92 protein-coding genes, 5 tRNA genes and 1 other RNA gene (2 of these 98 cut by a window edge) are annotated in these 115,343 nt (G+C 39.0%); 34 read left to right on the top strand and 64 right to left on the bottom strand.

Annotated elements, in window-relative coordinates; translation table 11 throughout:
• The 11 genes from H4J65_RS15690 to H4J65_RS15640 all read right to left on the bottom strand — a co-directional run.
• Window positions 1–1,867 carry the 5' portion of a heme lyase CcmF/NrfE family subunit gene (locus H4J65_RS15690; protein ID WP_182198764.1) on the bottom strand. Its footprint begins 119 nt before the window's first position, so 1,867 of the gene's 1,986 nt are visible here — the first part of the coding sequence; its start codon is at window positions 1,865–1,867; its stop codon lies beyond the left edge, outside the window.
• A gap of 155 nt (window positions 1,868–2,022) precedes the next feature.
• Window positions 2,023–3,285 (bottom strand): c-type cytochrome biogenesis protein CcmI, encoded by a 1,263-nt coding sequence (gene ccmI, locus H4J65_RS15685; RefSeq protein WP_182198763.1) that lies wholly within the window; start codon window positions 3,283–3,285, stop codon window positions 2,023–2,025.
• 656 nt (window positions 3,286–3,941) lie between these two features.
• A complete protein-coding gene (hupB, locus tag H4J65_RS15680) occupies window positions 3,942–4,217 on the bottom strand; it encodes a nucleoid-associated protein HU-beta (protein ID WP_146880417.1) in 276 nt (91 codons plus the stop codon).
• Between the two features lie 272 nt (window positions 4,218–4,489).
• Window positions 4,490–6,853 carry an endopeptidase La gene (gene lon / locus H4J65_RS15675; RefSeq protein WP_182136991.1) on the bottom strand — a complete coding sequence of 788 codons (2,364 nt, stop codon included), beginning with the start codon at window positions 6,851–6,853 and terminating at the stop codon, window positions 4,490–4,492.
• A gap of 152 nt (window positions 6,854–7,005) precedes the next feature.
• Window positions 7,006–8,283 carry an ATP-dependent protease ATP-binding subunit ClpX gene (gene clpX / locus H4J65_RS15670; protein WP_182136992.1) on the bottom strand — a complete coding sequence of 426 codons (1,278 nt, stop codon included), beginning with the start codon at window positions 8,281–8,283 and terminating at the stop codon, window positions 7,006–7,008.
• Window positions 8,284–8,377: 94 nt separating this feature from the next.
• Complete coding sequence (gene clpP, locus H4J65_RS15665; protein WP_182137037.1) at window positions 8,378–8,977, bottom strand: ATP-dependent Clp endopeptidase proteolytic subunit ClpP; 600 nt, start codon at window positions 8,975–8,977, stop codon at window positions 8,378–8,380.
• Window positions 8,978–9,104: 127 nt separating this feature from the next.
• A complete protein-coding gene (gene tig / locus H4J65_RS15660; RefSeq protein WP_182185003.1) occupies window positions 9,105–10,412 on the bottom strand; it encodes a trigger factor in 1,308 nt (435 codons plus the stop codon).
• A gap of 408 nt (window positions 10,413–10,820) precedes the next feature.
• Window positions 10,821–10,897, bottom strand: a tRNA-Pro gene (locus H4J65_RS15655).
• Window positions 10,898–10,926: 29 nt separating this feature from the next.
• Window positions 10,927–11,002, bottom strand: a tRNA-His gene (locus H4J65_RS15650).
• Window positions 11,003–11,009: 7 nt separating this feature from the next.
• A tRNA-Arg gene (locus tag H4J65_RS15645) sits at window positions 11,010–11,086 on the bottom strand.
• Between the two features lie 87 nt (window positions 11,087–11,173).
• A tRNA-Pro gene (locus H4J65_RS15640) sits at window positions 11,174–11,250 on the bottom strand.
• 267 nt (window positions 11,251–11,517) lie between these two features.
• Here H4J65_RS15640 and folD point away from each other — a divergent pair.
• Window positions 11,518–12,375: a bifunctional methylenetetrahydrofolate dehydrogenase/methenyltetrahydrofolate cyclohydrolase FolD gene (gene folD / locus H4J65_RS15635; protein ID WP_182136994.1), complete on the top strand. Its 858-nt coding sequence runs from the start codon at window positions 11,518–11,520 to the stop codon at window positions 12,373–12,375.
• Between the two features lie 169 nt (window positions 12,376–12,544).
• Here the strand turns inward: folD and cysS are convergent, their stop codons facing one another.
• The gene (gene cysS / locus H4J65_RS15630) at window positions 12,545–13,927 is read right to left on the bottom strand and encodes a cysteine--tRNA ligase (RefSeq protein WP_182198762.1); all 1,383 of its coding nucleotides are present in this window, start codon (window positions 13,925–13,927) and stop codon (window positions 12,545–12,547) included.
• 222 nt (window positions 13,928–14,149) lie between these two features.
• On the opposite strand from cysS, the gene H4J65_RS15625 reads away from it, so the two are divergent.
• Complete coding sequence (locus H4J65_RS15625; RefSeq protein WP_182136996.1) at window positions 14,150–14,641, top strand: peptidylprolyl isomerase; 492 nt, start codon at window positions 14,150–14,152, stop codon at window positions 14,639–14,641.
• A 24-nt stretch (window positions 14,642–14,665) separates the two neighbouring features.
• The gene (locus H4J65_RS15620) at window positions 14,666–15,436 is read left to right on the top strand and encodes a UDP-2,3-diacylglucosamine diphosphatase (RefSeq protein ID WP_182198761.1); all 771 of its coding nucleotides are present in this window, start codon (window positions 14,666–14,668) and stop codon (window positions 15,434–15,436) included.
• A 332-nt stretch (window positions 15,437–15,768) separates the two neighbouring features.
• Here the strand turns inward: H4J65_RS15620 and H4J65_RS15615 are convergent, their stop codons facing one another.
• The 7 genes from H4J65_RS15615 to H4J65_RS15585 form a co-directional block, all read right to left on the bottom strand.
• On the bottom strand, window positions 15,769–17,652 hold the full coding sequence (locus tag H4J65_RS15615; protein ID WP_182198760.1) for a DUF885 family protein: 1,884 nt from the start codon (window positions 17,650–17,652) through the stop codon (window positions 15,769–15,771).
• A gap of 268 nt (window positions 17,653–17,920) precedes the next feature.
• Window positions 17,921–18,694, bottom strand: coding sequence for a tRNA isopentenyl-2-thiomethyl-A-37 hydroxylase MiaE (locus tag H4J65_RS15610; protein ID WP_182198759.1), 774 nt, complete (start codon window positions 18,692–18,694; stop codon window positions 17,921–17,923).
• A gap of 274 nt (window positions 18,695–18,968) precedes the next feature.
• Window positions 18,969–19,766: an alpha/beta fold hydrolase gene (locus H4J65_RS15605; RefSeq protein ID WP_182137000.1), complete on the bottom strand. Its 798-nt coding sequence runs from the start codon at window positions 19,764–19,766 to the stop codon at window positions 18,969–18,971.
• 77 nt (window positions 19,767–19,843) lie between these two features.
• Window positions 19,844–20,773, bottom strand: coding sequence for a DUF6178 family protein (locus H4J65_RS15600; protein WP_182184997.1), 930 nt, complete (start codon window positions 20,771–20,773; stop codon window positions 19,844–19,846).
• A 323-nt stretch (window positions 20,774–21,096) separates the two neighbouring features.
• A complete protein-coding gene (locus H4J65_RS15595; protein WP_259363249.1) occupies window positions 21,097–21,750 on the bottom strand; it encodes a hypothetical protein in 654 nt (217 codons plus the stop codon).
• A gap of 84 nt (window positions 21,751–21,834) precedes the next feature.
• Window positions 21,835–22,296 (bottom strand): hypothetical protein, encoded by a 462-nt coding sequence (locus H4J65_RS15590; protein WP_182198758.1) that lies wholly within the window; start codon window positions 22,294–22,296, stop codon window positions 21,835–21,837.
• Window positions 22,297–22,353: 57 nt separating this feature from the next.
• On the bottom strand, window positions 22,354–22,614 hold the full coding sequence (locus H4J65_RS15585) for a DnaJ domain-containing protein (protein WP_182137004.1): 261 nt from the start codon (window positions 22,612–22,614) through the stop codon (window positions 22,354–22,356).
• Between the two features lie 467 nt (window positions 22,615–23,081).
• Here H4J65_RS15585 and H4J65_RS15580 point away from each other — a divergent pair, with 467 nt between their 5' ends.
• Together H4J65_RS15580 and H4J65_RS15575 are read left to right on the top strand one after the other, a co-directional pair.
• On the top strand, window positions 23,082–23,360 hold the full coding sequence (locus tag H4J65_RS15580) for a hypothetical protein (RefSeq protein WP_182198757.1): 279 nt from the start codon (window positions 23,082–23,084) through the stop codon (window positions 23,358–23,360).
• Between the two features lie 222 nt (window positions 23,361–23,582).
• Entirely contained in the window at window positions 23,583–24,182 is a 600-nt protein-coding gene (locus H4J65_RS15575) for a Yip1 family protein (RefSeq protein WP_182137006.1), read from the top strand.
• 130 nt (window positions 24,183–24,312) lie between these two features.
• Here the strand turns inward: H4J65_RS15575 and purF are convergent, their stop codons facing one another.
• From purF to fabB, 11 genes are all read right to left on the bottom strand, one after another.
• On the bottom strand, window positions 24,313–25,830 hold the full coding sequence (purF, locus tag H4J65_RS15570; RefSeq protein WP_182137007.1) for an amidophosphoribosyltransferase: 1,518 nt from the start codon (window positions 25,828–25,830) through the stop codon (window positions 24,313–24,315).
• Window positions 25,831–25,862: 32 nt separating this feature from the next.
• Entirely contained in the window at window positions 25,863–26,345 is a 483-nt protein-coding gene (locus H4J65_RS15565) for a CvpA family protein (RefSeq protein ID WP_182137008.1), read from the bottom strand.
• Between the two features lie 71 nt (window positions 26,346–26,416).
• Window positions 26,417–27,049 carry an SPOR domain-containing protein gene (locus H4J65_RS15560; RefSeq protein ID WP_182184993.1) on the bottom strand — a complete coding sequence of 211 codons (633 nt, stop codon included), beginning with the start codon at window positions 27,047–27,049 and terminating at the stop codon, window positions 26,417–26,419.
• Between the two features lie 18 nt (window positions 27,050–27,067).
• On the bottom strand, window positions 27,068–28,342 hold the full coding sequence (gene folC, locus H4J65_RS15555; RefSeq protein ID WP_182184992.1) for a bifunctional tetrahydrofolate synthase/dihydrofolate synthase: 1,275 nt from the start codon (window positions 28,340–28,342) through the stop codon (window positions 27,068–27,070).
• Between the two features lie 10 nt (window positions 28,343–28,352).
• Window positions 28,353–29,210 (bottom strand): acetyl-CoA carboxylase, carboxyltransferase subunit beta, encoded by an 858-nt coding sequence (accD, locus tag H4J65_RS15550; RefSeq protein ID WP_182137011.1) that lies wholly within the window; start codon window positions 29,208–29,210, stop codon window positions 28,353–28,355.
• 146 nt (window positions 29,211–29,356) lie between these two features.
• On the bottom strand, window positions 29,357–30,139 hold the full coding sequence (gene truA, locus H4J65_RS15545) for a tRNA pseudouridine(38-40) synthase TruA (protein ID WP_182137012.1): 783 nt from the start codon (window positions 30,137–30,139) through the stop codon (window positions 29,357–29,359).
• A 686-nt stretch (window positions 30,140–30,825) separates the two neighbouring features.
• Window positions 30,826–34,941, bottom strand: coding sequence for a FimV/HubP family polar landmark protein (locus tag H4J65_RS15540; RefSeq protein ID WP_182198756.1), 4,116 nt, complete (start codon window positions 34,939–34,941; stop codon window positions 30,826–30,828).
• 447 nt (window positions 34,942–35,388) lie between these two features.
• Complete coding sequence (locus H4J65_RS15535) at window positions 35,389–36,414, bottom strand: aspartate-semialdehyde dehydrogenase (RefSeq protein WP_182137022.1); 1,026 nt, start codon at window positions 36,412–36,414, stop codon at window positions 35,389–35,391.
• Between the two features lie 23 nt (window positions 36,415–36,437).
• Complete coding sequence (locus H4J65_RS15530; protein WP_182198755.1) at window positions 36,438–37,556, bottom strand: 4-phosphoerythronate dehydrogenase; 1,119 nt, start codon at window positions 37,554–37,556, stop codon at window positions 36,438–36,440.
• Window positions 37,557–37,622: 66 nt separating this feature from the next.
• A complete protein-coding gene (locus tag H4J65_RS15525; protein WP_182198754.1) occupies window positions 37,623–37,973 on the bottom strand; it encodes a 5-carboxymethyl-2-hydroxymuconate Delta-isomerase in 351 nt (116 codons plus the stop codon).
• A gap of 602 nt (window positions 37,974–38,575) precedes the next feature.
• On the bottom strand, window positions 38,576–39,787 hold the full coding sequence (gene fabB, locus H4J65_RS15520; protein WP_182136572.1) for a beta-ketoacyl-ACP synthase I: 1,212 nt from the start codon (window positions 39,785–39,787) through the stop codon (window positions 38,576–38,578).
• Window positions 39,788–39,958: 171 nt separating this feature from the next.
• Here fabB and mnmC point away from each other — a divergent pair, with 171 nt between their 5' ends.
• Complete coding sequence (gene mnmC / locus H4J65_RS15515) at window positions 39,959–41,974, top strand: bifunctional tRNA (5-methylaminomethyl-2-thiouridine)(34)-methyltransferase MnmD/FAD-dependent 5-carboxymethylaminomethyl-2-thiouridine(34) oxidoreductase MnmC (RefSeq protein ID WP_310649947.1); 2,016 nt, start codon at window positions 39,959–39,961, stop codon at window positions 41,972–41,974.
• A gap of 79 nt (window positions 41,975–42,053) precedes the next feature.
• On the opposite strand, the gene H4J65_RS15510 is transcribed toward mnmC, so the two are convergent.
• The 4 genes from H4J65_RS15510 to H4J65_RS15495 form a co-directional block, all read right to left on the bottom strand.
• Complete coding sequence (locus H4J65_RS15510) at window positions 42,054–42,326, bottom strand: YfcL family protein (protein WP_182136573.1); 273 nt, start codon at window positions 42,324–42,326, stop codon at window positions 42,054–42,056.
• Window positions 42,327–42,409: 83 nt separating this feature from the next.
• Complete coding sequence (locus tag H4J65_RS15505; protein ID WP_182198753.1) at window positions 42,410–43,567, bottom strand: ATP-NAD kinase family protein; 1,158 nt, start codon at window positions 43,565–43,567, stop codon at window positions 42,410–42,412.
• Between the two features lie 105 nt (window positions 43,568–43,672).
• On the bottom strand, window positions 43,673–44,422 hold the full coding sequence (locus H4J65_RS15500; protein WP_182198752.1) for an IS5 family transposase: 750 nt from the start codon (window positions 44,420–44,422) through the stop codon (window positions 43,673–43,675).
• A 117-nt stretch (window positions 44,423–44,539) separates the two neighbouring features.
• Window positions 44,540–45,088 carry an elongation factor P hydroxylase gene (locus tag H4J65_RS15495; protein WP_182198751.1) on the bottom strand — a complete coding sequence of 183 codons (549 nt, stop codon included), beginning with the start codon at window positions 45,086–45,088 and terminating at the stop codon, window positions 44,540–44,542.
• Between the two features lie 339 nt (window positions 45,089–45,427).
• On the opposite strand from H4J65_RS15495, the gene H4J65_RS15490 reads away from it, so the two are divergent.
• Entirely contained in the window at window positions 45,428–46,108 is a 681-nt protein-coding gene (locus tag H4J65_RS15490) for a helix-turn-helix transcriptional regulator (RefSeq protein WP_182198750.1), read from the top strand.
• Window positions 46,109–46,362: 254 nt separating this feature from the next.
• Here the strand turns inward: H4J65_RS15490 and H4J65_RS15485 are convergent, their stop codons facing one another.
• Genes H4J65_RS15485 through H4J65_RS15470 form a run of 4 tightly spaced genes read right to left on the bottom strand, consistent with a single transcriptional unit; the run spans window position 46,363 to window position 49,512 of the window.
• Window positions 46,363–47,148: a CsgG/HfaB family protein gene (locus tag H4J65_RS15485; protein WP_182198749.1), complete on the bottom strand. Its 786-nt coding sequence runs from the start codon at window positions 47,146–47,148 to the stop codon at window positions 46,363–46,365.
• Window positions 47,149–47,152: 4 nt separating this feature from the next.
• Window positions 47,153–47,569 (bottom strand): curli assembly protein CsgF, encoded by a 417-nt coding sequence (locus H4J65_RS15480; protein WP_182198748.1) that lies wholly within the window; start codon window positions 47,567–47,569, stop codon window positions 47,153–47,155.
• 29 nt (window positions 47,570–47,598) lie between these two features.
• Window positions 47,599–48,012, bottom strand: coding sequence for a curli production assembly/transport protein CsgE (locus H4J65_RS15475; protein ID WP_259367638.1), 414 nt, complete (start codon window positions 48,010–48,012; stop codon window positions 47,599–47,601).
• Between the two features lie 45 nt (window positions 48,013–48,057).
• Window positions 48,058–49,512, bottom strand: a complete 1,455-nt coding sequence (locus H4J65_RS15470) for a curlin (RefSeq protein WP_182198747.1) — start codon at window positions 49,510–49,512, stop codon at window positions 48,058–48,060.
• A 767-nt stretch (window positions 49,513–50,279) separates the two neighbouring features.
• On the opposite strand from H4J65_RS15470, the gene H4J65_RS15465 reads away from it, so the two are divergent.
• On the top strand, window positions 50,280–52,781 hold the full coding sequence (locus tag H4J65_RS15465) for a S8 family serine peptidase (RefSeq protein WP_182198746.1): 2,502 nt from the start codon (window positions 50,280–50,282) through the stop codon (window positions 52,779–52,781).
• A gap of 342 nt (window positions 52,782–53,123) precedes the next feature.
• Here the strand turns inward: H4J65_RS15465 and H4J65_RS15460 are convergent, their stop codons facing one another.
• Both H4J65_RS15460 and nhaA read right to left on the bottom strand, forming a co-directional pair.
• Complete coding sequence (locus tag H4J65_RS15460; RefSeq protein ID WP_182136575.1) at window positions 53,124–53,993, bottom strand: prohibitin family protein; 870 nt, start codon at window positions 53,991–53,993, stop codon at window positions 53,124–53,126.
• 42 nt (window positions 53,994–54,035) lie between these two features.
• Window positions 54,036–55,241, bottom strand: coding sequence for a Na+/H+ antiporter NhaA (nhaA, locus tag H4J65_RS15455; protein ID WP_182198745.1), 1,206 nt, complete (start codon window positions 55,239–55,241; stop codon window positions 54,036–54,038).
• 258 nt (window positions 55,242–55,499) lie between these two features.
• Here nhaA and H4J65_RS15450 point away from each other — a divergent pair, with 258 nt between their 5' ends.
• Window positions 55,500–55,970: an Lrp/AsnC family transcriptional regulator gene (locus tag H4J65_RS15450; RefSeq protein ID WP_182136577.1), complete on the top strand. Its 471-nt coding sequence runs from the start codon at window positions 55,500–55,502 to the stop codon at window positions 55,968–55,970.
• A gap of 179 nt (window positions 55,971–56,149) precedes the next feature.
• On the opposite strand, the gene dnaJ is transcribed toward H4J65_RS15450, so the two are convergent.
• From dnaJ to grpE, 3 genes are all read right to left on the bottom strand, one after another.
• Window positions 56,150–57,289 carry a molecular chaperone DnaJ gene (gene dnaJ / locus H4J65_RS15445; RefSeq protein ID WP_182198744.1) on the bottom strand — a complete coding sequence of 380 codons (1,140 nt, stop codon included), beginning with the start codon at window positions 57,287–57,289 and terminating at the stop codon, window positions 56,150–56,152.
• Window positions 57,290–57,603: 314 nt separating this feature from the next.
• Window positions 57,604–59,526: a molecular chaperone DnaK gene (gene dnaK / locus H4J65_RS15440; protein WP_182198743.1), complete on the bottom strand. Its 1,923-nt coding sequence runs from the start codon at window positions 59,524–59,526 to the stop codon at window positions 57,604–57,606.
• Between the two features lie 910 nt (window positions 59,527–60,436).
• On the bottom strand, window positions 60,437–61,072 hold the full coding sequence (gene grpE, locus H4J65_RS15435; RefSeq protein WP_182184984.1) for a nucleotide exchange factor GrpE: 636 nt from the start codon (window positions 61,070–61,072) through the stop codon (window positions 60,437–60,439).
• A 186-nt stretch (window positions 61,073–61,258) separates the two neighbouring features.
• Here grpE and nadK point away from each other — a divergent pair, with 186 nt between their 5' ends.
• The 3 genes from nadK to H4J65_RS15420 all read left to right on the top strand — a co-directional run bounded on the left by nadK (window position 61,259) and on the right by H4J65_RS15420 (window position 64,432).
• Window positions 61,259–62,140, top strand: coding sequence for an NAD(+) kinase (gene nadK, locus H4J65_RS15430; protein ID WP_182190464.1), 882 nt, complete (start codon window positions 61,259–61,261; stop codon window positions 62,138–62,140).
• A 174-nt stretch (window positions 62,141–62,314) separates the two neighbouring features.
• Window positions 62,315–63,979 carry a DNA repair protein RecN gene (gene recN, locus H4J65_RS15425; protein ID WP_182198742.1) on the top strand — a complete coding sequence of 555 codons (1,665 nt, stop codon included), beginning with the start codon at window positions 62,315–62,317 and terminating at the stop codon, window positions 63,977–63,979.
• Window positions 63,980–64,084: 105 nt separating this feature from the next.
• On the top strand, window positions 64,085–64,432 hold the full coding sequence (locus H4J65_RS15420; RefSeq protein ID WP_182136488.1) for an outer membrane protein assembly factor BamE: 348 nt from the start codon (window positions 64,085–64,087) through the stop codon (window positions 64,430–64,432).
• Between the two features lie 284 nt (window positions 64,433–64,716).
• Here H4J65_RS15420 and H4J65_RS15415 read toward each other — a convergent pair whose 3' ends face one another.
• Window positions 64,717–65,058, bottom strand: a complete 342-nt coding sequence (locus H4J65_RS15415; RefSeq protein WP_182136489.1) for an RnfH family protein — start codon at window positions 65,056–65,058, stop codon at window positions 64,717–64,719.
• A 51-nt stretch (window positions 65,059–65,109) separates the two neighbouring features.
• Entirely contained in the window at window positions 65,110–65,541 is a 432-nt protein-coding gene (locus H4J65_RS15410) for an SRPBCC family protein (RefSeq protein ID WP_182198741.1), read from the bottom strand.
• A gap of 151 nt (window positions 65,542–65,692) precedes the next feature.
• On the opposite strand from H4J65_RS15410, the gene smpB reads away from it, so the two are divergent.
• From smpB to H4J65_RS15395, 3 genes are all read left to right on the top strand, one after another.
• The gene (smpB, locus tag H4J65_RS15405) at window positions 65,693–66,175 is read left to right on the top strand and encodes an SsrA-binding protein SmpB (RefSeq protein WP_182136491.1); all 483 of its coding nucleotides are present in this window, start codon (window positions 65,693–65,695) and stop codon (window positions 66,173–66,175) included.
• A 120-nt stretch (window positions 66,176–66,295) separates the two neighbouring features.
• Window positions 66,296–66,645, top strand: a transfer-messenger RNA (tmRNA) gene (gene ssrA / locus H4J65_RS15400).
• A gap of 273 nt (window positions 66,646–66,918) precedes the next feature.
• Window positions 66,919–67,617 carry a metal-dependent hydrolase gene (locus H4J65_RS15395; RefSeq protein ID WP_182198740.1) on the top strand — a complete coding sequence of 233 codons (699 nt, stop codon included), beginning with the start codon at window positions 66,919–66,921 and terminating at the stop codon, window positions 67,615–67,617.
• A gap of 148 nt (window positions 67,618–67,765) precedes the next feature.
• On the opposite strand, the gene H4J65_RS15390 is transcribed toward H4J65_RS15395, so the two are convergent.
• From H4J65_RS15390 to H4J65_RS15380, 3 genes are all read right to left on the bottom strand, one after another.
• Window positions 67,766–68,146, bottom strand: a complete 381-nt coding sequence (locus tag H4J65_RS15390; protein WP_182136493.1) for a VOC family protein — start codon at window positions 68,144–68,146, stop codon at window positions 67,766–67,768.
• A gap of 302 nt (window positions 68,147–68,448) precedes the next feature.
• Window positions 68,449–71,523, bottom strand: coding sequence for an efflux RND transporter permease subunit (locus H4J65_RS15385; protein WP_220465172.1), 3,075 nt, complete (start codon window positions 71,521–71,523; stop codon window positions 68,449–68,451).
• 8 nt (window positions 71,524–71,531) lie between these two features.
• A complete protein-coding gene (locus H4J65_RS15380; protein WP_182198739.1) occupies window positions 71,532–72,623 on the bottom strand; it encodes an efflux RND transporter periplasmic adaptor subunit in 1,092 nt (363 codons plus the stop codon).
• 476 nt (window positions 72,624–73,099) lie between these two features.
• Between H4J65_RS15380 and H4J65_RS15375 the strand changes: the two genes are divergently transcribed.
• From H4J65_RS15375 to H4J65_RS15360, 4 genes are all read left to right on the top strand, one after another.
• Complete coding sequence (locus H4J65_RS15375) at window positions 73,100–74,629, top strand: dipeptidase (RefSeq protein ID WP_220465171.1); 1,530 nt, start codon at window positions 73,100–73,102, stop codon at window positions 74,627–74,629.
• Window positions 74,630–74,881: 252 nt separating this feature from the next.
• On the top strand, window positions 74,882–75,607 hold the full coding sequence (locus H4J65_RS15370) for an SDR family NAD(P)-dependent oxidoreductase (protein WP_182198738.1): 726 nt from the start codon (window positions 74,882–74,884) through the stop codon (window positions 75,605–75,607).
• A 54-nt stretch (window positions 75,608–75,661) separates the two neighbouring features.
• On the top strand, window positions 75,662–76,558 hold the full coding sequence (locus tag H4J65_RS15365) for an amidohydrolase (RefSeq protein WP_182198737.1): 897 nt from the start codon (window positions 75,662–75,664) through the stop codon (window positions 76,556–76,558).
• 118 nt (window positions 76,559–76,676) lie between these two features.
• A complete protein-coding gene (locus tag H4J65_RS15360) occupies window positions 76,677–77,135 on the top strand; it encodes an Lrp/AsnC family transcriptional regulator (RefSeq protein WP_182184951.1) in 459 nt (152 codons plus the stop codon).
• A 368-nt stretch (window positions 77,136–77,503) separates the two neighbouring features.
• Here the strand turns inward: H4J65_RS15360 and H4J65_RS15355 are convergent, their stop codons facing one another.
• Window positions 77,504–78,688: a mandelate racemase/muconate lactonizing enzyme family protein gene (locus tag H4J65_RS15355; protein WP_182136498.1), complete on the bottom strand. Its 1,185-nt coding sequence runs from the start codon at window positions 78,686–78,688 to the stop codon at window positions 77,504–77,506.
• Window positions 78,689–78,751: 63 nt separating this feature from the next.
• Complete coding sequence (locus H4J65_RS15350; protein WP_182136499.1) at window positions 78,752–79,522, bottom strand: class II aldolase/adducin family protein; 771 nt, start codon at window positions 79,520–79,522, stop codon at window positions 78,752–78,754.
• 262 nt (window positions 79,523–79,784) lie between these two features.
• On the opposite strand from H4J65_RS15350, the gene H4J65_RS15345 reads away from it, so the two are divergent.
• Entirely contained in the window at window positions 79,785–80,591 is an 807-nt protein-coding gene (locus H4J65_RS15345; protein ID WP_259367637.1) for an NRDE family protein, read from the top strand.
• 85 nt (window positions 80,592–80,676) lie between these two features.
• On the opposite strand, the gene H4J65_RS15340 is transcribed toward H4J65_RS15345, so the two are convergent.
• Window positions 80,677–80,850 carry a hypothetical protein gene (locus H4J65_RS15340; RefSeq protein WP_182136501.1) on the bottom strand — a complete coding sequence of 58 codons (174 nt, stop codon included), beginning with the start codon at window positions 80,848–80,850 and terminating at the stop codon, window positions 80,677–80,679.
• Between the two features lie 250 nt (window positions 80,851–81,100).
• On the opposite strand from H4J65_RS15340, the gene H4J65_RS15335 reads away from it, so the two are divergent.
• The 3 genes from H4J65_RS15335 (at window position 81,101) to H4J65_RS15325 (ending at window position 83,785) form a co-directional block, all read left to right on the top strand.
• Window positions 81,101–82,327, top strand: a complete 1,227-nt coding sequence (locus H4J65_RS15335) for a threonine/serine exporter ThrE family protein (RefSeq protein WP_182136502.1) — start codon at window positions 81,101–81,103, stop codon at window positions 82,325–82,327.
• Window positions 82,328–82,358: 31 nt separating this feature from the next.
• Window positions 82,359–82,970, top strand: a complete 612-nt coding sequence (locus H4J65_RS15330; protein WP_182136503.1) for a TetR/AcrR family transcriptional regulator — start codon at window positions 82,359–82,361, stop codon at window positions 82,968–82,970.
• Window positions 82,971–83,170: 200 nt separating this feature from the next.
• Window positions 83,171–83,785 carry a PilZ domain-containing protein gene (locus tag H4J65_RS15325; RefSeq protein ID WP_182198736.1) on the top strand — a complete coding sequence of 205 codons (615 nt, stop codon included), beginning with the start codon at window positions 83,171–83,173 and terminating at the stop codon, window positions 83,783–83,785.
• A 273-nt stretch (window positions 83,786–84,058) separates the two neighbouring features.
• On the opposite strand, the gene H4J65_RS15320 is transcribed toward H4J65_RS15325, so the two are convergent.
• A complete protein-coding gene (locus tag H4J65_RS15320; RefSeq protein WP_182198735.1) occupies window positions 84,059–85,570 on the bottom strand; it encodes a CYTH and CHAD domain-containing protein in 1,512 nt (503 codons plus the stop codon).
• Window positions 85,571–85,778: 208 nt separating this feature from the next.
• Here H4J65_RS15320 and H4J65_RS15315 point away from each other — a divergent pair, with 208 nt between their 5' ends.
• The 3 genes from H4J65_RS15315 (at window position 85,779) to H4J65_RS15305 (ending at window position 88,796) form a co-directional block, all read left to right on the top strand.
• A complete protein-coding gene (locus H4J65_RS15315; RefSeq protein WP_182198734.1) occupies window positions 85,779–86,378 on the top strand; it encodes a TIGR04211 family SH3 domain-containing protein in 600 nt (199 codons plus the stop codon).
• Between the two features lie 73 nt (window positions 86,379–86,451).
• Window positions 86,452–87,960 carry a capsule assembly Wzi family protein gene (locus tag H4J65_RS15310; RefSeq protein WP_182198733.1) on the top strand — a complete coding sequence of 503 codons (1,509 nt, stop codon included), beginning with the start codon at window positions 86,452–86,454 and terminating at the stop codon, window positions 87,958–87,960.
• 92 nt (window positions 87,961–88,052) lie between these two features.
• A complete protein-coding gene (locus tag H4J65_RS15305) occupies window positions 88,053–88,796 on the top strand; it encodes a glycosyltransferase family 25 protein (RefSeq protein WP_182198732.1) in 744 nt (247 codons plus the stop codon).
• 42 nt (window positions 88,797–88,838) lie between these two features.
• Here H4J65_RS15305 and H4J65_RS15300 read toward each other — a convergent pair whose 3' ends face one another.
• Window positions 88,839–89,882 carry a CDP-glycerol glycerophosphotransferase family protein gene (locus H4J65_RS15300; RefSeq protein ID WP_182198731.1) on the bottom strand — a complete coding sequence of 348 codons (1,044 nt, stop codon included), beginning with the start codon at window positions 89,880–89,882 and terminating at the stop codon, window positions 88,839–88,841.
• A 409-nt stretch (window positions 89,883–90,291) separates the two neighbouring features.
• Between H4J65_RS15300 and leuA the strand changes: the two genes are divergently transcribed.
• Genes leuA through leuD form a run of 4 tightly spaced genes read left to right on the top strand, consistent with a single transcriptional unit; the run spans window position 90,292 to window position 95,067 of the window.
• Window positions 90,292–91,887 (top strand): 2-isopropylmalate synthase, encoded by a 1,596-nt coding sequence (gene leuA, locus H4J65_RS15295; protein ID WP_182136511.1) that lies wholly within the window; start codon window positions 90,292–90,294, stop codon window positions 91,885–91,887.
• A 49-nt stretch (window positions 91,888–91,936) separates the two neighbouring features.
• Complete coding sequence (gene leuB / locus H4J65_RS15290; RefSeq protein WP_182198730.1) at window positions 91,937–93,049, top strand: 3-isopropylmalate dehydrogenase; 1,113 nt, start codon at window positions 91,937–91,939, stop codon at window positions 93,047–93,049.
• A 1-nt stretch (window position 93,050) separates the two neighbouring features.
• Window positions 93,051–94,469 (top strand): 3-isopropylmalate dehydratase large subunit, encoded by a 1,419-nt coding sequence (gene leuC / locus H4J65_RS15285; protein WP_182198729.1) that lies wholly within the window; start codon window positions 93,051–93,053, stop codon window positions 94,467–94,469.
• A gap of 1 nt (window position 94,470) precedes the next feature.
• Window positions 94,471–95,067, top strand: a complete 597-nt coding sequence (leuD, locus tag H4J65_RS15280) for a 3-isopropylmalate dehydratase small subunit (protein ID WP_182136514.1) — start codon at window positions 94,471–94,473, stop codon at window positions 95,065–95,067.
• Window positions 95,068–95,147: 80 nt separating this feature from the next.
• Here leuD and H4J65_RS15275 read toward each other — a convergent pair whose 3' ends face one another.
• Window positions 95,148–96,836 (bottom strand): AAA family ATPase, encoded by a 1,689-nt coding sequence (locus H4J65_RS15275; RefSeq protein ID WP_182198728.1) that lies wholly within the window; start codon window positions 96,834–96,836, stop codon window positions 95,148–95,150.
• A 138-nt stretch (window positions 96,837–96,974) separates the two neighbouring features.
• On the opposite strand from H4J65_RS15275, the gene H4J65_RS15270 reads away from it, so the two are divergent.
• Window positions 96,975–98,255 carry a multifunctional CCA addition/repair protein gene (locus tag H4J65_RS15270; protein ID WP_182198727.1) on the top strand — a complete coding sequence of 427 codons (1,281 nt, stop codon included), beginning with the start codon at window positions 96,975–96,977 and terminating at the stop codon, window positions 98,253–98,255.
• A gap of 217 nt (window positions 98,256–98,472) precedes the next feature.
• On the opposite strand, the gene H4J65_RS15265 is transcribed toward H4J65_RS15270, so the two are convergent.
• Window positions 98,473–101,058 carry a TonB-dependent siderophore receptor gene (locus tag H4J65_RS15265; protein ID WP_182136517.1) on the bottom strand — a complete coding sequence of 862 codons (2,586 nt, stop codon included), beginning with the start codon at window positions 101,056–101,058 and terminating at the stop codon, window positions 98,473–98,475.
• Between the two features lie 577 nt (window positions 101,059–101,635).
• Entirely contained in the window at window positions 101,636–102,958 is a 1,323-nt protein-coding gene (gene fahA / locus H4J65_RS15260) for a fumarylacetoacetase (protein WP_182136518.1), read from the bottom strand.
• Window positions 102,959–103,301: 343 nt separating this feature from the next.
• Here fahA and H4J65_RS15255 point away from each other — a divergent pair, with 343 nt between their 5' ends.
• Entirely contained in the window at window positions 103,302–104,276 is a 975-nt protein-coding gene (locus tag H4J65_RS15255; protein WP_182198726.1) for a rhodanese-related sulfurtransferase, read from the top strand.
• Window positions 104,277–104,321: 45 nt separating this feature from the next.
• Here the strand turns inward: H4J65_RS15255 and H4J65_RS18085 are convergent, their stop codons facing one another.
• From H4J65_RS18085 to H4J65_RS15220, 8 genes are all read right to left on the bottom strand, one after another.
• Window positions 104,322–104,447 (bottom strand): hypothetical protein, encoded by a 126-nt coding sequence (locus tag H4J65_RS18085; protein ID WP_259367636.1) that lies wholly within the window; start codon window positions 104,445–104,447, stop codon window positions 104,322–104,324.
• 86 nt (window positions 104,448–104,533) lie between these two features.
• Window positions 104,534–104,609: transfer RNA gene (locus tag H4J65_RS15250), tRNA-Phe, on the bottom strand.
• 460 nt (window positions 104,610–105,069) lie between these two features.
• Complete coding sequence (locus H4J65_RS15245; RefSeq protein WP_182136520.1) at window positions 105,070–106,365, bottom strand: inorganic phosphate transporter; 1,296 nt, start codon at window positions 106,363–106,365, stop codon at window positions 105,070–105,072.
• Window positions 106,366–106,374: 9 nt separating this feature from the next.
• A complete protein-coding gene (locus H4J65_RS15240; RefSeq protein ID WP_182136521.1) occupies window positions 106,375–107,055 on the bottom strand; it encodes a TIGR00153 family protein in 681 nt (226 codons plus the stop codon).
• Window positions 107,056–107,261: 206 nt separating this feature from the next.
• On the bottom strand, window positions 107,262–107,966 hold the full coding sequence (gene phoU / locus H4J65_RS15235) for a phosphate signaling complex protein PhoU (protein ID WP_182136522.1): 705 nt from the start codon (window positions 107,964–107,966) through the stop codon (window positions 107,262–107,264).
• Between the two features lie 31 nt (window positions 107,967–107,997).
• On the bottom strand, window positions 107,998–108,822 hold the full coding sequence (pstB, locus tag H4J65_RS15230) for a phosphate ABC transporter ATP-binding protein PstB (protein ID WP_182136523.1): 825 nt from the start codon (window positions 108,820–108,822) through the stop codon (window positions 107,998–108,000).
• 89 nt (window positions 108,823–108,911) lie between these two features.
• A complete protein-coding gene (gene pstA / locus H4J65_RS15225) occupies window positions 108,912–110,549 on the bottom strand; it encodes a phosphate ABC transporter permease PstA (RefSeq protein ID WP_182198725.1) in 1,638 nt (545 codons plus the stop codon).
• A 15-nt stretch (window positions 110,550–110,564) separates the two neighbouring features.
• The gene (locus H4J65_RS15220; protein ID WP_182136570.1) at window positions 110,565–112,691 is read right to left on the bottom strand and encodes an ABC transporter permease subunit; all 2,127 of its coding nucleotides are present in this window, start codon (window positions 112,689–112,691) and stop codon (window positions 110,565–110,567) included.
• A gap of 341 nt (window positions 112,692–113,032) precedes the next feature.
• Between H4J65_RS15220 and H4J65_RS15215 the strand changes: the two genes are divergently transcribed.
• Both H4J65_RS15215 and H4J65_RS15210 read left to right on the top strand, forming a co-directional pair.
• The gene (locus H4J65_RS15215; RefSeq protein ID WP_182136525.1) at window positions 113,033–113,467 is read left to right on the top strand and encodes a CBS domain-containing protein; all 435 of its coding nucleotides are present in this window, start codon (window positions 113,033–113,035) and stop codon (window positions 113,465–113,467) included.
• A 656-nt stretch (window positions 113,468–114,123) separates the two neighbouring features.
• On the top strand, window positions 114,124–115,343 hold the 5' portion of the coding sequence (locus H4J65_RS15210) for a diguanylate cyclase (RefSeq protein WP_182136526.1). The gene runs 70 nt beyond the window's last position; the window shows 1,220 of its 1,290 coding nt (coding positions 1–1,220); the start codon lies at window positions 114,124–114,126; its stop codon lies beyond the right edge, outside the window.

Below are 115,343 nucleotides of genomic sequence, written 5' to 3'. Positions count from 1 at the left end.
CACCTAACCATATCCAGATAATAAAAGGTTTATAATATAAGCGCATTGACCAGGAGTTTTGCTCTAGCGGATCACCTAAAGCGACGTAAATATCACGCCATAAGTTGGTATGAATGGCGGCCTCGGTCATCCCGGTACGTTGTACTTTATAAGTACGTAGCTCAGGCTTTAATAAGGTAACAAATTCACCGTCCAGTGAGACCTTAAGTTGCCCTTGAATTGCGCTATAATTTGGTCCTAAAACATCTTTAGTGCCGGCAAACTCTATCATGTAACCTGATAAATTAGCACTTTCCCCTGGCGCCATTTTTATGTTCATTTCTTTTTCATAGGTCGACACCATAGTCACACCAATAACCGTAATTGCAATGCCGGCATGGGCAAGCGCCATACCAATATGATTAAGTGGCACGGCTGAAAATTTCAAGCTACCGTCGGCCTGCTTAGCATTGATAAATACATCTTTTAAAACAGCTAAGACAATCCAACAACCTAACGTCATGCCAATGAATGCGCTTAGGCTAAATTCACCCGCATAGATAAACGGCCAAGCAGCACCAAAGAAGACACTAAAAATTGAAGTTTTATTTAAATGTTTAGCTAGTTCACCTTTACGCGCTTTTTTCCAGCGAGTAAGCGGCCCAACACCCATAAATAGAAATAGAGCGATCATCATAGGAACAAACACAGCATTAAAATAGGGTGCACCTACTGATATTTTTCCCAAGCCCATAGCATCGATGATTAGCGGGTAAAGTGTGCCTAATAAAATAGTCACTGTCGCCGTGACCAATATTGACATGGCAATTAAAATAGCGTTTTCACGTGAATAAAACGTAAAGCGGCTTGGGCTGCTAACATTTGCAGCTCTAAAGGCATAAAGCGTTAACGAGCCGCCAACGGCTATCGCTAATAATACCAGTAAGTAAATGCCGCGCTCTGGATCTACTGCAAATGAATGTACTGAAGTAATAACACCTGAGCGGACTAAAAAGGCTCCTAATAAAACCAAAGAAAAAGTAAAAATAGCCAGTAATAATGTCCAATGCTTAAAAGTGTTACGTTGTTCTGTTACTGCTAACGCATGAATCAGCGCAGTACCAGCAAGCCACGGCAAAAATGAAGCATTTTCAACAGGATCCCAAAACCACCAACCGCCCCAGCCAAGTTCATAATATGCCCACCAACTACCTAACGCGATGCCTACCGATAAAAATGACCAAGCGGCAACTGTCCATGGGCGAGACCAACGTGCCCATGCGGCATCCATTTTTCCAGCCATAAGCGCGGCAATAGCAAAAGCAAAAGCAACTGAAAAGCCAACATACCCCATATATAACATTGGTGGGTGAATGATTAAGCCAATATCTTGTAATAATGGATTTAAATCAAGACCTTCAAGCGGAAAGTTTGGTAATAAACGCTCAAACGGGTTAGAGGTTAATAGCGTAAATAAAATAAAGCCAACCGCAATCATGCCCATTACCGCTAAAACACGGGCAACAAACTCTTTTTCTAATTGCTTACTAAAAACACTCACCGCGAAGGTCCAACACGTTAAGGCAAAAACCCAAAGTAGCATAGAGCCTTCGTGTCCGCCCCAGATCGCACTGATTTTGAAATAATAGGGTAATAAACTATTAGAGTGACCGGCAATATATTTGACTGAAAAGTCATCTACCGTAAAGCTATAGCCTAATAAAAAAATACTGATTGCTACAAAGAAGAAAAGACCAAAACTCAATGGTTTGGCACTATTGATTAATTGATGATTGTTCTGCGCTACGCCAATCAGCGGCACTACGCTTAAACATAATGCAAACGCTAACCCGATAATGAGTGCGAAGTGCCCGAGCTCTGGGATCATGATAATTCCTGTAAATTAATGTTAAAACATTATTGGGACTAAGTTTAGCTGATTTTAACTAGTCAAGACTAGCGCCAAATCAGATCTTCTCTGCTTAAATATCACCCTAAATGTTACCAGAGGTAAGTTTTACAGTGATACTTAAGCCATTACCTTTATGGTACTTGTACTGATATTTTCATTGTTATTAAACTTTTTTCCATCGCATCAATATTAAGCGCTTCTGCTTTAAAGTCACCCGACTTAATACCCACACTACCTTGCATAGACACTACGGCGTAAATATGCACTTTATCCACACTACTTAAGCGCATTTGTGGCGTCATTGCTTGTGAATCATCTAAAACTATACTGAGCGGCAAGTCACTGGCTTTAATTTTTACAGCCGCTAAAGGCATTCTAGGCCCCTCTGTAGCAATGGCATATATGTATACGGTCTTATCTTCACCGTTGATCAATTGTTCTTGAACATTCGCCGCTAAAGATACCTCAATAGTAAGGTGTGGCAAGTTTGCCTCAAGTTCAGCACTACCGGCTCCAGAAGCTGTGTTTTTATTGCTCAAGCGCAATTGGTTTTTAGCTTCTTCTACAGCGCCCGCTAGCGCTTGTGTACTTATCCCTGGCCGGTCGCTATTTAAAACCACTTCCCAGTACTGCACTGCTTTAGCAAACTTTCGCTTGGTGAAACTATCCATACCTAAAAGGATATTGGTTGATGCGTCTAATGGGTTTAACACTAATGCCTTATCAATCACAGCTTGAATGTCTGAGCTCAATTGCTGATTATTTTTATAATACATCGCTTGAGCTTTTGGCCCTAATAACTCGGCATGCTCGCCAACTTGCTTCATTACGCCGTCAAACGCCTCAATCGCATTGTCAAACTCACCGGCAGAAATGTAGGCTTGACCTAAACTGAACAAAGCTTGTGAATTACTCGGGTCGTCTTTTACCTCGCGCTGAAGTTTCTGTAAACGACGAACTAGCATTTGTTCTGGGGTTAATTCACTCTGTGCGTTATTTTCATTACTCAGGACAGGTGAACTCAATTGTGCATACGAACCAAGGTTCATGTAGGTATATAAACTAAAGCTAACGACAGCCAATGCTATGCCTAGTGGCCATAACCATGATGTCTGTTGTTTTTCAACCCTTGACGATTTACTTAATGTAGCATCTTGCAAAAGTGTTTTATCTAACTCTGCTTTTAATTGTAGGTAACTGTCTTGCCCAATACTGCCCTCAGCCAAATCGTTTTCGAGAAGTGATAAGTGCTCATGGTAAAGTGTGACATTGGTTTCTTGACGAATATTTAGATTTTCTGCACCAATAGTATTTTTAGATGAAGAAAAAATACGCCAGACAATAATTAATGCAATCACTATTAATGATAAAACTGCCAGCCAGAATGTAGTCATATTATTTAATTTATACCTATGTTGATCAAATTATTTAAACTGCTGAGTATTAGCCCTGTAAGAGGTTTTAATTAAAGTTATTTAAAGCAATAAGTAACGTTTAACACCCTTGTTTATAAGTGGCATAGCGTAACAATTTTATCTGGTTTTTTCTAGCGATACCGTCGCAAAAAAGCCACATATTCATCGTAATAATAGTGGTTAATTAGTTGCGGTAAACTTGTCGTTGCTATAACCGCCTAATGGCTCAACTTTATTTTTCTAATATGCCAAATAACATTGCCCATTAACCCTAAGTGAAAGCTACCAATGCTATGTTTAATTGCAGGTAAACCTAGCCTAAATTGATTAGTAGCATAAATTAACTAGTACTATAAAAAGCACACAGAATTTTAAGAAGAAGTTAAAGAGGTAATTAAACCAGTTTTATTCCCTTTGGGTGCTTTATGCGGGATATTGATGAAGAGTAACCTAGCTGTGGTTTACTTTAACCAGCATAAGTGACCATAACTTAATGAAACTGGTATTAAGCTTTATAGTTTACTGAAGGAAGTGATGTTATTACGATTAGTCTTTTCAATGATAACTAATGCGCTAGAAACAATTAAGCCGCTTATAAAAGCGGCTTAATGTTCAATCTTTAGCAAAGCTATTAATTAAGCGTTGCAAGCATCTTTAAGTGCTTTACCAGCTTTAAAAGATGGGATTTTTGCTGCTGCGATTTCGATAGTCGCACCAGTTTGTGGGTTACGACCTGTACGTGCAGCACGGTCACGTACTGAGAAAGTACCAAAACCAACTAGTGCAACTTGCTCGCCACCCTTTAATTCTTCTGTAACTGCTTCGATAAATGAATCTAATGCACGACCAGCCGCAGCTTTAGAAATGTCAGCACCCGCAGCAATTTTCTCGATAAGTTGAGATTTGTTCACAGTGTATTCCCCTTCAATTGTTATTATTCAGCGCTATCTTCTGTTTAGCGTCCTGCAGAAACTTTATCCTAAGCTTCTTTTTGAACATAAAGCGCCGAGTTAAAGAAAACTAAAAATATTGATAATAATTTTTATCTCTACTAGGCCCCTTATAAATGGGGGCTCTAGCGTTGTTAGCGTCATTAACTTACCATAGTTTCAGCGTTTGAAAAGCGTTAATTACGTTTTTATCAATTTTTTTGCTATTTTTTTAAGTTTTTTAACAAAAACAGCTATTTTCTAACCACTTCCTTGTCTAACTGCCATTTATCAACAGGATGTTCTAAAGCAATGTTTAACACTTCATCTATCCATTTCACTGGGTAAATGGCTAGATCAGCTTTTACATTGTCAGGTATTTCTATCAAATCGCGCTCATTATCTTTAGGTATAATAACCGTTTTGATACCACCACGATGCGCGGCAAGTAATTTCTCTTTTAAGCCACCAATTGCCAGTACTTCACCACGTAAAGTAATTTCGCCAGTCATTGCCACGTCAGCTCTGACTGGATTACCGGTTAAACTTGATACTAATGCCGTACACATACCGACACCAGCACTTGGGCCGTCTTTCGGTGTTGCACCTTCAGGTACATGCACATGAATATCGCGTTTTTCATGAAAGTCACTATTAATCCGTAGCTTTTCTGTACGACTTCGCACTACCATCATTGCCGCTTGTATCGACTCTTGCATTACGTCACCAAGCGAACCCGTATAGCTCAACTTACCTTTGCCTGGCACAGAAGCAGTTTCAATGGTCAGTAGCTCACCACCGACTTGAGTCCAAGCAAGACCAGTGACTAAACCAACACGATTTTCATCGTCTGCTTTACCATAATCAAAGCGTTGCACACCAAGAAATTCTGATAAATTCGCTTGATTTATCGTTACCTTTTTGACGTTTTTATCCAATAAAATCGATTTAACCGCTTTACGACATAACTTAGAAATATCACGTTCTAAGCCACGCACACCAGCCTCACGAGTGTAATAACGAATAATACCGACAATGGCGCTGTCTTCTATTTCAATTTCTTTACTTTTTAAACCGTTGCGTTCTATTTGCTTATCAAGCAAGTGATTTTTCGCAATGTTAAGCTTTTCATCTTCGGTATAACCCGACAGATGGATAACTTCCATACGATCTAGTAAGGGGCCAGGAATATTCATACTATTTGACGTAGCAACAAACATCACATCAGATAAGTCATAATCAACTTCCAAATAGTGATCATTAAAGCTGCTGTTTTGCTCTGGATCTAGCACTTCTAATAATGCCGAAGCAGGATCGCCACGCATGTCAGAAGCCATTTTATCTATTTCATCTAACAAAAATAACGGATTTTTCACGCCAACTTTAGCTATTTTTTGAATTAGCTTGCCCGGTAGTGAGCCAATATAGGTTCGTCTATGTCCACGTATTTCAGCTTCGTCTCGTACACCACCTAGCGCCATACGGACATATTTACGACCGGTCGATTTAGCAATAGATTGTCCTAACGAGGTTTTACCTACACCCGGAGGCCCAACTAAACACAAAATAGGCCCTTTTAAATGACTAACACGTTGTTGAACGGCCAAGTACTCTACTATGCGTTCTTTAACTTTATCGAGTCCGTAATGGTCTTTATCTAACACTTCTTGTGCTAATTTAAGATCACGCTTTAATTTACTGCGCTTTTTCCACGGCACACTAATCATCCATTCGATATAGCTGCGCACAACCGTGGCTTCAGCTGACATGGGTGACATCATTTTTAATTTTTTTAATTCTGTTAAGGTTTTTTCTTTTGCTTCTTTAGGCATTTGCGCTGCTTCGATCTGCTTTTCTATTTGATCAGCTTCGTTCGTACCTTCTTCGTCATCACCTAATTCTTTTTGAATTGCTTTCATCTGCTCATTCAAATAATATTCGCGCTGACTTTTTTCCATTTGTTTTTTAACACGCGTGCGAATTTTCTTCTCAACTTGCAATAAATCGATTTCACCTTCCATTAACGCCATTAAAAACTCAAGACGTTCTGAAACATGGGTAATTTCTAGTACCTTTTGTTTGTCGACTAATTTAAGTGGCATATGAGCTGCCATAGTGTCGGCTAACTGCTCGGCATCATCAATACCTGAAACTGACGTTAAGACTTCCGGTGGTATTTTTTTATTTAATTTTACATAACCTTCAAACTGAGAAATAGCCGAGCGAATTAACACTTCAGTACTATCGTCAGGAACACCTTCAACACTTAAAAATGTAGCATTGGCGGTAAAGTATTCATCAGTTTCAACAAACTCAGTAATTTGAGCTCGACGCACACCTTCAACCAGTACTTTAACGGTACCATCAGGTAATTTAAGCATTTGCAAAATAGTGGCAATAGTACCGGTTTGGTACAAATCGCTCTGTGCCGGGTCGTCTACTGCAGCATCTTTTTGTGCAACAAGGAATATTTGCTTATCATTTTCGTTGGCAATATCAAGACAACGGATAGATTTCTCGCGACCAACAAATAATGGGATAACCATTTGTGGATAGACAACGACATCACGTAAGGCTAATACGGGAATTTCAACTACGCCAGATAACTCTTTAGTCATTGGTTACTCTCTCGGTGAATAGTATGATGTGATTTTTAAGGATATGTATTTGTATATGGGGTGTTTGTAAATACTTTCAACAGATGAATAAAAAAAAGTGACGTTAACCAAACTGGCTAACATCACTTTTTAGACTTAAATTAGCGAAATAATTATTCTGATGACGCTTTATCTTGCTGCGTTTCATAAATAATAATAGGTTTAGACTCGCCTCTAATGACTGTTTCATCAACAACAACTTTCACAGCATTTTCCATCGATGGTAATTCATACATAGTTTCGAGTAGAACCCCTTCGACAATGGAACGTAAGCCACGAGCACCGGTTTTACGCACCATAGCTTTATGGGCAATAGCGGTTAAAGCATCGGCTCTGAATTCAAGTTCAACATTTTCCATATCAAAAAGCGCAGAAAATTGCTTAGTTAAAGCATTTTTAGGCTCTTGTAAGATTTGAATAAGTGCCTGTTCATCAAGCTCTGTCAAGGTTGCAACGACAGGTAGACGGCCAATAAATTCAGGGATCAGGCCATATTTAACTAGATCTTGAGGCTCAACTTCTTGAAAAAGCTGTGTTAAGGTTTTTTCGTCGTCTTTGCCACGAACTGTCGCGCCAAAACCAATACCTGTGCCGGTTTGACAACGTTGTTCAACAACTTTATCAAGGCCTGCAAACGCACCACCACAGATAAATAGAATCTTTGAGGTGTCAACCTGCAAAAACTCTTGTTGTGGATGCTTACGACCACCTTGCGGCGGTACAGAGGCAATAGTACCTTCAATGAGTTTCAATAACGCTTGCTGCACACCTTCGCCCGAAACATCACGGGTGATTGATGGATTGTCTGATTTACGTGAAATCTTATCAATTTCATCGATATAAACAATACCACGCTGTGCTTTTTCAACGTCATAATCACATTTTTGCAGTAGCTTCTGAATGATGTTTTCAACATCTTCGCCCACATAACCCGCTTCGGTTAGTGTGGTGGCATCAGCCATGGTAAATGGTACATCTAATAAGCGCGCTAATGTTTGCGCTAGTAATGTTTTGCCACTACCCGTAGGGCCAATTAACAATATATTACTTTTGCTTAGCTCTACACCATTATGTGAGTCACCATTGCGCAAGCGCTTGTAATGGTTATAAACCGCAACAGCAAGCACTTTTTTAGCGTGTTCTTGCCCGATAACGTAGTCATCTAAGCTTTCACGAATTTCGATTGGCGTTGGTAAGCTTTCTTTATCTTGCTTAGGCGCAATTTCTTTAATTTCTTCGCGGATAATGTCATTGCATAACTCAACACATTCATCACAAACAAAGACTGAAGGGCCTGCAATTAACTTACGCACTTCATGCTGACTTTTACCACAAAATGAGCAATACAGTAACTTACCGTCATCACCGTCACCTGTTTTCATATCGGTCATACGGTACCTCTAATATTTTAAAAATTTTACAAACAAATACTGTTCAGTATTTCATAAATCGCGAGAATAACAACGCGCATCACAAAATAGAAGGTTATTTATCCATTCTTTGTTCTAGTATGGCATCAACTAAACCATATTCAACCGCGCTTTCAGCACTTAAGAAATTATCACGGTCTGTATCGTCAGATATTTTATCTAAGCTTTGGCCGGTGTGCTCTGCCATTAAACGATTAAGCTTGTCTTTGATATACAAAATTTCTTTTGCATGAATTTGAATATCAGAAGCTTGACCTTGAAAACCACCAAGAGGTTGATGAATCATGACACGAGCATTAGGTAAACAATAACGTTTGCCCTTTTCTCCGCCAGATAGCAAAAATGCGCCCATGCTAGCCGCTTGACCAATACAAACTGTGCTAATATTTGGCTTAATAAACTTCATGGTATCGTAAATAGCCATGCCTGCAGTCACAGAGCCCCCTGGAGAATTTATATATAAATAAATATCTTTATCTGGGCTTTCTGACTCTAAAAATAGCAATTGGGCAACGATCAAATTAGCCATATGGTCTTCAACTTGACCACAAAGGAAGATTACGCGCTCTTTTAACAGTCTTGAGTAAATATCGTAAGAGCGCTCACCTTTGGCAGTTTGCTCAACAACCATAGGTACTAAGGCACTTTCGGTCATACTCGTTAAATCGTGAGAATTATTTTGAGAAGTAAACAACTAACTTTCCTTTTATAAAAAAAATGGCTCATATGTCCCCATACAAGCCATTTAAGCGATTGCTCAGCAGAATGTCAATCTAAAAGGTCTATTTACCTTCAGGATTCATGATATCTTTAAAGCTGGCTTTTTTGTCTGTTACATTTGCACTGGCAAGTAACAATTCTACAGCTTGTTCTTCTAATGCAACATTTTGCATTTGTTGAGCAAGTTCTTTGTTAGTTTTGTAGTACTCAATAACTTCAGATGGATCTTCATAAGCTGAAGCTGCTGACTCAATTAAGTCAGTTACTTTAGCTTCGTCAACTTTTAATTCGTTAACTTTGATCACTTCACCTAAAAGCAAACCCGTTTTAACGCGGCGTTTCGCTTGTTCTTCAAACATTTCAGCTGGAAGCTCTGGTAAGTTATTAGGGTCCATTTGATCGGCAAAACGTTTCATAGCTTGCTTGCGCAATACGTCAACTTCTTGCGCAATAAGTGCCGCTGGAATATCTAATTCGCTAACTTCAAGTAGGCCTTCAATCACTTGCTCTTTAACTTTAGCTTTAACAGCTTGGTTAAGTTCGCGCGCCATGTTTTTGCCAACTTCTTCACGAAGTGCAGCAACACCACCAGTTTCTACGCCGAATAGTTTTGCAAACTCATCATCTATTTCTGGTAAAACGGCTGATTCAGTTGTATGCACAACAATATCAAACTCAGCAGTTTTACCTTTAAGCTTCTCAGCATGGTAATCGTCTGGAAAAGATACTGTGATAGTTTTTTCTTCGCCAGCTTTCATACCTATGATGTCTGTTTCGAAACCAGGGATCATACGACCTGAACCTAATTCAAGTTCAAAACCTTCAGCTTTACCACCTTCAAATTCTTCACCGTCAACGCGGCCATTGAAATCGATAGTTAGCTTATCGCCTGTCTTCGTTTTACGCTTGTTTTCTTTCCACGTTTTATGCTGATTTTGTAATGTTTCAAACATTTCATCAAGGTCAGCTTCGGTAACGTCGACTGCAGGACGTTCTACCGCTATCTTATCTAAATCTTTTAAAACAACATCAGGGTAGATCTCAAATGTTGCTTCAAATTCTAATGGTTGACCATCTTCGTTGCTTTTGGCAACAAATGCTGGACGACCGGCTGGGTTTAATTTTTCAGCAACAATCGCATCAACAAAGTTGCGTTGCATAAATTCACCAGCAACTTCTTGACGAACAGATTGACCATAGCGTTTTTGAATAACCGATGGTGGCACTTTGCCTGGACGAAAACCATTGATACGTTGGGTCTTACCGATGTGGCGAAGACGATTTTTAACTTCAACATCTACTGTTTCGGCAGGAACAGAAATCGTTAAACGACGTTCCAAACCTTGTGTAGTCTCAACTGAAACTTGCATTTAATTACCTCAAAAAACTTAGCGTTTGTACGCTTTCTATAACGCATCTAAATATAGTCAACAAAACTTTATAATAAAGTTATGTATGCAGCCTGCCAGTATTACTAGCAGAGCCCGGAAAATCCGAATAAAGATGTTCAGATTAAAATAATGACGCGAAATTATAGCGGTGCTTTAAACAAGAGTCGAGCATAGAACGCAAATAAATTAAAAATTTAATGCTATTGAGGTAATAATAGAAAGTAAGATTGCTATTTAGGAGGATTTAACTGAAGAATTTTAATAAAGTTGTTGGTAATGCAAGATTTGAACTTGCGACTGAACTTAGTGGAACCTAAATCAGTATTTAATTTTTTAAGCTACATACGGTAGTTAAATAAATCACATGAAACAATCAAAAATAAGAAGTGGTCGGTGATGCAAGATTCGAACTTGCGACCCCTTGGACCCAAACCAAGTGCGCTACCAAGCTGCGCTAATCACCGATATACTTTTTACTAAACCATACAAAAAATGGGGTGGCTAAAGGGACTTGAACCCTCGACAACCGGAATCACAATCCGGGGCTCTACCAACTGAGCTATAGCCACCACTGTATGGCGCGCCCTGTAGGATTTGAACCTACGACCCACGCCTTAGAAGGGCGTTGCTCTATCCAGCTGAGCTAAGGGCGCACATTGCCTACAGATGCTAAACAAGCTTCATTAGGTATAAAACTTGTCTTTTTTTATTTTAAAATAAAAACATTGAAAATAAAAAAATGGTCGGTGATGCAAGATTCGAACTTGCGACCCCTTGGACCCAAACCAAGTGCGCTACCAAGCTGCGCTAATCACCGACGTATGTTAAAAGAGCTTGCTCTCTCAACGGATGCGGATATTACCTAGTTGCCCGTTGTCCGTCAAACACTTTTTTTAAATAAATGTTCGTTCGCTCACTTTTACAGCATCTTGATTAAAATACCACTGATATTGGCTAATAAAATAAAAATATCACCATTATTTATCAATAAATAATTATTTCGACACGCTATGCATTTATTTTCTACAAATAGCTTTTCTATTATGCGAAAATAACCACGTTTTTTAGCCTTTTGTGAAGAATTATGACTGCAGCTCTTATTGACGGTAAGTTGATCGCCCAACAACTACGCCTTTCTGTTAAAGATAAAGTACAACAACGCATAAAAAATGGTCTGCGTGTTCCCGGATTAGCCGTGATTTTGGTCGGTTCAGATCCCGCCTCTCAAGTTTATGTTGGTAGTAAAAGAAAAGCCTGTGAAGAAGTTGGCTTTGTATCACGTTCTTATGACTTGCCTTTAACAACATCTCAAGAGCAACTGTTCAACTTAATTGATGAGTTAAATAACGATAATGCAATAGACGGCATTCTTGTTCAACTGCCCTTACCTGCAGGCTTAGATGCCAATTTAATTATTGAGCATATTAATCCATTAAAAGATGTTGATGGCTTTCATCCAAACAATGTGGGTAAATTAGCCTTACGCCAGCCTGGACTTCGTCCTTGTACGCCAAAAGGTATTATAAAATTAATCGCCTCAACTGGCGTAGAACCTCACGGCTTAGAGGCTGTTGTGGTCGGTGCATCAAACATTGTTGGTCGCCCTATGACACTAGAGCTATTACTCGCCGGTTGTACGGTTACCACCACCCATAGATTTACCAAAGACCTAGAAACAAAAGTAAGAAATGCTGATTTATTAGTGGTAGCTGTTGGTAAACCTGAATTTATTCCTGGTGAATGGATAAAAGCAGGCGCTATTGTTATTGATGTGGGTATTAACCGTTTAGAGAACGGCAAGCTAGTGGGTGATGTTGGCTTTACTAAAGCAAAAGAAAATGCGGGTTATATCACGCCAGTACCAGGCGGTGTGGGTCCAATGACGGTTGCTAGCTTAATAGAAAACACCCTTATTGCGTGCGAAGAGTTTCATAGTAAATAGTCTGGTTATTTGTCAATGTAAGCGCTGGTGCATTAATGCGCTGATGACACTGCCTGCATGGACGCAGGTATTGAGTTTTTGTCTAGAAAAAAACTGCCAGTACATCATGTACATAAAAGCCTGCTATTGCAGGCTTTTATCTTTATAATACGCTTGTACTAAGGTAACTCTAGCCTTTACGCCAGGTTGTACCGCCCGCACTATCTTCTAGAATAATATTCAATGCCGCTAGCTTATCGCGTGCGTCATCCGCCATTGCCCAATTTTTATTGGCACGGGCGTCATTACGTTGTTTAATCAAAGCTTCAATTTCTGCCACTTCATCGCTATCGCCATTCCCACCTTGTAAAAAATCTTCCGGTGAATTTTGCGCAACGCCTAATACTGCACCTAATGAAACTAAAATAAAAGCCAGTTTAGAGGCGGCTTCAATATCTGTTGCTTTGATGCGATTGATTTCTTTCGCTAATTCAAATAAAACTGGCATAGCTTCAGGACAATTGAAGTCATCATTCATCGCTTTTTCAAAACGTTGAACATATGCGTTGCCTTTTAACTCGACCTTAATGGGCGTGACGTCACGCAACGCCGTATAAATACGCTCTAAACTTGCACGCGCCTGCGTTAAGTTATCCTGTGAATAATTTAACTGACTACGGTAATGACTCGAGGTTAAAAAGAAACGCACACTTTCTGCATCATAGGCATCAAGCACGCTGCGCAAAGTAAAAAAGTTATTTAAAGATTTTGACATCTTTTCTTTGTTTATTTGCACCATGCCGCCATGCATCCAGTAATTAACGTACGGTGTATCGTGAGCACAACAAGATTGAGCTATTTCGTTTTCATGGTGTGGAAATTGTAAATCTGAGCCACCGCCATGAATATCAAAATGTTCACCTAAATGCTTTAGATTCATAGCGGAACATTCAATATGCCAACCTGGGCGACCTTTACCCCAAGGTGAATCCCAACTTGGCTCATCGGGTTTAGCCATTTTCCACAGCACAAAATCTAATGGGCTACGCTTTGCTTCATCAATATCAACACGAGAACCCGCTTGCAGCATATCTAAATTTTGCAAACTCAATTTGCCATAATTTTTATAAGTACTGACTTCAAACATAACATCACCATTACTGGCAACATAAGCATTTTTTCGCGCTATTAGGCGTTCAACCAAAGCAATGATCTCAACCATATGACCCGTAACCGTTGGGGCAATATCTGGGCGCATAATATTAAGATCATCAAAGTCTTGATACATTTGCTCGGTCATACGTAAGGTTAAGGCTTCACAGCTTTCACCGTTTTCATTAGCACGTTTGATAATTTTATCGTCAACGTCAGTAATATTACGCACATGCGTTAAGTCGTAGTCTAAATACTTTAAGTAACGGGCAATAATATCAAAGGCAACGTAGGTTCTGGCGTGACCGATATGACATCGGTCATAAATAGTAATACCGCAAACATATAAACCTACCTTGTTGGAAGTGATCGGCTTAAAAACTTCTTTTTTCCTGCTTAAGGTATTATAAATCTGCAACATAATGGCGCTTTTTCCTATCTAATATCAATACGTGATTAAATTCACTTATCCCCACAACGGGAATTATCGCAATTGTACCCCAAGTATGGGTATGAATCATTAACTTGGCTCATTTGCAGAGAAATTTTCTGATAAATTTACGATGAATTTTGCCAAGAAATGTTTCTTTTATTGAGTTACAATTTAGCCAGTTAAATTTCCTTTAGATTTATGAGTAAAAAAATGATCACATTTAAAACAAGCTTAGGCGACATTAAAATTGAATTAGATTTTGATAACGCACCTGTTACCGCTAAAAACTTCCAACAATACGCTGAAGACGGCTTTTATAATGGCACAGTTTTTCACCGTGTTATTAAAGGTTTTATGGCGCAAGGCGGTGGTTTCGCATCAGGTATGGACGAAAAAGACAGCCGTGAATCAATTCAAAACGAAGCAAATAATGGTTTAAGCAATACCCGTGGTACTTTAGCTATGGCGCGTACCCAAGACCCACATTCAGCATCAGCACAATTTTTTATTAACTTAGCTGATAACGACTTCCTTAACTTTAAAAGTAAAGATGTGCAAGGCTGGGGTTACTGTGTATTTGCTAAAGTGGTTGAAGGTATGGACATTGTTGACAAAATGACTTTAGTTGATACCGGTCGTTCTGGCTATCATGACGACGTGCCAAAAGAAGAAATACTAATTGAAGAAACTATCGTAGCGTAATACTTAAATACGCACGTTAACGCCATGAGCGATATTTCTCACTTGAGCAATAAATCAGCTTTAACTTATTTTATTGCTGATTTACATCTTGCGCAAAACAGGCCCGATATAACGGCCTGTTTTTTAGCGTTTTTAAAAAACGAAGCACCTAAAGCACAAGTATTATATATTTTAGGCGATTTATTCGAATACTGGATTGGCGACGATGACGATAGCCTTTTTATTCTAGACATATCTCAAGCGATAAAAGCACTATCAGCACTTGGTTGTAAAATTTATTTTATTCATGGTAATCGTGATTTTTTATTAGGTAAACGTTTTGCTAAGCAATCCGGTATGCAACTATTACCCGAGGTCACCTTAATAGACTTATATGGTAAGCCTGTGATTATTATGCACGGTGATACCCTTTGTACTCGCGATGTTAGCTATCAGGCTTTTCGTAAAAAATCACGTAGTTGGTGGTGGCAAGCGATGATCAAAAGCTTACCTTTATTTGTTCGACGAAAAATTGCTAATAATTATCGTGACCAAAGTGCGACAGCCACAGCGATGAAATCACAAGACATTATGGATGTTACGCCCAGCGAAGTTCTTCAGTGTTTAGAGCAATACCAAAGTCAGATTTTGATCCACGGCCATACGCACAGACCTGCGGTACATGAAATAAAAGCCAACAAAAAAGCAGCAAAGCGTATTGTACTGGGTGATTGGTACGAGCAAGGTGCTTGGCTTAAAGTCACGCCTGATAGCATGGAATTAATGGACAGCCCATTTGAGCTAAATAAGTCATAAGCGCTTTTTCTGAGCACATTTTATCAGCCTACTAGTGGTGATTTAAGTAAAAAATCACCCTGTCTAACTCTACTTATTACCCTAAATATCGTCACGCTTGCACCATCGATGCCCATGGAAGTATTAATGCCGTGGCATCATATTTTCACATGAATGTAAGTTATTAGCCTAATGCCGGCACAATGACCTCAATGGCTAATAGCGGCCCTATGATCTTGGCATACCATTCATCTTGAATATAAAAAAGTGCCTGAATTTTCACTCAGGCACTTTCATTCAAGCACTTTCATTCAGGCACTTCATTAATAAAGCTAATAACTACCTAGGGTTGATCACGACTTAGGCATTTGGCTACTTACCCAGTCATTCACTCTTCGCTCTAATATCGCTAATGGCATAGCACCGCCACCAAGCACGGTATCGTGGAAGCCTCGAATGTCAAAACGATCACCGAGTGTTTGTTGAGCATTTTCACGTAAGGCTAATATTTTCAGCATGCCAATTTTATAGGCGGTTGCTTGACCAGGTAGCACTAAATATCGACGCACTTCAGAAACAATAGCTTCTTCAGCAATAGGTGTTTTTTCTTTAAAGTAAGCAATAGCTTGCGCTTCAGTCCAGCCTTTTGCATGTAAACCCGTATCAACCACCAAACGGACGGCGCGCCACATTTCATTCACCAGTCGACCAAAATCAGAAAAGTCATCTTGATAAGCGCCCATCTCTTTCGCTAGCAATTCAGCATATAAACCCCAACCTTCGCTATAGGCAGTAAAGTTAGCTTGCCGACGAAACTGTGGCACTGATGTTAGCTCTTGTGCGATGGAAATTTGCATATGATGGCCCGGATTACCTTCATGGTAAGCCACGCCTTCCATTTCATTTTTTGGCATGGCTGACATATCAGATAAATGCGCATAATAAACCCCTGAACGACTACCGTCTGGCGTACCTGGGTTATAATGTTGAGCCGCGCCATCTTGTTCTCTAAAGGCTTCTACGCGCTTAACCACTAAATCAGCCTTTGGCAACAGGCCAAAGTATTGGGGTAGTTGCTCATTAATAAAACCTAAATAAGCTTCAGTATCACTAATATAACCTTGTCGCCCTTCGTCAGTATTCGGATAAAAAAACTGTTCATCCGTTTTGATATAATTAAAAAACGCGGGTAAGTCGCCTTCAAAACCAACACGGTCTTTAATCGCGATCATCTCATCGGTGATACGCGCGACTTCTTTAACACCAATGTCATAAATTTCATCAGCAGATAATTCAGTGGTTGTTGAAGCGCCAATCATATAATTATAAAATGCTTGACCATTTTTTTGTGATGAAACGCCTGTTGGGTTACTCACTGTGTTGACTATGTCACTTTCAAACCAGGCAATTAACGCTTGGTAACTTGGTAAAAAGGCTTCAAGCAGTTGCTTTTTCGCGTCTGACTCTAAAGTTTTTGCTTGTGCTGCCGTAATTTTTTTAGCGTCAACTAGCGTTTTAATTTTTTTCTGAGCATCTAGCCAAAGTGGCGAATCACTTGCGCTTTTTGCATTTGAAAATGGACGACCCGTAATCAAATTACCTGCCTGTTCAATAACACCTTCGTAAGCAAATTTTGGTGGCCGTGTACCTAACGCAGCATTTTCTTTTGCTCGCAGCAATAATTGACTAATTGCCGTACTAATACCGCCAATACGTTTGATATATGCCTGCATATCGCTTAACTCATCAACACGATGAAAGTTAATTAAAAACTGCGCGGCAAAGGCTTGAATGCCATTGAATTGAGTAAAGATATAATTGTTATTGTTAAACTTTTGACCGGCTTTAGCTTGTTCATACTGATAAAGCCAAATATCGTATGATATTTTAGCCTCGGCGGTTAATTTGTTGTAATCAAAATTAGCACTTAACTCAGCAACCGTTGCCGCTTGCCATGCCAATTGCTTTTGCTCAAAAGCTTCAGTCATATCATTGATTTGATCGTACTGCTCTTTTCGCCCTAAAAACGTCAACATGATTGGGTTGCTTTGCAGCTGCTCTTCATATTTAACCGCAAACCATTCATTTAATCGTTGCGACTCGCTAAGTTTATTTTGTTCAACCGGTTGAATTACCGACACTTCGGTCGGTGCTTGAATGGACTTTTGTGTTGAACTATTAGGTTGGCAGGCAGACAAACAGGCCACAGCTCCAACTAATGCAATTATAGTGCGCATCAATTATTTTCCTTATTATTGTATTTTATATAAATATCATATTCATAGGCAGCGCATTAAAACGCCTGTTAGCAGTCTAGCGAGTTATGGTGAGAATTAAAAATTTTATCCGACATTATTGATCATTGGGTAGGTATAAACCCTACAACCGAAAATATATAATAGGGTAATAGGGTTTTAATTATTCACTGTAATAGATGGGATTTTTCGGTAACGATTGCCTTTAGTCATTATTGAGCAAGTTAAACAGCTAAGGTGGTTTTCGCCACTAAAATGATGGTGCACCGCTATGAAATTTAAAATCATTATCTGGGCTGATGATTAATTGGCTTTCTACCTCAGCAAAGTAAGCAATACGACTATCAACTTTGTCACTTTGTTCTGGGCCTGAGATTTCTTTTGCCAGTGTTAGGTAGTCTTGATAATGTCGCGCTTCAGAACGAAGTAAAGAGATATAAAAGTCGCCCAAGCGTTTATCAACCAATGGCGCCAGCATAGCAAAACGTTCACAAGATCTTGCTTCAATATAAGCTCCAACAATTAATTTGTCGATAAGTGCATCAGGTTCGAAGGTTTTAACGTGCTTTAACATGCCTTTAGCATAGCGACATGGGGTAATACTACGATATTCAACACCGTATTCATCCATAATTTCTAAGACCTGATAAAAATGATGCAGCTCTTCTTTTATTAACAAGACCATTTTATCAATCAAACTTTGCCCATAAGGAGAATTTGCTTTTGGGATCACTGATTTTGTCAGTTTATTTTTAGTTGCTAATGAACGCCAATCACCTTCTCGCTTGTATATTAGGGTTTCAAAAGGTTGTAACCAAGCTAATAATGCATCCCCACTGGCTTTATCAACCACATATTTTCGGATGAAAAACATCGCAGATTGTGCGGCTTTAAGCTCGCATATCAGGTGATCAATTAACAGAATCGATAAGTTTTCTTTTTTCGCCGCTTCATCAAGCCATGCTTGTGGTGTTTCACATTTTAAGAATGACTTGATTGGGGCTAAAAGTTTTTCTGTGGTCACAGGTAAGGTATCTCGCTATAGGCTTAGAAATCATGACTATTTCATCATGAATTTATGAGTGGGAATATTGGTAAATCATGGAGTGAATTTTCTCTCTGTAACAAACCATACAAGGGCTAACTCGCCGCCATTAAGATATGTTATGTGCATACTTCTAGCGTAGAGTAGGTATTTAACGTGACTAAAATATATTGACTAGGCTTGTTTCAACAACTCTGCTTGCGCGTTATTTAGTGTGAACTTTCATATAGTAGTTTCATACCAATAAAGCCGTTTAGCTATTTTGCTGGGCTATAAAATCTAAAGAGTGTTTATTAAACACATCTGGGCTCTCAACATTACAGACATGGCCGCATTGATGAATGGTATGTAATAAACTATTTTTGTGTCGCTTAACCATCTCTTTTACCGGCTCTAGAAACATATGGTCTTCTTTACCCATAATATAAAGAATAGGTATGTCGATTTCCTTCTCTTTGAAGTAGCGCATTAAAGGGTTAACATCCATGGCTAATTTGAACCAACGAATAAATTCTTTCTGGCACAAACGCTTAGCTTCGCGAACAAATAAATGACGAGATTCTTTATGGCGTTTTTTCGGCATCATAATAAAAGCAAATAAACGGTACAACCACATATAGGGTAAGCAATGTTTAAAGGTATTGCCCAAATAAACTAAAATATTACTGCGCACGTTAAAACGTGTAATAGCACCACCTAAAACCATACTTGATACGTACGTTGGTGCAATTTCAGCTATGTTACGAATGATAATAGTGCCTAACGAAATGCCAACAAAATGTGCACAAGCAATATTATTATGATCTAAGACATCAATAATATCTTCAGAGACTTTATTAAAAGAATAATGACTGCCGACAAAGCTTTTGACTAACTGATTTGATTTTCCATGGCCTCGAAGGTCCAACAAGAGCACATTATGCTGTTGTTGGAACGCTCTGATCTGACGAAACCATACCGCAGAACTACCACCAGCTCCATGGACAAAAACCACCCATTCTTTACTTGTTTTATGTGGATAAATAGTATGAAAAAGAATTGGTTTTATCATTACTGCAAGTGACCTGTTATATATACAAATTTAATATCGACGAGTATAACTAATTTAAAAAAAAATCGCTCAAATACCTACTGATGTGATGAGGCATCTGGTCTTAAGTAGGCAATATCGTCTTCATCATCAGCATGAAAGTCGTAACCGCCATCAAAGTCACCATTCAACTCATTGGCAACAGTGATAGGTAGCTCTAATATTTCTTGTATATAAACAGCGATATTTTCTTGCTGGTGAATAATACCCTTGAGTTCAGTAAAATCCAATAAAGCTAGCGCTTGAAGATCACTTTTGGTTAATAGTGATAACTTTTCAGTAAAGCTAAGAATACAAGACTCTATTTTAATCAGCACTCGCTCTTTTTCTGTACTCAAAAGGTAAGTCGTTAACTGTTGATATAAGCTATGGGTAAAGGTCTTTTTATCAGAATCGATCAGTAATAATGCAATAGCGCTGTTAAGAAATCGTTGTAATTCAAATTTCAATACCTCTTCATCACTATCAATGAGTATGGTGCTAGCGCAATAGCTCGCAGCAATAGTTTTATAGACTTGTAAAAGCTTAGCACTTTGATAGCCTTCATTTACTAACGCGGCATGCATAAGGCGAATATCTGAGGTGTCATTAATCGCTAAAGCATAGGAAAAAATAGAAATACTGTCGAAATATGACGCTGATATGGTTTTTAACTGAGCATACTTTGCCCAGCCGGCCCTAAAGCAGTAAACGACACCATGGGTTTTTAGTATCGCCTTTGCTTGCTCAGTATCGTTATCACAAAGTTCTAATAAACCTAAGTTACTCATGCCTAATACAATTTCACAGCCTTTTTTTATTTGATCGGCATAAATTATTGAGAGATTATCAGAGGCTATCCTCAACGACATATCAATTAATTGTTGTTTGGTTTTACGGATAAATTCGGCGGTAAAATAGCCGTCATTTTCACCATCTTTTAATACTAAAAGTAAAAAAGGATGATTTCTTAACTTTGCAATGGTCATTGATGGATCCCAATCAATTAAAGCGGTTGCTATTGGTGAGCTTGGCTTAAGCTTTTGTCTTTATCTCTGCTGGCGCTTGTTTTATGCCAAACAATAAAGAATCTCTCTTGATTATGCTAGGTAAACGACAAACAACGTTAGCCGGGTAAATAGCCCCGAGCCTTTGCAGATAGTTTAAAAAGCTTAAGCTTAAATTTTTCATTGTTTATTAGAGCAACCCAACAATATTTTCAATCTCTAATTGATGGGTTTTTGTTGTCCAAAGCTGAAGTTCAATCTTCAATCTTCAATAGTCAACAGGCTCTAAATACAATATTTATACATTACAGTGGCGCGAACATATCGTCGGTGTCCATTTCAAGGGCTGTAACGCGATGTTTATTGGCATTTTGTTTTAGCGAGTTTTCAATATTCTCAAGTGTACCATTGCTGCTAACTGTCATCACTTCACGATAAGCTTCTTCGCTTAGTGTTTTTATTTTCATTAACAGTTCTTCAAGGCTGCCTGATGTTTGTTCTTCATCTTCTTCTAATTCAGAAAAATCGTGACCGATAAAGGGTAACGATAAATATAAAAGACCAAAATCGTCTTCCACAATAGCTTTTAATACTTCTAATTGTTTTTCTTCATCATCAGAGGAGAGAAATATTTGTGTTAATAAACTGTGTGCTTCTGTTTGCGCACAAAACACATGGTCTTCATCGATATTTTGCCAGTATGAGGGTTCAACGTTTAATAGTTGTTTAATTGAATCTGCATCCATTAACCAGGTGGCAATAGAAGGTATGGTAGCATCATGCTCTCGCACAATTTTAGCTACGGTTAAAATATCCATCTCTGTTAGTACCGCAAGCATTTTCTCATCGCCTTGTTCAGAGGCAATCGCTTCTAGTGAGGTGCCGGCACGTCGACCACTCAGTTGTGCTTGTTCAATAATGTCGCTAGCAAGAATTAATGCATTTTTTGTCAAGGTCATTCCTTAAAACTGATATCTATTGAGTAATGAATAAAATTTTTATTTTGTTCAATGCAAATTTTATAAAATCTATTGTTTATCGCCTTAGTAATTCTCATCATAGTCATTATATTCATCATCTGTGACTTGATCGTCTTCATCTTCTTGCGTTCTTAAAGGTGTCGCATCATAGCGGTTATAAAAATGAATCAATAAAACAGCAATTTTTAGGTCTTGTTCTGCATGCGTCATTATCTCAGTAATACAAGTTCGAGCATCTGTGTGTACTCCAACAAAAGGTTTTACTTCATCCCATGAAGGCTCAGGGGTAAAACAAATTTTTTCTAGGCTTTTACTGTCAATTTTAATTTTAGTTGATATCGCCATCGCTAATTGATCAACCATGCCAGTAAATAATAATGGCATTTGCTTTAATTGTTCGAAGAGCGTCGCGACATAGTTTGATAATAAGTCAGGATTTTCAGGATCAGCTAACGAGGTCATATTCTCTAAATACAGAGAAAAATCATCGGTTAAATAATCAGGAATATTGGTTTCTGATGACATTCTTTATTTCCTAATGGAGAGGCTAATTGAGAAACTCATGTAAAGCTTAATAACTACCTAACTTAAAGCGCTTTGCCAAAAGGAGTCAGCAATTTCTCGAGGATCAGTGATAACGGTATAGTTATTTTTTAAATATAAAGATCGTTTTTTTGGATCCGCAATAACATCATAAGCTTGCTGAATTAATTGAAATTTTTCTTTAGCTTCAACACTATCATTTCTGTCTGGATGATATTTATTAGCGAGTTTTCGATAAGCTTTTTTAATCTCTAAGGTGGTCGATACTCTACTAACACCTAACTGTTCAAAATAATCCATAAACCTTCAATTACCTTTTACTAGACCACATAAAATAACGGTTACCACAATAGCGCCAATTTTACCTTGACAGTTATATTATTAACACCATTATGTTTACTTATTTATTGTTTGATCGTCAGATATTAATGGCTATTAATTTTAACTGATTATTTTTCAGCAGTTTAATCGTTTTTACTAAGCTGCTACTCACCACAGCTTATATTTCAACGCCCGGCTATCTTGATAAACGATTTTCGCAACAACTTACCTGCCTGCTATGGCAATAAAGAGTAACTTTGCTTTGGAATTAATCAATTATCGACGTTTAAATAACTCAATAATAATTCATTTTTACTAATAACTATTCAAAGATAGCGTTAAAAGTCAGCAATTAGCTAAAATAAAGTGGCACTATTTGTTATAATATTTCCTTAACAAGTTAACCTGACGAACTTATTTTTAACAAAAACATAGTGAATACCACAATGAAACAAACTGACGCTGAATCACTAACAAATAAACACCAGGCACTTACTCATAGTGAGCAAAAAACTGTGCTCTCACATGTGCAGCGTGAAGTTGACCATTGGTACCTAAATACCATTATGCTAAAGGGTATTGATGTACCTTTTAAGTATCGTAGAAAAAAACTTTATAAGTCGTTACACAACCAACAGGTCAATATTACCTATTATGCCACTAAAGAAACGGTTGCAGGTTTTGAACTTGAAGTCATGAAGATTGTGCGCATTAAAGTCTGCTAATTAAAGTCTGCTAATTTGTCTAAAAGACAAATTAGCAGACTGATAGATGGCTAAAGAAATATATTTACGTCTAAATATCAAACAAGCCTTGACGAATCCCTCTTCATCTTACATAAATAGCATATCAACAATAAAAAAAATAACGTTGATTTAAAGTCAGGTCGCAGATTTTTACTTATATCTGCAATATTTTGGGCTACAGTACAGAGAGAGGTACATAACATGATCTTAAATCATATCTGGGGGCTTTATACTGCACCTAAAAAAGAATGGCAAACTATTGAGAAGCGTCACGAGAGCTTAACCTATTCTATGGTGCATATTCTCACCATAGCCTTAATTCCCGCCATTTGTGGCTATTATGCTACTGCACACATTGGCTGGGCAATAGGCGCAGGCGATCCGATTCGATTGACTGAATCAAATGCAATCTTTATGTCAATCGCTATGTATATTGGTTTAATTATAGGTGTACTTTCCCTAGCCGTTTTAATTCAATGGATGGCAAAAACCTTTGATTCAACACCAAACTTCACCCAGTCATTAGAACTAGCCGCCTACGCAGCAACACCTTTATTGATGGTTGGTTTAGCTGCGCTATTTCCAGTGCTTTGGTTTGTAACTCTAGCCGGGTTAGCCGCGCTGTGTTACTCGGTATATCTGCTTTATTCAGGTGTACCCATTATGATGAATATACCTGAAGAAAAAGGCTTTATTTATTCAAGCTCTGTTGTAACTTGTGGTCTAGTACTGATTGTGGCACTCATGGCAGCAAGTGCTATCGTTTTTAGTTCTGGCTTAGGCGTTGAATATATTAGCTAACAACACAGAATAAACATCGTCGTGCGTTCACAGCTATGTGATCACGACATACCCTTTTTCTTGAACATAAAAAAACCGCTTAATTAGCGGTTTTTTAATATCAAAGATTTAGTATTTAAAATTTAGGTAATTATTCTGAACCTTCATTATGCATATCAATAATTGAGTCAGCATTTTTATCAGAGGTTTCTTTAGTGTCGTTATTGCGCAAAGCGTCTAATCGGTCTAAATAGCTTTGATCTATGTCCTTAGTGACATATTCGCCATTAAAAACTGAGGTTTCAAATTCAGTAATATCTGGATTTTGTATTGAAACAGCCGCAACCAAATCTTCTAGTGTTTGAAAAATCAGTTTATCTGCACCGATAAGCTCGCAGATATCGTCCAGTTCACGACCATGAGCAATTAACTCATTAGCACTTGGCATGTCAATGCCGTAAACGTTAGGGAAACGAATCTCTGGTGCAGCTGAAGCAAAATACACTTTTTTAGCACCGGCGGCACGAGCCATCTCAATAATTTGTCCTGACGTTGTGCCACGTACGATAGAGTCATCAACTAACAAAACATTTTTGCCCAAAAACTCTGTACCAATGGCATTAAGCTTGCGACGTACTGATTTTTTACGCAGTTCTTGTCCTGGCATAATAAAAGTACGGCCAATATAACGATTTTTAACAAAACCTTGGCGATATGGAATATTAAGGTGACGGGCAATCTCTAATGCGGTATCACAAGAGGTTTCTGGAATAGGAATAACAACGTCAATATCGATGTCGTCCCATTCTTTGGCAATTTTATCACCCAGCTTTTTACCCATTTCAACACGAGAACCGTAAACTGAAATTTTGTCGATAGATGAGTCAGGACGAGCAAAATAGACGTATTCAAAAATACAGGGATGAAATGATGGATTTTCAGCACATTGTTGGCTATGAATTTCACCCGATTCAGTAAAGAATATCGCTTCTCCAGGAGCAACATCACGCACAAACTCAAATTCGTTAGCATCAAGTGCTACCGATTCAGACGCCACCATATATTCAACACCTGATGATGTTTCGCGCTTACCAAATACCAAGGGACGAATACCATTAGGATCACGAAATGCCACCATACCGTAACCAATAATCAAGGCAACCGTAGCATAGGCACCACGTACACGTTTGTGAACATTGCTTACGGCTTTAAAAATATCACTTGGGTCTAATGTATGTTGCTCTGAGTTCTGTAGTTCGTGACCTAAAATATTTAATAATAATTCGGAGTCAGATGTCGTATTGACATGACGACGGGCTTCTCTGTTAAGCCATAACTTTAACTCTTCGGCATTAGTTAAATTGCCGTTATGCGCTAGAGAAATACCAAAAGGTGAGTTGGCATAAAATGGCTGCGCTTCTGATGAACTTGATGTTCCTGCCGTTGGATAACGAATATGACCAATACCCATATTACCTTGCAGACGTAACATATGGCGGGTATGAAAAACATCTTTCACCAAACCGTTACCTTTTCGCAATCTAAAGGTATCATCGTGAATAGTCACGATACCTGCTGCGTCTTGGCCACGATGCTGTAATACCGTTAAGCCATCATATAAAGCTGTAACAACGGGTGTTTTACCAACAATACCAACAATACCACACATGAATTTTTTCTCCGACGAACTAAGTTTAAATACTAAGCTAAAAAACTTGATGATTGTTTGAGATACTCAAAAAACCATTCAACTATTAATGTAAATTCTGGAACTAATTGTGAATTCTGCCACCATGCTCTAGATGACGCGGGCGTAAACGCATCCATAAAAAATAATACCGCAGCTATAATTAATACACCTCTTAACGCCCCGAATACGATACCCAGTACCCTATCGGTACCAGACAAACCGGTTTTGCTAACAAGTTGACCAATGATGTAATTAATAAGCGCACCTAATATTAAGGTGGAGATAAATAAAATGGTAATCGAGGCGGCGTTACGCAGCAGTTGATCAGAAATATTGGTGAGTTGGGTCGACAAGTTAACATAGAAGCTGCTAGCGACAAAAAAGGCGCTGATCCAGACAATTAATGAAACCGCTTCTTTGACAAAGCCACGCACTAAGCTAATTAAAGCTGAAATGCCAATGACAGCCAAAATGGTATAATCTATCCAAACCATAAATCGAATATTCTCATTGATTAGAGGCGCGCATTCTATCAGAAGGCGACTAGGATTTACTATTAATTTTATTATTTAGCTGGATAAAAGCGAGCCACTTTACCTTGCACATTAGTCAACTTTTTCAATGCCGGTAACTGTGCTTCCAAGGATGACTTGATCAATTCAGGTCCAATACACACCTTGGTCAAATTACCATTTTTAGTTTTAATAGGCTTAGTAAAGGCGGTGTAGCCGGCTTTTTGTAATTTACTGAGTAAGTCATCAACATTATTTTGATGACGAAAACTGCCCAATTGAATGACCCACGCCTGTTGAGGTATTGCTTTGCTAGGTGCTTTTTTTATGGTTTCAGTCACCAAAGTTTTTGCTGACGCGACTGCCGGCGCAGCTGAAAAATCAGGCTCTTTGGATAAAGTAGAGACGGTAACACCTTTTTCCTTAAGGGCTTTTGCTGAGTCGATAACACTTTGCTCGTCCAGGGCAAGCTCATCAGAAATAGACTCTACGGGTAAATTAGCCAGTTTTTCTTCTGGAAAGCTTTTTTTGGCTTGCAAAAAGTCTACCTGAGGTGTGCTTGGAATGGCCTCAAAGTTATCTTGGTAAGTTTTTTTGTCACCATCAAGTACATCAGGTAAAAATATGATGGCGATAGCTGCAACAATAATGGTACCCACTAAACGATTTTGAAATGGTGTAGACAAATTAGACTCCAAGCATGGCTAAACTAACAAACGTCTTATTTCAGCAACCGTATAGAAAGATCCGAAAACCAGAATAAGATCAGTTGCTTTTGCATTCTTTTTAGCCATTTTAAATGCCTGAGAGACATTGTCAAAACAATTCACCTTAGCCGGGTCTATTTCTGTAGCTTCAAGGATTTTTTTTGCTTCACAGCCTCTGTTAATATCAAGCGTACCTATATACCAATGCGCAACTTCTGGCAATAGTGGTGCTATGGTGTTGGTGATATCTTTATCTGCCAACATGCCTAGCACAGCATGAACCTTAGGATAGTTTAACTGCTGCAATTGTGCTGCTAAATATCGCGCCGCTTGTGGATTATGACCAACGTCTAAAATAACATCACAATCAAGAGTAAATTTTTCCATTCTCCCCGCGACTTTTGTTTGAGTAATAACCTGATTGATAAAGGCACTATCTAACGATAAACTGAGTTTATCCGCTAAAACACTCAACACCATAATCGCTGTTGCCACGTTGTCTTGGGGTATTTGGCAAGGAGTCAGTGCTGAAAAAACCTGGTGACTACTGCGCCAATGCCAAGTGTTATTATCGCCTTGTTCAACAGTAAATTTTTGCTCGCGAGAATACGCTATAGCACCAATATCGTTAGCGTGAGTGATTAATGAGCTAGGTGGATTAGTATCACCCACTACCACCACTTTATTTGCCCGCATTATGCCCGCTTTTTCGAAACCAATAGCTTCTCGCGTGTTACCCAAAAATGCTTGGTGATCTAAATCAATAGTGGTAATGACGGCAATATCGGCGTCGATCATGTTAGTCGCATCTAAACGTCCACCTAAGCCAACTTCTAGAATAATAACCTCGGGCTGTTCGGCCATTAAAACCAACAAAGCCGCTAATGTAGTGTATTCGTAGTAGGTTAGGCTAATATCGCCACGGGCGCTTTCTATAGTTTCAAAAGCACTCACGAGTGCCTTGTCACTCACTTCACAGCGATTAAGGCGCAAACGCTCATTAAAGCGCTCAATATGAGGTGAAGAGTAAACTGAACAAGTTAAGTTTTGTGCTAAAAATGCATTTTCTAGAAAAGCACAGGTAGTGCCCTTGCCATTAGTGCCAGCAACGGTAATCACCGTTGACCTAGGAAAAGCAATATTAAGATTTTTCGCCACAGCGGTAATACGCTTTAAGCCAAGCTCTATTTCGACTGAGTGAATGCTTTCTAAATAAGAAAGCCATTCAGTAAGATTTTTTCTTTGTGAATGGCTTTGAGTCATTTTTGACATGAGTTTACCGTTAGGCTGCTGGGCTATCTTGTCCCATAAACTTAGCAAGCATTCTTGCTAAAGTACTGCGCATTTCACGGCGGTCAACAATGATGTCAATCGCGCCTTTCTCTTTTAAGAACTCACTGCGCTGAAAACCTTCAGGTAGTTTTTCACGTACCGTTTGTTCAATAACGCGCGGGCCGGCAAAACCAATCAATGCTTTGGGTTCAGCCACGTTAATATCACCTAGCATCGCCAAACTTGCTGAAACACCACCCATAGTTGGATCGGTTAATACTGATATATAAGGTAAACCTTTTTCACTCATTTTTGCTAAAGCTGCACTGGTTTTTGCCATTTGCATTAATGAAAACAATGCTTCTTGCATACGCGCACCGCCACTAGCAGAAAAACAAACAAAAGGTACATTATTTGCTAAACAGTACTCAACACCTTTAACAAAACGAGCGCCAACAACAGACGCCATTGAGCCACCTAAGAAGCCGAATTCAAATGCAGCAACAACAATAGGTTGCCCATGTAATTCACCTCTCATAACCACCAAGGCATCTTTTTCACCGGTACTTTTTTTCGCAGCAGAAAGACGATCTTTATAGCGTTTTGAGTCTTTAAACTTGAGAATATCTTGTGCTTCAAATTCTTCACCTAGCTCGACTCGCTCGCCTTGGTCAAGAAAACCGTCAATGCGTTTACGTGCAGAAATTCGCATGTGATGATCACACTTTGGACAAACCGACATCTGTCGGTCTAACTCAATTTTATATAGAACCGCGTTACAGCTAGTACACTTACTCCAAACACCTTCTGGAATATTTCTTTTTTGTGTCGACTTTGCTTTTGGGAGAATCTTTTCAATCCAGCTCATAATATATTTTTGCCTATACACGAAAGATCTAATAATTGTTTAAAATACAATCACTAAATATAAAATTTTTGCTAATACTATGAATTAAACCATAGAACACCTATATAATTATAGGAAAAACTGGTCTGTTTACTTCTAATATTTGATTATAGTAAAAACAAGGGTCCTGGGTTGCGCTTTGGAATGCCAAACTCCTCAGGGTAATCAACATCAACAAAGTATAGTCCAGCTGATGGTGCTGTAATACCAGCAACACAACGATTTTTTGCTTCTAATACTTCTTTGAGCCAACTAACGGGTTTTAGTTCCTGACCTACTTTCATCAAACTACCGGCAATATTTCTCACCATATGGTGTAAAAACGCATTACCTTTAACATCAATAATAATAAACTCACCTTGGCGAGAAACATTACAATGATGCAAGGTACGGGTTGGAGAATGTGATTGACAATGCACGGTTCTAAACGACGTAAAATCGTGTTGACCCACCAAATATTGTGCGGCTTGATGCATTAAATTTTCATTAAGTGGAAAATGACAAAAGCTAATACCTGAACTTAAAATCGCTGACCGTAACCGATTGTTATTAATAATATAACGATACCGTCTAGCCGTTGCACTAAAGCGCGCATGAAAGTCATCATTAACCTCTTTCACCCAAGATACCGCAATATCTTTTGGTAGGTTAGTATTAACGCCTAGTGTCCAAGCAACATCTTTACGGACTTTATCAGTTTCAAAATGAATGACCTGATTAGTCGCGTTGACCCCAGTATCGGTTCGGCCTGCACATACTACCTCAATGGGTTCATTTGCTATTTTTGATAAAGCCTTTTCTAATGACTCCTGCACACTAATAACATTCTTTTGTCTTTGCCAACCGTAGTAGTTACTACCATCGTATTCTATGCCTAAAGCGTAACGCATTTTATCCTCCACTGCTAAGATCACGACATTATCTATTATTTTACTGATTATTACCAAGTGACTATTGGCTAATGACCAATAAAATAATGAATTATACTCATTTGATGAATTAAGTGAGCACCTTTTTCATGCAGAAAAATGGATAAATACCAGACATAAAATTTAATCAGTAGTTATTCTATGAACTTCCACTACTTATAAATTTTATAACGCCATAGTTTTTCATTTTAACCATTAAACATGAACAGCTAATTAATCAACTTAGTATTGATTCACTTGGCGCTATATTGAGGGCTTTTGGATGTGCGAAATAGCTCAAGCATATTTTTACTGGGCTTTATCTTCACAGTTGCTCTGCACATTCATATGGTTTATCTATTGGGCCATGATCAGTTTCTAATCAGCTTTAAGGTGAGTGTGTAAACGGCTATATGCCTGTTATTGATCTCATAAGATATTGATATGACGGTAGGACATTAGGAAAAAAATAAGCGGTTACCAAGCATGGCCTTTACCTACACAAAGTCTTGCCTACAGGTATTTAAGCTTAGTCTGAGACGATGAACCTAGGCCTACAATACGCGTGATTCTCGCAAAGTAATTGATGCAATGGCTCTGTCGATAAAAGGATCAAAAAAGGCTGCAAGTTGCAGCCTTTTTACCCAACTTAAAATACTACAGCTTAATTAGTCTTTTAGGTTGTCTAATAATTGCTGTGCATCAAGTTGTTGTTGTGCATCACCCTGTTTAATAACATCGAGTAAAATCACTTCGGCGTTATCGTCATCACCAATCTCAAGATACACCTTAGCCAAATCTAATTTTGCCGCAATACCATTGTCATCATCAATATCGTCTTCGGTGAGGTCACCTGAAAACTCAGGAAATTCACTCAAACCGACATCAATATTCATTTTTTCATAAGGTTCACTTGGCTCACCATCTGATAGACTATTAAATAACAAAGAATCTACAGAAATAAAATCTTTATCGGCAGTTTTGTTATCCACATTATCTTTTGTTGGCGCTATATCTTCCTCAACTGTCTCTAGGTCATCACCTATGTCAAAGTCGTCACCGATGTCAAAATCATCATTACCATTATCACTGGCAGGTTGACTACTTTCTTCTTCAATATTGGCCAATAAGTCATCAAAATCTAAGTTATCAAGCTCTTTCATACCATTAACTTCTTCAGCGTTGCTCTTTGTAGTTTTTTTAGCCGCGCTCGGTGCAGTGTCATCATGACCAGAGAGTAAATCAGCTAAGACATTGCTATCAGTAAAATCTGGTGATAATTCCACCATATCATCACTATCTTTTTCATCATTGAGCAAATTGGCTAAAGTTGATTCGTCGAAGTCGCCAGATGATGCTGGTAAGTCTTCTTCATCAGTAGCGCTGCTAGCTTGCTCTGCCGCTTTATTTTCAGTCTTTTCACTGAGTAAATCACTAGCCAATTCGTTATCAGAATCGCTATCAAATTCTTTATCAAATAATGTAGTATCAAGAATATCATCACCAATATCTAATGGTGCGTCACTCGCTTCAGGCGTTTGGTTGACTTCATCAATCACAGTGTCAATATCGAAATCAAAATCATCTGAAATTTCTTCGTTGTTAGCCGTTAAGTTTTCAGTTTGACTCTTTGTGTCAGTTTGACTATCTGTATTTGTACTTTTTTGCGGCTCAACAACCTCTGTTTCGTCAGTACTCTCATTCGATTGTTCACTAAAGTCTGTACCTAAAAATGATTGTACATATTCATCAGTAAAATTATTAATCAGTGCTATATTTTCATTATCCGATGGCGCTGAAGTAGCAATATCGTCGTTACTGATATTCTCACTTGCTAATGCTGTAGCCAGATTACTTGTTGTTGCAGTTGCATCAGGGTCTGATACTTCACTGCTAGCTTCTTCGCCCGTGTCATTTATTGAATCTAATAAAGCATCAATATCATCAGGGTCTGAGACTTCACCGCTAGCTTCTTCGTCTGTGTCATTTATTGCGTCTAACAAAGCATCAATATCATCAGGGTCTGATACTTCACTGCTAGCTTCTTCGCCCGTGTCATTTATTGAATCTAATAAGGCATCAATATCATCAGGGTCTGAGACTTCACTACTGGCATCTTCACCCGTGTCATTTATTGCGTCTAACAAAGCATCAATATCATCAGGGTCTGATACTTCACTGCTCGCTTCTTCGTCTGTGTCATTTATTGCGTCTAACAAAGCATCAATATCATCAGGGTCTGAGACTTCACTGCTCGCTTCTTCGTCTGTGTCATTTATTGAATCTAATAAAGCATCAATATCATCAGGGTCTGATACTTCACTGCTCGCTTCTTCGCCCGTGTCATTTATTGCGTCTAACAAAGCATCAATATCATCAGGGTCTGATACTTCATTGCTCGCTTCTTCGTCTGTGTCATTTATTGCGTCTAATAAGGCATCAATATCTTCAGGGTCTGATACTTCACTGTTCGCTTCTTCGTCTGTGTCATTTATTGCGTCTAACAAAGCATCAATATCATCAGGGTCTGATACTTCACTTGTCTTCGCGGCTAAGTTATCTTCTTCAACTTTTTGGTCATTGACTGGTAAAGTGTTACTTTGATCATTTATCGAGTCTAGCAGTGCATCAATATCATCGGGGCCTGATAGGTCATTAGTCTCTTCTGCTGCAGTATCTTCAACTTTTGGGTTATTGGCTGCTGACGTATCACTTTGATCATTTATCGAGTCTACCAATGCATCAATATCTTCGGGGGCTGATAGGTCATTAGTCTCTTCTGCTGCAGTATCTTCAACTTTTGGGTTATTGGCTGCTGACGTATCACTTTGATCATTTACCGAGTCTACCGGTGCATCAATATCATCGGGGGCTGATAGGTCATTAGTCTCTTCTGCTGCAGTATCTTCAACTTTTGGGTTATTGGCTGCTAACGTATCACTTTGATCATTTACCGAGTCTACCGGTGCATCAATATCATCGGGGGCTGATAGGTCATTAGTCTCTTCTGCTGCAGTATCTTCCACTTTTTGGTTTTTGGCTGCTGACGAATCAGTTTGATCATTTACCGAGTCTACCGGTGCATCAATATCATCGGGGACTGATACGTCATCAGTCTCTTCTGGTGCAGTATCTTCCGCTTTTTGGTTATTGGCTGCTGACGTATCACTTTGATCATTTACAGAGTCTAGCAGTGCATCAATATCATCGGGGGCTGATACGTCATTAGTCTCTTCTGCTGCAGTGTCTTTCACTTTTTGGTTATTGGCTGCTGACGAATCAGTTTGATCATTTATCGAGTCTTCTAATGTATCAGTGTCATCAGTGCTTGATACTTCACTTGTCGCTTCTGGTGCCGTATTTTCAGGGGCTGATACTTCACTTATATCTTCACTGGCGGTATCCAACAAAGCGTCAACATCTTCTGGCTCGTTCAGGGTTTCAGAGTTGTCACTTGCTGTTGACTCACTTTTCGTACTTTCAGCACTCTCAGCCAATAGACTATCTAATTCACTTTGATCAATTTGGTCTGAATCAAGCTTTGTATTATCGTCCGTACTCGGTTCGTCTTCTAATCCTGCAAACAAGGAGTCTAAGTCGCCTTGGTCTAACTGACCACCTTCTAAGGCTTCACCTTCAACAATGTCATCATCTAAAGAAATAGTTTCCGAGTCATTGTCTAAAGAAATATCTTCGAGCTCGTCTAAATCATCTAAGTCATCGGAAAATAAATCATTATCACCTTCATCATTCTCTGATAAATCCATTGATAATTCATCGTCGAGTGAAAGTTCATCAAGCGCTAATTCATCGTCTACACTTGTAGACTCTGGCTCATTTATCGGTTTGGTTGTCGGCTTAGTTGTCGGTTCAACGATTTTTTCTTTCTTTGTAGGCACAACATTTTCGCTACTAGCTTTACGTCGGTATAAAAAAGCTAAAAATGACAACACTAATATGGCAGGTAAGGTTGCCATTAACACAACAAACCATGTGCTTGACATCAAGCTACCTTCTTCGAGATCAGCTTTTTGTTTTTCTAATAATAAAGCTTGCTCTCTAGCTTCAGCTTTTGCCAGTAAAGCTTGTTGCAGTGAGATCATATCGTCCATCTGCACTTTTATTTCTTTGCTTTTAGCTACTTCGTTCTGCATAACGCCCAGTTGGTCAGTAAAGCTGGTAAGGCGTTGACGTAATGCTTCATTTTCTTTTAGTAGACTTTGTAAGCCATCGATTGAATCTAAAACATCATTCTGAATGGTGGCGAATCTTTGCTGTTGAGAACTGTCTATCGCCTGTAACTGCACATTGATTTCTGATTTAGCATCATCTAAGTCTTTTTTATTCACCGAGGTTTCTTCTGACGGCCGCACTTTGTTAGGGGCTATTTTGAGCACTTTCTTTTGCCAAGCTTTATCATCACTAACTGATTTTTGTTGTGCGCCTTCAGGGTTAATGGCTCTCATTGCTGCAATTGAGGGGATTTTTAAATACTGACCATTGATCATGTGATTTAAATTTTTATCTTTAAAAGAGTCAGGATTATTTTCATACAGTGCTTGCATCACTTGATAAACAGACAAACCCGAGTCTGGCCGCACTTGCAGCGCAATATTCCATAAAGTATCTTTGCCTACAATCGGGCCATAACGGTCATAAGGAAAAGCATCTGTCGATTGTGGGCCACGAATACGTATACCATCGTCAGCAGAAATAGGTAGACTAAAACAGCTAATGCTAATAATAAGTACCTGCCATAGGCACAGGCGTAACAATGTTTGCATTAAAATTTCCTATTTATAATAATTATGCGCCAATACAATGACGGGACCAAGCTATGAGGTTTTAGAGCAAAAATCATTCCAATTCTTAATCATTGCTGCTAGATAATTGGATAAATGCTCGCTAATTTTCACTATATTATCAAATTAACGCGACAATACTTATCTTATCGTTAATTTAATAAAAGTTAAATAATACCAAGTTGTAATATCAGGTTGATTGACTACCTGTTCATTTTTAAGGCTTAAAATGAAAAACTACGGCGTTATAAAGTTTATAAGGTCAATAACTACTGACTAAATTTTATGCCTGGTATTTAGCTATTTTTCCTGATGAAAAGGTCATCACTTATTTAATCAAATCGGTATAGTGACTATAAAAACAAAAAACCCGACGTTTATGATAACGACGGGTTTTCAAGTTTCTTTAGTAAAGCTATTACTTAGCGTTTAATACTCGCTAAGGTGCTCTTTAATTAATAACTCAGCAATTTGAACGCTGTTCGTTGCGGCGCCCTTACGTACGTTATCGGCAACTATCCACATATTAATACCACTGTTGTGGCTAATGTCTTCACGAATACGACCAACAAAAGTTTCATCTTTACCGCTAGCATCAGTAATTTGCGTTGGAAAGTCTTCATCTTTGTGACAAACCACTATACCTGGTGCTTTGCTCAGTAACTCTTTAACTTCTTCAGCAGAAATAGGTGAGTTAGTTTCAATATGTAATGATTCACCGTGACCAAAAAATACCGGTACGCGCACAGCTGTGGGGTTAACCATTACACTGTCATCGCCCAATATTTTCTGAGTTTCCCAAACCATCTTCATTTCTTCTTTGGTATAACCATTTTCAAGAAATACATCAATTTGTGGAATAACATTAAAAGCAATTTGACGAGAGAAATTTTTCGGCTCGACCGGTTTTCCACACAATAAGTCTGCAGTTTGCTTAGCTAACTCGTCCATAGCCGCTTTACCACCACCAGAAACTGACTGATAAGTACAAACATTAACCCGTGAAATACCTACGGCATCGTAGATAGGCTTTAATGCCACCATCATTTGAATGGTTGAACAATTCGGGTTAGCAATAATATTGCGGTTACGGTATTCAGCTAATGCTTGTGGATTAACTTCCGGTACAACTAATGGAATATCAGCGTCATAGCGAAACTCAGAGGTATTATCGATAACAATACAGCCATCATTAGCCGCTATTGGCGCATACTTTGCCGATATTTCACCGCCAGCTGAGAAGAAACCAATTTGTGCTTGGCTCCAATCAAAATTGTCGGCATCTAAAACTTCAATACTTTCACCCTTAAAGTCAATAAATTCACCCGCTGAACGAGCGCTCGCTAATGGGTAAAGCTTATTAATGGGAAAGTCGCGCTGTTCTAGTATTTCAATAATTGTTTTACCAACTAAACCCGTTGCTCCTAGTACGCAAACATCAAATTTCTGTGCCATGTTCCTCTCTCTTTTTATCCAGTTTATTTATTAAAGCCAAGCTGATGTGGCACATCTAAACTCAACGCGTTATTCAAGTTGACAGTTATTGACGAAAACTCCCGGCGAGTCGGGTAAGTTTTACGAATATGGTCAAATCCTTGAATATTAATTTGTTGACGAAAAATTGCATCGTCACGCCTAACATCGTATACCATTTTTACTAGCTGGTTTAACAGTATTTCATCAAATTCTTGTTTAATTTCAATAGTGCCAATTGCCGATATCGGTAAAAAGTCAGTAAGCTGCTTATTTGGCAAAATATCTAGCTGTCGGCATAATGCCTGATAGAGAATTTCTGTGCCACGAGCTTTTCCTTCTAAGCTATAACCAGCAATATGCGCGGTGGTAATGTCACAATACGCGATTAAAGCGGATAATATATTGGGTTCATTTTCCCACACATCTAATACCAGCTTTAACGTATGTCCTTGCTGCTTCATTTTCAATAAAGCAGCATTGTCGATAACTTCACCCCGACAAGCATTAATCAGTATTTGATTAGCTTTAAATTGAGCTAATCGATCGGCATCCAATAAATGATAAGTCGCATTCGGACCGGTGCGAGTTAACGGCACGTGTAGCGAAACCACGTCGCAACTTAACGCTTGCTCAAGGGTAACAAAATTTCGTTTATCCACTGAATTTTCAGCCAGTATAGGGTCACATAAAACATGTTTAATATTTAAAGCTGTTAACTTCTCACTTAACCTTGAGCCGGTATTACCTGCGCCAACAATGCCGACGGTTAACCCTGATAAGGTTATTAAATATCGCTCTGCTAATACGACTAAGGCACTCAGAACATATTCAGCGACAGAGACGGCATTGCAACCCGGTGCAGAACAAAAGTTAACCGCTCGATCGGCTAAATAGTCTTGATCTATATGATCAACGCCAATGGTTGCAGTACCGACAAAACTTAAGGTTTTATTATTTTGCAACAAGGCTTCATTGACTTTAGTGATTGAACGCACTAATAACACATCAGCATCACTGATATCAGTTGCCGACAAATCGCGGCCAGAAAATGCTGTTAACACGCCTAAATCAGCAAAAAAATCCGCCGCAAACGGCATATTTTCATCATAAAAAATATTCATTTAGCGTTTCCAATTCATCAAAAGTCATAAAAGTCATAAAAGTCATAAAAGTATGACGACAGGGTATTACGCCGTTAATGTGACTTTCTTAATGTAACTTTCTTTTTCAATTTTTGTTACTTCAACCGTAATTACCGCCTCTTCAATACCCAAGCGTTCAAGTTGATTGCTAACACTTTCAGTCAGTTTTTTACGTTGTGATAAATCACGCCCTGATAATATTTTTAAATTTACATGGACAAAGACTTGCTCAGCACCCGGCAGATAAAAGTCATTATAAGCACATGCTCGGACTTTAATATTAGCTGCAGTAAATAATTCACTTTGGTTTACACCTTTATAAACAGCGTGCATTAGCTGTTCTACGGGTAAACTTTCGGTAATTTTTGCAGAATACTCAACAATACAATGAGGCATAATAGGCAGACACAATTAATAACAAACAAGATAGCTATTGTAACGAAAATCTAGGCTAAAAAGAATATCGATGGCTAGGTTATTTAGCCAATTTTCTAATACTTTAGGCTTAAGTATATGTTAGCAAGCTATATATGCTGACCTAGATCTAGGTCATTAGCCTAATGTCGAAGTGATGTCGGAGTAGTGTAGGAGTAATGACCTAAATCTATTAATGCTCTGCAGCCTTGGATATCGTTACTTAGCTTTTTTCGCAATCATAAAAGCGAATACCAATCTCACTAATTATCTGATCATTTTTACTGGTTAAAATAACCCACTACTGCGTTATTTATTTAATAATTAGAACAACTAGTTATTAAATAAATGCCTTATATTTGGCCATTTTTCCTGCGTATAAAGTAGACCACCTAATTAATGAAATTGGTATAACTATGCTTCGACATACAAAGATGTACTCATACCTAAAAGTCAGCATGTCTAAGAGCGGTCAGGTGATCGCACCATACCATTGTCCTGAAGATAAAAAGTACTGAATATAAAAAAGCCGCTAAATTAGCGGCTTGATAAACAGTTTGGGTTAAAATCCAATGAACGCGGTTTTATTTATACTTTTGCATAACCAGTGTGGCGTTAGTGCCACCAAAACCAAAGCTGTTTGACATCACTAAGTTCAGCTCCATGTCACGCTTTTCGGTAACTATGTCTAAGCCTTCAGCTTTTTCATCTAAGGTATTGATATTAATAGATGGCGCAACAAAGCTATGTTCCATCATCAATAATGAAAAAATCGCTTCATGAACACCAGCGGCACCCAAAGCATGACCTGTCATGGCTTTAGTGGCACTAATGGCTGGAGAATCATCACCAAATACCGCTTGAATCGCACCAAGCTCTTTAACATCACCTACTGGCGTAGAGGTGCCATGGGTATTTAAATAATCAACTTTCGCGTCAACACCCTGCATGGCTTGTTGCATACAACGAATAGCGCCTTCACCACTTGGTGCCACCATATCAAAGCCGTCTGATGTTGCACCGTAACCAACAATCTCAGCGTAAATATGCGCGCCACGCGCTAAAGCGTGCTCAAGCTCTTCAACAACAACCATACCGCCGCCACCTGAAATAACAAAACCGTCACGGTCTGCATCATAGGTACGTGAAGCTAGCTCAGGTGTATCATTGTATTTAGAAGATAACGCGCCCATGCCGTCAAACATCATCGCTAATGACCAATGAACTTCTTCACCGCCACCGGCAAATACTACATCTTGCTTACCTAATTGAATAAGCTCAGCCGCGTGACCAATACAATGGGCACTGGTAGCACAAGCCGAACTAATTGAATAGTTAACACCTAAAATTTTAAACGGTGTGGCCAAACAGGCAGAAATGGTGCTCGACATGGTTTTTGGTACCGCGTAAGGCCCAACACGTTTAACGCCTTTTTCACGCAATGTGTCTGCTGATTTAACGACGTTTTCTGAAGAAGCACCACCAGAGCCCGCCACAATGCCTGTGCGGAAATTTGAAACTTGATCTGGTGTTAATTTTGAATCTTTAATCGCTTGATCCATGGCTATGTAAGCAAAAGCTGAAGCTTCACCCATAAAGCGTAAGGCTTTACGGTCAATGTGGTCTTTTACTTCAATGTCAGGTTTGCCCCAAACTTGACTACGCAAACCCATTTCAGCAAAACTTTCAGAACGGGTAATACCTGAACGCCCTGTTTTTAACGACGCTAATACTTCTTCTGTATCATTACCAATACTTGATACAATACCTAATCCGGTGATAACTACACGTTTCATATTAATAACCATATTCAATTAAAAAATCTGGGCGTATCATACATACTTTTGCCCCCTATACTGGTCTGTCCAGCGTACACTTGTACACTGAATTTTTTTCATTTTATGACAGTATTTTGTAATACTAGATAAAATAACCTTTTTTCACCTCCAACGGAAGACGTTAATATTGTGATTGTTCAAACAAAAATTACCTTTGAGGGTGACGGTTCACCTTATTCAAGCCAGTTTGAAGATATTTATTTTGATAGCAACCATGGTACTAGCCAAAGTGAATGTATTTTTATTGATGGCAATAATCTTAAAGCAAGACTAGCCCAGTACCCAGAAAAATTTGTCATTGCTGAAACGGGTTTTGGTACAGGATTAAATTTTTTATTAACCCTAGCGGTATTTAACCAAATAAAATTAACCGCTCACCAGCAAAATTCAGCGCCAGCTAAAGTGAGTGCTTTGCACTTTATTAGTGTCGAAAAATATCCCTTATCAAAACAGCAACTGGCACAAGCGTTAGCGATTTTTCCGCAACTTAAAGAATACAGTCAACAACTTATTACACAATACCCTGAACGTTTTGATAAAGATATTACGCTAAGTTTTCTTGAGGGCTCAGTCACACTCCAGCTAATATTTAACGATGCCACACAAGGTTTAACTCAGCTGGGAAACGAGAAAGAAGTGCGTCCGTCCACACAGGTTGACGCTTGGTTCCTTGATGGTTTTTCACCCGCCAAAAACCCTGAAATGTGGCACGAAGCGCTTTTTAAGCAAATCACCCGTTTATCAAACGAGCAAGCAACGTTAGCCACCTTTACGGTATCAGGAGAAGTTAAACGCCAACTTGTTTCTGCCGGTTTTCGGGTTGAAAAACGCCCTGCTATAGGTAAAAAAAATGAAATGCTTAGCGCGGTGTTTCAGCAAAATCCTTTTTCAGGCAAAGGTTATCAGCAACGCCCTATAGTGAATAAACCGCAACATGTCAGTATTATCGGGGGTGGTATAGCGTCAGCATGTGCCGCCTATGCCTTAACAAAAGCTGGGGTTAAAGTAACAGTATATTGCCAAGACTTCAGTGTTGCTCAAGGCGCATCGAGTAATAATATTGCCGCACTATACCCACTTATTCATCAAAAAGCCGATGATATTAGCCTATTTTATCAACAAGCTTTTGAGCAAGCACTCACTTATTATAAAAGTATTAGCGAGCAAGGGTTTCACTTTGATCACGACTGGTGCGGCCTGTTAGAAATATCCTATAAACCCGCTTTAGCATTGCGTCAGCAACATATAGCCGACTCTAGTGTTTGGCCAAAAAGTTTAATTCATAGTGTTGATAAAAACCAAGCTAGCGCATTAGCAGACATAGCCCTTGATCATGGCGGGCTATTCTTCCCTAAAGCGGGCTGGATAGCCCCTGCTCAATTGGTAAAGCAAATATTTAAGGCGGCTGAATTAAGTCATCGCCTGCGTATTGAAACCGGTTGTAAAATTAATGAAATTAGCCAACAAGCTCAAGGAAAATGGTTACTACACAGCGATACCGATAATTATCCAGCCAATGTTATTGTCTATTGTGGTGGCGCCCAAGGCATACCCTTGAACCTGATTGAGCAATTACCCTTAACGTCGGTACGTGGCCAGGTCAGTAATATGACCAGTAATGAAAAAATTGCCAAACTAGCGACCGTTATTTGCCATAAAGGTTATTTAACACCGGCGAATAAAAACCTGCACTGCATCGGGGCAACGTTTCAAAAGCACAGCTTTGATATCGACAACAAAGCCGAAGAAGACCAATTTAATCTTGCTATGCTAGATAAATGCTTACCGGGTTTAACACAATGGCAAAGTACAGATATTTTCAGTAGCAAAGCGCGCTTACGTTGTATGACGCCAGATCACTTGCCTATGGTAGGTGCTATGCCCGACATTGCTGGCCATAAGCAGCAATTCCCGCACTTAAGCAAAGATAAACGTTGGCGCTATAATCAACAAGCACCCGTGATTGAAAATCTATATATGTTAACTGGATTAGGGGCGCGAGGACTTTGTACCGCGCCTTTATTGGCCGATATTTTAACCGCTGATATTTGTGGTACACCCTATCCACTAAATAATGAACAGTTATTTAACCTGGCGCCAAATCGCTTTGTGATTCGAGATATTATTCGTCGTAAGTTCGATTGAGTTTACTGACTTAAATCTCAAAAAAGCAGCTAATTCAATATGAAAGCTGCTTTTTTTTTCAAACTGACAGCAATAAGACTTACGCTGTAAAAGCCGTTTTTAATCCTAGCCAATAATCTTGTACAATTTGGTGATCTTGTGGCGTAAGCTCAGTACGAGCAACTTGTAACTTCTCACTAATATTTATCGCTAACGCTTGCGTTAACACTTGTGACTCATCGCCATATTCACTGCCCGCTAAACTAATAAATCCTCTTAAATAACTCCCGGCAAATAAATCATCGCCGCTGACATCCTGTGTAACTTGTTCATCTAAAAAGTGATATAACGCAGTAAGGTTTTCAAATTGCATACTTAATTCCAAATTCATGTAGACTCGTTTTTCAACTGCGCCTACTTTTAATATATTTAAAGTTTTTTCGGGAGAGCTATTGATTATTGCGGACTAGCAACCGGGTATAATACTTGATCATTATAACCTGTGATAACCGCCAAATAGCCTGACAAAACCATATCGAGTTCGCTGTCACCGGTGTCAGCAATTAAAGGCCTAGCTGCCAGCGCATTCAACTTTGCTTTTGTTGCGATAATAATAATATTTTCTTTACCTATAGCGCGAATAACACGTGGGCTCAATTGTTGATTACCGCGGCCAAATATATGACCTTGACCACCAATTAAGGTAATAAGCAGTTTAACTTTACCTTGTGCATAAGGCTGAATTAACTGCCAAAGCTGAGGTTCAGTTAAATCACTGGCGATTAAGGCTTGCTCGCTTATCGCATCGACGCCCAGTAAAGTATTGTCAAGCGCCAGCTCTTCCATAACAAAAGCCGTGGTAGAGCCTGAGCCAATAATAAATAGCTCGTCATCCATTTTAGCGATAACATCCGCAGCAATATCTTGTAACACCAACTCGTCTGACTCTATACCACCCGATTTAACCGCTTGAATATAACGTAACTCTGATGGTACTTGCATTTCACCAAAACGCTTTGCTTTTACTATGCCTTGGCGAAATAAACTTTCATCAATATCCATAACGTCAGCATCGGTTAAGCTCACTAATTGATTCGTTATCATCAATTCGACCACTCGCCCAGCCGCTTTAGGCGTAATAGCATAAACACCTGAATGAATTTTACAACCCGCAGGAATGCCCAATACCGGAAACTTGTCTTGAACAATATGGCAAACATTACGTGCAGTGCCATCACCGCCAGCAAATAACAGTAAATCAATATCTTTAGTGATTAATGCGCTGACTGCCTGCTCAGTATCAAGCTCTGTGGTATGCCTATTTTCAAGCCTATTTTCAAACCTATGCTCAAGCCCATATACCACTTGGGTGTTAAAACCTAACGCTTTAGCTGTATGCTCGCCCATATCGCCAGCAGCGGTATAAATAATGATATTTTCTTTGTAAGGGAGCAATATTTCTAACGCTAGCGATGCCCTAGTGTTTGACTTTGCCGTCGCGCCAAGCGCAATCGCTTGTTCCGCAATGCCAATACCGTCGCTACCTTTTAATGCCACACTGCCACCAATACCCGCAATAGGATTAATGACTAAGCCTAATTTAAATTGTTTCATTAATTAATCTCATAAATTTTCCGTCCATTTATTTCAAAGACACGTGTTCTGTTGAGGATTTTAATTTTAGGGTCTGTTGATCTTTCAAGTTCATAATTTAACCACTTACATTGGCAGCCATATCATGGAGCACGCCAATGCGAGTGTACTTTCATAGTTTCTTTTTAATTTGTCGTATCTTGTCGCTATACCCCGGTACTGCTTGAGGCGAGCAAATACATTTTCAACTAAATGTCGGTATTTATATAAACACCAATCGATATCGGCATTACCCACTTTAGAGTTTTTCTTCCTCGGAATTACTGGAATAGCATTTTTATCACGTATTTGTTCTCTAAGTGCTTCACTATCATAGCCCCGATCAGCAATGATATAATCCGAATTCGGCAGCATATCTATAAGTGTTGGCGCTGCTTTACTGTCGTGAACTTCACCACCTGTAATGTAAAATTCAATAGGTAAGCCGTAACTATCTACCGCCATATGAATTTTAGTGGTGTTACCCGCAACACTTTTACCTATGCCCTCATCATCCTCTGTTCTAGCGCCAGTACTGTGCTGATGTGCTTTAACAATACTACCATCAATAAACTCCCACTCTAGATCAGGCTCATACCTTAATGCTCTGAAAACCCTGATTAAAACACTCTTCTTTGACCATAAATTAAAGCGCCTGTATATGGTGCTCCAATCACCAAAAGACTCTGGCACATCACGCCAAGGACAACCTGTTCGCATTCGGTATAAAATACCTTCCAAAGTATTTCTGTGTGTGGGCTTGTTATACACTCTATCTTTGAGCATTATAACGCTCAGTTTTGACCAGTGCTCATCGTTAAGCATTGTTCGGGGCATGGTGATCTCGTATTTCTGTTTTTGGAGAAATAATTATACGAGATTGCCTTTTTAGTTCAAAATCTAATCACGAAAGATCAACAGACCTTAATAACATTACTTTCAAAAAAATTATTTTCAAAAACATTCATGGTCCGAAAATTTAAAATGCTCGGAGACTAAAGGCCAAGGCGTTTGATAATAATTTGTTAAAGCGATAATAAATCTTGCTGCATCGTTAGGAAAACCGTATTCAAGATAGGCAAGCACTTGTTGGTACACCTTAGCTTTAAACGCCACTCGGTCAGTTTCGCCGTTACCCAGCAGATTATCACTAGAAACATCAAAGGCTTTTCCTGTAGCGACACATAACGCCCATTCAATCGCCTGCGGTTTAATCTCTACTTGCTCAAATGCTTGTTGTTGGCTTTGATCACGACCATCAGGAATATACCAATAGCCAAAGTCTTCTAATAATCGCCGCGAAGCCCCTGCCAAGCACCAATGAGAAACCTCATGTAAGGCGCTAGCGTAATAGCCATGAGCAAAAATAATCTGATGGTATGAACATTTATCATGAGCAGGTGAATAGAGCGGTTCACCCTCTCCTTTTATTAATCGAGTATTATACTTTTCTTTAAAAGTGTCTTCAAAAATGCAGATTAAATCATTAAAACAATGTTTCATGAAAGCCAAATATATTAGGTAAGTTATTAATTGCTATTACGCCAAGTATGGCATAACTTACTCTAATAAATCAGGTAAGTCATGCCTGCATATCAGCCAAAAAAGCTAAAAAACAAAACAGCTCTAGGCTAGACATAGATAAACTAACGGCATATATTATTGATTGTAAAGTTAATGTAAATATATAATAAAAAACTGGCTTTAAGACGTTAATTATAATTTAATTCACAGCTAGATTTCAAGCGGCCAGTATATATCATCACTACGTTAGTATACATTTTAGCAAGTGAATTTTACAATTATGGTTAGCAATTCGGAGAGTTAATTATGTCAATGGATATGACAAAACTACGTGCGTTTATACTGACTTCAACAGTTGATATAACAGGGGATTCACACTTAACGTTGCTCAACCGCTTTACTGGCTTAATCAAAGCCTGTGATATCAATATTGAGATAGGGAATAAAATTCCTGATAAATCACAATTACTTTCATATCAATTTCTGCTGATCGACTTATTTGGTTATCAAGTAGGAAAAGGTTTACCTACTAACATTACAGCGCTTGCCGCCAATAATACCACCATACTATTCAATGCTACCGACGGAATAACCTGTGAGAAAACTGCCTTACTGTCAAACGTAAAAGGCGTATTTTATACCAAGGATCGACCTGACATCATATTAAAAGGTTTTGATGCTATTATGAAAGAAGAGTCTTGGTTTAAACGCACAACCATGAATAAAGCCATTAATGACTTGTTAAGAAACAATAAAATTCAGCAGACTAAACTTCTTAATGATAACACGGATATGATTTTTCCTACGTTAACCAAGCGAGAAAGAACAATCATCGGCTTAGTTTCTAGAGGCGCTCAAAATAAAGAAATAGCAGATCAGCTCAATATTAGTCCGAATACGGTAAAAACACACCTCTACAGTATTTTTCGAAAAACCAGCTCACGAAATCGTATTGAGCTGATTAGTCGAACACAACGTTATACAGCTACACTTAATTAATAACCTGAGTTATTAAAATACAGACTGTGCCGTTGTCCAATATGTTTACAGGTTTCATCACGGGAGAGAAATAAAAAAGCCAGTAATTATCACTAGCTTTTTTATCCTGTGTGTAACCCGTCCTAAATAAGGTTGACACTTTTACAATAATGAATGGCTGAGTGTGCCCAGTCCTAAAAGTGTTTACACCTTTAGGACTTAAGAATGAAAGAATCAAATACACATCCTTACATTAACTATGTATCAGACATAAACTAAGTATCAGCTCGCCAGACTTTGCGCTTAATTCCTTTCACCACCAATTCCGTAATAGCTTTTTCAATCGCTTGTTGCACACAAACATGCATGGGTTCATTTTCACTAAAACCACCTTCAGCTTCAGCTAAACGCTTAAAGCTGACATAACGGAAAAATCCAGCTCGTACTTCTTGACTCAAGACCTTTTTGTTAGTGGATACCGAGACCAGAACTTGTCCAGTTCGAACATCAACCGCACGTAAATACACAGTGATCTGATCTTCACGATAAAGCTCTGAAGCACCAATACCAAAATATTCCGCACCAAAACCACCCGTTTTAGTATTAGAGTCATAGCTGATAATACCGCCTTCAAGTAGTATTTTAGCTGTGGTCAAAGGAGGTAATTCAATATTTTCTGTGGCTTTACTTGCTTGATTTGCCGCACGGGTAATTTTTCTCTCAGTTAATACATTTTGTAGACCTTCACGCTCTACCGGCAAAAACCAGTCAGAATCACTTAACGCTTGCATCAGAATAGACGTTGCTCCTTGCGTTACCGCAGTAGAAAATGAACTGACATTCGCTTGTGGTTTGTATTGCCCTGTTTGGTCACGATAAGAATATACCGACACAGGTATGGCACCTTTGGGCTTAGGCAGCGACTTTAGTTCTTTAAAGCTTTCAAGTGGCGTCATTTTTGTTGCTAGCGACTGCTCTGGCGGAAATAAGTTACTCGCGGTATCAAGAACACTACAGGCTGACAAGCAACTGACAAGGCTCACGATTATAATTTTTTTCATTTATTCATCCAAACTTCGGTATTTCAATTATGGTTACTTTTCCCGTCAACAAATCAGTAATTTCTATCGTAATAGTGTCACTGTTCGCAGATAAAATATCAATTTGATAGTCACCACTAATAAAGCTGCCGTCTTCATCAATATCTACGTTGGTATTTTCACCTAAGACCGTATCTTTATATTTACTGACAATATCACTGAGGGTTGCGCGCTCTAATGCGTCTGATACTTTTTCTTCAAAGCTTTGTTCACTCCGTGTTGCTGTATGTTTATTTTGCGCTTGTGCTTTGCTTAACAAAAAACCACCGTTTGACGCGCTACCTCCAAAACTGGGATTAATGGGTGTGTAAACTAATTCTGTACTTAACGCATAATTACTTAAGCTAAGATAAACCACCAACACTAAAATTAATTTCTTCATTGTTACTGCCTTTTAATTACCAACCATTGCTACCAACCACTGCTAGCCATATCTATACTTTCTTGGTTATATTGAGTTTTCGCCATAGCATCAATCAAGATAAATATAGCTTGCTCCACTTTCTCTTGAACGGGTGATTGACGACGTCCAAAATAAGTAACATAAATAATGCGACCATTGAGTAATAAGCTAAGTTTAGTACCCGCCATCGGCACAATTTGCTCAATTAATTGCGCATTTATGCCTTGCGTATTTGGTATATCACGCCATAACTGACTAAATTGAAAATAAAAATCATGACCTAAACGACTCTTAGTGTTATCAAGTAATAGGCCACCTATTTCGACTTCTTCGACTTCGTTAGTGGCGTAAGACATAGGAGTAGATAACAAGGAGAGTGTTACGATACAAAAGCAGATATATTTAGACATATCATGAGACATAAAAAGGGGCCTTAAGCCCCTTATTAACTTATAGAATATAAGCAATTATTGCTGCACAATTACTGCCGCATTCCAATCACCTACTTGTGTGATTGAAACAGAACCAGAGTCACTAATAAATGAACCTTCAACAATGTTACCATTACCAAATTGACTTACATTAAAAGCGACATTAGTACCACCAATTAGCATAGTGTCACCCCCTTCGCCAGTGATTAAGTTTTCATTACCTATTTGCTCAATATTAATGTCATGATTACTACCTTCAACTAAAATATCTAATGAGTTCAACTCACCGTTTTGAGCAATATCAATGGTATTAGTATTGCTACTGATCATGGTACTTAGCATAACCACGGCGTCGTTAGCAAAACCTGTTTGCGCGATTCCAATGTCATTTTCGCTTGTAGTCAACTCATTATTGTCAGCTGAAGCCTCTAAAATAACGACGTTTTCATCGCCTGATTGCATCACGTCAATGTCATTGTCGTTACCATTGAAGTTAACCACGTGGCTTTCATTTAAGTTACCCATTTGTACTGATGAGTATTCGTTATTAACACCGATAGCGCCAATATAACTAATGTTACTATCACCTACTTGCAGGTAATTAAACTCATTATCATCACCGATAGCTTCAAAAGTAGCACTGTTATCACTACCGTTTTGCATAATATCTGTTGAGTTAGCTATACCGGCATAAACACCAGATTCAGCAGTATTACGGTCACCTTCTTGATCAATAGAGATTTCATTTTCATCGCCATCAACTGATGCAATAGCCACCTGATTACGATCACCATCTTGTTCAATAGCAAATTCGTTAGCATTACCTTCAACCGCTGAAATATTTATCACATTCCAATAACCATCTTGAGTGACTTCAGCAGCATTGAAGTCACCCACGATGCTTCTAAAATAAGCTTCATGCCATTCGCCGTCTTGTACAATGTCGATATCATTGTTAACCCCGATCATTTCGCTATTAAATGCCCAATGACCACCTTCACCTTGATCTACAGCAACAATATTACCATCGCCTAGCACTTCGTTAATCACACGGTTACCAATACCCAAATAACCAGCACCTAATTGAGTAACTTCGATGCTGTTGTTATTACCTGTAACGTTGTTCTCTGTTTCGTTAATATCACCATTTTGTTCAACGAACAGCACATTATTATTACCGGTATAAGTACCAACAGCTAAGTTATCTGTGCCAACTTGAATAATTTCAGTGATATTGCCTTCACCAATAACAGTAAAGCTGTCACCGTTAAAATCACCTTCTTGAAAAATAGCCGTTTCGTTACCTTCATCAACACCTTCAGCAGAGGTCTGAGATATGACAATGACATTGCCTGAGGCACTTGCCATTAAATCTGATTGAATAATAGTGCTTTCAGTTTCTACTTTCGTTTCTTCGTCAGCAAAAGCGCTTTGGTTTAGTCCAAGTGCCATAAAGACAGCACAAGTAATTAATGATTTATTAAGTTTCAAAATATATCCCTATTTTTGTTTTATATGAGTAAAAATTTAACGCATATATATTATTAATGGATAAGCAGCTTACTTGCCTTATCTGTAGTGGCGTTTCGTATTCCCATAGTAGTTTTTAAAATAATATGAATACTATTATTAAAAAAACCAGTGATTTTATTAAAAACTTTTGCAGTGAGCTTTTAAATTAACAGCTTTATTTGTCTCACTTCACTTAACTGGTTTTATTGGAATAGCGCTATAAATTAGTAAACTTTCAGATTACATCAACAGATAAACCATCAGAAAAAGAACATTTCAGATTTTTGCTTTACTAACCTCAACAATGCCAATAAAAGCTCAGTTCGCTTTATTTCGTTGCGTTAAGAACTCTACGTCGTTTATCAATCAATAAACATCACCCTATTTCATTATTTAAATAAACACTTAAAAAACAACAAAATAAAAATAAAAGGTAGGTATACATTGAATATAAAAATGTTAACAATTAAAAAGCACTAAAAAAGTACTAGTCTTAGCACGCTAATTACAATCAACAAAAAGTAGTAAAAAAGTAGTAAAAATATTTAAAAAAACATCTTTATAGTAATGAGAAAGTCGTGTTTGTTGCAATTTTATAGTCACAACTCTATTTTTATGATTAAAGTAATAAGGTTGCGTAAACCCATAGAAAGTAGAAAAGTTAAAAATAAAGGACTACGGCCTAACGCTTATTTTTGGGCTATAAATAATGTACATACAATACTAAATAAAATATGGAGCAAAACATGAAAGCAAAATTATCGGCTTTAACGTTAGCCTTACTGCCATTATTAGCAAATGCATCAATCGAGCTAAATTCAGTAAAAGACCTTACTTACAAATCAGACTCAGTTATTGTTGTCTATAAGAACAATGCCTCTAAACTTGACCGTCGCGCTGCGCGTAACATTGTGCAGGCTAAAATTTCTGATCTAAACAATGACGAAATTGATGATAAATATCGCAACTTAAATAAAGGGCGAATAGCAAAATTTTCACTAAATAGTAATATGTCAGTGAAAAATGCGCTAAAAGAGTTACGCAAAAACTCAGCAGTTTTATATGCAGAACCTGACTATATTGTCAGCATCACTGGTATTCCAGATGACGCACGATTTGATGAACTTTGGGGCATGCATAACACAGGACAAACAGGCGGCGTAGATGATGCTGATATTGATGCGCCTGAAGCCTGGGATATTTCTACCGGTAGCCGCGATGTAATTGTTGGTGTTATCGATACGGGTGTTGATCATACGCACCCAGATTTAGCAGCAAACATCTGGGTAAACCCTGGCGAAATTGCAGGAGATGGCATCGATAATGATAACAATGGCTTTATTGATGATATTCATGGTATTAACGCTATTACCAATAGTGGTGACCCTATGGATGACAATGGCCATGGTACTCATGTATCGGGCACAATTGGCGCAACAGGTAATGATGGTATAGGGGTTGTTGGTGTTAACCACAATGTCTCTATTATTGGTTGTAAGTTTTTGGATTCGGCAGGCAGTGGTTCAACCTCAGATGCTTTGACATGTCTAGATTATTTTGTTGGCTTAAAGAATAACCATAACGTTGACATCAGTACCTTAAATAACAGTTGGGGTGGTGGTGGTTTTAGCCAAACGTTATATGACGCAATAACGGCAACTTCAGATGCCAATATCTTATTTGTCGCAGCGGCAGGTAATGGCGGCTATGATAATGATGCTAGCCCTAGCTACCCGGCAAGCTATGATCACGACAGCGTTCTTGCCGTTGCAGGAACTAACCATACTGACGCCATGTACACATCATCACAATACGGTTTAACCTCCGTCGATATTGCCGCTCCTGCGCGTAATATACTGTCGACTGTACCTGGTGGCGGCTATTCTTCTTTTACCGGCACGTCAATGGCTACACCACATGTAGCAGGTGCCGCAGCATTAGTATTATCAGTTAACCCTGAGTTATCTGCGGTCGAGTTGAAAGAATTATTAATGAATTCTGGTGATGCTAACCCAGCAACGGAAGGCAAAACCGTTTCGGGTAAACGCTTGAATATACATACCGCTTTACTTGACGCAGATCCATCTCCAGGATTTACGCTTAAAGCGACACCAAATTCGACTACAATTGAAGCTGGCGAAACGGCAACTTATAGTTTTGACATCGGCTCTGTTGCTGAATGGGATGGTGAAGTTAGCTTAACATTAGTTGGCTCACTTGCTGGCGCGATATTGTCAACTGACACCGCGACACCAGGTACAACATTTGAATTGACTGTACCAACCACGAGCGAAACTCAATGGGGTGAGTATGACTTTACGGTAACAGCAACCAGTGACGAACTAGTGAAAACAGCAAACGTTCGCTTAATGGTTAACCCACAAGGTTTAATTGAGTTAACTTACACTAATGATGAAGTTATTAGCATTCCAGATAACGATGCTACCGGCATCACTTCAGTCATTAATGTTGCAGATGAGCTCACGGTATTTGCATCAGATATTTATGTCAATATCACTCACACTTGGATTGGTGACTTAACGGTAATGTTAACCTCTCCTGCAGGTACTTCTGCTGTGTTACACAGTGCATCAGGTGGTAGCGAACAGAACATTGACAAAACCTTTAGCTCTGATGCGTTCAATGGTGAAGTAACAACGGGCGATTGGATATTGAGTGTTGCAGATAATGCAGCGGCGGATACGGGTTCATTAAACAACTGGGCAATTACTATTACAGGTATTGGTGAAGTACTGCCTAGCGCACCAGAAGTTAGCTTTGCTTATGAAGCAGATGGCCTTACAGCTACCTTTACTGACAACAGTACCGACAGGAATAACGATATGGTGAGTTGGAACTGGAGCTTTGGTGATGGTGTAGTATCGAGCGAAAAAAACCCTATTCATACCTTCGCAGAAACAGGCAACTATGATGTTATGCTTACCGTAACAGATGCTGAAGGCTTAAGCAGCAGTGAAACTGTCATTGTTACTGTTTCATCAACCAATATTGAAGCTGCCGTTAAACGAGCATATAAATCTCGTTTAGGTCGCTTACGTGTTGATATTACATGGGAAGGTACTTCCGCTGATATGGTAGATATTTTCCGTAATGGTATTAAAATTGACACAGTTGAAAATATTGGAATTTACCGTGACCGCGAACGTCGTACCACGGAGAGTCAGTTTATTTACCAAATATGCGATGCATCAACAGCATGTTCAAATGAAGTAACAGTAAACTTCTAAGCATTATTGTTTAACCTGCAAAAAGGGCTTCTAAGTAAACTAGAAGCCCTTTTATTTTTCCCTTTAACTAAAAAACTCATCTACTAACATATTGACCCACACTCTCTGATATCATGGCGACAACCGCTATTATAAAAAGCTCAGTTACCCTGCTAGGCAGAGTATCGCCCGTTAAAGCTTAATGTTAGATATAGAGAATGTTAGATATAGAGCATTTCAGGGACAACTAAGCCAGAAAAAGTCCAGTCCGATAGCATCAATTAAACATATTTTTAACGAAAAACGGTGATTGTTACCTCGCAGTTTAAAATCATCATTTAAAATATAGTATTAAAATAACGCCTAATCTTTAGTACTTCTCATATCTAAAATCGGCATATTACTGCTACCTAAAATAGTTGCAGGTAATTTACCATCCCAATTTTGCGCTTCAGTCAGTTTCACAATTAACGGATTATTACCCAATGCTTTCGCTTTAGCCGTGATAGCCTCGGCTTCTGCCAAACCTTTAATTCGAATAGACTCAGCTTCAGCAATCGCGACTAATTTAATACCATCCGCTTTGGCTTTCGCCGTATTTACATCACGCTGTGCTTCAAGGTTCTGTCTGGCTAACTTGTGCTTTTCTGCGTCTGCTAAATTTTTCTCGGTTTGTTTAGTTTCAATTGAGGTTAAATACTTCGCGGGAAGTTGAATATTTTCAATTTGAATATTGTCGACAGTAACCGGAAATTCTTTCATTTCTTCAATGAAGTTAGCTTCAATCGCTTGAATCGCACCCGCTCTGTCTTGAATAAGCTTTTCTGCGTCATATTGTGGAATAACATCTTTTGTCGCTGATCTAAAACGGGGATCTAAAATTCGGTTTTCAAATTGTGACAAGCCGCCATATTGTCTAAATAACTCCAATGCCGCGGCTTTATCAACGGTCCAGTTCACTGATACACTAATAGTCACCGGCATTTGCTCTTTGGTACTTGAGGCCATTTTCTCTTCATTTTTACGGGTGCGCACTTCTATTTCTTCAACGCTATCAATAAAAGGTACTTTAAAATGTAGACCCGGATTTACCTGCTCTTTGGCTTCACTAAAGCGCTTTACAATGCCGATATGACCTTCGTTAACCGTATACACAGATCCAATGCCAGCAACAACAACTGCGGCAACAACGACAAGCGATTTTACTGGGATATTAAATTGTTCTATTTTCATGAGTAAACCTTTTTTATTTTGTATAGAATTTATTATCTGCATTTATTCTTTTATATCGTCACTTTCTTCACTTTCTTCAGCACGGTCAACACCACCTTTAATAATGAAGTAACCCAAAACACCTGATATCAATGAACCAATCACAATGCCTAACCTGTCTTGAAACATAAGGTTAACGCCATTGCCTTGCTCGAAAGCTAAAGAGCCAATAAATAAGCTCATGGTAAAGCCCACACCACATAATATTGCCGCGCCATAAAGCAAACGCCAATTAACCTTAGCGGGCATTTTTGCCCAACCCAACTTTATAGCAATAAAACAAAAACCAAATACCCCAAGTTGCTTGCCAACAACCAAGCCGACAATAATGCCTAAGGGTACAGGTGCCATCACTTGCTCAATACCAACACCCGCAAAGCTTATTCCCGCATTGGCAAAAGCAAATACCGGTAAGATAATAAAGGCAACTAGCGAATGCAAATTATACTCTAAAGACTTAAGCGGCGATGGCTCATTTTCTTTACCTTTAATAGGAATAAAGAAAGCTAACACAACACCGGCTAATGTCGCATGTACACCTGACTTTAATACCGCTATCCAAAGTACAACACCTAAGAAAATATAAGGTGCGGTATTGGTGACGCCACGTTTATTCATCGTAAATAAAATAGCAATAATACTGGCGGCAACAACTAAGGATAATAATGAAAGTTGATCAGTATAGAATAAAGCAATAACGATAATCGCGCCTAAATCGTCAAATATGGCTAACGAGGTTAAAAACACTTTGAGTTGTAACGGTACCTTACTACCGATAATTGACAAAATGCCTAAGGCAAAAGCAATATCAGTAGCGGTTGGAATTGCCCAACCATTAATCGCATCTGGATCATTATAATTAAAGGCGACATAGCATAAAGCGGGTATCAACATTCCGCCTAAAGCACCTATGGCCGGCAATGTCACTTGTCCTGGTTGTGATAAATCTCCTTCTATAAATTCTCGTTTAAGCTCTAAACCCACAAGAAAGAAGAACAACGCCATTAGGCCGTCATTTATCCACAATAATAGTGGCTTAGCTATTTCAAAACTGCCAACGGCCACTTGAACTGGAATGCTCAACAGCATGTCGTAGTAGACCATAAACGGCGAATTGGCGATAATCATCGCCGCAACTGCAGCTAACATTAATATAATGCCACTGGCAGCTTCAAGCTTTAAGAAATCATTAACACTTTTAATAATCATTTGTTCTCATCAATTAATTGTCGACATGACATAATATGTCACATGGCGGGTTTTTACAAATTTGTTAACCTGTTAATTTGTAATAGTTTTAATTTACATCGGTAGCAATTAATGACAATAATTCGGAAAGATGCAAGAATATCGAAAATAATTCATCTTTATAGTCAGTTCGCTGGTAATATTGGATTTAATAAGTGTAATATGTAAATTGATAAAAATAAAACCAAGTAAATGTTCTCCCAAAGGCTAATTGTATAAATGAAAAAACTTGATGATATAGATTTACGTATTCTCACCTTGCTTTATAAAGACGCTGATATTACCAACAAAGAGTTAGCATCACAGATAGGTATAGCGCCCTCAACTTGTTTAGAGCGTGTTAAACGCATGAAAAATAATGGCGTAATCAATAACGCTTTTATTGATATCAACTTCAAAAGTATTGGCGGCAACATTGAAGCGATAGCGGCAATAAAGTTACAACCGTATTCAGAGTTAATTGTGAATAAACTGAGAGATGATCTACTTAAGCTACCTGAAATTGTCAGCTTATATCACATGGGCGGAAGCTATGATTATTTTATTCATATGTCGGTAAAAGATAGTGAACACTTACGTCAATTTGTCTTCAATGCCATTACTTCTCGCGAAGAAGTCACCACAGTAGAAACTTCTCTTATTTTTGAGCATAGTCGCAGTGGCGTATTACCTATTTTTGATGATGAGTAATGCATCCTGTAAATATATCCTCACGTGCATCCATGCACTCGCGACATTGCCTAAATATAACCTACAAATATGTAGGTACTTAGTTTTTGTCGGGAACAAAAAAACTGCCCCTACTTCCTGTACATAAAAATCCCGCAACATAGTGCGGGATTTTAGTGTTGAGTTATATTCGAGTTATCTTAGCTTTTAAGATCATCGAAGAAATTTTTCACACCGTCGAAAAAACCAGTTTCTTTCGGGCTATGCTTGCTGGTGCTTTTACCCATTTTTTCTTCTAACTGGCGAAGTAAGTCGGCTTGATCGCCCGATAAACTTACCGGCGTTTCAATGACAACCTTACACATTAAGTCGCCAATTGAGTGGCTGCGTACTGACTTGACACCTTTGCCACGCAAACGGAACATTTTGCCTGTTTGGGTTTCTTTCGGTATTTTCAGCTTAACTTTACCTTCAAGCGTTGGTACTTCAATGTCGCCACCTAAAGCAGCCGTTGTAAAGCTGATCGGTACTTCACAAAATAAGTGATTTTCATCACGAACAAATATCTTGTGGTCTCGAACATTCGCTTGCACATATAAGTCACCTGCGGGTGCGCCATGTTCACCGGCTTCACCTTCACCTGACAAACGAATTCTATCGCCGGTATCAACACCCGGTGGAATTTTAACAGATAGAGTTTTTTCTTTTTCAACGCGGCCTTGACCACGACATGAAGTACAAGGGTCGGTAATAACCTTACCTTTACCAGAACAGGTTGGACAGGTTTGTTGCACCGCAAATAGGCCCTGACGCATTTGTACTTGACCATGACCATGACACGTTGAACACGTTTTCGCACTGGTGCCTTTTTTAGCGCCACTACCATCACAAGGATCACAACTAACAAATGTAGGCACTTTAATTTCTAAAGTCTTACCTTTAACCGCTTCTTCGAGGCTAAGGTCAAGGTTATAGCGTAAATCTGAGCCACGACGCTGGCGAGATTGACCACCACGACCGCGACCACCGCCACCAAAAATGTCGCCAAAAATATCACCGAAGGCATCACCGAAATCTTGTTCGCCGCCAAAACCGCCGCCGCCATGTCCGCCTTGTTCAAACGCCGCGTGGCCGTATTGATCATAGGCCGCACGCTTTTGATCATCGTTTAATATTTCATAAGCTTCTTTAACTTCTTTAAACTGTTCTTCTTTTGATTTATCACCTTGTGTTCTATCTGGGTGATATTTCATTGCTAAACGTTTGTAAGCTTTTTTGATATCGCGCTCAGCTGCATCTTTAGACACTTCAAGCACTTCATAATAATCGCGTTTTGACATAGGTTTGATTTCTTTACTTCTATTTATGGATACTAATTTGTTTAACTTCTTTCTTAGACGCTGTAGCGTTCACTTTAACACCTTAAAAATCTAAGCAAATTAACATCAGGTAATAATTAATTTTTCGTTGTTACTTTACATAATAAAGCGCCGATAACTATCAGCGCTTTAATTTATGTTAACTAAACCACAAAGTTTAATTGTTTTTTGTTGTCATCGTATCCTGCTAGAACAAGGTGAACACGCCAAGCATACAATGTATGTGGGCATGTCCGCGCTGCTATTGAGCAATACAGTGGCAACCTGACAATTAACTACTTGTCGTCTTTAACTTCTTCAAATTCAGCGTCAACTACATCGTCGCCGCCTGATGAATCAGCTTCAGGAGCTTCACCTTCAGGTGCGCCACTTTGTGCTTGAGCTTTAGCTTGAGCAATTTCCATTAACTTAGCTGAAGCTTCGACAACCACTTGAGTTTTGGCATCAATTTCTTCTTTACTATCGCCTTTAATGGCAACGTTAAGTTCATCTAATGCTGTTTCAAGTTTCTCTTTGTCTTCGCTTGGTAAATCGTCGCCTGCTTCTTCAATTTGCTTACGTGTTGCGTGAACCATGCCATCAGCTTGGTTACGAGCTTGTACAAGCTCTTCAAATTTCGCATCTTCGTCAGCATTTGCTTCTGCGTCACGTACCATTTGCTCTACTTCTTCATCTGATAAACCAGAAGAAGCTTTAATGGTGATTTTTTGCTCTTTACCGGTATTCTTATCTTTCGCCGTTACGTGCAAGATACCATCAGCATCTAAATCGAAAGTTACTTCAATTTGTGGTGTGCCACGTGGTGCAGCGTCAATACCTTCAAGGTTAAATTGACCAAGAGATTTGTTTGCTGAAGCTTGCTTACGCTCGCCTTGCACAACATGCACTGTTACTGCCGCTTGGTTATCGTCTGCGGTAGAGAATGTTTGAGATTGCTTAGTTGGGATAGTGGTGTTTTTCTCGATAACTTTCGTCATCACGCCGCCCATAGTCTCAATACCTAATGATAATGGCGTAACGTCTAATAATAATACGTCAGTTACATCACCAGAAAGTACACCCGCTTGAATCGCAGCGCCTGCAGCTACAGCTTCATCAGGGTTAACATCTTTACGAGGTTCTTTACCAAAGAATTCAGTTACAACTTTTTGTACCATAGGCATACGTGTTTGACCACCTACCATGATAACGTCGTTAATGTCGCTAATTGAAAGGTCAGCATCTTTAAGTGCTTGCTTAAGCGGACCTAAAGTGGCTTTAACCATGTCTTCAACTAAAGACTCTAATTTAGCACGAGTAACTTTGATGTTCATGTGCTTAGGGCCTGAACCGTCAGCAGTGATGTACGGTAAGTTAACATCGGTTTGTTGTGCTGAAGAAAGCTCACATTTTGCTTTTTCTGCCGCTTCTTTCAAACGCTGCATAGCAAGAGGATCAGTAGTTAAATCCATGCCTTGATCTTTCTTGAATTCAGCTACTAGATAGTTGATTAAACGGTTATCAAAATCTTCACCACCTAAGTGAGTGTCGCCGTTAGTCGCTAGTACTTCAAACGTGTGCTCGCCTTCAACTTCATCAATTTCGATGATAGAGATATCAAATGTACCACCACCTAAATCGTATACTGCAACAACTTTGTCGCCTTCTTGCTTGTCCATGCCGTAAGCAAGGGCAGCAGCAGTTGGCTCGTTGATGATACGTTTAACTTCAAGACCCGCAATACGACCCGCATCTTTAGTTGCTTGACGTTGTGCATCGTTAAAGTAAGCAGGAACTGTAATAACGGCTTCAGTTACTTTTTCGCCTAAATAGTCTTCTGCTGTTTTTTTCATTTTTGCTAAAACTTCAGCAGAAACTTGTGGTGGAGCGATGTTTTTATCACGCGCCGTTACCCAAGCATCACCGTTGTCGGCTTTAACAATACCAAATGGCATAATTTTTATATCGCGTTGAACTTCTTCATCTTCAAAACGACGACCAATTAAACGCTTAATGGCGAACAATGTGTTTTTAGGGTTTGTTACTGACTGACGTTTAGCAGGTTGACCCACTAACGTTTCGCCTTCTTCTGTGTAAGCTATGATTGAAGGCGTTGTACGATCGCCTTCTGCATTTTCAATTACACGTGCTTTACCGCCATCTAGAACAGCAACACAAGAGTTTGTTGTCCCTAGGTCAATACCAATTATTTTGCCCATCTTGAGGATCTCCGAATACTTATTACGTTAAAAATAAAGATTAAATCTTTCGATGAACAGTAAGTGGGGACAAGAAAAAGTTTTTTCAACTATTTTTGTTGAAATAAGTAAAAAATATCCGTTTTTATTTGCTCTGCTTTTTATTAATAACAATTAAGCATTTGTGGTCTATACCATTACTAGTAAAGAGCTACACAATGATTATGCAAAAATATAGTTTAGAAAGCCTATAGTTTGTAAAACATAGCAAGAACATGACAAGAAAATAGTGATTAATTAAATACTCGTCAGTTAATGGTATTAACCATAATTTTGCTTTGTTGATTGGCATTTATCTGAAGACGGTTAAATTTCATTTAACTTGATGGACTGAAGTCCACCCTACAAGTGTCATGTTGTGTTGTGATTTTTGTAGGTCGGACTTTAGTCTGACAACCGTTAATCTGGCAATTAATCTGATGGGTTAACAAACATCTATTACGGGTATTATTTTTTCGGTGTTTATGCTGAAGACGGTTAAATTTCATTTAACTTGACGGACTGAAGTCCATCCTACAAGTGTCTACGGGTGTCATGTGCCGTTGGGATTTTTGTAGGTCGGACTTTAGTCTGACAACTGCTTAGCGGGAAATTAACGTGATGGGGTTAACAAACATCTATCGCGGGTATTATTTTTTTGGTGTTTATCTAAAGACGGTTAAATTTCATTTAACTTGACGGACTGAAGTCCACCCTACAAGTGCCTACAGGTGATAATATGAATTTGGCTAGCTGTTAGTGCGACTTTGCGCGGGTGATAATATGACTTTGGGCCAATTTTTTGTACCTAAAAAAGATCAAATCTTGCATATAGAAAAGCCAAACATTTGTCTGGCTTTTCTTGTCGTGCAAAATTACCGAATAATAAAAATTATGCGGTGGTATCTACACTCGGCTTAGCTTTTGACACCATCACCATCGCAGGGCGAATTAAACGACCGTTTAACTCATAACCTTTTTGCATAACCGCGATAACGGTATTAGGCGCAACACCTTCAACTTCTTGCATTGACATCGCTTGATGCAATTCAGGATTAAATGGTTGATCTTGTGGATCAATCGCTTGAATCGCAAATTTCTCTAACGAAGCTAATAAACCTTGATAAGTTAACTCAATACCTTCGATGATAGCCGTATTACTTTCGTCGTCTTTATCAATATTTTGTAATGCTCGCTCTAGGTTGTCTACTGTTGTTAACATTTCAGCAGCAAACTTTTCTAAAGCAAACTTACGTGCTTTTTCAACGTCTTGTGACGCACGGCGACGAACATTGTCAACTTCTGCTTTCGCACGAATGACTGAATCTTTTTGATCGGCAACCGTCGATTTAGCTGTAGCTAATGCTAATTCAAGTTCGTTTATTTTTTCTTGCTCAGCACTGATATTTTCGACTGCAGCGTCAAGTTGAACTTCAACTTGCTCTTCTGCATCCTCAACAATTTCAGCGGCTAATGCGTCTGCTGAAATTTCTTCAGCACTTTTATTCTCTGTTGACTCGTTGGCCATGAAAAACTCCAAAGTAGATCTTAAATTTCAAAATAGATAAAACATAATAACGCTAATTATGGGGGTTTGTTTTTATGATTCAAGCACAAAAGTAAATCATTTAAAAAAAAGTCAACTTTACAAGCGAGCAAAATAGCGCGAAACTGCTGATAGTCCTTAATTATATTACATATTTATAAGCACCGTATGAGTAATTTATACCGCACTATTGGCTTAATTGGTAAACCTAACCATGAAGGTGCCAGTTCAACCATAGCAGCTTTACATCAATATTTGTCGCAGCAAGGCTATCAAGTGCTGGTAGAAAACTCTGTGGCCCAAACCGTTAATATTGAAAATGTTGTCATGGCGTCACTTACCCGTATTGGCGAGCAGGCCGATCTGGCTATTGTTATTGGTGGTGACGGCTATATGTTAGGGGCGGCTAGAGTTTTAGCTTGTTACAATGTGGGTGTTATTGGGGTTAACCGTGGCAATTTAGGTTTTCTTACCGATTTATCTCCTGATGATTTAATCACCCCGCTTGAAGCTATTTTAAAAGGTGAATCTCGCGCTGAACAACGCTTTATCATCGAAGCTGAAGTTTATCGCCACGGCAAACTTAAAAGCTCAAACAGTGCGGTGAACGAAGCTGTACTTCATGCAGGTAAAGTCGCCAGCATGATCGAATTTGAAGTTTACATCGATGGCAGCTTTATGTTTAGCCAACGCTCTGATGGTTTAATTGTTTCAACGCCTACCGGCTCAACTGCGTATTCTATGTCAGCGGGTGGCCCGATATTAACCCCCAATTTAAATGCCCTTTCCTTGGTGCCTATGTTTCCTCATACGTTAACCAGTCGACCTATTGTGGTTGACGGTAACAGTGAAATAAAACTAAAACTGGCCAATGAAAACTATGAAAACTTGCAAGTTAGCTGCGATGGCCATGTAATTTTAGCTGTTATGCCAGGTGATGAAGTGATCATCAAAAAAAGTGAATTTACCCTGCGCCTAATACACCCACTTGATCATAACTACTTTAATGTACTAAGAAATAAATTAGGTTGGGGTCATAAACTCTACTAATATTTCTTAAATCTGCGATGAGTAGAATGTCGAAATATAAATAAAATTGCGAACATAGCTTGAATAAAAACCAGATACTGTATAAATTAACAGTATCTGGTTTTTTATTTACCATTTCAATTGGTATTAACACTTTATCCAATATAACGTTGCGATAAAGGCAGTGAGGCGACTATGTTATTGCAGCTCAACATTCAAAATTTTGCCATTGTGCGTTCACTCGACATTGATTGGCAGCAAGGCATGACTACCATTACCGGCGAAACCGGTGCAGGTAAGTCTATTGCGATTGACGCCTTAGGGCTTTGCTTAGGTGATAGGGCGGTAACCAACGTCGTTAGACCTAATTGCGCGAAAGCCGAATTAGCCGCTACCTTTGATACCAGTAATAACAAACGAGCAAAAAAATGGCTAAAAAATAATGATATGCTGCTCGAAAATGAATGTATTCTGCGTCGGGTTATTTCTGCTGAAGGCCGATCCAAAGCCTATATTAATGGTAGCCAAGTACCTTTAACGCAACTAAAAGAAATTGGACAACTACTGATTAACATCCACAGTCAGCATAACCATCAACTACTGGTTAAACCCGCTGAACAACGCAATATTCTTGACGCTTATGCCAGCCACCAGCACTTGTTAGATGAAGTTAAATATTATTACCATCAATGGCGTGAACTTAGCCAAGAAGCCAAACTGTTGCAAGAAAGCAAACTACAACGTGAAGCCAAACAGCAGTTATTACAGTACCAAGTAAACGAATTAGATGAATTTTCATTACAACTTGATGAATTTGAAAGCTTGGAAATTGACTATAACCGCCAAAGTAATGGTCAACATATCCTCAATGAAACCTTAATTGCTGTACAACAATTATCCGAAGATGAACAATTTAACGTCGTCGATGGCCTAAGACACAGTACCGAGCAAATTACCGCTTTAGGTAACTATGACCCAACATTAAAAGCCATAGCAGAACAACTTAACGAAGCCTTAATTCAAGTTGAAGACGCTAGCCAAGAAATTAAGCATTATTACGAAAGTTTAGAACTTGACCCACAAGCTTATACTTTAATAGAAGAGCGTTATTCAACCGCTGTGCTGTTAGCGAAAAAACATCAAGTACCGACAGGCTCATTAGCAAACTTTCATCAACAGCTGTTACAAGAGCTACAATTATTTAGCTCTGATGAAACACGTTTAAACCAAATTAACGATGATATAGAGGCCGCAAAACAAAAATATCAACACGCTGCACTGATTTTGTCTGACTCAAGAAAAAAAGCAGCCACTAAGTTAAGTAAAATGATCACCAAAAGCATGGCTGAACTTAACATGCCGTATGGCAAATTTTTAATCGATATTTGCCAAGATAAAAGCGAAAACTTATCGATTAACGGTAATGACAGCGTGAGTTATCTAGCGAGTTTAAACCCAGGGCAAGCGTTAGAAGCGATGAATAAAGTTGCCTCAGGCGGCGAACTTTCTCGTATCAGCTTAGCGATGCAAGTTATTCTGGCTGATAAAATTATTACCCCTACCTTAATATTTGATGAAGTGGATGTGGGTATTAGTGGCCCAACTGCCGCTATGGTAGGTAGCAAGTTGAAACAACTAGCAAAAAACACTCAGGTTATTTGTGTAACTCACTTACCGCAAGTGGCCAGTAAGGGGCATCAACAATTATTTGTCGCTAAATTAACTGATGGTGAACATACAGAAACCACAGTAACTGAACTTTCTAGCAATGGCCGCGTCCAAGAAATTGCTCGCTTACTAGCTGGTGATAAAATTACCGAAAATAGCCTAGCTAACGCGCAAGAATTACTGGCTGGATAAAGCAAAGATCAACAGACGGGTAAAATAAACTAAAAATTATTTTGTATCTGTTAGCCCGCTTCGCTATTATCCCCATTCAAACTATAAAGGATAATTATAATTAACATGTTTTTTCGAGTATTAGCTATTGTAATCGCCTTGTCTGTTTCTGCCTGTTCTAGCTGGGTTTATCGTATAGATATTCCACAAGGAAACTATCTAGAGCAAAAAGATATCGACAAACTTCAAATTGGTATGACAAAAGAACAAGTTAAGTTTGTATTAGGTAGCCCTGTTGTTGAAGGCGCGTTTAATAAAGATATTTGGCATTATGTTTATAGTTTCAAATCAGGTCGAAGCGACGAATTTAACGCAAAAAAACAATTTACCATTACCTTTGATAACAACAAGGTTGTTAATGCTGAAGGTGATTTTGAATTACCGGAAAGCTATAACGTGCCTATGGTTAACTAGGGTTTAGTTAACTAGCGATTAGTTGTTTTTTGAACATCATCACTCTTTCACATTGGCGTCCAAGAATGTACTGATGCAGTTCCTAGCCATTAATGACTTTAATGGCTAGGAACTGCCATGTGAGCTTGATATAAGGTTCATCCTGAAGATAAAGCATGTCTATTGTAGGACATGCTTTTTTATGGCTAAATTTTTAATAAATTTCCTAGTTAAGTCAGGCTAAGTCATACTAAATCATATATCAAAATAGTAAATTAACTCTCGCCAGTATTACCTCGGCGTGACTAAACCCGACCGCCAGTAATTTTATTAGCTCGGCCTTCTTCTTTAGCTTTTTCTGCTCTGCGTTTACGCACTTCTTTCGGGTCAGCAAGCAGTGGACGGTAAATTTCAATACGATCTAAGTCTTTCACCTTATCGGTTAATTTAGCTAAGCGATTCCAAATACCAACATTATTAACGGCTAAATCTATTTCAGGAAACTCTTCAACTATGCCAGAAGCTAAAATGGCTTGCTCTAATGTAGTGTTAGGCTCAACAGTACAGCTAATAATCTCTTGTCGTGTTGGTGTGCCATAAACCACCTCAATCTCGAGTGGGGCTTGCACATTAATTTCTTCACTCATAACCTATTCGCTCATGTTAATGTAAACTCTATTAATACACAGCTGATACCACTAACCGTATACTTCTTTTGCTCGCTGAGTAAACGCTTGCACCATATTATTGGCTAAATTATTAAATACTCGACCAAAAGCCAAATCAAACATTTTATTAGAAAATTCATAATCCAAGGTCAATTCAATTTTACAGGCATCATCAGATAAGGCTTTTAATTGCCAACCACCCACAAGAGACTTAAAAGGCCCATCAACTAAACTCATTTTAACTTCTTGGTTACTAATGAGCACATTCTGCGTGGTGAACCATTTTTTCAGACCACCTTTAGACACTAATATCGCGGCGGTCATACTATGTTCGTCTTGGGCAACTATTTTACTATCACTACAATTAGGTAAAAACTTTGGGTAGGCAAGCACATCATTAATTAAATAATACATGTCTTCTACACTGTGCATCACTAATGCACTACGGCTTATGTTTGGCATTCACCCTCCAATTCTCAAGGGCGCTATCATAGCAAATGTCTTTTAAAAACGCATTAAAGTGAAAAATGATAAATAAGCCATTTAAATAACAGCAATACTCCGTATAATGTTGATGATTGCTATTTTTGGTAGCAAACAAAATGGAAATATAATGGCAAAGAAAAAGAAATCAAGCAGCAATACTATTGCTCTAAATAAAAAAGCACGTCATAACTATACCCTCACTGATAAGTTTGAAGGCGGAATGAGCTTACAGGGCTGGGAAATTAAAAGTATACGCAGCGGTAAGGTAAATATATCTGACTGTTACGTACACATAAAAAATGGTGAGGCCTATTTACTTGGCGCTGAAATAATGCCGCTTAACGCCGCTTCTAGTCACGTGGTTTGTGATCCTAATCGTGACCGAAAATTACTCTTAAACCGTCGAGAGCTAGAGAAAATTATTGCCGCTGTAGAGCGCGATGGTTATTCCTTAATCGCCACTGCAATGTATTGGAAAGCTTGTTGGGTTAAATTAGAGTTTTATTTGGGCAAAGGTAAAAAAGACCACGATAAACGTGCTGACATTAAAGACCGAGAATGGGCAGTAGATAAAGGCCGTTTAATGAAAAATAGAAACTTAGACAGATAATTGATTAAAAAATATCACGTTGTCTATTTAAGCCAAGCGTTGTATAATGCGCTGCATAGACTTATATAGTCTATAGCAGTAGAAAAGAAAGCAGTAGAAAAGAAGTAAAGAGTAAGCTTTGGGGCGGATCTAGGATTCGACGAGATTCATGAAACCCGAGGTGCATGCCCAGGGGCGGTTTGCCTGGTAAAAAGCCGCAAAACTATAATTGCAAACGACGAAACGTTCGCACTAGCCGCTTAGGCTAGCCATCGCCTCAAAAATTCTCCTATTGTTTAGAGGATCGATGGTCACCCCAAATAGGATAGCGAGGGAAGCACGCTTAAGGCTGAACCGCGAAATAGTATTAAGCTCACCATGACGAAGCCTGTCGGTTGGCGTCCAAGTGGTTAAATAAATGATCGACTAAGCATGTAGTACCAAGGATGTAGGCTTTTCGGACGGGGGTTCGATTCCCCCCCGCTCCACCAAAATAAAGACCGTTTTTAGTCCATTAGTTATACCTAGTAACTTTTAGATTTGGCCATAGTCTGGCAACAGACTATGATAGAAAACCGCTTAATAGCGGTTTTTTTATGTCTAAAATTTACAAAACAACATGTACTCAAAATATCAATGACTCTGCCCCCATTGATTACATAAATTTAAGGACAAGCTAAAAGTGAGTAATAAACCTAGATATGTCGCTTATACTATGAAATATAAGGTAAAATAGTGGCAAAATATTCTACTTAAAAGAACTAATGGCAAATTTTAAGACTCACTTCAATATAGCGGCTGCTGGTACAGGTATTAGCTCTGCAGTGCTATTATCAGCAGGTCATACTGACATCAATACAGCATTATGGTTGTGGTTTTTAGGCACTATCGGGGGATTGTTACCTGATATTGATTCCGACAACTCGACATCACTTGATATTATTTTCAATATATTTACCGCCGTCATTCTGCTGATGGTTTTGCGCTACATTACCGGAGAGCATTTTAGAGAGATCCGTTTTATTGAATTGCTGGTAATACCTTTAGCCGTTTATAGCATAATGAAATGGCTGATCAGACCATTATTTGAAAAAGTGACGGTTCACCGAGGCAGCTGTCATTCTCTGTTATTCCTTATTTTATGTGGCCTACTAACAACGCAGCTAACTTGGATATTCAATAACGAATATGCCACTAAGTCGGCTATCGTTGCCTTACTTTCAGGTGGGTTTGTTTTCTTTGGCGGGCTTATTCATTTAATTTTAGATGAGATATACAGTGTTGATTTAAGTAATATCCGCATTAAACGCTCTTTCGGTACAGCCCTGAAAATAGCCTATTTTAAAAGTAAAAGGGCAACGTTTATGATGTTAGTTGCCAGCATCGCATTAGGCTATATGCTACCGGAAACTGATACAACAATGAATTTATTAGCAGATTGGTCAGCTTTTAATTTCTACTAAGAAGAGCACCAGTCGATTGATATTGAGGGAATATATACTGTCTGTTGGACGTCATATTTTCACAAAAAAAAGACACTAAAACGTGTCTTTTTTTATCTCTTATTGCTCTCTAAAATTTTCAATTAGCCTATTTTACCAGGCTAACTTTTTACCCCATACGATGCAGGGCACAAATTTTATTGCCTGATGGATCACGTAAATAAGCAAGGTAAAGATTACCAATCGGTGCACTTCTAACACCTGGTGCGTCTTCACAAGCAACACCACCATTAGCAACACCCGCCGCTTGCCATGCATCAGCTTGCTCAGGAGACGTAGCAGCAAAACCAATAGTGCTGCCATTACCATGACCGGCTTCTTCACCGTTTATTGGCTTAGTTAGGGCGAGAATTCCATTGTCAGTAAAATAAAAGCACCGACCTTTTTCATCCATTACACCCGGTTTATGGCCTAGTTCACCTAAAATGGCATCGTAAAATACTTTTGATGCTTTTACGTCATTCGCACCTATCATGATATGACTAAACATTTAATTTTCCTTTTTAATTGAACAAAAATACCAAGGGCATTAGCTAAATTTTCAAATGATTTAGCTAACGCTTTAGTATCTAAAACTGCCTCTAGCATGCACGATAAGCAGTTAATAACACAATAAAAAATTTGCATAACTTATAAAGTTTATAAGTTATGTTTTAGCCAACAGCCTTCACTCCTGGGTTTTAATTGACCTGTTGAGTCACAACTTGCCAAGTCTTAGCTTGGTGCTTGACGGCATAAACGCCAATATACAACACTCAGCAGAAGGTTTAACTGGTCTTTACTTTCAGTTATCTATACATCATTTGTTAATAAATCTTCACTGTTAGCACTGCGGTTTTCTGCTATCCACAAATAAAATACCGGTAACACGAACAAGGTGAAAAATGTGCCAATAGCCATACCGGCAACTAAAATAATACCTATGCTATTTCTTGCCTCTGCACCAGCACCAGTAACTAATACTAACGGGAAATGGCCCAATATGGTTGCCGCTGTGGTCATTAATATGGGTCGTAAACGTGTCGTTGCTGACTCAATAACGGCGTCAAATTTACTGTTGCCTGCTTCTTGTAAATGATTGGCGAATTCGACAATTAAAATACCATTTTTCGCGATGAGTCCCACTAAGGTAACTAAGCCAATTTGCGAGTAAATATTTATCGTGGTTAACTCCAAAAATGGTAGTAATAATGCCCCCGACAAGGCTAATGGCACACAGCCGAGTAATATCACTAACGGGTCACGATAACTATTAAATTGAATCGCTAATACTAAGAAAACAATGACTAAAGATATTGCCATGACGGTGATTAAACTATTACCTTCAGCACGAATTTGACGCGACTCACCAGCATAATCTAAGTTGTAGTTATTGGGTAACATATCAGCCGCTGCTGACTCTAAGGTTTGTAATGCCTGCTCTTTTGTTACCCCAGGTAATATTCCACCATAAACCCTAAACGAATTTTGTTGACCAAACGAGCCTAAGGTTCTGGGCACTGTGCGATATTTAATTTCAGTAAATGCCGATACCGGTATTAACACACCCGCGGGTGTTTTCACGGTTAGGTTTAATATTTTTTCAGGTTGTGAGCTGATATTATCAGCGACCATTGGAATAACCCGATAGGCCTTGCCATTAGCATCAAAGCGATTGACATAATTGCTGGAAAGATAGGTTGATAACTGGCTACTCACGTTAGCCACCGTCATACCTAGGTCAGCAATTTTATCTCGGTCTATTTTTAGTTCAACTTGTGGTAAATCGATTTTTAAATCTGTATCGGCATAGAGAAATTCGCCACTTTGAAATGCCGCACCCACAAGTTTGTCAGCGTACAGTTTCATCTCACTGTAGGGCGATGAAGACTTAACCACCAGCTCAACATCAAACTGCCCTGCGGTAGGCAATGGCGAAGGTAAAATAGGTAGCAAGTTTAAACCTTCAGAGCTCTGTAGACGCCCATAAACTTCAGGCAGCATTTCTTGAATGCTTTTATCTCGTTTATCATTACTGACAAATTCAAGACCGCTAAAACCACCGCTACTAAATATTATCTGCCATATCTCTTTGCTGCCCTCAGTTTCTAGTAAGGTTTTAGCGACACTGGCGACATTATCTTCGCTGTATTTTAATGAGGCATCGGGTGGGGATTGTACAATAATGAAAACGCTGCTTTGATCTTCAGTCGGCGCTAGCTCTTTTGCTGACATTAAATAAAAAGGCACAATTAATAACGAAACAATCAGGGCAAAAAAGAATAACTGTCCTTGCCAGTGAAAAGTTTTTGCTAATAATCGACCATAAAAATTTTGTAAATGCTCAAATGCGTGGTTAACCTTAACGGTTAATTTACCTTCTTTACCACCTTCACTTGATACATAAGCACTCATTATCGGTGACAAGGTAACGGCAACCACGCCAGAAATGAGTACGGCGATAGCCAAGGTAAAAGCAAACTCTTTAAATAAAACCCCGGTTAAGCCTGATAAAAAGCCAATCGGTATATAAACTACAGCCAAGGTTAAGGTCATGGCAATAATTGGCACCAGCAGTTGTCGAGAGCTCATTAGAGCGGCTTGTATACGTGGCACACCAGCGCGCATATGTCGGGCAACGTTTTCAACCACCACAATAGCGTCATCTACCACTAAGCCAACCGATAAAACGATCGCTAATACGGTAAGTAAGTTCAAACTAAAGCCCATCAACCAAATAGCGGCAATGGCGCCTAAAATAGAAATAGGAATGGTCACTAAAGGCACTAAGGCCGCTCTAAATGACCCCATTAACACCACAACAACAATACCGACTAACACTATGGTTTCCATGAGTGTGGTGATAATTTCTTGTAATGCGTCTCGCATATAAAGTGTGCCGTCGTAGGCAATATCTATTTTAATATGTGGTGAGGCGGCATTGATTTCATCAAGCACTTTATAAAGTTCATCGCCAATTGAAATTTCATTCGCACCAGGTAAAGGCCAAACCGAAATATAAACGGTATCTTTACCATTAAAACGGGCGGTAGCCGTGGCTTGTTCCGCACTATACTCAACCCGCGCAACGTCTTTTAAATACACGACCGCGTTATCGCTTTGCTTAACAATTAACTGTTCAAACTCACTGACCGACGACATTTGTGTATTCGCCACAATGTCGATTTTTTGCCGCGCATTTTCACTATAACCTAACGTTGAAATACGGTTATTATCCGCCAAGGCTTGATAGACTTCATCAGCGCTAAGGTTGAAAATATTTAATTTGTCAGCGTCAAGCCAAACTCTCATCGCTGGAGTTCGGGCGCCTTCAATACCCACCTTTTGTACACCGTCAATATTGTTAATAATCGGGTTGATTTCTCGTGTAAGGTAGTCGGTAATTTGCGCGAGTGTTGAACCTTCTGATGCCACATTAAGATAAAACACAGCGAAAGGTCTATCGGTTCTTGTTACAGTAACAAAAGGGTCTTCTGCACCCGCCGGCAACTCAAATTTTATTTGATTAAGGCGAGTGTTTAGCTCAGATAAGGCGTCGGTACTATTTTGATTAAGCTTAAGCCAGGCGATTACTTTACTTTGGCCTGAGCTAGTGCTTGATTCGACAAAATCAACCCCAGGAACGGTTGATGCTACTCGCTCTACTGGGTCGGTAACAAAACCTTTAACCACATCAGCAGAAGCGCCGGTATAGTTAGTGGTTATTTCCAGTGAAGCCCCTTCAATTTTAGGAAATTGTAATACCGATATGGCATTAACCGCCCATAAACCCACCAAACAAATAAATATCGATAATACGGTGGACACTACAGGTTTTCGAACAAAAACATCCATAAGATGTTTCGATGAAGATAATTCTTTTAGCATGACTATTCCTATCCGCCTAAGTTATCTTGATCAAAGTAAGTTTTTAAACCTTGGCGCAATTTAAATGCCCCTTTGGCGGCGATCAAATCATCTACCTTGAGTCCTTTAATCACAATAACTTGCTCGTCGATTCTATCACCCAAAACAATTTTTTCTCTGCTCGCGCGATAATCGCCTTGCTCATCTTTAATCAGTTTAAAAACATAATCGCCCAGCTGATCACGCACAATCGCCAAGTTTGGCACTGTGATGACAGATTGGGCCGGCATAATGGGTAAGGCAACTTTAACTAATTGATTGGCTTTAATGTCCAGCGCTGAATTAAACACCTTGGCTCGATACTTAAGTTGACGAGAGTCTTGGCTATATAAAGACGCTACTGAACTGATCATGGCTTCACTGCTAATGCCGGTTGAAGCAGCATCAGCATTAACGGTAATTTCAACGCTACTATTTACCGGTAATTGTGCATAGCTTTGTGGGACCTTAAAATCTACCCAAATATAGTTTTCAAGACCGAGCAAGTCGGTAATGTCAGCGTTTTTATCAAGAAACTGTCCAAGATTAATATTATGAATACCGACACTGGCATCAAAAGGTGCCGTAATGATTTTTTTTGCAATAATGGCTTCTAAACGCGTCGTATCAGCGATAGCAATGCTATATTCTGCTTGTGCTAAGTCGACACTTTCTTTACTGATGCGACTTGCTTTTTCTAGCGTGATATAACGTTGCAGTGTGCGTTTTTTCAATTTCATCGTCGCCTTAGCTGAGGCCAATGACGCTAACTCTTCACTATGATCTAATTCAACTAACACTTGGCCTTTTTTAACCCTATCGCCTGAGGCCATATTAAGTTTGCTAACCTTGCCAGCCAGTTCGTTTTTCAAGGTGATATATTTAACCGCTTGCCCTTCACCAATGACAGATATTTGTTTTTGGTAAGTAACACCTTGCGCCCGAAAGGCTTGTACTTTTGCACTAGGCTCAGGTCCAGATTGCATTTTCTGGCCACCTGACAATGACGCTTTATAATAAAACAAGCCACCAACAACAGCAGACACAATAACAACAACAATAAACCAACGGATTAATTTCATAACGCTTTCCTAAGGTAAAATATCGCAGCAATCCCATGCCGACGACACACCTGTAAAAATGTTTCACAGGGTATAACCTCAATCACAATTGAGGTCGATAATTAATTCATAATATTTCTATCAACACCACGGATAACCTAACGTTGCGCTAATAGTGAGAATGCTAATAGTGAGAGTGCTAATAGTGACTAAACTTCAATCAGATTAAGTGTAGACAAAAACGGCCATTATTTTGTCATACAAAAGTGAAAAGCAAAAGAAAATACAGCTAACTAACCACATCATTACATTATTGCCCACTTGTGCTCATTAAACTTAATGGAACGGGTCTGTTTTTTAGTGGTCTGCTATCACATCAATTTAACTTACGTTAATATACCCACCCTACTTCAAGATGCAGTTTCAGGGCTAAATAGTGAAGTAAAGTAGGTATGTAACCCTGAAAATTTCTTAATCGCAAATTACTGGAGCACCTTTTGCTTAAAAAACTTACGCTTTTATCGGCAACAATCATAACAACTTATCTTTTATCATTAACCATCAGTCTCTTGGCTACAGCGAAAACTGAGTCCGTAAGCAGTGTCGCACAAATAACGGCTAACTATGCTGTAGCGACCTACCAAGATGATATGCTGAATAGTTTACGTGCGCTGATTAAGCACAATACGGTCGCCAAAGAGGGAGTGTCAGTTAATGACAATCCGGCTCACATTGCCTTTAAAGCAGAATTGAAAAAACAAGCGCAAACACTCGGCTTCGATTACCTCGACGATGGCTATGTGGTTATTATTGGCTTAGGTGCCCAAAAAGAACGAGTCGGTATTATTACTCATGGCGATGTGCAACCCGCTAACCCAAAAAAATGGCAAAAATCACCATTTGAACTTGATATCACCTCAGAGCCAGGGCGATTAATTGGCCGTGGTACTGAAGATGATAAAGGCCCAATTTCAACCGCGTTATATGCCATGAAGGCGATTAAAGATAAAAAGTTAGCACTGAACAAACGTATTGAGTTATATATTTACATGGCGGAAGAGTCAGATTGGGAACCACTAAAAGCTTATATCAAAACCCATGACTTACCACAAACCAATATCACCATTGACGCCGAATACCCGGTGGTAACCGCAGAAAAAGGTTACGGCACTATTAAGTTAGTTTTTAACCAGCAAGAAAAGCCCACAATTTCTCCTTATGTGAGTGAATTTAGCGGTGGATTCTTTGGTAGCCAAATCCCTGAAGATGCCAGTGCGACTATTGAAAATGCCAATATTGTGCTACTAGAAAGGTTAATGCGCAAAGCACTGAGTTACCAAGGTGTCAGCTTTGATCTTGAACTAAAAGACAGCACCTTAACTATTAAAGCATTAGGTAAGTCAGCACATTCTTCAAAACCTGATGAAGGCGTAAATGCTATTCCCTACCTTGCCGATTTATTGTCTAGTACGCGTTGGGTCAATAATGGTCCAGGTACTTTAGTTAACTTTATTAATGACAATATTGGCCTAGGCTTAACCGGTGAAAAATTTGGTAACATTGCTTATCAAGATGATTTTATGGGCCCAATGACCGTCTCCCCTACCGTGATAAAACAGCATGATGAAAGCATACAGCTGAACATTAACTTGCGCCGTCCACAAGGCAAGAGTAAACAGCAACTTAACGATGAAATACATCAAGCAGTACAAAACTGGAATAACAAATTTGATGCGGATGTTAAAGAGTTAGCGCATGATATTGGTGACCCTTTTGTGCAAAAAGATGTGCCACATATTAATACCTTATTAGCGGTGTTTACCCACTTTACTGGCATTGAAGACGCGAAACCTATTGCCATTGGTGGTGGGACAAATTCACGCTTATTTCCCAATGCGGTTAGTTTTGGCCCGTCTATGCCCAATGCTGAATACACCGGACATTCAGAGCATGAGTTTATTACTATGGAACAGTTTGTTTTAAATTTAAAAATGTATACCGCGGCGTTAGTCGAATTAGCTAAGTAAATATAGAAATAGCTGTCAGTTAGACACTACCAGTTAGAAGCTGTCAGTTAATAGCTGTCAGCGTTCAGTTTACTTGTTGGTTTGGCTTTTATGTCTTGCTTTATCTATTCGCTTTACGGTTGACACACTGAAGTTTCAGTACAACAATCGCTGCTGGTTTTAACCATGGCTTTGTCTTTAAATAAGCTAATAGGCTTGGTATTTAGCACTCGTCGCGATATTATTTAACAAAATTATTTATGTATTAGTGCTATGAAAAAAGTTTGTCTAGTTACCGGTGGCAGTTCGGGTATTGGTTTAAGTATTGTTAAGCTGTTTTTAGCAAAAAAATATCAGGTTTTTAATCTTGATATTACCGCGTCAGATTTTGGCGATTTTTGCCCTTGTGATATCACCAAGGTTAACGACGTTAGCCGGATCATTGCTAATATTGCCAAAAAAGGCCCTATCGACGTTTTGGTTTCTAACGCCGGCATACATTTTTCAGGCTCTATTGAAAACACCAGTGAAGCAGATTTTGAGCGGGTTTTTAATATCAACGTTAAAGGTGCTTATGCGGCTATTAAAGCGGTTTTACCTGTCATGAAAACACAACAAAACGGCGCAATAATTTTGATGTCATCAGATCAAGCACTGATTGCCAAACATAACTCGTTTGCTTACAACCTCAGTAAAGCGGCATTAGCCTCAATGGCAAAAACCACTGCACTTGATTACGCACAATATAATATTCGCGCCAATGCTGTTTGCCCAGGCACTATTGAAACCCCGCTTTACCATCAAGCCATTAATAATTATTGTGCAAGCTCAGGGGCGAACAAAGCTGACGTGCACGCAGAAGAAGCGGCATTGCAACCTTTAGGCAGACTAGGACAGGCAGAAGAAGTGGCCGAATTGGTGTATTTTCTTGGCTCAGACAAAGCAAAATTTATTACCGGTAGTTTACAAGTTATCGACGGTGGCTATACAGCGCAATAGCACTAAATTCAACTGAATCCAACTAAATCAATACGATAAATACAATACATACCCATGAAAATAATCGATCCCCATCTGCATTTATTTGCTCTTAATGAAGGTAACTATCAATGGTTAAGGGCAGAGAACCCGCCTTTTTGGTCAGATAAACACCTAATAGCTAAAAACTTTTCTGAGCATGACCTAACATTAACCTCACCGTTAATATTAGCGGGTTTTGTGCACATTGAAGCGGGTTTTGATAATCAGCAGCCTTGGCGTGAAATTGCTTGGTTAGAAAATACCTGTAACATGCCCTTTCGCAGCATAGCAATGCTCGATATTACCCTGCCAAAATTGAAGTTTTTACAGCAAGTCGACAAGCTCATGCGCTATCAAAGTGTGGTCGGTATTCGTTATATTTTAGATGACGACGCTTTAGCCATTCTTAACGATAAAAACAGTCAAGATAACCTAGCAAGCTTAGCCGAAAATAAACTCATTTTTGAGCTGCAAATGCCACTAGCAAACCCTCAGGCCGTCGATAGTTTACTTAACATATTATCAGTAACACCGCGTTTACAGCTTTGTATTAACCACGCGGGTTGGCCAGCACAAGATAAGGTGCAACAGGTCCATTGGTTAAACAACCTTAAACGCTTGGCTAGCTTTGACAATATTTTCATCAAATGTTCTGGTTTTGAAATAACCGACCGAGCTTACTCAGTAAATTGGTCATATAAAATCATCCGACAGTGCATCGACATTTTTGGTGTTGAACGCGTGATGCTCGCCAGTAATTTTCCGCTATGCTTGTGGCATGCTAGCTATCAAGAAACTTGGCTGGCTAATACTCAAGGTATAAGTACTGAGCTTACAAAAACAGAATCTGAATCTGAATTTGCCTATAACACCGAACAGTTACAGCAATTATGCTTTAGTAATGCGCAGCGTTTTTACAAATTTCTATAACAGCTAAGCAAGCAGTAACCTCTATATACAAAATATAACTCGCAATAATAGCTTGTTTACCGCAAAATAATTTCTCATTCATCTCTATCTAGGTAAAACCATTTCGTTTTAAACACTTATGGATGCATTCGATAAAAAAATACTGAACATATTACAACATGACTGTACCGCGTCGGTAAGTGATGTTGCCAGCCAAGTAGGTCTGTCAACAACCCCATGCTGGCGACGTATTCAAGCGATGGAAAAGTCTGGCATTATTAAAGGTCGCGTAGCACTTGCTGACCCAGAGCAACTTAATGTCGGTTTAACGGTATTTGTTACCATTAAAACCAATCAGCACAACCCTAAATGGCTTAGTGAGTTTAGAAAGGTAGCGATAGATTTTCCGGAAATTTTAGAGTTTTATCGCATGAGTGGCGAGGTAGATTATTTACTGCGTGTGGTAGTGCCCGACATGAAAGCTTATGACAGCTTTTACCAACGCTTGATCACACGGGCAAGTTTTGCTGACATTAGCTCCAGCTTTGCCATGGAAGAAATTAAATACACCACCGCCCTACCCATTGACTATATCTAATACCAAAGAGGTTAAATTAGCTATCAGTTTGCAGTATTGAGCTGTCAGTAAAATCAAACAGGCAGTTCTTGCTTTTTGACTGAAAGCTGACAGCTTCCAATGGACTATATCTAATACCAAAGCGGTTAAGTTAGCAGTATTGAGCTGTCAGTAAAATCAAACAAACAGCCCTTTCTTTTTAACTGAAAGCTGACAGCTCCAAACTGACAGCTTCCAATAGGCTATATCTAATACCAAAGCGGTTAAATTAGCTATCAGTTTGAAGTATTGCGCTGCCAGTAAAATCAAACAAACAGCGCTTTCTTTTTAACTGAAAGCTGACAGCTTCAAACTGACAGCTAATCTTTTTAACTAATCTTTTCAACCCCTTATTTCAAAGCATTGACTGTCACATTAGGTGAGCGTTTAACTATTTCGTCATTAAGCTCAATACCAATGCCTGGGGTTTCAGAGACTTCAAAAAAACCATTCACCGGTTGTGGGTCTTGTAAACATAGCTCACGGTTCCAGTCTTTAATGGCATAAGTATGATGCTCATGAATTAAAAAGTTTGGAATCGCGGTTTCAAGATGCAAAGACGCCGCTGTAGCCACTGGCCCTCCACAAACATGGGCCTGAATACGAATGTCGTAAACGTCGGCATAATCACACACTTTTTTAGCTTCGGTAAAGCCACCACATAAGCCAATATCAGGCTGTAACACGTCAATACTTTGGTCTTCAAAATAAGGTCTTACATCCCAACGGTGATACAAGCGCTCGCCACCGGCAATGGGCACGTTAACATTGTTAGCCACTTTTTTATGTACGGCCGAGTTCAGATAGTTCACTGGCTCTTCGTAGAACATGCAGCCAACTTCTTCAACAATTCGTCCCATTTGAATCGCTGAAGCCGCGCCCATTAATGAATGCGATTCAAAAATAATGTCAACGTCTTCACCCACGGCATCACGAATGGCGCGCAGGCGATTACCAAATAAGCGCATTTGTTTTGGGGTAAACAATTTAGTGCGATCAAATGAAGAACTGCCATCATGGTTATAAACAATCGGATCAACTTTTACCGCGTCATAGCCTTGTGCAACGGCTTTTAATGCGGCTTCTGCATATTGCGCAGGCTCAATAAGTTTAGTGATTTTCTCATCCCAATCAAACTGCAATTGGCTTGCATAGGTGCGCAACTTTTCATTAGTTTTACCGCCTAATAACTGATAAACCGGTAAGCCGAGTGCTTTACCTTTTATATCCCACAAAGCGGTATCTATCGCACTCATGGCCGAGTAAAGCACTGGGCCGCCACCTAAACCCCAAAAGCTTTCTCGTAGCATTCTAGACCACAATAATTCGGTATTAAAGGGATTAAAGCCTATCAGTATCGCTTCACTAATTTCTTTTAGCATCGCCGCTGCAGCACTGTGACCCCAGTCGTAAGCCAGACCTGCTTCACCGACACCGGAAATGCCTTCATCGGTATGTACACGAATAAATACTGGGTTCCAACCTGGACGTTTTGGACATTCAATATCAAAAATTTCTACATGAGTTACTTTCATTATGCTCTCTTTACATGTTTTTTAAATGCGCTGCTAAAATCACTACAGCCATGATATTCAGGGTTATAGCGCGAAATTTGGATCTTCTTTATAGACTCTACGTAACATCGCTGGCCAAGCTTTTTGCCCTCCCGTTTGTCCGGTATGCACTATGTTTGCCTGTGCTTTAATACCATCAACAATACTTTGGTCAACCAATAGTGGCTTCATACCCATCGACATTACTTGTACTTGAATTTGACAAGCTCGTATTAAATCATACATATGCATAAAAGCATCACCTATGGTTTTGCCCATGGTTAAGGCGCCATGATTACGCAATAACATGAAATTTTTATCACCTAGGTCTTGCTGTATACGCAACTTTTCATCGTCGTTGACCGCCAAACCTTCATAATCGTGATAACTGAGTGAGGCAAGTGCGAACATTGAATATTGGCTAATAGGCAATAAACCGGCTTCTAAACTCGCCACCGCTATCGCTTCATTACTGTGCACATGCAAGGCACAAATATCGTCATGACGAACGGCGTGGATAGCACTATGAATGGTAAAACCTGCGGGGTTAAATTCAAACGGGCAGTCGGCATCAACTATTTTGCCCGCCATGTCTACTTTAACTAAATTCGACGCGGTAATTTCATCAAACCGTAAACCAAAAGCATTAATCAATACATGCTCTGTACCCGGAATACGCACCGAAACATGGGTGTAAATTAAGTCATCCCAGCCATGCAAGGCAATCAGTCGATAACATGCCGCTAAATCTACTCTGAGTAGCCATTCTTGTGCTGATACTTTATCTTTTAAATCAATTACGGGAACTGCTAACATCAGCCTTTACTACCTTTTGCTTGAAAAATAATATCGAGGGTATATTTGTTATAAACCTTATCCTATGATGGCATAGAGTGAAAGCTCCAGATATTATTAGTTATACCAATCTCACTAATTACCTGATCATTTTTACTGGTTAAAATAACCCACTACTGCGTTATTTATTTAATAATTAGAACAACTAGTTATTAAAATAAATGCCTTATATTTGGCCATTTTTCCTGCGTATAAAGTAGACCATCTAATTAATGAAATTGGTATGACAACCATTTATACACCCTCTTTTGGAAAAAATCTTTTTATGTGTATTTTATTTATCGCCATTGAACAACACCCTGACTACCCGATTATTATCTGTGCTAATCGCGATGAGTTCCATCAACGCCCAACACAAAATATGCACTGGTGGCCGGAGCAAAAGATATTAGCGGGTAAAGATTTACAAGCACAAGGCACTTGGCTTGGCTTAAGCCCTGAAGGCGACTTCTCAGCCTTAACTAACTTTCGTCGACCGGCAAGTTTTGATGCGAAAAAACGCTCTCGCGGTGATTTAGTGGTGCAAGCATTGCAAAACGGAGATCTTAAAACCCAGCAACATTTATCGCAAGTGTCCGATAAATACAACGACTTTAATCTCGTGTTTGGTCCGTTAAATAATTTGCAGGCATTTGATAGTGTTAATAAAAACTTTGTCAGCCTTACACCTGGCTTTCATAGCGTCTGTAATGGCGCATTAGATGATATTTGGCCAAAAATGGCCTTAGGCCTAAATACCTTGGAAGGTTTAATTACCGCTGATAAGGTAAATATTGCCGCATTATTCTCTGTGATGATGAACCAAGAACTGGCGCAAGAACAACATTTACCGGTTACTGGCATAAGTGAAGAGTTGGAGTCGCTACTGAGCAGTATCTTTATCATATCGCCTGACTATGGCACGCGTTCGACAGCCATAATTTTACAAGAAAAAACAGGTGACATTGAAGTTTACGAACGTAACTACAATAGCGCTGGTGAAGTACTAAATGAAAACAAGTTCGATATCGAGTCAAGCAAAAAAAGCTAGATGGTACTTTTACTGGATGGTAATTTTAATCGTGTTGATAAAAATGTCAGTACTGTGCAAAAAAAACGCTGCAAAAAGTGCAGTCTTACAACATCTGACGAATAATAGCAGCAATAATGGCAATAAATACCACTACCCAGAGTATTTTAGCGTATTTTTGCTGCTGCTCTACTGCCATTGGTTTGCCAAAACGTTGTCCTAAAATCACCATCAAGGCAACCGCCGAAAACACACAAAATAAAATAATCAATAAAGTCATATCACTTGTTACCCTAATAGCAAAATTTTACTAGCGCAGTTGAATTTTCAAGAAAAAACTACCGCGCTAGCTCAAGTATCATACCGAGATTTGCACTATCTGCAAACTTTCCTAAACCTATCTGCAAACTTTCCTAAACAATGTATATGTTCTTTTAGATAACAAATTTATTAAGATCTGACATCTGTGCTTTCATTTTAAAATTAATCATTTACCATAGAAAATTATTTTCAATATTAACGAAATTCCCATGGCAAACACTGATAGCTTTATCGATAAGCGTCGATTTATAATTCGTTTAGGCAAAGCTTTACATAAATTCGGTACTCCCGCTTATCGATTGGAGGCACATTTAGCCGATGTATCAAAAAGCTTAAATGTTTTTGGCTCTTTTGTGATTAGCCCAACATCGTTAACCTTTATTTTATCTGAAGATGACGAAAACCAAGACTACAATCATATTTTACGTGTTGCCCCGGGCGAACTTGATTTAGGTTCATTGGCACGTGCCGACGAATTGGTTGACGAACTTACCTCGGGTCAACGAACACTATCAGAAGCCATTGAACGCTTAGACGAAATTGCCAACAAACCTAACCCTTATGGTCGATTTTTAACCTTTTTGGCTTTTGGCGCTTCAAGTGGCGCTTTTGCCATGCTAATGCACACCAGTTGGAATGACGTTTTTTGGTCCACCTTGTTAGGTTTTGTGGTTTGCTTATTTGCCTTTGGGGCAGAACACTCGCGCCGTGTCACAGATATGTTAGAACCCATTGCCGCGATGACAACCGCTATTTTAGCCACGGCTATTGCCTTAATAGATCCCAGCATTAATATCCCTTTGGTGGTTTTGTCGAGTATTATCGCCTTCATTCCAGGTTTGTCGTTAACCTTGGCTTTATCTGAGCTTGCCTCGCGAAATTTGATTTCGGGAACCGCCAGGCTAATGGATGCCTTAATGATCTTATTTAAGATTTACTTTGGTGGTGTTTTAGGTATAGCTCTGGGAAAAATGATGTGGGGTGAAGTTGCTTTTATTCAGCCACCCAGCACACCTAATTGGACCTCATGGGCGGCAGTGACCACCTTATCAATTAGCTTAGTTATTTTATTTAAGTGTCGTAAAAAAGATGCACCTTGGGGCATTATTTCAGGTTATATTTCTTTTGGTGCCAGTATCATTGGCGCTGAATATTTAGGCGTTGCTCTTGGTGCCTTTGTGGGTGCCTTTGCCTTAGGCATATACAGTAGTATTTTTTCACGCATTATGAATCTTCCCTCAAGTATTGTTAAATTAATGGGCTTGGTGGTATTGGTACCAGGAAGTAAAGTGTATATTGGTTTAAGCAACGCAGTATCGGGGCAAACTATGCTAAATGCCACTGACATCGGCTCACAAACCTTTCTAATTTTCATGTCATTAGTGGCCGGATTAATATTTGCTAATGTGGCATTTCCATCGAGAAAAGTCCTTTGATCATAACTAATAACACTAAGCGGCTTAACTAATGGCGACCAAAACAAAATATCACCATGGAGATTTGCGTAAGTCGTTAGTCATTACCGCAACAGAAATGGTGACAGAGGCCGGCACTGAAGGTTTGTCGTTACGTAAACTCGCCGAGCGCATTGGTGTTTCGCGCACCGCGGCCTATCATCACTTTACCGATAAAAATGATTTGTTATGTGCGATTGCTGAGCAAGGTTTTGCACAATGGCATCAGCGTGTCGGTGAAATTTTTTCTGAAGAAAATCTGTCTAATGAAGAGAAGTATCGTCATTTTGTTCATGCTTATATCGGCTTTGCTACCAGTAACCCATCGTTATACGAACTGATGTTTGGCCGGGTTATTTGGAAAGAAAATAATAGCACGGAAGCGTTAAAGAAAATTGCCTATGCAACTTTTAACTACCAAGTTGAAATGACCAAATTATGGCAAGAACAAGGTATTATTATCAAAGAGGAAAATAGCTTAAGGTTGGCGCAAGTGACTTGGGCTACTTTGCACGGTATCGCGCGTTTGGTTATTGACGGTATATATGCACAAGAAAGCCAGATTGATGAAATGTGTGAATGTGCCGTTAACGTGTTTCTTGCTAGTACGCACAATAGCCATTAAATTAAGTCAGTGAGCCATTATAAGTGAGACTAGATATTCAAGAGCAAGGCGCTTGGTTGAGTATTAATTGGTTATTGGGATTAAAACTAACGCAGATATTAGATCCACTTTAGAATAATCGATTATTTATCTCAATAGATATAGCTAACCATTGAGATAATAAATAAGACCACTTAAGCAAATTATAAGGTGATTAATTTATGACAACCGCTGACCATCAGACAAAACTTGCTCAATTTGATGAGTTTTTTTCCATAAACTATGCTTTTAACATCAACGCTAGTGTTATCGACTTAGCGCAATTGCCAAACTATCAGCAGTTTATTGAAAACATGCCAGCACCTTTTAAAATAGCGGCAGAAGTCAATACCGTCGATAAAAGTGCCCTACGTGCGCTGCAAGCAGTGACTGGGGTTGCTAGTCATTTAATGGATTACCTTAATCATCAAGCGAAAAAAATGGACCTACTGGTAGGTTACATTCTTAGTCAACAAAACGATGCAAGCACCAGATTTCAAGCCATTAAGTTTGGTGGGGGTGGCATTATTTTTAAAACCACGACACCTAACACCTTTAACACGGGTGACTTTCTTGACTTAAAGTTATTTTTTGCTGATGAAAACACCGCGTTTTATTGTGTTGGCGAAATTGTCAGTAGTGAAATAGTTGACAGCGAAAGTCAATACAAGGTGATTTTTCATCATATTCGTGCAGATGATCAAGAAACATTAGTGCGACATAGTTTGCATCAACAATCAAAACAGCTACAAGCACTAGCACAACAACGTAACCAAGCTAAAAATACTTCAGCGTAAATGTCTTAACCCTTGAGCTTACGGCTCATTGAACTTACAAGGCTAAGCTCAGTGGGGGCTTAAAATATTGACCATAGGCTGGCGTAAAAGGTCTATTAATAACAATAACACTGCCTACTCTACTGATGTTAATATTAAAAAAATAGCCTAGTGGATTACTAAGCTATTGTTTGGCTATTATTGAGTTTATCACTCAGTTATTGTTTATCGCTCAGTTGTTGCTGCGCTATTCGTCAGCATCAAACACTTAATGATAAATGCGGGCGCTTAGTGCTACTCAAGCCAATACGGCTCCATCGCAATAGCAATAGCTTTAGTATTATCTAATGCCAATAACAAGCCTTGTACTTTACTCTGCTGCCACTGTACTAGTTTCTTTGGCGGTTCAGAGAGTTTTTCTAATTGCAGCTGAATAATCCACAGTGACTGTAACTCGCTAATACCTTGTTGTAAGTCTAGCCATGGCCGGCGAAATTTATCCCGTAAATCATTATCAAACAGTCCGCCAAGCCAAGTACCGGTTAATGAGCTGCGATACAATAGTTTGCTTTGTGCAATATATTGCTGACAGTCTGAACTAGCCATGTTCTTCATCTGGGCACTAATTTCACTTAGGCTCAATTGAATTTTATCTTGAGCAAATGACATCAGCGTATCATCACCGACTTTACTCGCCATAGTGGTATGCTCACTACGCGCTAAATAACCTTGTAATATCGACAGTTGCAGTTGATTAAAACGGCTACTATGTAACAGTTGGCTAATATCATCACTATCAGGAAAACGACGTTTTTCTATTTGAAGCTGTTCTATTAATAGCTTGCTAAAATCAAGTTTTTTGCGGTAATTACCGGTTTTATTGGTCAGTTCTTGCAAATGTATCGCGTTATCAACCCAAGCAAGTAAGTGCACAAAGTGACTTAATTCATCTCTGATCAGTAATTCATCCGGCGATAAATAGTCTGCGAATAACCAAAAGCCATGACGAATAAGCGCTAAGTTTGCTTTTACTGCCACTAATTCATGTAAAGTTGGCGTTGCTAAATAAATCTCAATACTATTTTGCAGGCAGGTAAGCCCATGACTGAGTCCATTGGTAAAGGCGTTAGCAATTGAATCACTGCCTTTGTGGCAAATAAAACTTTGTTGCGGGGTAGTTGCTACTACTGGCTCGGTTCGCCAAAGCGCATAACCTCGTGCCGCTTTACTTTTCAAGCCTGGGCGCAGTGCTAGCTCTTTAAAAAGCAATGACGCTAAAGTAAATAGTGCAGATTTATCTCCCTGAACCAACTCAAATTCAAGCTCATGAATGCGCTCTTTTTTCTCAGCACTGGCCACTTCGCCTTGATCATAAGCCAGCTCAACCCTATTGCCACTGGCATCGGTGATTAACCAGGTACAACGTTTAAAGTCAGTATTGAATAAGGCAACTAAGTCATGCTGAATATTTTCAATCGATTGGCTCGGTTGCCAAATTTCATCTGGAAAAAGCCTTAAAATCGGCAGTTCACCTTCAATATCAACATTATATTCAGGGCGGCTATGTAAACCACCGACCACCTGCCCAGCGGTTTTAATTGTTTGCTCAATATGACTATTGCTTCGGCGAACTCTCAAGCCCATATCATGTTGTCGCAAATTCAGCTCTGGGGTATCAAAGTAGCAATTAGCGAGTTGCTTTTCTTGATAGCTAAAGTGAATATTTTCACGATTAAGTGTTTGGGTGATTTTTTCTACGGTGTCATTGCCTAAAACTAAATATTTAAGCTCTATTTCGGTTGTCATACTTTTCCAATATTAGTTATAAATCAAGCCTATTAACTGCAACAGCGATATTTTTTGTACAATTACAGCTAATAGTAGCTGTCAATCTTACATGATTAAAAATTTATATCAAAAATCTTAGGAATCTAAGCGACTCCACTTGCTATCATTCCTACAACGTCCTACTATCTTTGCCATTCTCTGTTTAAATGGCGCTATTGGTTATTTCATGATAAACATAAAACAAAAATTCGTTGCACTATTATTTTTTACTTCCTTATTCTCTTTTGCTGAAGAGTCTACTAATTCAACCACTACCGGTTATATTTCTGAAGATTTAATTGTTTATATGCACTCAGGCGCGGGTAAAAATTACCGTATACAAGGTACGGTAAACGCGGGTGAAAAAATACAATTAACCGGTGAGTCGGCGAATGATTACAGCGAGATCATTAGCGATAATGACCGTACTGGTTGGATTGAAAGCAAACTTGTCTCAACAAAACCAGGCATGCGTTATGTTATTGCTGATCTCAATGAAAAATTAGCGAGTTTTCAATCAGGTAAAAGTGATGTTACTCAGCAACTCAACGAAGCAATAAGTGAAATTGACGCGTTAAAGTCTGAGCGTAGTGACCTACAAAACAGTATTTCAGCACTCAATATGGATTTAACAGAAACTAAATCACAATTAAAAAATCAAGATACTAGCATTAAAAAACAATGGTTTTTTAATGGCGCAATCGTATTAAGTATTGGTTTATTATTTGGTTTGATCTTACCGCGTTTATTTTCAAAGCGTAAATCAGGCATGGAAAACTGGGGCTAATTTTTTAATTATATATTAAGAAATTTCCCTATAAATCACCCTATACATTAACCATACAATTGAAGTTTATATTTTGAAATTACATAGTTTATCTTACACTTTATTTTTATTTTGCTTTTTAACTTCTGCTGAACCTTGGATAGATACCTCAAATATATACCTCAGAGCCGGTATTCAACAGCTATCTGATGCCGGCCATATAAAAACTCCAGTAACAACATTTCCTCTGATGTGGCTTGATATTGGGCGTGATTTAAAACAGATTGACTATTCCTCGTTAAACAGTTCAGAAAAGCAAGCGTTTGACTATATCAATCATCAATTTAGAATGGCCAAAAAAAACAATAAAAAATTAGAATTCAATACGGCAACTAAAGATAAACGTTTCACAAGTTTTGGGGAAGATTTCAGAGACAAAAACAACATAAAAATTCAAGCAAGTTATATGACAGACTCATTTGCCGTCGGCCTTTCATCAAGTTATACCTTTTCACCACGAGATAATGAAAAAACACGTTTAGATGGTAGCTATGTCGCAGGTTTTATTGGTAATTGGGTGTTCTCACTAGGCAAACAAGACCGATGGTGGGGGCCGGGTTGGGACAGTAACTTAAGTTTAACCAACAATGCTAGGCCTATTCCAGCGATTTCATTATCACGAAGATCAGCCACACCATTTGGCATTCCATTCACTGAAATTGAAATTCCTTGGACCGTAACATCCTTTATGGGTGTTATGGACGATGAGCGTGTTATAGATAACACCTTATTATGGGGTTTTAGGCTTAACTTTAAACCCTTGGATGGACTAGAAATAGGACTAACCCGCTTAGCACAATGGGGTGGTACAGATCGTCCAAAAAGCTTTGGAACCTTTGCAGATTTACTATTAGGCAAAGATAATTGTGGTGCGTCAGGATTAGTCTGCGGTGAAAACAAAGAAAACGAGCCAGGCAACCAACAAGCAGGCTACGATTTACGTTATTCATTTAAGCTCCTCAATAACCCTGTTGCTCTGTACGGCCAATATTTTGCGGAAGACGGCGACAATAGTGGCTCTTCTTTAAGTTTCTTAACTGAACCCAAAATTCAAGCCGGTATAGATACTCACGTAACAATTTTTTCTGCGCCAACAACCCTATATTTAGAATACACAGATACCTATGCGGACTGTTCAGACACAGATAACAGTAATATCGGCAATTGCTTTTATGAGCATCATATTTATCAAACAGGCATGCGTTATCAGCAAAGAACACTAGGTAACTTATACGATAACGATGCCACAAGTGTGGTGTTAGGTTTTATTTCCACCATAAGCCCAAATACAAATATAACCACTAAAATTCGTCAGTTACAGCTCAATAAAGATAATAATGATAAAGCCCCTAGTAATGTCATTATTGGAAATCCACTGACAAAAATTGCCGAAGATATGATCATGGTTTCAACTAAAGTTCAGCATAGTTATAAAAACTGGCGCTACACTTTAGGTGTAGACCTCAGTCAGTCTACATTTGAAAATGATATTGCAGATAAGCGCCAAGCAAACCTATTTTTAAAAGTTGAATATAACCTCTAACGAAGGTAAGAATATAATTACCTGAACCCTGTATATTCTAAAATACGCATTCATAATTTTAAAAATGTCTAAGTTAATTAAAGGTACCTAAGATGTCAATAATAAAAAAATGTCCCGTATATGTCATCAATCTAGACTGTGCAAAGGATCGAATGTTGAGTATGGATCAGCAGCTTTCAGCGATAGATGTTAACTACGATAGAATTCCCGCAATAAAAGGTAACAGCTTAACTGAGACTGAAATCAACATTGAGTATTCAGCAGCACTTAATAAAAAACATTTTAGAGCAGATTTAAGCTTAGGTGAAATTGGCTGCTACATTAGCCACAAAAATGTTTGGCGAAAAATGGTCGCTGAAAATATAGAATTCGCGGTCATACTTGAAGACGACATGATTATTGAAAAGAACTTCATCAAGCTTTTTTCACTTGCCGAGACCTTAAAGAAATACGACTTAATTAAGTTAGCCGATAATAGAAATCACCAAGCCAAAAAAACAAGTAAATTAGAGCAACCGTTTGAATTAATTAATTTCACAAAAATACCCAACTGCGCAACTGGCTATACCATTAGCTTGGCTGGCGCGAAAAAACTATTGTCAAGAGAACTGTTTTATCGCCCTGTCGATATTGATATGCAATTTTGCCAAGAGCTTGGCTTGTCTGTATATGGTTTGCGCCCTTACCCCATCAATGAAAATAAAAGCTTCACCAGTGATATTACGTCATTAAATGGTGGATTTCATGGTAATAAAAGTACTAGCTTTATTAGGAATGCTAAATACAGATTACACCTATGGTACTTAAGAAAAATGTACGTATCAGGTGAGTTATAATAGCGTAACACTTAATTACCTAAGTTATTTTCGTAAATATTGCTAGAACTTCCAGTAATTCAATTCTTTTCGCATTTTAAATTGTCTGAACACATCAAGCGGTTTAGCTTTAAGGCTGGTTTTTTCAGCAATCGCTTTATCAATTGCAGCCAATAATCTATAAGAAGATTTCCCGTCCACATAAGGGTGCGTACAATTAATGTAGTGCTGAATGTTATCCATTAAGCACTTAGGTCTTTGTAGCGCATACGTTACTGACGCCTCTAACTTTTCTGGTGAATCAATATTAATCAAATAGTTTTGGGGAGATATATTATTAAAAGTAACAACGGGTTTACCTTGCAACAAAAACATAATAAGTACAGAAGACGTATCACAAACCATCACATCAGCCTGCTTAAGCAGTGGAATAACATCATCAGTTTCAACAAAAGTTAAGTGTTCATTTTGAATTGATTTATATTGTTCAACAATGCCCTTATCCATTTTGGGATGAAACTGAATTAACCAATGCCATTTCCCTGTCGCACTTAAACGCTTTACTGTCTCAAATAACTCAGGTGCGCAGGTTAATTTTTTAGAAAATGTTGAACACATCAATATTGTTGGTTTTTCTACTTTTTTATCAAGGATATTCTTTGAAAATAATGGGTCTAATGCACACCAGCCAGTTTCAATCACTCTAAACGTTTGATGTTTTTTGGCTAAACGTTCAAATTCAGCCGTCGAGTCTGGCCCCTGTGTGCAGTATAAATCAAAACAATTACGTACTTTATAGTGATCATTCAGCCCTTTTTTGTCTACTTTTCCAGCATCGAAGCCATGAAAAACAGCTACATTTATTCCAGGAAAAAATGTCGGTGCTATATTAGCAGGGTAAATAACCGCATCAGGATCATATTTCACCACATCATCTACCGTCTTTAATATCTTTTCATTATCAGTGAAATAATCTAAATTGACCGAATTACCTTGCACAAACCAACAAACATCTCTGTTGCTATTAAGCAGTGCTTTTTGTAGCGGTCTTAAAATAGCAAAACTATAGTTTTGAGAAATGTTTAAAACAAACCTTTTTGCTGGCATTTTGGACTCATAAAGTAGTGAAAATATAGACCAGCAGATATTAGCAAGTTATCAGTTAAAAATCAGCAGCAGATAATTCAATAGACATAATTGGGTTATACATAAAGACAAAAAGCTAATAACTTCTAATATATAACAAAATCACAATTGACATAGCAGTATAAAATGCGCTATTAATAAGCTATAAACTATTTGTTAAATAAAAATACTAAGCAAAAGCATCGATGAAAAACTTTACTAACATGATTCGAATTAGCCTCCTCCTCGCATTATCCATGCGCGGCTAGGTTTTATTGCTTAAAAGAATAAGTAGATAACATAATAAAACACTAAACCCGCGCTAATAAGCGCGGGTTTTTTTATGCTCGTTATTTAGCGTAAATTTTCACAAAAAAAATCAGGAACATACATGGGCATCTCTAACGATAACGTTATTATTTTTGACACCACATTACGTGATGGCGAACAGGCTTTAAACGCGAGTTTATCAGTACATGAAAAATTACAAATAGCACATGCGATTGAGCGCTTAGGTGTCGACATTATGGAAGTGGGTTTTCCGGTATCGTCACCGGGTGATTTTAAGTCAGTGCAAGAGATAGCGCGCAGCGTAAAAAACTCTCGAGTATGTGCGTTAGCACGTGCGGTAGAAGCAGATATTAAAGCTTGTGCCGAGGCCTTAAAGCCGGCTGATCAATTTCGTATTCATACCTTCATTTCTACTTCTGATGTTCATGTGCAACAGAAATTGAAAAAAAGCTTTGCTGATGTCCAAGCGATGGCGATACACGCCATCAAATATGCACGTAGATTTACCGATGATGTCGAGTTCTCTTGTGAAGATGCGGGTAGAACCCCGATTGACAACTTATGCCGTATGGTTGAACAAGCCATTATAGCCGGCGCTACCACAGTCAACATTCCTGATACCGTAGGTTACACTTTACCTAACGAATTTGGCGGCATCATAGAAACGTTATTTAATCGTGTACCTAATATTGATCAAGCGGTTATCTCTGTACATTGTCATAATGATTTAGGCTTAGCGGTAGCTAACTCAATGTCAGCCGTGCAAGCGGGTGCAAGACAAATTGAATGTACCATCAACGGCATTGGTGAACGTGCAGGTAATTGCTCACTTGAAGAAGTCGCGATGATCATGAAAACCCGCCAAGAATTGTTAGGCGTGCATACCCGTATTAATCATCAAGAAATAGCCCGCACCTCTAAGTTAGTCAGCCAGCTTTGTAATATGCCAGTACAACTAAATAAGGCGATTGTTGGCGGCAATGCTTTTAGCCACTCATCAGGTATCCACCAAGACGGCATGTTAAAAGCCAGCAACACCTATGAAATTATGACACCAGAAAGTGTCGGTATCAGCAAAACCAAGTTGAACTTAACCTCGCGTAGCGGCCGACACGTGATTAAGCATCGTATGGAAAGCTTAGGTTATCAAGAGTCTGATTATGACATAGAAACGCTTTACGCTGACTTTCTAGCCTTAGCCGACAAAAAAGGCCAAGTATTTGATGATGACTTAGAAGCTTTACTTTTTAATATTCAACAACAAGACCAGCAAGACTTTTATCGTTTACAGACCTTAAATGTACAAAGTGGCGGTAGTGATTTTTCTACCTCAAGCATTAAATTAGCTTTAGGTGATGAAGATAAAATTGTTTCCGCAACCGGTAATGGACCTGTTGATGCGCTGTATCGTGCCATTAAAAAAGCTATTGATATTGACTTTGAAGTCAGCGACTACAAAATTTCGAATAAAGGTGAAGGTGAAGACGGTTTAGGTAAGGCTGACATTGTAGTGTCGTGGCAAGGGAGAAACTTCCATGGCTACGGCTTAGATACCGATATTATCAAAGCATCAGGTTATGCCTTGGTCAATGCACTTAATGGTATTCATCGTGCTATCACAGTTGCCGAGCTGAAAACTGAGCTAAAATCTGAGTTCAAAAAAGAAGCTGCTATTGATGGCCAACGCCAAGTTTAGTTGAAAATTTTATTCATTTATTAAGTATATTTATAGGTTTAAAAACACTATGTCGAAGATTGCAATATTAGCCGGTGACGGTATTGGCCCAGAAGTGATGGCCCAAGCAGAAAAAGTTTTAGCAACAGTTGCCCAACAGTATAATTTTGAAATAACCACTGAGCATTATGACGTCGGTGGCTGCGCTATCGACAATCATGGCCAAGCACTACCAGAGAGTACGGTTAAGGGCTGTGAACAAGCTGATGCCATTTTATTTGGCTCAGTTGGCGGTCCTAAGTGGAGTGACTTACCCCCCACTGAACAACCAGAAAGAGCATCTTTGCTGGGTTTACGAGGTCATTTTGGGCTGTTTTGTAACATGCGCCCTGCACAACTGCAAAGCGCCATGTCACACCTTTCTCCTTTACGCGCTGATATTTCACAAGCGGGTTTTGATATTTTAGTGATACGAGAATTAACCGGTGGTATCTATTTTGGCGAACCTAAAGGTCGAAAAAATCAAGGGCAAGAAGATGAAGCCGCCTTTGATACTATGATTTATTCTCGAAAAGAAATCAGCCGCATCGCACACCTTGCTTTTCAAGCGGCTCAGAAGCGTCGTAACAAGGTTATATCTATCGATAAAGCCAATGTACTAGCATCGTCTCAATTGTGGCGAGAAGTCGTTATTGAAGTGGCAAAAGACTATCCTAGTGTTGAAGTTGAACACATGTATGTTGATAACGCGGCGATGCAATTGGTACGTAACCCTGCGCAGTTTGACGTCATGTTATGTTCTAACTTATTTGGCGATATTTTATCTGACATTTGCGCCATGATCACCGGCTCGATGGGACTATTACCTTCAGCGAGCTTAAACGAACAAGGCTTTGGTATGTATGAGCCCGCTGGTGGCACAGCGCCAGATATCGCTGGCAAAGGCATTGCTAACCCTATTGCGCAAATTCTTTCAGCGGCATTAATGTTGCGTCATAGCTTAAATCAGGCAGAAGCCGCTACCGCGATTGAAACTGCCGTGGCAGAGGCACTAAATGCCGGTAACTTTACCGGTGATTTATTAAGTGCCGAGCAACGCCATAACGCTAAATCGACTAACGAAATGGGCGATATTATCTGTCAATATATCGTCAACAACCCAAAAACTTCAGGAGCAAAGTAGCATGGCCACCACTTTATACGAAAAATTATGGCAAAGTCATATCATTGAAGAAAAAGCGGATGAAACACCCTTGATCTTTGTTGACCGCCATTTGATCCACGAAGTTACCTCGCCACAAGCTTTTGCTAATTTAAAATTTCATAATCGTGTACTGCGCCATCCTGAGCGCACAATTGCGACTATGGATCATAATATTTCAACGCGCTCTATTGAAATTAACGCCGCCGGTGAAGGCGCTGCAAATCAACTGAGAACACTAGAAAAAAACTGTAAAGAATTTGGCATAGAATTGTTCGGCATGGGCCATAAAAACCAAGGTGTTGTGCATGTTATTGGGCCAGAATTAGGCTTAACTTTACCAGGCACAGTTATTGTTTGTGGCGATTCGCATACCTCAACACACGGAGCTTTTGGCGCTTTAGCATTTGGCATTGGTACGTCTGAGGTTGAGCACGTATTTGCCACCCAAACCTTACGCCAAACCAAAGCTAAAACCATGAGAATTGAAGTTAAAGGCCAAGTTGCCCCAGGCATAAGTGCTAAAGACATTATTTTAGCCATTATTGGTAAAACAGGTAGTGCGGGCGCAACCGGTTATGTGGTCGAATATTGTGGTGAAGCCATTGAGCGCTTAACCATGGAAGAGCGCATGACAGTGTGTAATATGAGTGTAGAGTTTGGCGCTAAAGCTGGGCTTATCGCACCTGATGCAAAAACGTTTGACTACTTAAAAGGCAAAGATTACGCGCCAAAAGGCGAAGTATGGCAGCAAGCCGTTGAAGATTGGCAGCAGCTAAAATCAGACAGCGAAGCAAAATTCGATAGTTACTTAACGCTAGAAGCAAAAGAGATTAAAACCCAAGTCACTTGGGGAACAACACCAGGACAAGTGACACAAGTTGATAGTGTTGTACCTTCCCCTGATGATTTTACTGACCCCGTTGAGCGTGAATCATGCATTGCGGCATTAAAATATATGGGCTTAACGGCCGGCACTAAAATTACCGACATTGCGATTAATAAAGTATTTATTGGCTCATGCACTAACTCTAGAATTGAAGATTTACGCGCCGCCGCTGCAGTGGCGAAAGGTAAAAAAGTTTCAGCTACGGTTAACGCTATCGTTGTACCAGGCTCTTATCGAGTTAAAGAACAAGCCGAAGCTGAAGGCTTAGCACAAACTTTTATTGATGCTGGCTTTGAATGGCGCTTACCGGGTTGCTCAATGTGTTTAGGCATGAATGATGATGTGTTAACGCACGGTGACCGCTGCGCTTCTACCAGCAACCGAAACTTTGAAGGCCGACAAGGCCGCGGCAGTCGTACCCACTTAGTCAGCCCTGAATTAGCGGCAGCTTCTGCCATTGCAGGTCACTTTGTTGACTTAACCTCGATTAACTCACAAGTTCAAGGAGCATAACATGGAAAAATTTAACCAACATCATGGCTTAGTTGTGCCATTGGACACGGCGAATGTTGATACCGATCAAATAATTCCAAAACAATTTTTACAAAAAACCACTCGCACAGGTTTTGGCCAACACTTATTTCATGACCGTCGCTATCTAGACAACTTGGGTAACGAAAACAATCCTGAATTTGTCCTTAATAAGCCACAATATCAGGGGGCAAGTATTTTACTCGCTGGTGAAAACTTTGGTTGTGGCTCAAGTCGCGAGCATGCACCTTGGGCGCTGCAAGAATATGGTTTTCAAGTGATTATCGCGTCTAGTTTTGCCGATATTTTCTATGCTAACTGTATCAATATTGGCATTTTACCTGTGATATTACCGGAAGCAGCTATAGCGACGCTATTTCAACAGTCAAAAGAGGGTCTACAACACCTTACCGTTGACTTAGTCGCCAGTACGGTTAAAACAGCCAGTGCACAATATGATTTTACTATTGCGCCTTTTCATAAATACTGTTTAGAAAACGGTGTTGACAGTGTGGGTTGGACGTTAAATAAAATTGCTAAGATAGAAAATTACGAAGCCCAAATGCCAGCTTGGCAGTAGGTAAAAAGATCAACCATCAGCTGTGAAGGCTGATGGTTATCCTTGGTTATCATTAAGAAAACTGCGGCTAATTTTTTACGCTAATTCCAAGTAGATAACGCAGACATAGTGAATTTTTCCCCTCGAAAACTCAGTACTACCCGTTGTGGAAGTATTTCATTAAGCAGTAATTCGCGACTAATATAATCACCTTCATAACGATCGCGGCCATTCACCCTTACCCAGCCTTGCCCATCACTAGCATAAAGATGCATTTCAAACGCCAGCGAAGGCACACCGTCTTGCACCCAAGTTGGCATTTGCGCCAGCGGTATGAGTTCGCTACTGCCTGCTACTACATCTTCGCTAGCATGGTCACTTTGTTTGGTGTGCTCGATAGCCGATTGAAAACTTGCCAATAACTCGTCAGACACCCCGGCTTCAGCTTTAACAACAAAGTTTTCACCCGTCACTTTCTTAGGCTTTAGCGCTGATTTTTGTGCGCTTGTTGGCAGAGCAATTTGCGCGTCGGCTAAGCTACTTTCACTCGCTATATATTGTTCAGTATCGCCTTGTTCATCAGTTAACCCTGCCTGATGACTAACCGTTTTACTCGTCGCTACCGCAAGATCATTTTCAAGCTTAGTGTTACTTGCTTTGGCCTGAGTCGTTTGATCGACAGCCAAGGCAAGCAGATTAGTACCATTATTAGTACCGCTGTTAATATAATGACTCGTACCAGCATCTGCTTGAGCTAATGCTGTAGTAACGACAGCTGGCGCTTCTCGATCAACTAACGGCTCCTGCTCAGTAATAGGATCTGCCTTATTTATAGCCGCACGAGTCACCTTAGTCTCTAAAACAATCCCCTGAGCTTGATATGCTCCCCACCAAACGCCTAGCGCTAAAACTAAGCCTAATGCAGTCACTAGGCCGCCAGCTTTTGCCGACGAATGTTGCCACCAAGGTTTTACCTGAAATTCATCACCTAAGGCATCATGGGCCGCTTGAAGTACAATTTTACGGTTAACCACAGCATTGTTACTGTTATAAGCATTTATCAAAGATCGCTCGGCTAACAAGTTCATTAAACGCGGAATACCGTTACAAATTTTATGGATGGCGCTAACGGCACTTTTATCAAAAATATTACGAAAACATTTTGCTACAGACAGGCGATGTTTAAGATATTGCTCAACTTCTTGCCTATTCAGGGGTAATAAATGATAGCGCGCCGTAATTCTTTGCGCTAATTGCCGTAAATCTCGACGCTGCAATAACTGCTGTAATTCAGGTTGACCAATCAAAATCACTTGTAAAAGTTTTTTGGTATTAGTTTCTAAGTTGGTTAATAACCTGAGTTGCTCTAACACTTCAGGTTGCAAATGTTGCGCTTCATCAATAATCAACAAGGTATTAAGATCATCACTATGATTTTTGAGTAACTTTTGTTGTATTTTATCGGTGAGGGTTTTTAAGGTTGCGCCGGTTTTGCGATAACGAATGTTTAATTCATCACAAAGGGTCGCTAACAACTCTTGACTAGATAAAGTGGGATTCAGAATAAAAGCGGCTTGGGTATTTTCTGGCAAGTTTGCCATTAAATGCCGACTCAGCGTGGTTTTCCCCGTGCCTACTTCACCGGTAAGTAAGACAAAGCCACCGGTATCACCTAAGCCATAAGTTAAGTGATTAAGGGCTTCGCGGTGACGATCACTCATAAACAAATAATCAGGGTTTGGGGCAATTGAAAATGGCTTTTCTTCTAAACCAAAATAACTAGTATACATAGGAAATCTTAACTGATGAATCGACCCTGCAAAATTAACCTGAACGCAATCATATGTCAAAAGTCAGTCGCTATTATGTTAAAGTTAAGCAATATAATTTCCTATACATTACACATTTTCAGAGGTTTATAGCGCTCAATGGCAAATATAACACAGCAACTAAACACTTTTTTAGTCGGTGGCGCCGTACGCGATGCTCTCCTGAAACGCCCTGTTGTTGATAATGACTATGTCGTGGTCGGCTCTAGCGTTCAGGAAATGCTCAGCCTTGGCTTTTTACAAGTCGGCAAAGACTTTCCAGTATTTATCCATCCACAAAGTAGACAAGAATACGCCTTAGCTCGCACCGAAAAAAAAGCGGGCCAAGGCTATACCGGCTTTAATTGCGATGCATCAGCCAGCGTTACGCTTGAAGAAGACTTACTGCGCAGAGATCTCAGTATTAATGCTATGGCGATGGATGAAAGTGGTAAAATAATTGATCCTTACAACGGCCAAATAGACCTAGATAATCGCGTATTACGCCATGTTTCCCCAGCTTTTATTGAAGACCCACTACGGGTTTTACGTGTTGCTCGTTTTGCCGCTAGGTATCACGATTATGGTTTTACCATAGCGCCAGAAACATTAGCCTTAATGACCAAACTCAGTGAAAGTGGTGAATTATCCAGTCTTTCTGCTGAACGAATATGGCAAGAAATGGAGCGCAGCTTAGCCGACACTCACCCTGAAGTGTTTTTTCAAGTGTTATATCAATGCCAAGCCCTGAAATCGCTTTGGCCTGATTTACATGATTTATGGGACACTTCAGACCTAGAAAAGTCGCAGGCAAAAATTTGCTCCAGATCGCAGACTATGATGGTACTCAAACAAGCGGTTTTACTCTCTGAAAAAACGACCGTTAGGTTTGCCAGTGTTTGCTATAACCTAGGTCAGTCGTTAACCCAACAAGACAGCTTACCTGCTGATACTGATCATGAAATACCAGGAGTGACTTTAATAGAGGCGGTTTGTAAGCGTTTAAGGGTGCCAACAGCACACAAAAATTTGGCGCTAAAGGTTTGTCAGTTTCACCTGCATGCACATAAAGTATTTCAATTAAAAGCTAGTACTATTTTAAAGCTATATAATCAATTAGATGTTTGGCGAAAACCAGAAGAGTTTGATGATTTTTTACTTTGTTGCCAAGCAGATTTTACTGTTCGCTATGGCTTGGAAATAGCTGAATACCAACAAAAAGAATTTCTCTACACTGGCTTTACAATGCTCAACCGAGTAACAGCCAAGCCTTTTGTTGAACAGGGTTTGAAAGGGCTTGAGATTAAAGCGGCAATAGCAGAGCAAAGACTTGCCGAATTAAATAAATACCAACAAAGTTATATAAAACAACACAACATCTTATCTAATGGCAGTAACTAACCGCTAAACTGGGTGAGTAAGCCACCCCACTCGATTTCTGCTTGTTTTAACCACTAAGTGATTGTTAGTGACGAACATGGCGGTAAGTCAACAGCGTCATGCGGGAGAATTTCTAGAGCAGCATTAATGTTGAGAAATACAAAAGGTATCAGCGAGGCCTGAACATAAAAAAGCCATATCAAATGATATGGCTTTTTAGACTTAATTAACTTTTACATTAAAAGTTATAAGTTGCTTTTACGTAGTAGAAACCACCGTTGTAATCAAATGGTCCACTTTCGTAGTATTCAGCACCTAACTGACCGTATGATTCAGCAGGTAACTTTTGTGCTTCTTGATCAAAGATGTTATTAGCACCAACTGACAAGGTAATACTATCATTTAAGAAGTAGCTTACTTCTGCATCAACAGTAACCGCTGAATCAGCAATCTCGTTCCAACAACCTACAGCACAAGCATCATCAGCATGCGTTGCAAAATACTCACCAAAGTAGTTTACACGAACAAAAGTTGATACATCTTCCCAAGATTGAGAAACAGTAAAGGTAGCGCGATGATCAGGCATACCTTCTTCTAAACGATGAACTTTGCCTTCATTAGTGGTCTCTGGATTAAACTGATCAACCGTTGTTTCATTCCAGTTATACGCTAATGATAACAACGTATCGCCGCCCATTAATGCCATTGTATAGTTTGCAACAACATCAACACCTTGTGTGGTAGTGTCAAAATCATTAGAAAAATACGAAACCGCTGAAATTAGCTCAGGGTTAACAACACCTAATGCTTCAAGCGCTGTGTAGTCAGCTGCTAATACATTGATTTGACTTGACTGTGCTAAACGGTCAGTTACTTCAATGTTGTAGTAATCAAGGGTAAAGAAGAAGTCGTCATATTGATAAACACCACCAAAAGCAAAACTTTTTGACTCTTCTGGCGTTAACTCTTTACCACCGTAAAATTCTGACAATGGGTTAGTTGGCGGCGCAAGGAAAGTTTGAATTAACTCACCAGCAACTAATGAAGTTTGTGTATTAACAACATTGGCTTGACCCACTGTTGGTGCTCTAAAACCAGTACTATGAGAGCCACGTAGTGAAATCTCATCGTTAAGTCTTAATTGTGCAGTTAGCTTGTAATTAGTTGTGCTACCAAAAGTATTAAAGCTTTCGTGACGAACAGCTGCGCCAACTAAAAGGTCTTCTGTTACTTGGGCTTCAACATCAATATAAGCGGCAACATTGCGACGGTCGTTACGACCTTGAGTTTCAGGACCAAAGCCTTTAAAACCGTGTGAGCCAATGTTAAAACCTTGGTCTGCATAAGCACCGGCTTCCCATGAAGCTTTTCCGCCTGAAACTATTTCAAAGCTTTCTTCACGCCATTCAAGACCCATAGCAACGTTAACTGGCTCTTCAAGACCCATATCAAAACCTTTAACTAAATCAAAGTTAAAAGTTTTTTCCATTTGGATATAACTACCGGTATCAAAATCTAACGGTGTATCTAAACCAAGTGATGGGTTTAAAGTATTCTTTAAATTAAATTTAGATTCACTGCGACCTACTGAGCCACTAACATCAAAAAACCAATCTTTTAAGAAACCTTCGTTAATTTCGCCTTTAGTACCAACAGTTAATGAGGTATCTGTGATGTTGCCACCAAATTGTGGAGTATAACCACCTGGCATAATTTGGTTCATTGAGAAACAATTTGGATCAGCTACCATTGCTTGATAGTCAAGGCTATCTAAAACATTACCGTCAGAGCCATCACTATTTTTTGGAATATTAACGACAGCACAAGTACGCGCTGCACCTTCTGATTCGCCAACATCACCTACAAGTAAAGTTTCACCACCATCAACCGAGAAAACATTGCCACGGTTATGTGGGTTACGGTAATAAAAACCACCGGTTACATCACGCTCAGAATAGTTACCAAACATGTAAAATTCTTTATCATTACCAAGATCTAAGCCAACATTACCAAAAAACGTAATATCGTCTTTAACTTCTGGATTACCCCAAATTTGAGCTGGGCTTTGAATAGAAGTATTGCCTTGACTTGCAATGTTTGCTGCATCAGGACGTTGTACACTTCGGCTTGTTGCATCAGCATTTTTTAATTGAAAGCTTAAGTTAACAAAACCATCTTTAGTAAATGGTAAACCAACATTACCGTCTATAATCGTTTGATCACCATCACCTTCGTAATAAGAACCTTGCTTCACAGACATTGAACCGCCATCTGCGTCATCTTTAAGTACAAAGTTCATTACACCAGCAATTGCATCAGAGCCGTATTGTGCAGCAGCACCATCGCGAAGTACTTCAACTTGCTTAATAGCGACACTTGGGATAACTGAAATATCAGGACCTTGTGCGCCATCATTGATGCCACCACCTTGGAAAGCAATAACAGATGCACGGTGACGACGTTTACCATTTAAAAGCACTAATGTTGAATCAGAAGGTAAACCACGTAAATTTACTGGACGAATTAATGATGCAGCATCACTAATAGGTTGTGCACGGGCATTTAAAGAAGGAATTGCGCCTACTAACATATCAAGCATATCACTTGAAGCGTTTTTACCTAGCTCATCACCACCAATGATATCAATTGGTACTGGAGACTCAGCTACTGAACGCGGAGCTGAACGTGAACCAACGACAGCGATACGTTCAATGCTTTCTTTTTTTGCGGCTTCTTCGGCAAAACCTGCGGCAAAACTAGGTGCTGTTCCTAGCGCTAAGCCAATGGCAAGAGCTAAAGTACCAGTACGAAATGTTGTAGACATGTTGTTTTCTTCCTAATATATTTGAATATGTTTTTAATAATTATTTATTTAATAATTATCTATTTTATAATTTTATTTTTACCCATTTCGCTTATCACAAAAATTTATATTGTTGTAAACAATCAAAACAGCTTGCTGCTTTATAAAACAGCTAGAAATACTTTACAAGTAGTCTTTTTCACTGGCCTTTAACATTGAATCTATAAAAAGAATTAATATGCAAATATAGTCAAAATTTATGCAAAACACATCAGCATAGTCAATTACACTGCAGCCTACAGCGCTTATGCGTTAGAATGAAATATACCAGCGAAGCATGTGCGAAGATTTTCGTATTAAATTAAATATTATCTGCATATTTAATCAATAAAAAAAAACATAAAAAAAATGAACTTTTTCTAAAGTCAGCATTTACTGAGGCAAAAAGCCTAGTTAAAGTTAAGTTATCAATATTAATTTTTTGTTTGTTTTGGTCTTTAGGGGCAGTCAGTAATTTGCTCAATAGCTAGTGATATAGTGAACCAAACATAAAAAAAGCTCCAATTTAGGAGCTTTATTAATTCAATAATACGACAGTTTAATCAGCGGCTAAAACAGTAGCGCTTACTGCACCAAAACCTATGCGCGCGGCCCCGATTTTTTCACACCAACCTTTCATAATGACACAATCGCCATCTTCTAAGAAAGTACGAGTTTCACCATTAGGCAAGTGAATAGGCTCTGAGCCAGCATTCGATAATTCAAGCATTGAACCGGCTTCTTCTGGTTTAGGGCCCGACTGTGTACCGCTACCAAACATATCACCTGAGCGCAGGTTACAACCATTAACCGTATGGTGCGCTACCATCTGCGCCACGGTCCAATATGAATCTTTAAAATTTGATTGCGACAATTGCACCGGTGCTTGCTTGGCATTACGCATGGTCTCAGTTTCAATTAATACCTGTAAGCTTAAATCTAAAGAACCAAAGTCTCGATTGTGCTCTGACTCTAAGTAAGGCATAGGCTGAGGATCCGCTGCGTCACGTGTCCATGTTGACCGATAAGGTGCTAAGGCTTCTGACGTTACAATCCACGGAGAAACTGTTGATGCAAAGCTTTTTGACAAGAATGGCCCTAAAGGTTGATATTCCCAACCTTGAATATCTCGTGCTGACCAATCATTAAATAAACACATACCAAAAACATGATCTTCGGCATTTTCGATGCTAATAGGCTCACCCAAAGCATTACCCTTACCAATAAATATACCCACTTCCATTTCATAATCTAAACGCTTACATGGACCAAAAGAAGGCTCTGTTGCTGTTGGTGCCTTAGTTTGTCCTTTAGGACGCTTAAAGTTACTACCAGAGATCTCAATTGAAGAAGAACGACCATGGTAACCAATAGGAACCCATTTATAATTGGGTAACAACGGGTTATCGGGACGGAACTTGCTGCCAACCGATGTGGCATGATGAATCGAAGTGTAAAAATCAGTGTAATCACCAATTTGACATGGCAAAGCAAATTCAACATCGGTTTGTGCGATTAAACATGATGCTACTTTCGTTTGTAATGCTGACCCTTGGGTTAATGCTTGTGATAACGCTTGGCGTAAAGCGCTCCAAAAACGGTTACCCATCGCCATAAAAGCATTTAACTGAATGTGACAGCATTGCTCCAGCGCTAATTGTGTGTCGCCAGCAAAAATATCCAAGGCGAATAGCGCTTTTAAATCAATAACCTGATCACCAATGGCTACACCTGCTCGACAGTCTTCTTTACTGTCTTTTCGCTTAAAACTAGCAAAAGGTAGGTTTTGTATTGGAAAGTCACAATTTTCTACATTGGCAGACTCTACCCAGCTAGTTAAAGCCGGGTTGTGCGTTTCATTAAGTAAATTGGTGTTAGACATGGGCTAAACAACTCCAGAAAAAATAGGTAAAATACGTGTTTACAATACACGTTATTAAATAGCAATGCGCCGTATTATAACAAGCGTTCTCATAAAGGCTATGCCAAGAAAATATACTTGATAAACAGCTGTCAACAATATGTGGCAGGGCCAAGTTTACAGCCACACTTGACTTGCCATTAAAAAAAATGATCTAAATACTATTCGCCAGAATCGACATTTGCTAGAATGCTGCCGATTTATCAATATATGGTAAAATTAGCACGCCTGCCTTAGCGGTAGGTTAACATTCAATCTATAGCTCCTGACTTACTATCAGGCTCGCTCAATGGGTCAATAAAATATGAATAACATTACCGTTTGCGCCTTATATAAATTTGTTCGCTTAGAGAACTTCGACGCTATTAAGCCACCTTTGCTACAAGTGATGGAAGACAATGCAGTTAAAGGCACCTTACTTTTAGCGCTTGAAGGTATCAACGGCACTATCGCTGGATCACAAATTGGCATAGACGCCGTACTCGCCTTTATTAACAGTGACAGTCGTTTATCTGGCGTGTCAGCTAAATGCTCGTTTCATCAAGACAACCCTTTTGCTCGCACGAAAGTTAAATTAAAAAAAGAAATTGTCACCATGGGTGTCGAAGGTATAGATCCAACACTTACCGTTGGCACTTATGTTAAACCCAAAGATTGGAATGCCCTTATTTCTGATCCCGAAATGCTCTTGATAGATACCCGCAATGATTACGAAGTAGAAATTGGCAGCTTTAAAAATGCTATCAACCCAAATACCGAAAGCTTTCGTGAATTTCCTGAATATGTCGCGAAAAATTTAGATAAAAATAAACACAAAAAAGTCGCTATGTTCTGCACCGGCGGTATACGTTGTGAAAAGTCCACCGCCTATCTAAAAGAGCAAGGCTTTGAAGAAGTTTACCATCTAGAAGGTGGCGTATTAAAATACCTTGAAGAAGTCCCTGAACAAGACACCATGTGGCAAGGCGAATGCTTTGTATTTGACAGCCGAGTGGCCGTTAACCATGATTTAGAACGTGGTCAATATGACCAATGCTATGCCTGTCGTTATCCAATTACAGCAGCAGAAAAAACCAGCGAGCATTATATTCAAGGCGTAAGTTGCCCACGTTGTTATGATAAATACACTGACGAGCAAAAAAGTGGCTTTCAGGAGCGTGAAAAACAAATCAACCTTGCTAAAGCGCGTGGTGAAGAACATATTGGCGGCGACATAAAACAAGTAATAGCCGAGCGTCGAGCCACTAAAAGTGCCAGTAAACAGGCTCAGAAAAAATAGGTTTTTTGCCAACAGATCAAACGAACTAAATAAAATGCCTGCTAATTAGCGGGCATTTTTATGTCTGATAAAAATACTTACCGGCCCAGTAACATCAATAACATCAATAATATCAACAACAATAATATCAACAACAATAATCAAGAGAGAGCAAAGGTAAATTTCAGCCAAAAAAAAACCTCAACATATAAATGTTAAGGCTTTAGATTTTTTACTAAAATATTTTTTACTAGAATGCTTTTTACTAGAATATAATATGGTGCCTTGACCCGGAATCGAACCAGGGACACGAGGATTTTCAATCCTCTGCTCTACCGACTGAGCTATCAAGGCACTGTCTTTAAATGAATAAACCAGATAAACATAGTATTCACTTTGAAAGAAGCGACATAGTATCGGGAATTAAACTCGCTCGCAAGCCATTTTATTGACTTGTATTGATAATTACTTGATATAGCATAAAAAAACAGCAGTCATGCCATTATCTCAACTCATAGCAATCCTATTACCTCACCCACCTCATCACTCTTGCACATTGACGAACAGGTTATTACAAGCAGCTAAGTCAATGCAGTAATACCTGAGCAATTACCGAGCCGTACTAATGCCACGAAAAATACCACAAAAAATGCCGCGAAAAAGTGCATACCGGAAAGGCCTAAACATTATCATGCTTTCACATCTACGTGCATCTAAGCACTGATGCCGTGGAGCCAGGGATGGCTAGGAAAGGGCTAAAGATAAAAAAGCCAGCATATTTGCTGGCTTGATTTACGTTTTCATACTTAGCCTATTAGCTAAATATACCTTTCATTATCCAGAAGAAGATAATGGAAAGACCTGCACCTATAGGTAATGTAATCACCCAAGAGATAACAATATTACGCACTACACCTAAATTAATAGCAGCAATACCACGCGCCATTCCTACCCCTAGCACCGCACCCACTAATGTTTGTGTGGTTGAAATAGGTAGGCCTGCACCTGAAGCAATAACGACTGTACATGCAGCGGCTAACTCAGCAGCAAAACCTCGACTCGGTGTTAAGTGAGTAATCCCAGTACCAATAGTGGCCATAACACGATGACCAAACAATGCAAGACCGGCAACAATACCTAAACCACCCAGTGGTAAAATCCACCAAACTAGTGAAGCTTTCTTGGCAATTTCACCACCGTTATCGACAATACTAACGACAGCAGCTAATGGCCCAATGGCATTGGCAACATCATTTGAACCATGAGCAAACGCCATACAACAAGCGGTTACTATCATCAAGACAGCAAATACTTTTTCAACATTAGCGTAATGTGTAGTTTTATCTGCTTTTTCATCAAATTTAAGACGAGTGATAAAATACTTACCAATAATAGCAACAATAACAGCGACAATAATCGCTAGGTAATAGCCACCAGCGCCAGCAATTTCAAAGTTATAAAAACCTAAGTTTATATTCTCTAAACCTATATGTTTTAAACCTTTTTTAATGGTCACTAACGATAAAACAAAACCCGCTAAGAACATGTAAAACGGCACATAACGTTTTGCTTGTTCTAATGGTTTGTCGGTATCAAAAATGAGTTTTTGTGCACTATTAAAAATAATAAAAGCAATAACACCCGAGATCAACGGTGTAACAACCCAACTACCCACAATACCGCCTACTTTACCCCAAGCGACTGTATCAGGGCTTATGCCGATGGCAGCAAAGCCGATAATAGCGCCAACAATTGAGTGAGTAGTAGATACCGGCCAACCTAAAACAGACGCTACTAACAACCAAGTAGCGGCGGCTAATAAGGCAGAAATCATACCAAAGACTAATAATTCAGGGATATCGACAAATAACGCTGGGTCAATAATGCCCTTACGTATGGTTGATGTAACTTCACCACCGGCTAAATATGCACCAGCAAATTCGAAAATCATTGCAATAATAATAGCTTGCTTAATGGTTAATGCTTTTGAACCAACTGATGTTCCCATAGCATTAGCAACATCGTTTGCACCTATGCCCCATGCCATAAAAAAGCCGACAGCAGCGGCGATCATGACTAACGTAGAGCCATGAGTGAGTAAAATTTCCATAAGTCAGCCTTATTTTCTAGCTAAAAGAATTTCTAAACGTGCGCCAACACGTTCGGCAAGATCAGCTAAGTCGCCAACCCAATCAATGATTTGATATAAAAACATCACATCTATGCAATTTAAATCTTTTTCAATATTTAGTAAATCTTTACGTAATTTAATTTGCATACCATCTGTTTCATCTTCAATTTCATCAAGTTGACTGATCATTTTAGTGACCAAATCAACTTCGCGACCACGAAATCCAGTTTCTAATAAGTCATCCAGTTCATTTATTGCATCTGCGGCTTTTTCAGCTGCGTCGATACTACGCGCTACATAAGCAATAAACTGCGCTTGTAATTCGGTAGGAATGGTTAATTTTCGGCCAAAGATACGTCCGGCAATATCCTTTGCGCGATTGGCAATTTTGTCTTGTTGAGATAATAACTCTAGTAAATCAGCACGATCGACGGGCATAAATAAACCGCCTGGAAGTTCTAAGCGAATTTGACGTTTTAAATCGTCAGCATCACATTCCAATTTAGAAATTTTCTTACGAATTTTTCCTGCACTGCTCCAATCTTCTTCGGTCACTGCCGCGAAAAAAGGCACAAGCTGACTACAACACTTATGTACTATTCGAATATGTTTTTCTAAGGGTTTAATTGGCGACTTTGCAAATATGCCAATTATCGAGTTTCTGGCCATAATTAATTTCCAGGAGCTTAAGCTCTTTGTTTTTTATTCGACGCGGATATTAAAGCATTTGAAAGTGAATTCAAAGGTTTTATCACAAGACAGTGGCTGTTTATAGCATGATTGTTGATTATCTGTGCCATTAAAAGTATAGACATTATTAGCCATACAATAGCCAATAATGTCTATAACTAAATACATTAATTTAAGTTAATGATTTAAGATAAAGACTCGAAGTCTTCAGGTGTGGTATGACGCACCGATTTACCTTTGACAAAATAAATAATGTATTCACAAATATTTTGACAACGGTCACCAATACGCTCTAACGCTCGGGCTGACCAAATAACACTCATCACTTGTGGAATTGAACGTGGGTCTTCCATCATATAAGTCATAAGTTGGCGCATTAAGGCTTCATATTCACGATCAATTTTATCATCGTTTTTATGTACTTTAATCGCTGCTTCAACATCCATGCGAGTAAACGCATCCAAAGTGGCTTGTAAAAAGGTTAATACATGACGACCCAAATTATCCAAATTCGATAATAGGTCTTTATGCTTACCTGATAAGCTTTCTAAGGTGACATTAGCAATTTTACCTGCTTCATCGCCAATACGCTCTAAATCAGTAATGGTTTTTACAATCGCCATCACTAGACGTAAGTCACCTGCTGCTGGCTGACGCTTGGCAATGATACGCGTACACTCATCATCAATAGTCACTTCGGCGTTATTAATCAAATAGTCGTTGTTGAGCACTTTTTTCGCTAGCGCTTCATCCGCATCACAAACCGATGTTAGTGCATCAGCTAGCTGTTTTTCAACCAAGCCACCCATGTGCATAACATGATTCATAATACGTTCTAAGTCTTCGTTAAACTGGCCAGAAATATGACGACCAATATTTAAATTATCCACGGTATAACCCTCTGTTTATCGTCAATTTTATTTAACCGTAACGGCCAGTAATATAATCTTCTGTTTTCTTCTTTGCTGGCGTCGTAAACAAGGTATTGGTGTCACTATACTCAATAAGATCACCCATATACATAAAGGCAGTTTGATCTGACACACGCGCCGCTTGTTGCATATTATGGGTAACAATTACCACAGTAAACTGTTTCTTTAAATCATTGATCAATTCTTCAATGGTTAAAGTTGAAATAGGATCCAAAGCTGATGTTGGTTCATCTAATAATAACACTTCAGGTTCAATAGCAATAGCGCGCGCAATCACTAGACGTTGTTGCTGACCACCCGAAAGCCCCAAAGCACTCTCATGTAACCTGTCTTTAACCTCATTCCACAACGCCGCACTACGCAAGGCTTTTTCTACCGCTTCGTCTAGCACACGGCGATTGTTGACCCCGGTGATACGCAAACCATAAACAACATTTTCATAGATAGATTTAGGGAAAGGGTTTGGCCGTTGAAATACCATACCTACTTTACGACGCAAAGCCGCCACATCGGTATGGCGATCGTAAATATTCTCACCATTAAGGTTTATTTCACCTGTTATTTTACAAATATCGACTAAATCATTCATCCGGTTGATGCAACGCAACAAGGTTGACTTGCCACAACCACTGGGTCCGATAAAAGCAGTGACTTGCCCCTTAGGAATCGACATTGAAATATTTTGCAATGCTTGCTTGTTACCATAATATAAGTCTAGGTTCTTAATTTCTAAAGCGACTTGCTCTGGCGACAGGTTATTAAGATCTAGCTTAACCCTGTGTTCTGATAATTTTTTTGGGGTAACAGAAATCATAGTATTCTCTTTAAATCTTGTTCAATAGATAGGAATTACTTCCCGTGCATCTTTTAATTTTTTAAATTGCTTGGTTTTATCGTCTGAGCTTATTGATCTAACATACGATATTTTTCCCGCAAGCGATTACGAATCGAGACCGCGGTTATATTCAAAGCAACAATAATACTCACCAATAATAATGCCGTGGCATAAACCAAAGGTCTGGCCGCTTCAACATTGGGGCTTTGAAAGCCAACATCATAAATGTGAAAACCTAAGTGCATAAATTTACGGTCTAAATGTAAAAACGGGAAGTTACCATCCAGGGGTAAGTTTGGCGCCATTTTCACCACACCAACTAACATCAATGGCGCAACTTCACCTGCCGCACGTGCTATGGCTAAAATAATGCCGGTCATAATCGCCGGACTCGCAATAGGTAAAATAATACGCCATAAGGTTTCAGCTTTAGTGGCGCCTAAAGCTAAGCTACCGTGTCGCATAGCAGAAGGAATACGCGATAAGCCTTCCTCAGTTGAAACAATAACTACAGGTAAGGTTAAAATAGCCAAGGTAAGCGCTGACCACATCACGCCTGGCGTACCAAAGGTCGGGCTAGGCAGTGTTTCAGCATAAAACAAATCGTCTAAGCTACCCCCCACCATATAGACAAAGAAACCTAAACCAAATACCCCATAAACAATAGAGGGTACACCTGCAAGGTTAATGACGGCAATGCGTAGTAGTTTTGTGAGCGCATTGTTACCGGCGTATTCATGCAAATAAATGGCGGCAACAACACCTAATGGCGAAACAATCACTGTCATTAACAGCACCATTAATACCGTACCGAATATTGCCGGAAATACACCACCTTCGGTGTTCGCCTCTCGCGGATCTTCGCTAACAAATGCCCCAATTTGACTAAAAAACATTTTCAGCTTTTCAAACACGTTGAGTTTATTATTAAAGGTAACCTGTAATACATCTTCAAAATTAATGGTAACTTTTTGTCCATCCATAGCGCGCACAACAATTTGGTCACGGGAGATTTTCTCACGTAAAGCCATCAACTGCTCTTCTAGCACACTATAATCAGCCTTTAAGCCTGCCACTTTATCTTTAAACTCTTGCTGCAATTGCGGAGTAAGCGTGTCATCAAGTATATGCTTGCGCTCTTCTAAGCGCGTGCGTTCTATTTGATAGTTAATGGCGCCAATATCAGACTTTTGTAAGTCTTCCATTTCAGCTTGAAAGTCACTAACTCGCTCAACGAGCTGTAACATTTCATTTTGCTCTACCACCTGACCATCTAGAATAACTTCCTCGATAAAGCCATAGAAATTACCATTAGTGCGACGCTCAATAACCACTAACTCTTCAGGTAAAGAGGTGTTATTAATTTGCGGTACTAAAATCCAGCGAAAGTCTAAACTGACTAATTCACGGTTACCGGTTTTAATTAATAGTCGCTCAATAGTTTCAGCTGACTCGTCAATATTGAGATTTAGATGTACCAACTGTGATGCAGGTATACTTTCTCTTTCGTAAATTTCACCAATAACCGTTAAATTTTTACCTTGCTCATCAGTCATTTCAAACTGATAAATATCTGCTGGCCAAAAATAACTTAAACCGCGCCAGGCGATTAACCCCAGTAAACCTAAAACCGATATCAGGCTGATGCTAACACCACCTGCTGACAACCACACCCAAGGAGAGCCAGACTTAAACCAATTATTCATGCTATGTCGCCTTCCTTACAATGAGCTATATTTTTCACGCAAACGCTGACGTACAAATTCAGCTAGCGTATTGACTACAAACGTAAATACAAATAAAACAAATGCGGCCAAGAACAGAATACGATAATGAGAACTACCCACTTCCGATTCTGGCATTTCAACCGCAATATTTGCTGCAAGTGTTCTCATGCCTTGGAAAATACTCCAATCAAGAATCGGGGTATTACCGGTTGCCATTAACACAATCATGGTTTCTCCCACCGCACGGCCAAGTCCCATCATAACGGCAGAAAATATGCCTGGGCTGGCGGTCAGTAACACCACTTTAATTAAGGTTTGCCATTGAGTGGCGCCTAATGCCAAAGAACCACTGGTTAAATGCCTAGGGACACTAAAAATAGCATCTTCAGCCATAGAGAATATCGTAGGAATAACCGCAAATCCCATGGCAATACCCACAACTAAAGCATTTCGTTGGTCAAAACTAATGCCTAAATCATTAGTAATATATTGGCGAACATCACCACCAAACAAGTGTAATTCAAGCACAGGAGATAAGGCGAATGCCGCATAAGACGCCAGTAAAATAGCCGGTATTAAAATAATAGGTGCCCATGTTTCAGGAATAAGTGTTTTGTATTTTCGAGGTAATTTGTGCCATGAGAAAGCGGTAATAAACACTGAGGATGGAATAAAAACCAGCAATAAGCAGATAGCCGGTAAGTAAATTTCAATAATAGGGGCTAACCAAAGTCCAGCCAAGAAACCTAGAATAACGGTTGGCAAGGCTTCCATCATCTCAATGGTCGGTTTAACTTTTCTGCGCATACCAGGCGTCATAAAGTAAGCCGTATAAATGGCGGCAGTTAAGGCAATAGGTACGGCAAACATCATAGCGTATGATGCGGCTTTAATGGTACCAAACGAAATGGGCACCAAAGAAAATTTTGCTTCAAAATCATCAGAGCCAGAAGTAGATTGCCAAATAAACTCAGGTTCAGGATAACTTTCATACCAAACTTCTTGCCAAAGTGCTTGCCAAGTAACTTCTGGGTGCTCATTTTTGACAGAGAAAATAGCCAATTCGTTGTTCGAAAATACCACTAAACCATCGGCACGAGGGGCAATAGAAAGCGCTTGAGCATTACCTTGGTGTAAATTACCACGCCATAAATCTGCTTCGCTGGTGGTATAAAACATGCCCATTTCACCTGACGGTGTTTCGGTATAAAAGCTTTTACGATATTGCTCGGTATATATGGCGGTTATCGGTTCATTGTCACTCACTTTGAAACGACGGATTTCTTTAAATTCACGCCCTTCATCTGTGGCAACTTCGAACCATTGACTGACTGAACCATTGTCATCGCCTAATAAAATTGAGCTACCACCTGACAATAACGCCATACTGGTAATATGATTAGGTGTTGATTTATTTTGTGCCAGTTGCGGAATAATGGTCGCTTTTAGCTCGGGTTCATAATCTAATGAAAACACAGCGACTTGATCATTTTGGCGAACAAACGCCATAGACAAACCTGACGATACCAAAATATCATTAACCTGCTTTGCCTCATAATCAATTTCTTGATATTGCACGTCATACGCCGTGTCGTAATTAAAGTCATCTTCAGCTAACAAGGTAGTTTTAATCAGGCGATTATCTTGGGTAAAAGCAACGAAAATTGCTTTTTCATCATCCATAGCAAATGACAGCTTGGTAATTGCTGCATTATTTTCATCAATAGGTAAATATTCTTTACCTAACGGATAACGAATACTAGGAATAATGACCCTTTTACCACTGGTGAAATTAGCCGTAAAACTGGGGACAATAAGCTGAACATTGCCAGCACTGTCAATTAATAGCTTTTGCTTTTGCCCCACATTAATCAGCTGCGCTAGGCTTTCGCCATCAGCAACCAATGGTTGAGAAAGTATTTTGTCACCGGCTTTATGCCCGTCACCATCAACTAATTGATAAAAGTTAATCTTGCCTTGTTCAGTAATGCTATAGGCGACTTCTTTTAATTCATCAACGCCTGTTGCTAGCACTTTATATTCTTCGTTGATAACAAATTTTGCGGTTACATCAACTTTTGCAGATTCAAAGATAGGTTTAATTACGTAGAGTAAATACATGAATATTAATACTAGCGTAAATAAAACACTGATACCGCCTAAGGTAATTATCCATTTTGCTAATGAATTTTTCACTTTGCGATAGTTTGCTGATTTAGAAGCAATGGCCACTTAAAAACACCTTCAACTATGATAATTTTTTAACTGCGGCTATTGTAAGACAGCAACATGACAGTTTTGTGACAAGGTGTTTTTTTATCTCACACCGCCATTAAAAATAACAGCGACAACTTGCTAGTTTTTAGTTATGTTATGACTTATTAAATGTTATTAAATGTTATCAATGAAATAACCAAACCTATTAAAATAACCGCGCATTGGGCAGAAGGAAAAATAACAACATGAATATTAATAAAATAATGCAACGTAATTTAATAACGTTAGAGTTAGATGACAGCTTAGAGAGTGCTAAAAACTTGTTTGATCAACATAATATTCATCATATTTTGATCAAAGATAAAACCACCTTAACAGGCATTATTACCGACCGTGATTTATGGAAAAACTTAAGCCCCACTATAGGTACGCGTAAACAAACCCCGCAAGATAGTTTTATATTGAATAAAAAAGTGCATTTAATCATGGCTCGTGAACTGATCACCGCAACAGAAGATGTCAGCTTATCTGAAGCAGTATTGCTATTTCATGATCATAAAATATCTTGCCTGCCTATTGTTGATGAAAATAAATGTGCTATTGGTGTTATTACTTGGCGCGATATCATCAAGGTCATTGCGGTGCAATATCGTCGCAAAAATCAAGACAACGGTAAGTAATAATACCCAAATTTATTAATCGCTCTAGTGTAATAAACAGTAAAACCGCGATAGAAACTTAACAGCTAGCAGATAACATCGAACAGCCCGCTTTGTGTTTAGCTTATGCAGGAGGTTTTTCAGCAAAGCTCTCAAATGCTGGCTGCTCATCATAACGCTTAGATAACACTCCTTCTCATTAGTGCAGAAAATCATTGCTGCAGAAAATATCACTTTTCTGCTCTGCCAACTCAATGGTTTGCTGCGCTAAATACTTACCTAATAACTCTTTAGCATTAGTTGCATTCAATCGTGTGTAGCAAATAGTTTTTAGCAAATCATGCTTAATAAATTACCTTTAATAAGACGTTATTAATAAAATGAGTTAGCCGTTTTAATTTAGTCGCTTAAATACAGACTAAAAAAATACATAAAAAACCATCACAGTGTATAAACGAGTGAAATTTAATTTATATTTCAATCTATATTTCAATACTATACAGCTGAAGATGTTTAATCTAACGCCCTAAAGCAGATATTAAATGCCTATTTTGAGTGCTTACTTGTAAATATCTTTTCATAAAAATGTTACTGATTGTTATAAAAACTGCTAGGTTAAGTCTCAGAGAGATATACTGGTATTAAGCCAAATAACAGGGATGAGATGGGATGTACGTATGGCCTATAAAAAAAATATAGCTGCTTTATTGCAACAAGTGCATGAAATGACTAGTGTGCTCGATAATATTGGCTCCTATGTTTATTGCAAAAATTTAGCCGGTAAATACACCTATGTTAATGCCGATGTTGCCGCGTTATTTCAAACCTCTGTTCAAGATATTATAGGTAAAGATGATAGCTACTTTTTTGATTTAAATGTGCTTGATGAATTGCTTAAAAACGATCGTAAGGTTATTTTTGGTAAAGTTTCGTTAGCTTTTGAAGAAAGTAATCTGATTAAATCTACCGGCAAAGTGCACACCTATAAAACCATTAAAAATCCTATATTCAATGAGATGGGCGAAATTATTGGTCTTTCAGGGATATCGACAGATATTACCATGCAAAAATTACTAGAAGAGGATAATCAGGATCAAAAGCATTTATTCGACGTTATTTTAAATAATATTGATGCCTACATTTACATGAAAGACGCTAAACGCCGCTACCGATATGTTAATAGGCGCGTAGCCGAACTGATTGGTCTGCCTGCAGAAGAAATTATTGGTAAACTTGATACCGATGTTGTTTCGCCGAGCTATGCCGATCACTTTTGGCAAACTGACAAACTCGCATTTGAGGGCAACGAAAAAGTAGTGATCAACGAAACATTAGAGTCACCTGACAAGAAAACGCAACATTACCTCAGCACAAAAGTACCTTTCCAATTAAGAGGTGATATGAGAACTATGATAGCCTTTTCCACCAATGTCACTGAACTATATCAACTGAAAGAAAAATTTGAACAACTGGCTAATACCGATGTATTGACCAGTATCTACAACCGTCGTTATTTTTTTGATAATGCTAATCGAGAGTTCAACCGGGCGAAAAGACACCAACAAGCACTGGCTGTTATCTCGTTAGATGTTGACCACTTTAAGACTGTTAACGATCAATATGGCCACCCTGTTGGCGATCAAGTGTTAATCAAAATTGCGCAACTCATTACTCCCACTATCAGAGCCGAAGATATTTTTGCCCGAATAGGCGGAGAAGAGTTTTCAATATTACTACCCAACATTAGCCTGTCTCAAAGCTTGCAAGCCGCAGAAAGATTACGCGACTTATTGGATAAAAAGCCAATACTTATTAACAAAAACATTATGTTATCAATAAAAATTAGTTTGGGGGTTTCGGTGTTAAAAGCTAGCGACAATTGCTTTCAAGATCTCTA

Origin of the sequence: Colwellia sp. MB02u-9 (assembly GCF_014077085.1) — a bacterium.
In the GTDB taxonomy this organism is placed as follows: domain Bacteria; phylum Pseudomonadota; class Gammaproteobacteria; order Enterobacterales; family Alteromonadaceae; genus Cognaticolwellia.
This window is presented reverse-complemented; position numbering and strand designations above follow the sequence as displayed.

What these genes read in the sequence shown, in the direction of transcription:
- H4J65_RS15265 (WP_182136517.1), bottom strand. Translation starts at nt 101,058, where the DNA reads ATGTCTACAACATTTCGTACTGGTACTTTAGCTCTTGCCATTGGCTTA.
- H4J65_RS15255 (WP_182198726.1), top strand. Translation starts at nt 103,302, where the DNA reads ATGAATAACATTACCGTTTGCGCCTTATATAAATTTGTTCGCTTAGAG.
- H4J65_RS15615 (WP_182198760.1), bottom strand. Translation starts at nt 17,652, where the DNA reads ATGCGCACTATAATTGCATTAGTTGGAGCTGTGGCCTGTTTGTCTGCC.
- H4J65_RS15300 (WP_182198731.1), bottom strand. Translation starts at nt 89,882, where the DNA reads ATGCCAGCAAAAAGGTTTGTTTTAAACATTTCTCAAAACTATAGTTTT.
- H4J65_RS15475 (WP_259367638.1), bottom strand. Translation starts at nt 48,012, where the DNA reads ATGTCTCATGATATGTCTAAATATATCTGCTTTTGTATCGTAACACTC.
- H4J65_RS15395 (WP_182198740.1), top strand. Translation starts at nt 66,919, where the DNA reads ATGGCAAATTTTAAGACTCACTTCAATATAGCGGCTGCTGGTACAGGT.
- H4J65_RS15490 (WP_182198750.1), top strand. Translation starts at nt 45,428, where the DNA reads ATGACAAAACTACGTGCGTTTATACTGACTTCAACAGTTGATATAACA.
- H4J65_RS15535 (WP_182137022.1), bottom strand. Translation starts at nt 36,414, where the DNA reads ATGGCACAGAAATTTGATGTTTGCGTACTAGGAGCAACGGGTTTAGTT.
- clpP (WP_182137037.1), bottom strand. Translation starts at nt 8,977, where the DNA reads ATGACCGAAAGTGCCTTAGTACCTATGGTTGTTGAGCAAACTGCCAAA.
- lon (WP_182136991.1), bottom strand. Translation starts at nt 6,853, where the DNA reads ATGACTAAAGAGTTATCTGGCGTAGTTGAAATTCCCGTATTAGCCTTA.
- H4J65_RS15370 (WP_182198738.1), top strand. Translation starts at nt 74,882, where the DNA reads ATGAAAAAAGTTTGTCTAGTTACCGGTGGCAGTTCGGGTATTGGTTTA.
- purF (WP_182137007.1), bottom strand. Translation starts at nt 25,830, where the DNA reads ATGTGTGGTATTGTTGGTATTGTTGGTAAAACACCCGTTGTTACAGCT.
- H4J65_RS15330 (WP_182136503.1), top strand. Translation starts at nt 82,359, where the DNA reads ATGGCGACCAAAACAAAATATCACCATGGAGATTTGCGTAAGTCGTTA.
- H4J65_RS15500 (WP_182198752.1), bottom strand. Translation starts at nt 44,422, where the DNA reads ATGCCCCGAACAATGCTTAACGATGAGCACTGGTCAAAACTGAGCGTT.
- dnaK (WP_182198743.1), bottom strand. Translation starts at nt 59,526, where the DNA reads ATGGGCAAAATAATTGGTATTGACCTAGGGACAACAAACTCTTGTGTT.
- H4J65_RS15365 (WP_182198737.1), top strand. Translation starts at nt 75,662, where the DNA reads ATGAAAATAATCGATCCCCATCTGCATTTATTTGCTCTTAATGAAGGT.
- H4J65_RS15580 (WP_182198757.1), top strand. Translation starts at nt 23,082, where the DNA reads ATGAAACAAACTGACGCTGAATCACTAACAAATAAACACCAGGCACTT.
- H4J65_RS15510 (WP_182136573.1), bottom strand. Translation starts at nt 42,326, where the DNA reads ATGCAATTTGAAAACCTTACTGCGTTATATCACTTTTTAGATGAACAA.
- H4J65_RS15420 (WP_182136488.1), top strand. Translation starts at nt 64,085, where the DNA reads ATGTTTTTTCGAGTATTAGCTATTGTAATCGCCTTGTCTGTTTCTGCC.
- H4J65_RS15380 (WP_182198739.1), bottom strand. Translation starts at nt 72,623, where the DNA reads ATGAAATTAATCCGTTGGTTTATTGTTGTTGTTATTGTGTCTGCTGTT.
- H4J65_RS15270 (WP_182198727.1), top strand. Translation starts at nt 96,975, where the DNA reads ATGGCAAATATAACACAGCAACTAAACACTTTTTTAGTCGGTGGCGCC.
- pstB (WP_182136523.1), bottom strand. Translation starts at nt 108,822, where the DNA reads ATGATTTCTGTTACCCCAAAAAAATTATCAGAACACAGGGTTAAGCTA.
- H4J65_RS15585 (WP_182137004.1), bottom strand. Translation starts at nt 22,614, where the DNA reads ATGGATTATTTTGAACAGTTAGGTGTTAGTAGAGTATCGACCACCTTA.
- H4J65_RS15340 (WP_182136501.1), bottom strand. Translation starts at nt 80,850, where the DNA reads ATGACTTTATTGATTATTTTATTTTGTGTGTTTTCGGCGGTTGCCTTG.
- nadK (WP_182190464.1), top strand. Translation starts at nt 61,259, where the DNA reads ATGAGTAATTTATACCGCACTATTGGCTTAATTGGTAAACCTAACCAT.
- H4J65_RS15485 (WP_182198749.1), bottom strand. Translation starts at nt 47,148, where the DNA reads ATGAAAAAAATTATAATCGTGAGCCTTGTCAGTTGCTTGTCAGCCTGT.
- H4J65_RS15245 (WP_182136520.1), bottom strand. Translation starts at nt 106,365, where the DNA reads ATGGAAATTTTACTCACTCATGGCTCTACGTTAGTCATGATCGCCGCT.
- cysS (WP_182198762.1), bottom strand. Translation starts at nt 13,927, where the DNA reads ATGTTGCAGATTTATAATACCTTAAGCAGGAAAAAAGAAGTTTTTAAG.
- H4J65_RS15220 (WP_182136570.1), bottom strand. Translation starts at nt 112,691, where the DNA reads ATGTATTTACTCTACGTAATTAAACCTATCTTTGAATCTGCAAAAGTT.
- fahA (WP_182136518.1), bottom strand. Translation starts at nt 102,958, where the DNA reads ATGTCTAACACCAATTTACTTAATGAAACGCACAACCCGGCTTTAACT.
- H4J65_RS15540 (WP_182198756.1), bottom strand. Translation starts at nt 34,941, where the DNA reads ATGCAAACATTGTTACGCCTGTGCCTATGGCAGGTACTTATTATTAGC.
- recN (WP_182198742.1), top strand. Translation starts at nt 62,315, where the DNA reads ATGTTATTGCAGCTCAACATTCAAAATTTTGCCATTGTGCGTTCACTC.
- H4J65_RS15350 (WP_182136499.1), bottom strand. Translation starts at nt 79,522, where the DNA reads ATGTTAGCAGTTCCCGTAATTGATTTAAAAGATAAAGTATCAGCACAA.
- H4J65_RS15600 (WP_182184997.1), bottom strand. Translation starts at nt 20,773, where the DNA reads ATGACCATTGCAAAGTTAAGAAATCATCCTTTTTTACTTTTAGTATTA.
- H4J65_RS15325 (WP_182198736.1), top strand. Translation starts at nt 83,171, where the DNA reads ATGACAACCGCTGACCATCAGACAAAACTTGCTCAATTTGATGAGTTT.
- H4J65_RS15345 (WP_259367637.1), top strand. Translation starts at nt 79,785, where the DNA reads ATGACAACCATTTATACACCCTCTTTTGGAAAAAATCTTTTTATGTGT.
- H4J65_RS15575 (WP_182137006.1), top strand. Translation starts at nt 23,583, where the DNA reads ATGATCTTAAATCATATCTGGGGGCTTTATACTGCACCTAAAAAAGAA.
- H4J65_RS15590 (WP_182198758.1), bottom strand. Translation starts at nt 22,296, where the DNA reads ATGTCATCAGAAACCAATATTCCTGATTATTTAACCGATGATTTTTCT.
- fabB (WP_182136572.1), bottom strand. Translation starts at nt 39,787, where the DNA reads ATGAAACGTGTAGTTATCACCGGATTAGGTATTGTATCAAGTATTGGT.
- truA (WP_182137012.1), bottom strand. Translation starts at nt 30,139, where the DNA reads ATGCGTTACGCTTTAGGCATAGAATACGATGGTAGTAACTACTACGGT.
- H4J65_RS15360 (WP_182184951.1), top strand. Translation starts at nt 76,677, where the DNA reads ATGGATGCATTCGATAAAAAAATACTGAACATATTACAACATGACTGT.
- H4J65_RS15410 (WP_182198741.1), bottom strand. Translation starts at nt 65,541, where the DNA reads ATGCCAAACATAAGCCGTAGTGCATTAGTGATGCACAGTGTAGAAGAC.
- H4J65_RS15385 (WP_220465172.1), bottom strand. Translation starts at nt 71,523, where the DNA reads ATGCTAAAAGAATTATCTTCATCGAAACATCTTATGGATGTTTTTGTT.
- H4J65_RS15450 (WP_182136577.1), top strand. Translation starts at nt 55,500, where the DNA reads ATGAAAAAACTTGATGATATAGATTTACGTATTCTCACCTTGCTTTAT.
- H4J65_RS15275 (WP_182198728.1), bottom strand. Translation starts at nt 96,836, where the DNA reads ATGTATACTAGTTATTTTGGTTTAGAAGAAAAGCCATTTTCAATTGCC.
- folC (WP_182184992.1), bottom strand. Translation starts at nt 28,342, where the DNA reads ATGTCAAAAATGACTCAAAGCCATTCACAAAGAAAAAATCTTACTGAA.
- H4J65_RS15315 (WP_182198734.1), top strand. Translation starts at nt 85,779, where the DNA reads ATGATAAACATAAAACAAAAATTCGTTGCACTATTATTTTTTACTTCC.
- H4J65_RS15320 (WP_182198735.1), bottom strand. Translation starts at nt 85,570, where the DNA reads ATGACAACCGAAATAGAGCTTAAATATTTAGTTTTAGGCAATGACACC.
- H4J65_RS15620 (WP_182198761.1), top strand. Translation starts at nt 14,666, where the DNA reads ATGAGCGATATTTCTCACTTGAGCAATAAATCAGCTTTAACTTATTTT.
- leuD (WP_182136514.1), top strand. Translation starts at nt 94,471, where the DNA reads ATGGAAAAATTTAACCAACATCATGGCTTAGTTGTGCCATTGGACACG.
- H4J65_RS15460 (WP_182136575.1), bottom strand. Translation starts at nt 53,993, where the DNA reads ATGAAAATAGAACAATTTAATATCCCAGTAAAATCGCTTGTCGTTGTT.
- H4J65_RS15505 (WP_182198753.1), bottom strand. Translation starts at nt 43,567, where the DNA reads ATGAAACAATTTAAATTAGGCTTAGTCATTAATCCTATTGCGGGTATT.
- leuA (WP_182136511.1), top strand. Translation starts at nt 90,292, where the DNA reads ATGGGCATCTCTAACGATAACGTTATTATTTTTGACACCACATTACGT.
- leuC (WP_182198729.1), top strand. Translation starts at nt 93,051, where the DNA reads ATGGCCACCACTTTATACGAAAAATTATGGCAAAGTCATATCATTGAA.
- ccmI (WP_182198763.1), bottom strand. Translation starts at nt 3,285, where the DNA reads ATGACTACATTCTGGCTGGCAGTTTTATCATTAATAGTGATTGCATTA.
- H4J65_RS15530 (WP_182198755.1), bottom strand. Translation starts at nt 37,556, where the DNA reads ATGAATATTTTTTATGATGAAAATATGCCGTTTGCGGCGGATTTTTTT.
- clpX (WP_182136992.1), bottom strand. Translation starts at nt 8,283, where the DNA reads ATGACCGATATGAAAACAGGTGACGGTGATGACGGTAAGTTACTGTAT.
- H4J65_RS15465 (WP_182198746.1), top strand. Translation starts at nt 50,280, where the DNA reads ATGAAAGCAAAATTATCGGCTTTAACGTTAGCCTTACTGCCATTATTA.
- H4J65_RS15335 (WP_182136502.1), top strand. Translation starts at nt 81,101, where the DNA reads ATGGCAAACACTGATAGCTTTATCGATAAGCGTCGATTTATAATTCGT.
- H4J65_RS15215 (WP_182136525.1), top strand. Translation starts at nt 113,033, where the DNA reads ATGAATATTAATAAAATAATGCAACGTAATTTAATAACGTTAGAGTTA.
- nhaA (WP_182198745.1), bottom strand. Translation starts at nt 55,241, where the DNA reads ATGATTATTAAAAGTGTTAATGATTTCTTAAAGCTTGAAGCTGCCAGT.
- H4J65_RS15390 (WP_182136493.1), bottom strand. Translation starts at nt 68,146, where the DNA reads ATGTTTAGTCATATCATGATAGGTGCGAATGACGTAAAAGCATCAAAA.
- H4J65_RS15595 (WP_259363249.1), bottom strand. Translation starts at nt 21,750, where the DNA reads ATGACCTTGACAAAAAATGCATTAATTCTTGCTAGCGACATTATTGAA.
- H4J65_RS15480 (WP_182198748.1), bottom strand. Translation starts at nt 47,569, where the DNA reads ATGAAGAAATTAATTTTAGTGTTGGTGGTTTATCTTAGCTTAAGTAAT.
- grpE (WP_182184984.1), bottom strand. Translation starts at nt 61,072, where the DNA reads ATGGCCAACGAGTCAACAGAGAATAAAAGTGCTGAAGAAATTTCAGCA.
- H4J65_RS15495 (WP_182198751.1), bottom strand. Translation starts at nt 45,088, where the DNA reads ATGAAACATTGTTTTAATGATTTAATCTGCATTTTTGAAGACACTTTT.
- folD (WP_182136994.1), top strand. Translation starts at nt 11,518, where the DNA reads ATGACTGCAGCTCTTATTGACGGTAAGTTGATCGCCCAACAACTACGC.
- pstA (WP_182198725.1), bottom strand. Translation starts at nt 110,549, where the DNA reads ATGAATAATTGGTTTAAGTCTGGCTCTCCTTGGGTGTGGTTGTCAGCA.
- H4J65_RS15415 (WP_182136489.1), bottom strand. Translation starts at nt 65,058, where the DNA reads ATGAGTGAAGAAATTAATGTGCAAGCCCCACTCGAGATTGAGGTGGTT.
- accD (WP_182137011.1), bottom strand. Translation starts at nt 29,210, where the DNA reads ATGAGCTGGATTGAAAAGATTCTCCCAAAAGCAAAGTCGACACAAAAA.
- H4J65_RS15240 (WP_182136521.1), bottom strand. Translation starts at nt 107,055, where the DNA reads ATGGCCAGAAACTCGATAATTGGCATATTTGCAAAGTCGCCAATTAAA.
- H4J65_RS15625 (WP_182136996.1), top strand. Translation starts at nt 14,150, where the DNA reads ATGATCACATTTAAAACAAGCTTAGGCGACATTAAAATTGAATTAGAT.
- dnaJ (WP_182198744.1), bottom strand. Translation starts at nt 57,289, where the DNA reads ATGTCAAAACGCGATTATTATGAAGTGCTTGAAGTGTCTAAAGATGCA.
- tig (WP_182185003.1), bottom strand. Translation starts at nt 10,412, where the DNA reads ATGCAAGTTTCAGTTGAGACTACACAAGGTTTGGAACGTCGTTTAACG.
- H4J65_RS15605 (WP_182137000.1), bottom strand. Translation starts at nt 19,766, where the DNA reads ATGATAAAACCAATTCTTTTTCATACTATTTATCCACATAAAACAAGT.
- H4J65_RS15525 (WP_182198754.1), bottom strand. Translation starts at nt 37,973, where the DNA reads ATGCCTCATTGTATTGTTGAGTATTCTGCAAAAATTACCGAAAGTTTA.
- H4J65_RS15305 (WP_182198732.1), top strand. Translation starts at nt 88,053, where the DNA reads ATGTCAATAATAAAAAAATGTCCCGTATATGTCATCAATCTAGACTGT.
- H4J65_RS15565 (WP_182137008.1), bottom strand. Translation starts at nt 26,345, where the DNA reads ATGGTTTGGATAGATTATACCATTTTGGCTGTCATTGGCATTTCAGCT.
- H4J65_RS15355 (WP_182136498.1), bottom strand. Translation starts at nt 78,688, where the DNA reads ATGAAAGTAACTCATGTAGAAATTTTTGATATTGAATGTCCAAAACGT.
- leuB (WP_182198730.1), top strand. Translation starts at nt 91,937, where the DNA reads ATGTCGAAGATTGCAATATTAGCCGGTGACGGTATTGGCCCAGAAGTG.
- smpB (WP_182136491.1), top strand. Translation starts at nt 65,693, where the DNA reads ATGGCAAAGAAAAAGAAATCAAGCAGCAATACTATTGCTCTAAATAAA.